Here is a 113,718-nt window from a genome sequence, read left to right as displayed (position 1 = left end):
CGAGCAAGCTCGCTCCTACAGAAGGTTATGCGATCCCATGTAAGAGCGAGCTTGCTCGCGATGGCTTCCACGCCAACCCCAAACCTCAGATGGCAATCGACGGCAGGCCCAGCCCGGTCAAAGATTGCGCACTGTCGGCCTGCTCGGCCATCAGCCAGTCGAAAAACCGCTGGATCAGCGCCCCGCGACGTTTGCGCTGGGGCAGGACCACGTAATAGCCGTAGCGGGAGATCAGCGTTTCGCTGATCGGCCGGCACAACAGGCCTTGCGCCAGCAAGTTATCCACAAGGTGGCGCCAGCCAATGCCCACGCCCTGGCCACCGATCGCCGCCTGGATCAGCAGGGTGTAGTTGTCGAAACGCAGCTGCCCCGGCGCCGGCGGGGTGGCGATCCCCAGTTCGCGGAACACGCCGCTCCAGTCGAACCAGTGGCTGCTGTTTTCCCCCTTCAAATGCAGCAACGGAAACTCCAGCAGCGACTGGGCACCGAGGGGCAGCGGCCGCTCCTTGAGCAGCAACGGGCTGCACACCGGAAACACTTCCTCGTTGAACAGCCAGTGACTTTCACCCTGCTTGAAACGGCCATCGCCAAACAGCACCGCCACGTCGATATCGGTGCGCAGCATGTTGTGGCTGCGCTCGCTGGTGACCAGGCTCACGTCCACCTGTGGATTGGCGGCATGAAAGCGGTGCAGGCGCGGCATCAGCCAATAGGCGGCGAAGGCGAAGTCGGTGGCCACCTGCAGCACCTCGTGCTGATGCTGGGCGGTGATGGCGCTCAGGCCGCTGTCGATGCTCTGCAAGCCGGCCTGCACCTGTTCGAACAACTGGCTGCCGGCCTCGGTCAGTTCGATGCCCCGGTAGATGCGGTCGAACAGCCGGGTGCCGAGCTGCTCCTCCAGCCGCTTGATCTGCTGGCTGATGGCCGGCTGGGTAGTGCCCAGCTCCACTGCCGCCGCGGTAAAGCTGCGCTGGCGTGCCGCCGCCTCGAATACGCGAAACAGGTCCAGGGACAGGTCGCCAAGCGCTTCATACATAAGCTGTGCTTATCCTAGTCATTGCCGTACAGGGGCTTTACCGCGAAAGCCACGGGTTACATCCTCGATCGCAGCACTTTCGCATAACTGTCCACTATGGAATGCCGCGAATACATGAAGCGCAAGAACATTCTTTTCATCATGGCCGATCAGATGGCCGCGCCAATGTTGCCGTTCTACGGTCCATCGCCCATCAAGCTGCCGCATCTGAGCCGTCTCGCCGCGCAAAGCGTGGTATTCGACGCCGCCTACTGCAACAGCCCGTTGTGCGCGCCCTCGCGTTTCACCCTGGTCAGCGGCCAGTTGCCGAGCAAGATCGGCGCCTATGACAACGCCGCCGACTTCCCCGCCGACGTCCCGACCTACGCCCATTACCTGCGCCGCCTGGGCTACCGCACCGCGCTGTCGGGCAAGATGCATTTCTGCGGCCCGGACCAACTGCACGGCTACGAAGAACGCCTGACCAGCGATATCTACCCGGCCGACTATGGCTGGGCGGTGAACTGGGACGAGCCGGACGTGCGCCCAAGCTGGTACCACAACATGTCTTCGGTGCTGCAGGCCGGGCCATGCGTGCGCACCAACCAGCTGGATTTCGACGAAGAGGTGGTGTTCAAGGCCCGCCAGTACCTGTTCGATCACGTTCGCGAAGACGGCGACCAACCGTTCTGCCTGACCGTGTCGATGACCCACCCGCACGACCCGTACACCATTCCCAAGGCCTTCTGGGATCTGTACCGCGACGATGATATTCCGCTGCCGCAGACCCCGGCCCAGGACGCGCTCGACCCGCACTCCCAGCGCCTGCTCAAGGTTTATGACCTGTGGGACAAGCCGCTGCCTGTGGATAAGATCCGCGATGCGCGTCGTGCCTATTTCGGTGCGTGCAGCTATATCGACAGCAACGTCGGCAAACTCCTGGAAACCCTGGAGGAAACCGGGCTGAGCGACGACACCATCATTGTCTTCTCCGGCGACCACGGCGACATGCTCGGAGAGCGCGGCCTCTGGTACAAAATGCATTGGTTCGAAATGGCCGCGCGGGTGCCGCTGCTGGTCAGCGCGCCGGGGCAGTTCGCCGCCGGCCGGGTAAGCCAGGCGGTCTCGACCGCCGACCTGCTGCCGACCCTGGTGGAACTGGCCGGAGGCCAACTGCAACCTGGCCTGGCGCTGGATGGCCGCTCCCTGGTGCCGCACCTGCAAGGGCAGGGCGGGCATGACGAAGTCTTCGGCGAGTACATGGCCGAAGGCACCATCAGCCCGCTGATGATGATTCGCCGCGGCCGCTACAAGTTCATCTACAGCGAAGACGACCCGTGCCTGCTGTTCGATGTGGCCAACGACCCGCGCGAGCAGGAAGAACTCAGCCAATCGCCGCAACATCGCCCGCTATTCGAGGATTTTCTCCGCGAGGCGCGGGCCAAGTGGGATATCCCGGCCATCCATCAACAGGTACTCGCCAGCCAGCGCCGCCGTCGCTTCGTCGCGGGCGCCTTGAGCCTCGGCAAACTGAAGAGCTGGGACCACCAGCCACTGGTCGACGCCAGTGCGCAATACATGCGCAACCACATCGACCTCGACGATCTGGAGCGCAAGGCTCGTTATCCACAACCCTGCCAAAACCAATAACGTAAGGGGAAGAGCATGCAAAGGTTATCCACAGCAGTGACGACCGCGCTTCTGGCGCTGGGCAGTGTTTCGGTCCCGGCCCTGGCCTGGGCCGAACAGGGTTGCGAGACGGTGAAGATGGCCGACCCGGGCTGGAGCGACATCGCCGCCACCAACGCCATCGCCGGTTTCCTGCTGGACGGCATGGGCTACAAGGCCAAGATCGACACCCTGGCGGTACCGATCACCTTCGGCGGGCTCAAGGACGGCCAGGTGGATGTGTTCCTGGGCAACTGGATGCCGGCGCAGCAGGGCTTCTACGACAAGTTCGTGGCCAATGGCGATGTCACCCAGCTGGCGAAGAACCTGGACGGCACCGAGTTCACCCTGGCGGTGCCGGATTATGTCTGGGACGCCGGCGTGCATGACTTCAACGACCTGAATAAGTACGCAGACAAGTTCGACAAGAAGCTCTACGGCATTGGCTCCGGGGCCCCGGCCAACCTGTCGTTGCAGGAGATCATCAAGAAGAACGACTTCGACCTTGGCCAGTGGAAACTGATCGAGTCCAGCGAACAGGCGATGCTCGCCGAAGTCTCGCGGGCGGTGAAACGGCAGAAGTTCGTCACCTTCCTCGGCTGGACCCCGCACCCGATGAACGTGCAGCTGAAAATGCATTACCTCAAGGGCGGCGAGAAGTACTTCGGCGACACCGGCAGCGTCTACACCCTGACCCGCAAGGGGTATGCACAGGCCTGCCCGAATGTCGGCAAGCTGCTGGGCAACCTGAGCTTCACCCAGGAAATGGAGAACAGCATCATGGCCGAGGTGGCCAACAAGAAGGTCAGCAACTTTGACGCAGCCAAGGCCTGGATCAAGGCCAACCCGGCGGTGCTGGGCAAGTGGCTGGACGGGGTGAAGACCCTCGACGGCAAGGAGGCGCTGCCGGCGGTACAGGCCAAGCTGTAATCCACCTGTAGCCGCTGCCGCAGGCCGCGATCGACCCGCAGGGGCGTAGGGTTTTCGAGCCCGTTGAGGTCCTGCCGGACCTATCGCAGCCTGCGGCAGCGGCTACAACCGTCACTGACGGGCCTTGCACGCTCCGATCTGACACTCCACCCTGACGCCTTTCGCCCCATCCCGACCGCGAGGACCCATGGCCTGGCCCAATCGCCATTCACTCTTGCCCTTCCTGAGCTGGCTGCCCCGGCAGACCCGCGCCAGCGTCGGGCGCGACCTGCTGGTGGGCCTGAGCGGCGCCATCCTCGCGCTGCCGCAATCGATCGCCTATGCCCTGATCGCCGGCCTGCCACCAGAATACGGCCTGTATGCCGCCGTCGTCCCGGTGCTGATCGCTTGCCTGTGGGGTTCTTCCTGGCACCTGATCTGTGGCCCGACCGCGGCGATTTCCATCGTCCTCTACGCCAGCGTCAGCCCCCTGGCGGTGCCGGCGTCCCAGGACTACATCACCCTGATTCTGCTGCTGACCTTGCTCGCCGGCCTGTTCCAGTGGCTGCTGGGGTTGTTGCGCTTCGGTGCGCTGGTGAACTTCGTGTCCCATTCGGTGGTGCTCGGCTTCACCCTCGGCGCCGCGGTGGTGATCGCCCTGGGGCAGTTGCCCAACCTGCTGGGCCTGGACTTGCCGAGCGAAGCCACCGCGCTGAACAGCCTGACCTCGCTGTTCGCCCATCTCGATGCCGTGGATAAACCCTCGCTGATCCTCGGCCTGGGCACGTTGGTCGTCGGCCTGGCCCTGAAGCTGCTGGTGCCGCGCTGGCCCTCGCTGCTGATCAGCCTGATCCTCAGTGCTCTGGTGGTGTGGCTGTGGCCGGCGCTGTTCGGCCAGGTAAAACTGGTCAGCGCCTTTACCGGCCGGCTGCCGCCGTTCAGCCCGCTGCCGCTGGACCTGGACATGATCCTGCGCCTGCTGCCCAGCGCCGTGGCGGTGGGCATGCTGGGGCTGGTGACCAGCCTGTCGATCGCCCGCTCGCTGTCGGCACGCTCCGAACAGTTGCTCGATGCCAACCAGGAAGTCCGCGCCCAGGGCCTGTCGAATATCGTCGGCGCGTTTTTCTCCGGCTATCTGTCGTCCGGCTCTTTTACCCGCTCCGGCCTGAGCTACGAGGCCGGCGCCTGTTCGCCGCTGGCCGGAGTGTTCTCAGCATTGTGGGTGGCCCTGTTCGCCGTGGCCGGCGCGGCGCTGATCGCGCATATCCCGATCCCGGCCATGGCCGGGAGCATCCTGCTGATCTGCTGGGGCCTGGTGGACCACCGCGGCATTCGCGCGCTGTTCCGGGTCAGCCGCGCCGAGTTCGTGGTGATGGGCCTGACCTGTGTCGCCACCTTGCTCCTGGAGTTGCAGACGGCGATCTACGCCGGGGTCCTGGCGTCGCTGTTCTTCTACCTCAAGCGCACCTCGCAACCGCGCGTGCAGCATGGGCGCGAAGGCGACGAGGACATCCTGCGGGTCGGCGGCTCGATCTTTTTCGGCGCCAGCCATTACCTGCAAGTGCGCATGCAACGCTGCCATGCGCCGCGCCTGGTGATCGACGCCCGGCAGATCAACTTCATCGACTATTCCGGGGTGGCCATGCTGCACCAGGAAGCCCGCCGCCTGTTGCGGCAGAACCGCAGCCTGACCCTGCGTCGCGCGCGGGCCTCGGTGATCGAAGAGTTGAGAAAGCTCGAAGGCGCGGAGCAATGCCCGATCCGGTTTGAGGATTGATTGCCGGTTGCAGCGCGGTTATAGCGGCGAAGCGTTCGCGGGCAAGCCTCGCTCCTACAGAAACGCTTGCTTCCGTAGGAGCGAGGCTTGCCCGCGATCAACGATGACGCGATCTGTCAGAGCGCCAGCTGGCGCCGCAGCTCCGCCAGCACCGGCGCGGTGTCCGGACGCACGCCGCGCCACAGGAAGAAGGCTTCCGCCGCCTGCTCGGCGAGCATGCCCAGGCCATCCATGGAAATCGCCGCACCGTATTGGCTGGCCCAGCGACAGAAGGCGGTCGGCTCCTTGCCATACATCATGTCGTAGCACACCGTCTGGCCCGGCTCGATCAGGCTGGCGGCGATCGGCGGCACGTCGCCGGTGAGGCTGGCCGAGGTGGCGTTGATGATCAGGTCCACCGGCTCGCGCAACCAGTCGAAACCACTGGCCGACACCGGCCCGAGGTCGCTGAACAGCTCGGCCAGCAGTTCGGCCTTTTCCACCGTGCGGTTGGCGATGATCACCGACGCCGGCTGTTCCGCCAGCAGCGGCTCCAGCGCGCCACGCACCGCGCCGCCGGCCCCCAGCAGCAGAATGCGTTTGCCCTTGAGGCTGAAGCCGGCGTTGACCGTCAGGTCGCGCACCAGGCCGGCGCCGTCGGTGTTGTCGCCCAACAGGCTGCCATCGGCGAGCTTGCTCAAGGTATTCACCGCGCCGGCGCGCTGGGCGCGTGCGGTCAGGCTGTCGGCCAGGCGGTAGGCCTCCTCCTTGAACGGCACCGTGACATTGGCGCCACGCCCGTCAACGAAGAACCCGCGGGCACAGCCGGCGAAATCGTCGAGGGGCGCCAGCAGGGTGGTGTAGACCAGCCGCTGCGCCGTCTGCTCGGCGAACAGCCGATGAATCAGCGGCGATTTGCTGTGGCCGATCGGGTTACCAAAAACAACGTATTGATCCATCCAATAAAACCCTCATGCGCATCCCTGTAAGGAACCAGCTTACTGGCGACAGGGGCGCTGCGCTGTTCTGTTCAATCGCATTATCGTCCAGCGCCGGCCAGCCGGCTGCAACGCTTTACGCCAAGCCCGCCAGCCAGTCGCGGTCTTGCAGGAAGTATTCGGTCAGGCGCGCTTCTTCGCTGCCCGGCTCGGCTTTCCAGTCGTAGCCCCAGCGCACCTGCGGCGGCAGGGACATGAGGATCGACTCGGTACGCCCGCCCGATTGCAAGCCGAACAGGGTGCCTCGATCGTAGACCAGATTGAACTCGACATAACGGCCGCGACGGTATTCCTGGAACTCGCGCTGCTTCTCGGTATAGCCCAGGGCCTTGCGGCGCTGGACGATCGGCAGGTAGGCCTCGAGGTAGGCGTCGCCGATGGCGCGCATGAAGGCGAAGCTGGTGTCGAAGTCCCACTCGTTGAGGTCGTCGAAGAACAGGCCGCCGATGCCGCGCGGTTCATTGCGATGCTTGATGTGGAAGTAGCTGTCGCACCAGGCCTTGTAGCGCGGGTAGACGTCCGGGCCGAAGGGCGCGCAGGCCTTTTGTGCGACGCGGTGCCAGTGCACGCAGTCTTCCTCGTTGGCGTAGTAGGGGGTCAGGTCGAAACCGCCGCCGAACCACCAGACCGGCTCTTCGCCTGCCTTTTCGGCGATGAAGAACCGTACGTTGGCGTGGGAAGTCGGCACATGCGGGTTGTGCGGGTGGATCACCAGCGACACGCCCAGCGCCTCAAAACCACGGCCGGCCAGTTCCGGCCGGTGGGCGCTGGCGGACGGCGGCAAGCCGCTGCCGAACACGTGGGAAAAGTTGACGCCGCCTTTCTCGATCACTGTACCGTCGGCAATCACCCGGGTGCGCCCGCCACCGCCGGCCGGTCGGGTCCAGGCGTCTTCGACGAAGCGCGTACCGCCGTCTTCGGCTTCCAGGGCGGCGCAAATACGGTCTTGCAGGTCGAGCAGGTAGGCTTTTACGGCCTCGGTGCGGGTAGTCATGGCATCACCTTGAATCGGGCAAAGCTACGCGGCGCCAGGGATACAGCGGGGGCCTGCGCAAATGGGCGCGTAGCATAACACCGCACAGGGGCCGGTCGCAGTTGACGGCGGTCAAGCATAGGAGTCCGATAAGGCACTTTCGCGACACGACCGAGGAGAGAGTGCAGATGGCCAAACGTATCCAGTTCCGGGCCCATGGCGGCCCGGAAGTGCTTGAGTATGTGGATTACCAACCCGCCGAACCGGGCCCGCAACAGGTCCGCGTGAGTAACAAGGCCATCGGCCTGAACTTCATCGACACCTACTACCGCAGCGGCCTCTACGCGCCACCGGCCTTGCCATCGGGCCTGGGCGCCGAAGGGGCCGGGGTGGTCGAGGCGGTGGGCAGCGCCGTGACCCGCTTCAAGGTCGGCGATCGCGTGGCCTATGGCAGCGGCCCGCTCGGTGCCTACAGCGAAGTGCATGTACTGCCCGCAGACAACCTGGTGCACCTGCCGGACAGCATCAGCTTCGAACAGGCGGCCGGGGTGATGCTCAAGGGCCTGACCGTACAGTACCTGCTGCGCCAGACCTACGAGCTCAAGGGCGGCGAGACCGTGCTGTTCCACGCCGCCGCCGGCGGGGTCGGGCTGCTCGCCTGCCAGTGGGCCAAGGCCCTGGGGGTGAAGCTGATCGGTACCGTCAGCTCGCCGCAGAAAGCCGCGCTGGCGAAATCCCTCGGTGCCTGGGAAACCATCGACTACAGCCATGAAGACGTGGCCAAGCGCGTGCTGGAGCTGACCGACGGCAAGAAATGCCCAGTGGTCTACGACGGCGTGGGCAAGGACACTTGGCTGACTTCGCTGGACTGCCTGCAGCCACGGGGCCTGATGGTCAGCTTCGGCAATGCCTCGGGAGCAGTGGAGGGGGTCAACCTGGGCATCCTGGCGGCCAAGGGCTCGCTGTACGTCACCCGTCCGACCCTGGGCACCTACGCCAACAACGCCGAGAACCTGCAGGCCATGGCCGACGACCTGTTCGCCATGATCGCCAGCGGCAAGCTGAAGATCGAGATCGGCCAGCGTTATCCGCTGGCGGAAGCGGCGAAGGCGCAGACCGAGCTGTCGGCGCGACGCACCACGGGTTCGACCATTCTGTTGCCTTGAAATGCTTCGCGGGCAAGCCTCGCTCCTACGGATGTGGGTCGTAGGAGCGAGGCTTGCCCGCGATAAACGATGACGCGGTGTCAGGCCGGGCGCACGATCTTGCCGGTCACCAGGTCGCGGATCAGGCTCGGGTTCTTGCGCCCGCCCAGGCTGCCGCCCAGAACCATGTCCAACTGCCCGCGGAAATACTGCTCGACGCGAATCCGCGTGCGGGCCGCAGGGCGCCCCTGGGGGTTGGCCGAGGTGGAAATCAGCGGCCCCACCAAGGCGCACAACTCACGCACCAGTGGATGATCGCTGACTCGCAGGGCCACGGTGTCGTGGACCCCGGTGACCCATTCCGGCAACAGATTCTGATGGGGTACCAGCCAGGTGTTCGGGCCCGGCCAGGTGCTGGCCATGCGATCGAGCCATTCCTGGGGAAAATCCTCGAAGAGAAAATCGAACTGGCGGATGTTGTCGGCGATCAGGATCAGGCCCTTGTCCACGGAGCGCGACTTGATGGCCAGCAACCGGTCCACCGCTTCTTCGTTCCACGGGTCGCAACCCAACCCCCAGACTGCTTCGGTTGGATAGGCAATCACCGCCCCTGCGCGAATTTCTCGTGCGGCTTGTTGCACACGCCAACTGCTGACCATTGCTGACTCTCCGGATTAAGGCTGTGCGCAGTTTACCGATCCTGCCTATAAAGCCTAGCCTTTTGCCCGGGCGAACCAGCAGCCGCCTTCACACGTCGCATGGCCCTCCAGCTCCAGTTCGGTGAGCGCCGCCAGCACCCTGGGCAGGCTCCAGCCACTGGCCTGCACCAGGCCCTCGCTGGTCTGCGGCGCGGCATGCAACAGCGCCAGCAACGGATGAGCGGGCGCGGCTGTTGGCGGGGCCGTGGATAACGGCAGCCGTTGCCAGCCACGCAGGGCTTCGAGGATATGTTCGATGGTTTCCACCAGCACCGCGCCATCGCGAATCAGCTGATGACAACCCCGGGCTCCCGGATGATGGATCGACCCGGGTATCGCATACACCTCGCGGCCTTGCTCGGCGGCGAGCCGGGCGGTGATCAGCGAACCGCTGGCGACGCTGGCCTCCACCACCAGCACGCCAAGGGACAGGCCGCTGATGATCCGGTTGCGCCGGGGAAAGTGGCTGGCGTGGGGCCCGGTCTCCAGCGGGAACTCGGAAACCAGCGCGCTGCCCTGGGCGATCATGGCATCGGCCAGGCGCCGGTTGCGCTGTGGATAAAATTTTTCCAGGCCGGTGCCGAGCACGCCGACAGTCTGCCCGCCGACCTCCAGGGCGGCCTGGTGCGCCGCGCCATCGATCCCCAGTGCCAGGCCGCTGGTGATGACAAAACCGGCCGCGGCCAGGCTGCGGGAAAAGGCCGCGGCGGTGTCCATCCCGGGCCGCGAAGCACGACGGCTGCCGACCACCGCCAACTGCGGTTTTTCCAGGATGCGTGGGTCGCCGGCAACAAACAGCAGCGGCGGCGCATCGGCAATTTCATTCAACAGCGGCGGGTAGTCAGGCTGGTCCCACATCAGTAAATGCTGGCCCGGACGCTCCAGCCAAGCCAATGCATGGCTGGCGCCATCACGCACTTCGGCATTGCGCCGGGCCTCGGCCGCGCTCGCCGGCAGGCCCAGCGCGCGCCAGGCACTGGCCGGTGCGCTGATGGCCTTGGAGGCCGAACCAAAGGCTTCGAGCAGCAGCTGAAAACGCTTCGGGCCGAGGTCGGGCAAGCGGTGCAAACGTAGGCGGGCTTCCAGTTCCGCGGGGGAAACCGGAGCCTGGGCAGACAGTGACATGGGATCATCCTTGATCGTTATAAGCCCGGTCGTAGCAGGAATAAGCTGTGGATAACTCTGTTGGTAACTTGTTGAGGGTTTTTACGGGTTACGGACTTTGTCCATGATCGCCAGGGAACGGGAAGCGTTGAGCACCAGGCCGTAACTGAGCTTGTCGTAGGTGCGGAAAACCATCAGCAGACCGGCCCGCTCATCCGGCATTTTCACCTGTCCACCGGCCACCCGGTCGCGTACGGTTTCGCCGGTTTTCATTACCGCCAGCACGTTGCCTTCAGCCAGACCATCGCGCCGTCCCTTGTTCAACGTCACCACATCCAGCGCGCCGATCTGGGTGACACCCCGTGGCACGTCGATGATCAGGCCCTCGACCGCCCAGCTCGGCGCGCTGGGGACAAAGGTCGAGTTGATGGTCCGTGGCTCGCCGCCGAACAGGCGGTCGCCCAGGCGCACTTCCTGGGTGGTGCGCTGCAATTGCAGGGTGGCGATATCGCCCTCGACCGCGACCACCTCGCCGCCGCCGATTTCGTCGGCGTTGACTCCCAGCACTTCGCCGCTCTGCGGGTCGGTGTAGGTCTTGCCCTGGCGGAAGATGCCGAAGACCGATTGCTCCGGGTCGAAGCGGCCGCGCGCGAAGATCCGGTCGCCGGTGCCGCTGAGTACCCGTTCGGCATCGCCGGCGACTATGTAGGGCGCACTGTCGAAGGCGTCCGCCCGGTCGAGGATGCGGTTGCTCAGCAGAAAGCTGTCGATGGCCTGCAGTGGAATGCTCGGGATCGCCTCGACCAGTGGCGTGCGGCGTACCTGGGGCGAGAGCTTGACGGTGCCCCGGGAAGCGCCGCGCTCCAGGGTCAGGCGTGGTTCGCCATCGACCCGGACCAGCGTCAGGGAGTCGCCGGGGTAGATCAAATCGGGGTCGGCGAGGCTGGAATTGGCCTGCCAGAGCGCCGGCCATTGCCAGGGATCGCGCAGGAAGCGATTGGCGATGCTCCACAAGGTATCGCCCGCCACTACGGTGTAGCGCTGTGGATAACCCTCCCGGAGCGGCACCTGCGCCTGGCCGAAACCGGCCCAGCCCACGAGCAGCAAGGCGAGTAGTGATTTCCTCATGCGGTGAATCCCTTTATTATGTGTATTCGCGTGAAACGCTAGCGCCTGTGCGCTCCCTGCTCCTGACCGAGCACGTTTTACAACGGTTGCCCTTCCAGAACCCGCAAGGCCTCCGACTCCGAATTTACTTCACACGTGTAGCAATTACGCTTATGGCCATTTTAAACATCCTCGAATTCCCCGACTCGCGCCTGCGCACTATCGCCAAACCAGTGGCCGTAGTGGACGACGAAGTGCGTCAGTTGGTCGACGACATGTTTGAAACAATGTATGAGGCGCCCGGCATCGGCCTGGCCGCTACCCAGGTCAACGTGCACAAGCGCATCGTGGTCATGGACCTGTCCGAAGACCGCAGCGAGCCACGGGTGTTCATCAACCCCGAGTTCGAAGCGCTCACCGACGAAATGGGCCAGTACCAGGAAGGCTGCCTGTCGGTACCGGGCTTCTACGAGAACGTCGATCGTCCGCAACGCGTGAAAATCAAGGCCCTGGACCGTGACGGCCAACCTTACGAACTGATCGCCGAAGGCCTGCTCGCGGTGTGCATCCAGCACGAATGCGACCACCTCAACGGCAAATTGTTCGTCGATTACCTGTCCACGCTCAAACGCGACCGGATCAAGAAGAAGCTGGAAAAGCAGCATCGTCAGCAAGCTTGATTCCCTTCTTCCAAAGGCTTGCAGCGGCAAGCCTTTTTCTTTTCCGCGTGTTTATTACCGAGAACTCCCATGACTGAGCCACTGCGCATCGTCTTTGCCGGCACCCCGGAATTCGCCGCCGAACACCTCAAGGCCCTGCTCGACAGCCCTTACGAGATCGTCGCGGTCTACACCCAGCCGGACCGCCCGGCCGGGCGCGGGCAAAAGCTGATGCCGAGCCCGGTCAAGCAGCTGGCGCTGGAGCACGACATCTCCGTGCTGCAACCGCCGACCCTGCGCGACCCGCAGGCCCAGGCCGAACTGGCGGCCCTCGCGCCGGACCTGATGGTGGTGGTCGCCTACGGCCTGATCCTGCCGCAGGCGGTACTGGATATTCCGCGCCTGGGCTGCATCAACAGCCACGCCTCGCTGCTGCCACGCTGGCGCGGGGCGGCGCCGATCCAGCGCGCCGTGGAAGCCGGCGACGCGCTGAGCGGCGTGACCGTGATGCGCATGGAAGCCGGCCTGGACACCGGGCCGATGCTGCTCAAGGTCAGCACCCCGATCAGCGCTACCGACACCGGCGGCAGCCTGCATGACCGTCTCGCCGAAATGGGCCCGCCGGCCGTGGTGCAGGCCATCGCCGGCCTCGCCGCCGCAACCCTGCAAGGCGAAGTGCAGGACGACAGCCTGGCCACCTACGCCCATAAATTGAACAAGGACGAAGCGCGGATCGACTGGAGCCGCCCTGCGCTGGAGCTGGAGCGCCTGGTACGAGCCTTCAACCCCTGGCCGATCTGCCACAGCACGCTGAACGGTGAAGCGCTGAAGGTGCTGGCCGCCAGCCTCGCCGAAGGCAAGGGCGTGCCGGGCACCATCCTCGGCGCCAGCAAGGACGGCCTGCTCGTCGCCTGCGGTGAGCAGGCGCTGTGCCTGACCCGCCTGCAATTGCCCGGCGGCAAGGCGCTGAACTTCAGCGACCTGTTCAACAGCCGTCGCGAGAAATTCACCACCGGCACCGTGCTCGGACAAGCGGCGGACGCCCAATGAACCCGCGTCTGGCCGCCGCCAAGGCCCTGACCTCGGTCCTCAACGGCAAAGCCTCGCTCAACAGCTCGCTGCCAATCCTGCTGGACAAGGTCGAAGCGCGCGATCGCGGCTTCACCCAGGACCTGGCTTTCGGCACCGCGCGCTGGCAGCCACGGCTGGCGGCGCTGGCCGCCAAACTGTTGCAGAAGCCGTTCAAGGCGGCCGATGCCGACGTCGAGGCGCTGCTGCTGGTAGGCCTTTATCAATTGCTCTACACCCGCGTCCCGGCGCACGCCGCCATCGGCGAAACCGTGGGCTGCGCCGACAAGCTGAAAAAGCCCTGGGCCAAGGCACTGATCAATGCCGTGCTGCGCCGCGCCCAACGCGAGAGCGAAGCACTGTTCGCCGAGCTGGAACGCGACCCGGTGGTGCGTACCGCCCATCCGCGCTGGCTGCAAAAGTCCCTCAAGGCGTTCTGGCCCGAGCAGTGGGAAGCCATCTGCGCCGCCAACAACGCCCACCCGCCGATGATCTTGCGGGTCAACCGCCGCCATCATTCCCGCGCCGCCTATCTCCAGCTGCTGAGCGAGGCCGGCGTTGCCGCCAAGCCTTGCGTCTACAGCCAGGACGGCATCGTGCTCGATGAAGCCGCCGACGTGCGCGCCCTGCCGGGCTTCGCCGAAGGCTGGATCAGCGTGCAGGACGAAGCCGCGCAACTGGCCGCCGAGTTGCTGGAACTGGCGCCGGGACAGCGGGTGCTGGACGCCTGCTGCGCGCCCGGCGGCAAGACCTGCCACATCCTCGAAGTCGAGCCCGCGCTGGCCGGCGTGGTCGCGGTGGACCTGGAAGCCAAGCGCCTGGTGCGTGTCCAGGAGAACCTCGACCGCCTGAACCTTCGCGCCGAGCTGATCGCCGCCGACGGCCGCGACACCGCCGCCTGGTGGGACGGCAAGCCGTTCCAGCGCATCCTGCTGGACGCGCCATGCTCGGCCACCGGGGTGATCCGCCGCCACCCGGATATCAAGCTCACCCGTCAGGCCGACGACATCGCCGCCCTGGCCAGCCTGCAAGGCGAACTGCTGGACGCCATGTGGTCGACCCTGGAAGTCGGCGGCATCCTGCTGTACGCCACCTGCTCGACCTTGCCGACCGAAAACACCGAGGTCATCGAGGCTTTCCTGGCCCGTACCCCGGGTGCTCGCGAACTGGACATCGCCGGGCAACTGGGTCAGCCTCCGGCCGGCCTGAAGCAGCCCCACGGTCGCCAGCTGCTGGCGCAAGAGGGCGGCCACGACGGGTTCTACTACGCCAAGCTGATCAAGATTGCCGCCGCGCGCGGTTAAGAAAGGTTCTAAGGGAGTGACTGGATGAAGATCATCATCCTCGGAGCAGGGCAGGTGGGCGGCACGCTGGCAGAGCATCTGGCCAGCGAAGCCAACGACATCACGGTGGTCGACACCGACGGCGAACGCCTGCGCGATCTCGGCGACCGCCTGGACATCCGCACCGTACAGGGCCGCGGTTCGTTCCCCACGGTACTGCGCCAGGCCGGCGCCGACGATGCCGACATGCTGGTCGCGGTGACCAACAGCGACGAAACCAATATGGTCGCCTGCCAGGTCGCCCACACCCTGTTCCACACCCCGACCAAGATCGCCCGGGTCCGCGAAGCGGCCTACCTGACCCGCGCCGGCCTGTTCGACAACGAGGCGATTCCGGTCGACGTGCTGATCAGCCCGGAACAGGTGGTGACCAACTACATCAAGCGCCTGATCGAACACCCCGGCGCCCTGCAGGTGATCGACTTCGCCGAAGGCAAGGCCCAACTGGTGGCGGTCAGGGCCTATTACGGCGGGCCGCTGGTGGGGCAGCAACTGCGCCAGCTGCGCGAGCACATGCCCAACGTCGACACCCGCGTGGCGGCGATCTTCCGCCGTGACCGGCCGATCCTGCCCCAGGGCGATACGGTGATCGAGGCCGACGACGAAGTGTTCTTCATCGCCGCCAAGGCCAACATCCGTGCGGTGATGAGCGAGATGCGTCGCCTCGACGAGTCCTACAAGCGCATCGTCATCGCCGGCGGCGGGCAGATCGGCGAACGCCTGGCCGAAGCCATCGAAAGCCGTTACCAAGTGAAGATCATCGAGATGAATCCGGCGCGTTGCCGCTACCTCTCGGATAACCTCGACAGCACCGTGGTCCTGCAAGGCAGCGCCTCGGACCGCGACCTGCTGATGGAGGAAAACATCGCCGACGCCGATATCTTCCTGGCCCTGACCAACGATGACGAGGCCAACATCATGTCCTCGCTCCTGGCCAAGCGCCTGGGGGCGAAGAAGGTGATGACCATCATCAACAACCCGGCCTATGTCGACCTGATCCAGGGCGGCGATATCGACATCGCCATCAGCCCGCAGCTGGCCACCATCGGTACCCTGCTGGCCCACGTGCGCCGTGGCGATATCGTCAGCGTGCACTCGCTGCGCCGTGGCGCGGCGGAAGCCATCGAGGCGATCGCCCATGGCGATGCCAAATCGAGCAAGGTGATCGGCCGCTCCATCGAGGACATCGCGCTGCCGCCAGGCACCACCATCGGCGCGATCATCCGCGACGAGGAAGTGCTGATCGCCCACGACGACACGGTGATCGAAGCCGGCGACCATGTGATTCTGTTCCTGGTGGATAAAAAACATATCCGCGATGTGGAGAAGCTGTTCCACGTGGGCTTGAGCTTTTTCTGATCCAACGCCGTCCTGTAGCCGCTGCCGCAGGCTGCGAACGCCCCGCAGGGGCGCGGCGATCTCCGGCCCGCAGGAGGTCCTTCGGACCTATCGCAGCCTGCGGCAGCGGCTACAAGAGTCCACAGGAGTGACAACGATGCTCGAATCCCTGGAAAAAATGCTCGCCAAGGGCATGGATAACTCGCTGCTGCGCTTCGGCCTGGGCAAGGGTTATCTGGATCTGCACGAATACGCCAAGGCCGCCGAGCACCTGCAACGCTGCGTCGGTTTCGACCCCAAGTATTCGGCGGCGTGGAAGCTGCTGGGCAAGGCCTATCAAGGCCTGGAGGACTATGCGGCGGCGCGCCAGGCCTGGGAGCAGGGCCTGGAAGCAGCCCGCGGACATGGCGACAAGCAGGCGGAAAAGGAAATGACGGTGTTCCTCAAGAAGCTCGAGCGCCAGGGCAAAGGCGCACTGTAGCCGCTGCCGAGTGAGCGAGGCTGCGTACGAGGACGTAGTCCTCGCTAAACCTGAACACCGGGATTGTCAGGAGAATCGCAGCACCTGGTCTTGCGACCGCTTCGCAGCCTCGCAAGCTCGGCAGCGGCTACAGAGGCGATGTCCGGACGCTTCACAGGTAACGCAGGCCGATGCCCTCGGCGTCCACCAGCACCACCTCCATCTTCACCCGTGGCGCGTTCATCGGCAGGCCTTGCACCTGGCCGTAGACCACCGCGCCCTTGGGCAGCGCCGCCAATGCCGGGTGCTTGACGTACACCCCGCTGGCAGACAGGTTGCGCGTCTGGCCCAGGCACTCGCCGAAGCTTTCGTGCTGGATCTTGATCCTCAGGGATTTGCGCGAATCGGGCATATGCTGTGCTCTGCTTCAGCCTTTGTGGATAACCTTGGGCGAAAGGTTATCCACAGATCGTGCCAGGCGGTCAGTACCAGCGTTCTTCGCCGGGCGGACGTTTCTTGAAACGCTTCATGCTCCACATGTACTGGCTCGGATAAGCCCGCACATAGCGCTCGACCACCTGGCTCATCGCCGCGCAGGAGGTTTCGGTGTCGGTGCTGTACATCGCGTCCGGCGCGGCTTCGAGGATCACCTTGTAGCCCGAACCGTCGGGCAGGCGCAGCGCATGCAGGAATACCCCGACCGCCTTACCGCCGGCGAGCATGTTCGGCACGAACTTGCTGGTCAGCGCCCGGGTGGCGAAGAAGGGCACGAAGATCCCGGCGGATTCGGCCGGTTCCGGGTCGGCGGGAATGCCCACCGCCCCCCCTTTGCGCACTTCCTTGATGACGCTGAGGATGCCTTCCTTGGTCGAAGCCGCCACCCGGTTGCCCAGCTGGACCCGCTGCTTGCGCAGCAGTTCGTCCACCGCCTTGAGCTTCGGCGGGCGGTAGAAAATGATCGGTTTGCACTGGCTGCAATAGAAGTGGTTGAGCACTTCCCAGTTGCCCAGGTGGCTGGTGATGCCGACCACGCCCTTGCCCGACGCCAGCGCTTCTTGCAGCACCTCGAGGCCCTCGACTTCACGTACCAGGGCGATCGAGCGCTCGGCCGGCCAGATCCAGGCGCAGGCGCTTTCAGTCAGGGACTTGCCGATGTCTTTCAGGCTCTGCCCCACTAAACGCTCGCGCTCGGCGGCGTCCATCTGCGGAAAGCACTTGGCCAGGTTGATCCGCACCACATCGCGGGAACGGTTGGGGGTCTTCCACATGATCCAGCCGATGGCCGAACCGACCGCCTGCACCGCGCGCCAGGGCAGCAGGGCAAACAATCGCAGAGCGCCTACCAGCAGGGCGCCTTTAAACTTATCCACAGGTGACTCCTGATATCCGGGTCATGAACCTTGTCGCAAGCGGGCTATTCTAACCGGCCGTTTGTCAGGATGGCGTAGCGATCGCAGTCGCGGGTGTGGTCCATGACCATGCCCGAAGCCTGCATCAGCGCATAACAGATGGTCGGCCCGACAAAGGTGAAGCCGGCCTTTTTCAAGCCGCGGCTCATCGCTTCGGCCTCTGGGGTAACCGCCGGGACTTCGCTGCGATCCTTGAAATGATTGATTTTCGGCACCCCGCCGACGAACGACCAGAGGAATTCCACCGGGTCTTCCAGCGCCATCCAGGCCTGGGCGTTGCGCCGGGCGGCAGCGAGTTTCAGGCGGTTGCGGATGATCCCGGGATCGAGCATCAACTCATCGATTTGTGCATCGTTCATCTGCGCCACGCGCTGCACATCGAAGCCGAACAGCACCTGGCGATAACGCTCGCGCTTCTTCAGGACGGTGATCCAGGACAGGCCGGCCTGGAACCCTTCGAGCAATAACAACTCGAACAAACGCTGCGCGTCGCGTAGCGGCACGCCCCACTCCTGATCGTGGTACGCCATGTACAGGGGATCTTCGTTGCACCAAAAGCAGCGTGGCATAAGGCTCCAGTGGGCGTGCGCACAACTGAATCGGGTATACTCCCGCTCTTTAAATCGCAGCCCAAGTAACAGGTGAATTTCGTGAGCCAGCCTACGCCAGCCGTGCGTACCTTCCAAGACTTGATCCTCGCCCTCCAGCAATACTGGGCCGAGCAAGGTTGTGTGGTACTTCAGCCCTACGATATGGAAGTAGGCGCCGGCACTTTCCATACCGCCACGTTCCTGCGCGCCATCGGCCCGGAAACCTGGAACGCCGCTTATGTGCAGCCCAGTCGTCGCCCGACTGACGGCCGCTACGGCGAGAACCCGAACCGTCTGCAGCACTACTACCAGTTCCAGGTGGTCTTGAAGCCGAACCCGGAAAACTTCCAGGAGCTGTACCTGGGCTCGCTCAAGCACGTCGGCCTCGACCCGCTGGTGCACGACATTCGTTTCGTCGAAGACAACTGGGAATCGCCGACCCTCGGCGCCTGGGGCCTGGGCTGGGAAGTCTGGCTCAACGGCATGGAAGTGACTCAGTTCACCTACTTCCAGCAAGCCGGTGGCATCGAGTGCTACCCGGTGACCGGCGAGATCACCTACGGCCTGGAACGCCTGGCCATGTACCTGCAGGGCGTGGATTCGGTCTACGACCTGGTCTGGGCCGACGGTCCGTTCGGCAAGGTGACCTACGGCGACGTGTTCCACCAGAACGAAGTGGAGCAGTCGACCTACAACTTCGAACACGCCAACGTCGAGAAGCTGTTCGAACTGTTCGATTTCTATGAAAGCGAAGCCAAGCGCCTGATCGAGCTGGATCAGCCGCTGCCGTTGCCGAGCTATGAAATGGTCCTCAAGGCCTCGCACACCTTCAACCTGCTGGATGCCCGTCGCGCGATCTCCGTGACCGCACGCCAGCAGTACATCCTGCGTGTGCGCACCCTGGCGCGTTCCGTCGCGCAAGCCTACCTGCTGGCCCGCGCCAAGCTGGGCTTCCCGATGGCGACTCCGGACCTGCGTGATGAAGTGTTGGCTAAGTTGGAGGCGGCACAATGAGTGCGCAAGATTTTCTGGTTGAACTGGGCACTGAAGAACTGCCACCCAAAGCCCTGAACACCCTGGCCGAAGCCTTCCTGGGCGGTATCGAAAAAGGCCTGCAGGCCGCCGGCCTGAACTTCGAAACCAAACATGTCTACGCCGCACCACGCCGCCTGGCGGTGCTGATCAGCGGCCTGGCCACCCAGCAGCCGGATCGCAGCATCAACCTCGACGGCCCACCGCGCCAGGCCGCCTTCGACGCCGAAGGCAACCCGACCCAGGCCGCCCTGGGCTTCGCCAAGAAATGTGGCGTGGACCTGAGCGAAATCGACCAGAGCGGGCCGAAGCTGCGCTACAGCCAGAGCATCAAGGGCAAGCCGACCGCCAGCCTGCTGCCGACCATCGTCGAAGACTCGCTGAACGACCTGCCGATTCCGAAACGCATGCGTTGGGCCGCGCGCAAGGAAGAGTTCGTGCGTCCGACCCAATGGCTGGTGATGCTGCTGGGTGACCAGGTCATCGACTGCACCATCCTCGCTCAGAAAGCCGGTCGCGACTCCCGCGGTCACCGCTTCCATCACCCGCAAAGCGTGCGCATCACCTCGCCGGCCAACTACCTGGACGACCTGCGTGCCGCCTATGTGCTGGCCGATGCCAACGAGCGTCGCGAGCTGATCAGCAAGCGCACCGAAGAACTGGCGCGCCTGCAGGAAGGCACCGCCATCGTTCCAGCCGATTTGCTGGACGAAGTGACCGCCCTGGTGGAATGGCCGGTGCCGCTGGTGTGCTCGTTCGAGGAGCGTTTCCTCGAAGTGCCGCAGGAAGCCCTGATCACCACCATGCAGGACAACCAGAAGTACTTCTGCCTGCTGGACGTCGACGGCAAGCTGCTGCCGCGTTTCATCACCGTGGCCAACATCGAAAGCAAGGACCCGCGCCAGATCATCGAGGGCAACGAGAAAGTCGTTCGCCCACGCCTGACCGACGCCGAGTTCTTCTTCAAGCAGGACAAGAAACAGAAGCTCGAAGACTTCAACCAGCGCCTGCAGAACGTGGTGTTCCAGGAGAAGCTGGGCAGCGTCTACGACAAGGCCGAGCGCGTCTCGAAACTGGCCGCGTTCATCGCTCCGCGCATCGGCGGCGACGCCCAGCGTGCCGCGCGTGCGGGCCTGCTGTCGAAGTGCGACCTGGCCACCGAAATGGTCGGCGAGTTCCCGGAAATGCAAGGCATCGCCGGTTACTACTACGCCCTCAATGACGGCGAACCGGAAGACGTCGCCCTGGCGCTGAACGAGCAATACATGCCACGTGGCGCCGGCGCCGAGCTGCCAAGCACCGTCACCGGTGCCGCCGTGGCCATCGCCGACAAGCTCGACACCCTGGTCGGCATCTTCGGCATCGGCATGCTGCCAACCGGCAGCAAGGACCCGTACGCGCTGCGTCGTGCCGCGCTGGGCGTGCTGCGCATCCTGATCGACAAGAAGCTCGACCTGGACCTGACCGAAGCCGTGGCGTTCGCCGTCAGCGCCTTCGGCAGCAAGGTCAAGAGCGCCGGCCTGGCCGATCAGGTCCTGGAGTTCATCTTCGACCGTCTGCGTGCGCGTTACGAAGACGAAGGCGTGGATGTCGCCACCTACCTGTCGGTCCGTGCCCTGAAGCCGGGTTCGGCCCTGGACTTCGACCAGCGCGTGCAGGCTGTGCAGGCCTTCCGCAAGCTGCCGGAAGCCGCCGCATTGGCCGCGGTGAACAAGCGCGTCTCGAACCTGCTGAGCAAGGTCGAAGGCAGCGTGCCGACCACCGTGGAAGCCAAGTACTTCGACAACGCCAACGAGTTCTCCCTGTACTCGGCGATCCAGCAAGCGGACCAGGCCGTGCAACCAATGGCCGCGGCGCGTCAGTACAGCGAGACCCTGGCCCGTCTGGCCGCCCTGCGCGAGCCGGTCGACGCCTTCTTCGAGAAGGTGATGGTCAACGCCGAAGACGCCAACGTGCGGGCCAACCGCTACGCGCTGCTGGCACGTCTGCGGGGTCTGTTCCTCGGTGTCGCCGACATCTCGTTGCTGGGGTAAGGCGTACGTGAAACTGCTGATTCTCGATCGGGACGGAGTGATCAATTACGACTCCGACGCTTACATCAAATCGGTGGAGGAGTGGATTCCGCTCCCCGGCTCGGTCGAAGCCATCGCGCAGTTGAGCAAGGCCGGCTGGACGGTAGCAGTCGCTACCAACCAGTCGGGCATCGCTCGCGGTTACTACGATGTCGCCACCCTCGACGCCATGCACGAGCGCCTGCGCGCTCTGGTGGCCGAGCAGGGCGGCGAACTCGGTCTCATCGTGTACTGCCCCCATGGCCCGGACGAAGGTTGCGCCTGCCGCAAACCCAAGCCCGGCATGTTGCAGACCATTGCCCGGCACTACGCAGTGGATCTGGCTGGTCTATGGTTTGTGGGCGACAGTCTCGGTGACCTGGAAGCCGCAAAAGCCGTCGACTCTCAGCCAGTTTTGGTAAAGACCGGGAAAGGCGAAAAGACCCTGGGGAAAACCCTACCGGTAGGCACCTTGATTTTTGACGACCTGGCGGCAGTTGCCGCTGAACTTATCCACAATTAGAGTCCTTCTGAGATCCTGACCAAGGATTGTTCAGGAGTGCGCTTTTTTAGAGGCGGGCAATGCCCGCAACGGTAAACGCCGCTATGTCGATCCTGCAGGCAATCAGAACCTTCTTCTTTTACCTGCTGCTGGGCACCAGTTCGTTGCTGTGGTGCTCCCTGAGCTTTTTTATCGCGCCCTTCCTGCCGTTCAAGGCGCGCTATCGCTTTATCAACGTCTATTGGTGCCGCTGCGCGTTGTGGCTGACCAAGGTGTTTCTCAAGATCAACGTGGAAGTGAAGGGCGCGGAAAATATCCCCGAGCGTCCTTGCGTGATTGTCTCGAACCACCAGAGCACCTGGGAGACGTTCTTTCTCTCGGCCTATTTCGAACCGCTGAGCCAGGTGCTCAAGCGTGAACTGCTGTATGTGCCGTTCTTCGGCTGGGCCATGGCCATGCTGCGTCCGATCGCCATCGACCGCGACAATCCCAAGGCCGCGCTCAAGCAGGTCGCCAGCAAGGGCGACGAGCTGCTCAAGGACAATGTCTGGGTGTTGATCTTCCCGGAAGGCACCAGGGTGCCTTACGGCCAGATGGGCAAGTTCTCCCGCAGCGGCAGCGCCCTGGCGGTCAATGCCGACTTGCCGGTGCTGCCGGTAGCGCACAACGCCGGCAAATACTGGCCGAAGACCGGCTGGCTCAGGCACCCCGGCACCATCACCGTGGTGATTGGTGCGCCGATGTACGCCGAAGGCTCCGGCCCACGGGCCATCGCCGAGCTCAACGACCGGGTCGCAGCCTGGAATGAGCAGGCGCAGCGGGACATGGGTTCGCTGCCTCCGGTAGCCGCGGCGCCGGACAAAATGGCCATTTGAGTTTCTGTGGATAACCTGTGTACCGTTTTATTGGAAATCGCTATATAAAATCCATAACTAGATGATTTATATACATATTTCCTAAACCCATAAAATACCGGAAAAGGTGCATAAGTTTTCTGGATACAAAAAAACCGGCCTGGAGCCGGTTTTTTTTCGCCTGTTGATATTCAGTCCGTGAGCAGAGGTAATTGCAGGCTGAAGGTCGTCCCCTCGCCAACCACGCTACGGCAGACAATCCGCCCTTCATGCCGGTCGACCACCGCCTTGACCATCGACAACCCAAGCCCCAGACCTTCGCTGCCTTGGGCCGAGGCGAAGCGCTGGTACTGCACGAACAGCTGCGGCAATTCATCGGCCGCAATGCCTTTGCCCTGATCGGTGATATCGCAGGTCAGCCAGCCCTCCGTACATGCGACTTGCACCCGGACAGTCGAGCCCGACGGGCTGTACTTGATGGCGTTTTCCAGCAGGTTGAACAAGGCCCGGGTCAGCAGGGACTGATCGGCCAGCACCATGCCTTCGGCATCGTCGTCGAGGTCATGCGCCAGCTGGATGTTTTTCAGCTGGGCGATGGTCATGGCCTGGTCGAACGCGTCCAGCACCAGCATGGCGAACATGCTCGGCTGGAACTGATAGGCCTCGGACTCGGCCTTCGCCAGTTGCACGAAGGCTTCGGTGAGCCCCAGGGCGCGACGCACCTGGAGTTCGATCTGACTGTAGATCCGCGTGTCGCCCGAGCCCTGGTGCCGCTGTACATCGAGCAAGGCCAGGATCGCCGAATGAGGCGCGCGCAGGTCATGGGACAGGAAGCGCAACAGGGTTGCCCGCTGCTGTTCGGCGTCCCGTTCCAGGCTCAGGTCAGTGAGGCTCAGCAGCCAGCCGATCGGCGTATCGCTGTCGATCGGCAGCAGGGGTGCCAGGTCCACGCGCAGGCTGCGCTGCTCGATATCGCGAAATTCCACAGGCTGCAGTTGCGACAGGGCAGGGCGTTGCTCATCCTGCAAACCGGGATAACCCAGGCCGGCCAACTGCCGGACCAGGTCCTCGCCGATCAGCGCGTTGCCGAACACTTCGCGAGCATTGCGGTTGGCCAGCAGCACGCGACCGTCCGGATCGCTGATCAGGGTGGCCACCGGCAGGTATTCCAGGCCATCGGCAATGAAGCGGCGGGTGTCGCGGGTGCGGCTCAAGGCCTGTTCCAACGCCACGATCTGCCCCTGCAGTACATCCCCGGCAGGGGTCTGGGTGCGTCGGCGCTCGGGCAGCACCTTAGGCTCGCTGTCCAGGCGTGCCAGCTCCCAGCCGAAGTAGGCCAGGATCACGCTCAGGCGGCGCCAGTTCCAGATCAGGTACGCCAGCAACATCCCCAACAGGCTGGCCACCGGCGGCCACCACAGCCCCAGGCGCAGCAGCCCGGCCGAACCGAGCAGGGCAGCCGCCATGCAGGCCAGGGTCAGCCACAACGCATGTCGTGGCCGCACCAGCAGCAATCCCAGCAAGGCCGCCACCAGCAGCACCGACAGCGCCGCGACCGGCCATTGCCCGAGGGCGACGATGGTGCGCTGCTGCAACAAGCCATTGAGCAGGTTGGCCTGGATCTCGATACCTGGGGTGGTGCCGACACTGGCCGACTGCGGGGTGACATAGCGGTCACCCAGCCCGGGCGCGGTAGTGCCGATCAGGATCAGCTTGTCGCGCAACAGTTCCGGCGGGACTTCGCCGCGCAATACGCTGACATAGGGAACACTGGGGAAACCGGCATGGGGACTGATGAAGGGGATGCGTACTGGGTTGCTGCGCAGCCAGCCCTGGGCGATCTGCGCGGTGTCCGAACCGGGCATCGACAGGGCCGTGCCCGGGTATGCCTGTTGATAAAGCAGCCAGGCCAGTTGCGCCTTCGGTGCCTGCGGTGGGCCTTCGCGCAGATAGACGCTGCGAACCGTGCCGTCGGCGTCGGCCTCGGCATTGATATGGCCGACCGCCTTGGCGCACTGACTCAACGGCGGCACCGGTTCGATCTCACCCAGCGGCTGGCCGTAGCGGGCCACGCTCTCGCGCAGCAGGGGCAGGAATACCTTGCCCTCGCGGCAGACCGCCTGGGCCAGTCGTTGATCGTTTTCGGGAACGCTGTCGGGTTCGCTGAAGATCACGTCGAACAACACACCCTGGACCTTGGCCGCCGTCAGCCGATCCAGCAGGTCGGCGTGCAGGGTACGCGGCCAGGGCCACTGGCCCAGCTGCTGCAGGCTGTAGTCGTCGATGGTGATCAGCAGCAACCGCGAATCGACCGGCAGCGGGCTGAGCCGCCGCAGGTTGTCATACAGCAGGTTATTCAGCGCCAGCCCGTGGCTCAACGACAGCAGGGCGGTCAAGGGCAACAGGATCAGGCTGACCCATGCCCATTCCCGCACCAGACCGCCAAACAGTCGCTGGGCTTGCGTCGGCTCCCGGCCCTCGGGTCGGCGCCAGCGCCTCACCGACAAACCGCCGCGCACTTACTGAACACGCGTGGTCCTGGGGTAATAGAAGATGTCATAGACGCCCGTCTCTCCTTCGAGTCCGTGCTCATCGAAAGCAGAAAGGCGGACATGATAAAAAAACGCTTCCAGGCCGCTGAAGTTGACTTCCGGCGTGCTGGAGAACTGTTCCTGCTTGATATTGAGGAAACTTTTGTCGGTCGCCACCTGGGCCCGGTAACGCTTGGCGCCCGGCAAGGGCTTCATGATCAGCTGCCAGACCGGCAGATCGCCCGTCTGGCCCGCCTGGCCCATCAGTTGCGGTGCGGGCAACAGATCGACCGGCTTCAACGGGCCTTCTTTCTGGATGCGCAAACCTTGGCGAGCCATGACCTGGACTTCACCGGGAACCGGTCCGACCGGTTTATCCACAGGGCGTTTCTTGCCCTTGGTCTTTTTCGGCGCTTCGTCGTCTTCGCGGTTGACCGCTACCTGGCCGTTGAGCACTTCCACCAGCGACAGCTGATCGTCGTTACGCACCCGGAAGTGCGTGCCGCGTACGCCCAACACGCCGATCGGCGTGACGATCTGGAAACGGTCGTAATCGCTCGGGCGCTTGATGACATAGGATTCGATCTGCCCCTGCTCGAGCGCGACCTGGGGGATCGCATGTTCTTCGTTCAGGTGCAGGGTGATCTGGGAACTGGAGGGCAGTACCACCAGCGAACCATCGCCCAGGGACAGGCTGACGAATGCCGAAGGCGAGGTCTTCACCCCTTCGAGTTCATCGACGCTCATGCCTTCTTCCAGGGGCACCTGGTTGCCCTTGGCATCCAGCTTCCAGGCTTCGCCCGTGAGGTGCTCGACCGTCGCCGGCAACGGCTGGCCACGGCATTGCTGGTTTTCATCGATATAGGGAGGGCGCTTGGGTGCTGCAACGGCAGCCTGCACCGTGGAAAAGGCCAGTGCGCTACCGAGAAGAAACGACACGAGCATGGCCCGGTGGCGGATGTGCAAGGAGGTCATGGGTTCATAGGTCCGTAGTCGCGCTCTTCTGAAGTCCGTGCCATTAGAACTGCATTGTTAGCGTTCTGACCATACCTCTCGAACCAAGGCCGGCCAGGGTCATTCCCTTACGGGATAAACAGCACAACCGCTGGAGAGCGGCTGCGCTGTTCGGCTCCATGCCGGCCGGATGCGAATCGGCGCATCCGGCCGCACAGGTCAGTCCCGCTCGATGGAGATCAACCGATAGGCCAGGGCTCCCAGCCCTGCGCCCAACAGAGGTGCTACCCAGAACAGCCACAGCTGGGACACTGCCCACTCACCGGCGAAGAAAGCTACCGCGGTGCTGCGGGCCGGGTTGACCGAGGTATTGGTGACCGGAATGCTGATCAGGTGGATCAGGGTCAGCGTCAGGCCAATGGCAATCGGCGCAAAACCGGCTGGAGCACGCTTGGCGGTGGCACCCAGGATGATCAGGAGGAACATCGCCGTGAGCACAACTTCGGTCAACAGCGCAGCAAACATCGAGTAGCCACCAGGCGAGTGCTCACCATAGCCATTGGCCGCGAAGCCCGCCGACGCGTCGAAACCGACCTTGCCGGAAGCGATCAGGAACAGCACGCCACCCGCGGCGAGTCCACCGAGAACCTGGGCGACGATATAAGGCAGCAACCGGCTACCCGGGAAACGCCCACTCAACCACAGGCCGACCGAGACCGCGGGGTTGAGGTGAGCCCCGGAAATCGGACCCAATGCGTAAGCCATGGTCAGGACGCTCAGGCCAAAGGCCAGGGCTACCCCCAGATAACCGATCCCGAACTGCGGAACGCCGGCCGCCAGCACGGCGCTCCCGCACCCGCCCAGGACCAACCAGAACGTACCGAAAAACTCAGCGCCGAATGTCTTCATCAGAGGCCTTCACAGATAAAAAATGAGGAGTTGTTTGTTGGCTGGCGGCGTCGTGGGGCCGCGCGGGAGAGGAGGGATGACACATCCCTGTGTCGAAGCATTACGTCCTGAGGAGGCACTCCCTGTATTCCCCTGTACTGCAAATCGAGGCCAAGCCTCGGTCTGACGCCCGCCAATCCGGCGGTTGACACTCCCTGTGTCGGAGCACTTCCGAATGCCCCTGTGTGCCACTCAGCGACTACGAATGTACCGGCATGGTGTGGAGGCCGGGCCGGTTTGCAATATTTGTTCAGAATTGTCTGATCTAGAACACCCAACGCTGCTGCTCCTGATAGACCATAGGCTGGGTCATCTGTGGCGCGCTGATCGGGGCGAATCCCTGGGAATCGCTGAACCCGATAGTGGTTACGGATGGGCTGAAATAGCGCTGCACCGGCAAGGAGTAGTCCGAAGACGGCAGCGCAGGCTGCTCCGCGGTCGACCCCAGGCTCAGGCAAGCCGCGAGCATCAGTGTGGTAAATCGAGCCAGGTCCGCTGCCCGCGCAATGCCTGCGTAGAGCAACCGCCCCTTCCCCAGGATGTTCCCCATAGTCCTTTTCCTTGCACGTTCGAGCCGGTATCGTTCTGCAATGAATGCAGGCCGGATGGACAGTGCTCCTGTCGGCTACCGGCTATATGACATCAGCGTACCGAGCAAAGGTATGAACCAGAGCAATTCGCCACAATTGTTCAGATTCGTCTGATCAGCCTAAACTCAGCGCCAGGTAAGGCCTCAAATAAAGCCATCAGCATTCTCTCGCGATAAAAGGAACTGCCCCGCATGCGTGTCGCAATACTGGATGACGAACCCGCCGAACTGGCGCGGGTGGAACAGACACTGCGACAGATCCCCGGCCCCGGGGAACAGCCATGGACGCTGCACAGCTTCGAGCGTGGCGAGGATCTGCTGCGGCAGCTGCGGCGCGAAACCTTCGACCTGCTGATTCTCGACTGGCAGCTGCCGGACCTCAGCGGGCTGTCGTTGCTGCGCTGGACCCGTGAACACATGGAGGCGCCACCGGCGGCCATCATGCTCACCAGCCGCGATGCCGAGAGCGATATCGTCCAGGCCCTGAACACCGGTGCCGACGACTATGTGAGCAAACCTTTCCGCCCCAACGAACTCAAGGCACGGGTAACCGCCGTCCTGCGGCGTCATGGCTTGCAGCGATCGGCAGCCGTCGAGGTGCAAACCTTCAACGACCTGGCCTTCGATGACGCCGAGCTGACCGTGACCCGAGCTGGCAACCCGATCAGCCTCACCGAACGCGAGTACCGCCTGGCCCGCTGCCTGTTCGCCAACCTGGGTCGGCCGTTATCCCGGGAATACCTCTACGAACGTTTCTGGACCCACGAGGAAATCGTCTCCTCCCGTCCCCTGGACACTCACATCTACCGCTTGCGCAACAAGCTGGGGTTGACCGCGGATCGTGGCTGGCAGTTGCTGACCATCTATGGTTATGGCTATCGCCTGGAAAGTGTTTCAGCGGCCGAGTAGGGCGCCCCTTTTAACCGGGCAATAAAAAAGGCCAACGCTCAGCGTTGGCCTTTTTCATTTCGGCGATGCAACCCGGATCAGAAGTCCAGGTTGGATACCGCCAGGGCGTTGCTTTCGATGAAGTCACGACGAGGCTCGACCGCATCACCCATCAGGGTGTTGAAGATCTGGTCGGCGCCGATGGCGTCTTCGATGGTGACCTTGAGCATGCGGCGCACGCTTGGGTCCATGGTGGTTTCCCACAACTGATCCGGGTTCATCTCGCCCAGACCTTTGTATCGCTGGATGGTGTGGCGCTTGGTGCTTTCGGTCATCAGCCAGTCCAGGGCTTCCTTGAACTCGGTCACCGCCTTCTTGCGCTCGCCGCGCTGAATATAAGCGCCTTCGTCCAGCAGGGAGCTCAGTTGAGCACCGAGGGTGACGACGGTCTTGTAGTCATTGCTGCCGAAGAAGTCGCGGTTGAAGGTGACGTAGTTCGACAGGCCGTGGGAGATCAGTTCGACCTCTGGCAGCCACACATTACGTTCACGGTCTTCACGCAGGCTGGCCTTGTAGACCAGGCCGGACTTCTCGACGGTGCGCAGGCGGACTTCATACTGGGCCAGCCAATCCTGCATCGCCGCGTGATCGGAGAGTTGCTCCAGGCTCACGGCCGGCAGGTAGATGAAGTGCTCGGTCAGCTCTTGAGGGTACAGGCGCGACAGACGCTTGAGGGTCTTCATGACCATGCGGAAGTCGTTCACCAGCCGCTCCAGCGCCTCGCCGGAAATACCCGGTGCTTCTTCGTTCAGGTGCAGGCTCGCATCTTCCAGGGCCGACTGCGTCATGTACTCTTCCATGGCGTCGTCGTCTTTGATGTATTGCTCTTGCTTGCCTTTCTTGACCTTGTACAGCGGCGGTTGAGCGATGTAGATGTAGCCACGCTCGATCAGCTCCGGCAACTGACGGAAGAAGAAGGTCAGGAGCAGGGTACGGATGTGCGAACCGTCGACGTCGGCGTCGGTCATGATGATGATGTTGTGATAACGCAGCTTGTCGATGTTGTACTCTTCACGACCGATGCCGCAACCGAGTGCAGTGATCAAGGTGCCGACCTCTTGCGAGGAAATCATCTTGTCGAAGCGCGCTTTCTCGACGTTGAGGATCTTGCCCTTGAGCGGCAGGATCGCCTGGGTCTTACGGTTGCGTCCCTGCTTGGCGGAGCCGCCAGCAGAGTCACCTTCCACCAGGTAGAGTTCGGAAAGAGCAGGGTCTTTTTCCTGGCAGTCCGCCAGTTTGCCCGGCAGGCCGGCGATATCCAGCGCGCCTTTACGACGGGTCATCTCACGGGCTTTACGCGCCGCTTCACGGGCACGGGCGGCGTCGAGCATCTTGCCGACCACCAGCTTGGCTTCGTTCGGGTTTTCCAGCAGGAAGTCGGAGAAGTACTTGCCCATTTCCTGTTCGACCGCGGTCTTCACTTCGGAAGACACCAGCTTGTCTTTGGTCTGGGAGCTGAACTTCGGATCCGGCACCTTGACCGAAATGATCGCGGTCAGGCCTTCGCGGGCATCGTCACCGGTGGTGGCGACCTTGTGCTTCTTCGCCAGGCCTTCCTGTTCGATGTAGTTGTTCAGGTTACGCGTCAGCGCCGAACGGAAGCCCACCAGGTGGGTACCACCGTCGCGCTGCGGAATGTTGTTGGTGAAGCACTGCAGGTTTTCGTTGAAGCTGTCGTTCCACTGCAGGGCGATTTCCACGCCGATGCCGTCTTCACGCTGCACATTGAAGTGGAACACCTGGTTGACCGCAGTCTTGTTGGTGTTCAGGTATTCAACGAACGCACGCAAGCCGCCTTCGTACTTGAACAGTTCTTCCTTGCCGCTGCGCTCGTCCTTCAGAACGATACCGACACCGGAGTTGAGGAAGGACAGTTCACGAATCCGCTTGGCCAGGATGTCCCAGCTAAAGTGGATGTTCTTGAAGGTCTCGCTGGAAGCCTTGAAGTGAATCTGGGTACCGGTGGTTTCGCTGTCACCGACGATAGCCATAGGCGCCTGAGGCACACCGTGAACGTAGGTCTGTTCCCAGATCTTGCCACTGCGGCGAACGGTCAGGACCAGTTCTTCGGACAGGGCGTTCACTACCGACACACCCACACCGTGCAGACCGCCGGATACTTTGTAGGAGTTATCGTCGAACTTACCGCCGGCGTGCAGCACGGTCATGATGACCTCGGCTGCGGAAACGCCTTCTTCTTTATGCACGTCTACCGGGATGCCGCGACCGTTGTCGCGCACGGTAATGGATTCGTCCGGGTGGATGATGATGCTGATGTCGTCGCAATGGCCGGCCAGAGCTTCGTCGATCGAGTTATCGACCACCTCGAACACCATATGGTGCAGACCGCTGCCATCGTCGGTGTCACCAATGTACATACCGGGACGTTTGCGTACGGCATCCAAACCTTTCAGCACTTTAATGCTGCTCGAGTCGTACGTGTTTTCTTCGCTCATGCCTTCACTCCCGATGGTCGTGGGTCTGGGTGATACGGCCCTGTTCCACGTGGAACAGGGCAACTGGCGTTTCCGTCTGCCAGCCTTCCCTCAATAATTCGTGGTCTACACAGGTGATGAACACCTGGCAGCGTAAGTCTTCCAACAAGCGACAAAGTGCGCGGCGATGCTGCTCGTCCAGTTCGGACGGCAAGTCATCCACCAGATAAATACACTGACCGCGCCGGGCCTGGCTGACCAGGTGCCCCTGGGCGATCCGCAAGGCACAGACCACCAACTTCTGCTGACCGCGGGACAATATGTCCGCAGCGTTGTGTGCGCCCAATCTGAGACGCAAATCAGCACGTTGGGGGCCGGCCTGGGTATGACCCATTTGCTGATCACGATGGAGGGATGTCGCGAGCACTGCACTGAGCTCTCGCTCTTTATCCCAACCACGGTAATAGCTAAGCGTTAAGCCCTCGAGCTCTACCAGCTCGCTCAAGGTCCGCTCAAAGACTGGTTTCAAGGCTTTGATATAAGCGCGGCGGTATTCATCAATTTCAGCGCTGGCCTGACACAGTTCCCTATCCCAGGCTGCTTGCGAAGCGGCGTCAAGTGTACCATGCCGCAGCCATGAGTTCCGCTGCCGCAGGGCCTTCTGCAAGCGCTGCCAGGTTGACATGAAGCGGGGTTCCACGTGGAACACGCCCCAATCAAGGAACTGGCGCCTGATTTTCGGAGCACCTTCCAGCAGGCGGAAACTGTCCGGGTTGATCAACTGCAGGGGCAGGATCTCCGCCAGCTGTGCCGCGCTGCGGGCGTTCTGCCCGTCGATACGGATCTGGAATTCGCCCTGCCGGTCGCGAGATATCCCCAGGCTGCTATGCCCACCTTCTGCCAGTTCGACCTGACCGAACACCGTACAAGCGAGTTGCTCGTACTGGATCACCGGCAATAAACGGGCACTGCGAAACGAGCGAGCAAGCCCCAGCAAATGGATGGCTTCCAGCACGCTGGTTTTGCCACTGCCGTTGGCGCCGTAGAGGAGATTGATGCGGGGGGAAGGGGAGAAGGTCACCGGGTGCAGATTGCGCACCGCGGTGACCGAGACGCGACTGAGGGACATCTAGCTTCTGCTGAGCATGATTACAGGCGCATCGGCATGACAACGTAGGCCGAGTCGTCGTTGTCGGATTCCTGCACCAGCGCACTGCTGTTGGAATCGGACAGGATCAGGCGTACCTGTTCGGTGGTCATCACGCCCAACACGTCGAGCAGGTAGCTCACGTTGAAGCCGATCTCCAGCGAACCGCCGTTGTATTCCACGCCTACTTCTTCTTCCGCCTCTTCCTGCTCCGGGTTGTTCGCCTGGATTTTCAGCTGACCATTGGCCAGTTGCAGACGGATACCGCGGTACTTCTCGTTGGACAGAATAGCGGTACGGCTGAAGGCCTCACGCAGCGCCTGACGGTCGCCCAGTACCAGCTTGTCACCGCCCTTCGGCAGCACGCGCTCATAGTCCGGGAACTTGCCGTCGACCAGCTTGGAGGTGAAGGTGAACTCGCCGGTGGTAGCACGAATGTGGTGCTGACCCAGCACGATGCTGACGATGCCATCCGGCTCGGTGAGCAGGCGGGCGAGTTCCAGGATACCTTTGCGCGGCACGATCACCTGGTGGCGATCCGGCTGACCGATATCGGCCTGCATCGAGCACATGGCCAGGCGGTGACCGTCGGTGGCCACGGCGCGGATGATGCCGGCGGAGACCTCCAGCAACATGCCGTTGAGGTAATAACGCACGTCCTGCTGGGCCATGGCGAAGCTGGTGCGCTCGATCAGGCGACGCAGCTTGCTCTGCTCCAGCTGGCAGGTCAGCGAGCCCGGGCCTTCTTCCACGGTCGGGAAGTCGTTGGCCGGCAAGGTGGACAGGGTAAAGCGGCTACGGCCAGCCTTGACCACCAGCTTCTGCTCGTCGACCTTGATGTCGATCAGCGCATCGTTCGGCAGGCTCTTGCAGATGTCCATCAGCTTACGCGCCGGGACAGTGATTTCGCCTGGCTCCGCCGGCTCTTCCAACTGCACGCGACCGACCAGCTCGACTTCCAGGTCGGTACCGGTCAGCGACAGTTGCTGGCCTTCGACAACCAACAGCACGTTGGAAAGTACCGGCAAGGTCTGACGACGTTCGACGACGCCGGCGACCAGTTGCAGGGGTTTCAACAGGGCTTCGCGTTGAATGGTGAAATGCATGGTCTAGTCCCTTGCCTTAATAAGCTGCGCTGGAGTCATCAAGTGGTCAGAGTACGCAGCAGGTTCTTGTAGTCCTCGCGGATGTCCGCGTCGGATTCCTTAAGTTCATTGATCTTGCGGCATGCGTGCAAGACCGTGGTGTGATCGCGGCCGCCGAACACATCGCCGATTTCCGGAAGGCTGTGGTTGGTCAGTTCCTTGGACAAGGCCATGGCTACCTGCCGCGGGCGCGCGACAGAACGCGAGCGACGCTTGGACAGCAGATCGGAGATCTTGATCTTGTAGTACTCGGCGACAGTGCGCTGAATGTTATCCACAGAGACCAGCTTGTCCTGCAGGGCCAGCAAGTCTTTCAGCGATTCGCGAATCAGCTCGATGGTGATATCGCGCCCCATGAAGTGCGAGTGGGCGATGACACGCTTGAGCGCACCCTCCAGCTCACGCACGTTGGAGCGAATCCGCTGGGCAATGAAGAACGCCGCATCGTGAGGCAGTTCGACTTTGGCCTGGTCGGCTTTCTTCATCAGGATCGCGACGCGGGTTTCCAGCTCCGGTGGCTCTACCGCTACCGTCAGGCCCCAGCCGAAGCGAGATTTCAGGCGTTCTTCCAGGCCTTCGATCTCCTTCGGATAGCGGTCACTGGTGAGAATCACCTGTTGGCCGCCTTCGAGCAGGGCGTTGAAGGTGTGGAAAAACTCTTCCTGGGAACGCTCCTTACGGGCGAAGAACTGGATATCGTCGATCAGCAACGCATCCACCGAACGGTAGAAACGCTTGAATTCGTTGATCGCGTTGAGTTGCAACGCCTTGACCATGTCCGCCACGAAGCGCTCGGAATGCAGGTACACGACCTTGGCATTCGGGTTCTTCTTTAATAAGTGGTTACCCACAGCGTGCATCAAGTGGGTCTTACCCAAACCTACGCCCCCATAAAGGAAGAGCGGGTTGTAACCATGCTTGGGGTTGTCGGCTACCTGCCAGGCCGCGGCGCGGGCCAGCTGGTTGGACTTGCCTTCCACAAAGTTTTCGAAGGTAAAGGTGCGGTTCAGGTAACTGGTGTGCTTGAGCGCACCTTCCACCTGAACGGTGCGCTGTTCGGCGCGTACTGGAGCCTGCTGCGAGCTGGCCCCCGCCATCGGGTCGAAGCTGTCACGAGAGGGTTCTTCGCTGACTTCGGCGGCTTTCTGGGTCGCCGGTTTGGTCGGTGCGGTCGGAGCCGGCGCAGCGACTGGGGCGGCAGCTGCTGCCTGCTGAACCTGAGAGGCAACCGCGGCGGCCAGCGGAGCGTTGGGTGCCGCACGAGGAGCGGAACTGCGTTTGCTGCCTATTAATAAGGAAAGCGCCGGCGCCATGCCATTGCCATGCTCATCCAGCAGCTCGAGCACGCGGCCCAGGTACTTTTCGTTGACCCAATCGAGAACAAAACGATTCGGTGCGTATACACGCAACTCGTCGCCTTCGGCTTCGACCTGTAGCGGACGGATCCAAGTGTTGAATTGCTGGGCAGGCAGCTCATCACGCAGAAGCTCCACGCACTGCTGCCAAAGTTCCACTGACACGGATATCCCCTAAGTTGAAAGCCGGTGAGGCAAAAACAAGCCGCCATTGTAGCGACCAGACGCACACTTATCCACATGTAGGTTGATCACAGGGCACTATGAATCAACGCTTTATCCCGAAAAAACACGACCAATGGTATGTGCATAAGCTCTGTGGATAACCATGCCTGAGGGCATTGCACAACTGGGGGCGAAAATCGGTGGATAACCCGCTTGTGGATAACTAACCTTTCCACACACAGCTTTTCCGATAGCGCAGCACAGGCAGAGCACCGTTTCTCGACAGTGTTGTCATTCTCTGTACAACACGGTCTACAAGGGCTGAATGTAGTTATCCACAGATAGAGGCATCCCTAGCCTTTATAAGCTTTACAGAAAAGCTTTAAATAATTCCCTTCTTTATTTTTATATCTGGCTGACCGGGTTCTTCAGTCTTCGATGTGGACATACCCAGACAAAGGAAAAGCTGGTTGGAAATTGACCTAGAGGCTTGCTTTCTCTAGAATCGCCGATCTCTTAAAACGGGGGCCATTCCGGCCCGTTGTGGACGAACCAGGTAACACGACAATGAAACGTACTTTCCAACCAAGCACTATCAAACGCGCTCGTACCCACGGTTTCCGTGCTCGCATGGCTACCAAGAACGGTCGTGCCGTCCTGTCGCGTCGTCGCGCCAAAGGTCGTGCGCGTCTGGCAGTTTGATACTCCGGCACTGGAGGTGAGTCAGGACTTCAGTCGGGAAAAGCGTCTGCTTACCCCCCGGCATTTCAAGGCAGTCTTTGACTCCCCTACCGGCAAGGTTCCGGGGAAAAATCTCCTGCTCCTTGCGCGCAACAACGATCTGGATCATCCCCGTCTGGGGCTGGTTATCGGAAAAAAGAGCGTCAAGCTCTCCGTTGAGCGCAATCGCCTCAAACGTCTGATGCGCGAATCGTTTCGCCTGCACCAGGATGCTCTGGTCGGTTGGGACATCGTTATCGTCGCGCGCAAAGGTTTGGGCGATGTAGAAAACCCCGAATTGATTCAGCATTTCGACAAGCTCTGGAAGCGTCTGGCCCGTAACAAGCCGGCACCAGCAGCCAAACCCGAAACTGTAGGGGTAGACAGCCCGAATGCGTAAACTGGCACTCGTTCCGATCCAGTTTTATCGCTATGCCATTAGTCCTCTGATGGCCAGTCACTGTCGTTTCTACCCCAGCTGTTCCTGCTACGCGTATGAAGCCATCGAAAATCATGGCCTTCTGCGCGGTGGCTGGCTGACCTTTCGTCGTTTAGGTCGCTGTCATCCGTGGAATCCCGGTGGTTATGACCCGGTTCCACCTATCCCTACCTCCCGTTCTTCTTCGATGGCCGAGTAATCATGGATATTAAACGCACGATCCTGATCGTCGCCCTGGCAATCGTGTCCTACGTCATGGTTCTTAAGTGGAACCAGGATTATGGCCAGGCTGCCCTGCCGACTCAGAATGTTGCTGCCAACACCGCCACCCCGGCTCTACCGGATACGCCTGTTGGTAACAATGCTTCCGCCAGTGCCGATGTACCCAGCGCGAATACCGATACCAGCACCCCTACCGAAACTCCGGTAGCGGCAAGCAAAGACCTCATCCAGGTAAAAACGGATGTGCTCGATCTGGCTATCGATCCTCAAGGTGGTGATATCGCCCAGCTGAAGCTGCCGCTGTATCCACGTCGCCAGGATCATCCGGAAATTCCGTTCCAGCTGTTCGATAACGGTGGCGAACGTACTTATCTGGCGCAAAGCGGCCTGACCGGTACCAACGGCCCGGATGCCCGTCCTGCCGGACGCCCGGTTTACTCGGCCGAAAAAAAGACTTATCAACTGGCTGACGGCCAGAACCAGCTGAATGTCGACCTGAAATTCAGCGACGCCGGCGTCAACTACATCAAGCGTTTCACCTTTACCCGCGGTCTGTACGATCTGAAAGTCACCTATCTGATCGACAACACCAGCGACAAGGCCTGGACTGGCAACCTGTTTGCCCAGCTCAAACGCGACGCCAGCTCCGATCCTTCTTCCAGCACCGCCACCGGTACCGCGACTTACCTGGGCGCCGCCCTGTGGACAAGTTCCGAGCCGTACAAAAAAGTGTCGATGAAAGATATCGACAAGGGCTCGCTGAAAGAAACCGTGCAAGGTGGCTGGGTTGCCTGGCTGCAACACTACTTCGTGACCGCCTGGATCCCGGCGAAGAACGAAAGCAACGTGGTGCAGACCCGCAAAGACAACCAAGGCAACTACATCATAGGTTTCACCGGCCCGGCGCTGACCGTTGCACCAGGTGCCAAGGCTGAAACCACCGCCACTCTGTACGCCGGTCCGAAAAGCCAGGCCGTGCTGAAAGAGTTGTCCCCAGGCCTGGAACTGACTGTCGACTACGGCATTCTGTGGTTCATTGCCCAGCCGATCTTCTGGCTGCTGCAACATATCCACAGCATTGTGGGTAACTGGGGTTGGTCGATCATCTTCCTGACCATGCTGATCAAGGGGATCTTCTTCCCACTGTCGGCGGCCAGCTACAAATCCATGGCGCGCATGCGTGCAGTGGCGCCGAAACTGGCGGCTCTGAAAGAGCAACATGGCGACGACCGGCAGAAAATGTCGCAAGCCATGATGGAGCTGTACAAGAAAGAGAAGATCAATCCGCTGGGTGGTTGCTTGCCAATCCTCGTGCAGATGCCCGTGTTCCTGTCCTTGTACTGGGTACTCCTGGAAAGCGTGGAAATGCGCCAGGCACCGTTCATGCTGTGGATTACCGACCTGTCGATCAAGGATCCGTTCTTCATCCTGCCGATCATCATGGGCGCCACCATGTTCATCCAGCAGCAACTGAACCCGACTCCTCCGGATCCGATGCAGGCCAAGGTGATGAAAATGATGCCAATCATCTTCACCTTCTTCTTCCTGTGGTTCCCGGCGGGTCTGGTGCTGTACTGGGTGGTGAACAACTGCCTGTCGATCGCCCAACAGTGGTACATCACACGTAAGATCGAAGCGGCTACCAAGAAAGCAGCTGCCTGACCTACTCTGTGGATAACCACTCAAAACGCCCCCTAGTGGGGCGTTTTGCTATCTGTCACTTTTGTCTGCCTCTTTATGTCTGGAGCGGGTTATGAATGTCCCTCGTGAAACCATCGCAGCCGTAGCCACCGCCCAGGGGCGCGGTGGTGTGGGCATCGTGCGTATTTCCGGACCGTTGGCCAGTGTCGCCGCCAAGGCCATCAGCGGCCGCGAGCTGAAACCGCGTTACGCCCATTACGGGCCGTTTTTCAGCGATCGGAACGAGGTCCTGGATGAGGGGATCGCCTTGTATTTTCCGGGGCCGAACTCCTTTACCGGCGAAGACGTGCTGGAACTTCAGGGCCACGGCGGCCCGATCGTCCTGGATATGTTGCTGCAGCGTTGCCTGCAGCTGGGATGCCGCCTGGCCCGGCCGGGGGAATTCAGCGAGCGCGCGTTCCTCAACGACAAGCTCGACCTGGCCCAGGCCGAAGCCATCGCCGACCTGATCGAAGCCAGTTCCGCACAGGCCGCGCGCAATGCCTTGCGCTCTTTGCAGGGGGCATTCTCCAAGCGTGTGCATAACCTGACCGAGCAATTGATCGCGCTGCGCATCTACGTCGAGGCGGCCATCGATTTTCCCGAGGAAGAAATCGACTTCCTGGCCGATGGCCATGTCCTGCAGATGCTAGACGCGGTGCGCGACGAGTTATCCACCGTGGTCCGCGAAGCCGGGCAGGGCGCCTTGCTGCGTGACGGCATGACCGTGGTCATCGCTGGCCGGCCGAATGCCGGCAAGTCCAGCCTGCTCAATGCCCTGGCCGGACGCGAAGCGGCGATTGTCACCGAGATCGCCGGTACCACCCGGGATGTGCTGCGTGAACATATCCACATCGACGGTATGCCGTTGCACGTTGTGGATACCGCAGGGTTGCGCAATACCGAAGACCAGGTGGAAAAGATCGGTGTGGAACGTGCTCTCAAGGCCATTGGCGAGGCCGATCGCGTATTGCTGGTGGTCGACGCCACGGCCCCGGAAGCGCTGGACCCCTTTGCCTTGTGGCCCGAGTTCCTGGAACAGCGGCCGGATCCGGCGAAAGTCACGCTGATCCGCAACAAGGCCGATCTGACCAGCGAAGCGATCGCCCTGGAGGTCAGCGACGATGGCCACGTGACTATCAGCCTCAGTGCCAAGGCCGGCGGCGAGGGCCTGGAACTGCTACGTGAGCACCTCAAGGCCTGCATGGGTTACGAACAGACTTCCGAAAGCAGCTTCAGTGCACGCAGACGTCACCTGGAAGCCCTGCACCACGCCAGCGACTCGCTTGAACATGGCCGTTCGCAACTGACCCTGGCCGGCGCCGGCGAGCTGCTGGCTGAAGACCTGCGCCAGGCCCAGCAATCCCTGGGAGAAATTACCGGCGCTTTCAGCTCGGACGACCTGCTGGGCCGGATCTTCTCCAGCTTCTGCATCGGTAAGTAACCCCATCTCCCCATAGGAGCAGCCGTTCGACGGCTTGGTTGCTCGTGATGCTCATGACGGTGTTCCGCCGGCATCACGGGCAAACCCGCTTCTGCAATCTCTCGTACTCCCCATCATTTCCGAGTTTGTCGGGCGCACTTGGGCGCTCCGGCGGATTTCTTGTGGCCGCCGTTTGGTCGGATGAGCTTTTTTCTGTGGATTAAGCCCTGTGAATAACTGCCCTTAGGCTCAGTTGATAACAGGGCGTCAAAACTGAGGAAAACCCGCTCTGTGGATAAGCATCACTTTAATCCACAGGCTTACACCGGTTATCCAAGGGCCTCCCTGCTACCTAACCACAGACTTTTGAATCTCTGTACACATTGAAAACAAAGGGCTGTATGAATCTATCCACAGATAGGTCGGTGTCTAAGAATAAACATAAAAACAAAGATTTAATAAATTTCTTTCTTTTTAATTTCTATTGTCCGTGAATCATCCACAGCTGGTTAAATTTTGTGCAAAGGGTTCTTTAGGAAGGGCGAAGACCCTATACTTGTCCGTTATCCCAAGAACCCATCCTTTTTTACCCATATAAGCAGGCACGAGGTGCGTGGTGGATTTCCCTTCCCGTTTTGAAGTGATCGTCATCGGCGGCGGTCATGCCGGTACCGAGGCAGCACTTGCATCAGCACGCATGGGGGCAAAAACCCTGTTGCTGACGCACAACGTGGAAACCCTCGGAGCAATGAGCTGCAATCCCGCGATTGGCGGGATCGGTAAAAGTCATCTGGTCAAAGAAATCGACGCCCTCGGCGGCGCGATGGCCATGGCTACCGATAAAGGTGGTATTCAGTTTCGGGTGTTGAACAGCCGTAAAGGCCCAGCCGTGCGTGCTACCCGCGCCCAGGCCGACCGTATTCTGTACAAGGCTGCTGTCCGCGAAATCCTGGAAAACCAGCCGAACCTGTGGATATTTCAACAGGCAGCGGATGACCTGATTGTCGAACAGGACCAGGTCCGCGGCGTAGTGACCCAAATGGGCCTGCGTTTCTTCGCCGAATCCGTGGTGTTGACCACCGGTACCTTCCTCGGCGGACTTATCCACATCGGGTTGCAGAATTATTCCGGCGGTCGTGCCGGTGATCCGCCGTCGATCGCTCTGGCTCGCCGTCTGCGCGAATTGCCTCTGCGTGTGGGCCGCCTGAAAACCGGTACGCCACCGCGCATCGATGGCCGGTCTGTGGATTTCTCGGTGATGACCGAGCAACCGGGCGATACGCCGATCCCGGTCATGTCTTTCCTGGGCAACAAGGAACAGCATCCGCGGCAGGTCAGTTGCTGGATTACTCATACCAATGCGCGGACTCACGAAATCATCGCTGCAAACCTCGACCGTTCGCCGATGTATTCCGATGCCGGCTCGATCGAGGGCATCGGCCCGCGCTACTGCCCGTCGATCGAAGACAAGATCCATCGCTTTGCCGACAAGGAAAGCCATCAGGTCTTCATCGAGCCGGAAGGCCTGACCACTCACGAGCTGTACCCGAACGGGATATCCACAAGCCTGCCGTTCGATGTGCAGTTGCAGATCGTGCAATCGATCCGCGGCATGGAGAACGCGCACATCGTGCGTCCCGGCTATGCCATCGAGTACGACTACTTCGATCCGCGCGACCTGAAGTACAGCCTGGAAACCAAAGTGATCGGCGGCCTGTTCTTTGCCGGCCAGATCAATGGCACCACCGGTTACGAAGAAGCCGGCGCCCAGGGTTTGCTCGCCGGTGCCAACGCCGCATTGCGCGCACAGGGCAAAGACAGCTGGTGCCCGCGTCGCGATGAAGCCTATATCGGTGTGTTGGTCGACGACCTGATTACCCTGGGAACCCAGGAACCGTATCGGATGTTCACATCCCGTGCCGAATACCGCCTGATCCTGCGCGAAGACAATGCCGACCTGCGCCTGACCGAAAAAGGTCGGGAACTGGGCCTGGTGGACGATGTCCGTTGGGCCGCGTTCTGCAAAAAACGCGAAGGTATAGCCCTGGAAGAGCAGCGCCTGAAAAGCACTTGGGTTCGTCCGGGTACCGAGCAGGGTGATGCGATCGCCGAAAAGTTCGGCACACCGCTGACCCATGAGTACAACTTGCTGAATCTGCTGAGCCGTCCGGAAATCGACTACGCTGGTCTGGTCGAAGTGACCGGGCAGGGCGCAGAAGATCCACAGGTCGCCGAGCAGGTCGAGATCAAGACCAAGTACGCCGGCTACATCGATCGCCAGCAGGACGAAATCGCTCGTCTGCGGGCCAGCGAAGACACCAAGCTGCCTGTGGATATCGACTACAGCAACATTTCCGGCCTCTCGAAAGAGATCCAGAGCAAGCTCGGCGCCACGCGTCCTGAAACCCTGGGCCAGGCTTCGCGGATTCCGGGCGTGACCCCGGCAGCGATTTCGCTGTTGATGATTCACTTGAAAAAACGCGGCGCGGGCCGTCAGTTGGAGCAAAGCGCTTGAGTTCGCAGGTCACCTCGCAACATGCAGAAGAGTTATCCACAGGTGCTCGCCAACTCGGTGTCAACCTGACAGAAGCCCAGCACGAGTTGCTGCTGGGTTATCTGGCCCTGCTGATCAAATGGAACAAGGCTTACAACCTGACCGCAGTACGCGATCCGGATGAAATGGTCTCGCGTCATCTGCTCGATAGCCTGAGCGTGATGTCGTTCATCGAAAACGGCCGCTGGCTGGACGTTGGCAGCGGCGGCGGGATGCCGGGCATTCCATTGGCTATCCTGTTTCCGGATTCGCAAGTGACCTGTCTGGACAGCAATGGCAAGAAAACCCGCTTCCTGACCCAGGTCAAACTGGAACTGAAGCTGGATAACCTGCAAGTTATCCACAGTCGTGTCGAAGCTTTCCAGCCGCAGCAGCCATTCAACGGGATCATTTCCCGGGCATTCAGCAGCATGGAGAACTTCACCAACTGGACTCGCCACCTCGGCGACCGCGATACACGTTGGCTGGCAATGAAGGGCGTTCATCCCGCCGATGAGCTGGTAGCATTGCCGGCGGACTTCCACCTCGATAGCGAACACGCCCTGGCCGTACCCGGTTGCCAAGGCCAACGCCATCTGCTGATACTGCGCCGCACGGCATGATTGGGAACACAAGCAAGAATGGCTAAGGTATTCGCGATAGCGAACCAGAAAGGTGGCGTGGGCAAGACCACCACCTGCATCAACCTCGCAGCATCGCTGGTTGCTACCAAGCGCCGGGTGCTGTTGATCGATCTCGATCCACAGGGCAACGCCACCATGGGTAGCGGTGTGGATAAACATGGCCTGGAAAATTCGGTCTACGACCTGCTGATCGGCGAGTGCGATCTGGCCCAGGCCATGCATTACTCCGAGCACGGCGGTTATCAACTGCTGCCGGCGAACCGCGACCTGACCGCCGCGGAAGTGGTTCTGCTGGAAATGCAGATGAAGGAAAGCCGTCTGCGCAGTGCCCTGGCGCCGATCCGGGAAAACTACGATTACATTCTGATCGACTGCCCGCCGTCGCTGTCGATGCTCACGCTCAACGCCCTGGTTGCCGCCGATGGGGTCATTATCCCCATGCAGTGCGAGTACTTCGCTCTCGAAGGGCTGAGCGACCTTGTGGATAACATCAAGCGCATCTCCGAATTGCTCAATCCGAACCTCAAGGTCGAAGGCCTGCTGCGGACCATGTACGACCCGCGGCTGAGCCTGATGAACGATGTTTCCGCGCAGCTCAAGGAACACTTCGGTGATCAGCTGTACGACACGGTGATCCCCCGCAACATCCGTCTGGCGGAAGCCCCCAGTTATGGCATGCCGGCGTTGGTCTACGACAAACAGTCCCGCGGTGCCATCGCCTATCTGGCCCTCGCTGGCGAGATGGTTCGTCGGCAACGGAAAAATTCACGCGCAGCCGCTGCCCAGCCAACTTAAGGAATCCCCATGGCCGTCAAGAAACGAGGTCTCGGACGTGGACTGGATGCACTGTTGAGTGGTCCGACTGTCAGCTCGCTGGAAGAACAAGCGGTTCAAGCCGATGTGCGTGAGCTGCAACATTTGCCCCTGGACCTGATCCAGCGCGGCAAGTATCAGCCGCGTCGGGACATGGACCCTCAGGCACTGGAAGAATTGGCGAGCTCGATCAAGACTCAGGGCGTGATGCAGCCAATCGTGGTGCGTCCGATCGGTTCCGGCCGTTTTGAAATCATCGCCGGCGAGCGCCGCTGGCGCGCCAGCCAGCAGGCGGGTCAGGAAACCATTCCGGCGATGGTCCGCGATGTGCCCGACGAAACCGCCATCGCCATGGCGCTGATCGAGAATATCCAGCGCGAAGATCTCAATCCCATCGAGGAAGCGGTTGCCCTGCAGCGCCTGCAGCAGGAATTCCAGCTGACTCAGCAGCAGGTTGCCGAGGCTGTGGGTAAGTCCCGCGTCACCGTAGCCAACTTGCTGCGCCTGATCGCTTTGCCTGAAGTGATCAAGACCATGCTGTCCCACGGCGACCTGGAAATGGGTCATGCCCGTGCCTTGCTGGGTTTGCCGGAAAATCAACAGGTTGAAGGGGCGCGACACGTTGTCGCACGTGGCCTCACCGTACGCCAGACCGAAGCCCTGGTTCGCCAGTGGTTGAGTGGCAAACAGCAGCCTGCCGAACCTGTCAAACCCGACCCGGATATCGCGCGCCTGGAGCAACGCCTGGCCGAGCGCCTAGGCTCTGCGGTGCAGATTCGTCACGGAAAGAAAGGGAAAGGTCAGTTGGTGATCGGGTATAACTCCCTCGATGAGCTTCAAGGCGTCCTTGCACACATCCGCTGAAACATTTCCTCATGTAGCGTGCAGTCGGAAATCACTACCCGGCAGTTGAATAGGGGCTGAACCGCCCCTATACTCTGCGCGCATTTTGTCGGCACAAATTATGCCAAGTTATTGAATTCTGGCAGCCGACCCATGAGGAGCAAGAGTGATGGAAACCCGCACGCCAAACCGCTTGCCGTTCCATCGCTTAGCGGTTTTCCCGGTTTTATTGGCTCAGTTGGTCGTTTTATTGCTGGCCGCCCTGGCGCTCTGGCACTGGCATGGAGTCGTAGCCGGATACTCAGGCCTTTGTGGGGGACTGATAGCCTTGCTCCCCAATGTGTATTTCGCTCATAGGGCATTTCGGTTTTCCGGCGCCCGAGCAGCTCAAGCCATCGTCCGGTCTTTTTATGCCGGCGAGGCGGGCAAACTGATTTTGACGGCAGTGCTCTTTGCATTGACGTTCGCAGGTGTGAAGCCATTGGCGCCGCTAGCTGTATTCGGCGTCTTCGTGCTGACCCAACTGGTCAGCTGGTTCGCTCCCCTGCTTATGAGAACAAGACTTTCGAGACCTTAGGGCGTTTGAGGCAACCATGGCAGAAACAACCGCTTCGGGCTATATCCAGCACCACTTGCAGAACCTGACCTTCGGTCAGCTACCTAATGGCGGCTGGGGCTTTGCCCACACCGCAGCAGAAGCCAAAGAAATGGGCTTCTGGGCATTCCACGTCGATACTCTCGGCTGGTCTGTGGCGTTGGGTCTGATCTTCGTTCTTCTTTTCCGCATGGCGGCCAAGAAGGCGACTTCCGGTCAGCCAGGTGCTTTGCAGAACTTCGTTGAAGTATTGGTCCAGTTCGTCGATGGCAGCGTGAAAGACAGCTTCCATGGCCGTAGCCCAGTGATTGCACCGCTGGCACTGACCATCTTCGTCTGGGTGTTCCTGATGAACGCCATCGACCTGATTCCGGTCGACTGGATTCCTCAACTGGCCATCCTGATCTCCGGCGATTCGCACATTCCTTTCCGTGCCGTGTCGACTACCGACCCGAACGCCACGCTGGCCATGGCCTTCTCGGTGTTTGCACTGATCATTTTCTACAGCATCAAGATCAAGGGCATCGGCGGCTTCATCGGCGAACTGACCCTGCACCCGTTCGGCAGCAAGAACATCTTTGTTCAAGCGCTGCTGATTCCGGTGAACTTCCTGCTTGAATTCGTGACGCTGATCGCCAAACCAATCTCTCTGGCACTTCGTCTGTTCGGCAACATGTACGCTGGCGAACTGGTGTTCATCCTGATCGCCGTGATGTTCGGCAGCGGCCTGCTCTGGCTCAGCGGCCTGGGCGTGGTGCTGCAATGGGCGTGGGCTGTGTTCCACATCCTGATCATCACCCTGCAAGCGTTTATCTTCATGATGCTGACCATCGTCTACCTGTCGATGGCGCACGAAGAGAACCATTAAGACCGGTCTCGACCAGTCTGATGTCCCTCCCGGTCAAACGGGAGGGGGCCCGTCTAGGGCACGATGAAACGATTTGTTTTACCGCTTTAATCTAAAAAACCTAAACCATACGACGTAAAAGTCGGGAGGAAAGATGGAAACTGTAGTTGGTCTAACCGCTATCGCTGTTGCACTGTTGATCGGCCTGGGCGCACTGGGTACCGCAATTGGTTTCGGCCTGTTGGGCGGCAAGTTCCTGGAAGGCGCTGCGCGTCAGCCAGAAATGGTTCCAATGCTGCAAGTTAAAATGTTCATCGTTGCCGGCCTGCTCGACGCCGTGACCATGATCGGCGTTGGTATCGCTCTGTTCTTCACCTTCGCGAACCCCTTCGTTGGTCAACTCGCTGGCTAATCACTCGAATTTTCGAGTTGATTGGTGTGATGGACAACGAACGAGCGAGGTGTTGGCGTGAACATTAATGCAACCCTGATTGGCCAGTCCGTTGCGTTCTTCATTTTTGTACTGTTTTGCATGAAGTTCGTGTGGCCTCCGGTCATCGCGGCTTTGCACGAACGTCAGAAGAAGATCGCGGATGGACTGGACGCTGCCAGCCGAGCAGCTCGCGACCTGGAACTGGCCCAAGAGAAAGCGGGTCAGCAACTGCGCGAAGCAAAAGCTCAGGCAGCCGAAATCATTGAGCAAGCCAAGAAACGCGGTAACCAGATCGTCGAAGAGGCTGTTGAAAAAGCCCGTGTCGACGCTGACCGTGTGAAGGTTCAGGCTCAGGCCGAGATCGAGCAGGAACTGAACAGTGTCAAAGACGCGCTGCGTGCCCAACTGGGTGTGCTGGCCGTTGGCGGCGCCGAGAAGATCCTGGGTGCCACAATCGATCAAAACGCGCACGCGGAGCTGGTTAACAAACTGGCTGCTGAAATTTAAGCGAGGGCGATCATGGCAGAACTGACCACGTTGGCCCGACCTTACGCTAAGGCGGCCTTCGAGCACGCTCAGGCCCACCAGCAGCTGGCCTCTTGGTCAGCCATGCTCGGCCTGGCTGCAGCAGTGTCGCAAGACGACACCATGCGGCGCGTGCTCAAGGCCCCGCGACTGACGAGCGCAAACAAGGCCGCCACGTTTATCGACGTGTGCGGCGACAAGTTCGATGCCAAGGCACAGAATTTCATCCACGTCGTTGCCGAAAACGACCGTCTCCTGCTTCTGCCGGAGATCGCCGCCCTGTTCGACCTGTACAAGGCCGAGCAAGAGAAGTCGGTAGATGTGGAAGTCACCAGTGCTTTTGCGTTGAACCAAGAACAGCAAGACAAACTCGCCAAGGTTCTCAGTGCACGACTCGACCGGGAAGTGCGCCTGCAAGTTGCGGAGGACGCTGCCCTGATTGGTGGTGTCGTCATCCGCGCCGGCGACCTGGTTATCGATGGCTCGATTCGCGGCAAAATCGCGAAACTTGCCGAAGCATTGAAATCTTGAGTTTGAAGGGGCAGCAGAGCAATGCAGCAACTCAATCCTTCCGAAATAAGTGAAATTATCAAGGGCCGCATCGAAAAGCTCGATGTGACCTCCCAAGCCCGTAACGAAGGCACTGTCGTCAGCGTTTCTGACGGTATCGTGCGGATTCACGGTCTGGCCGACGTCATGTACGGCGAGATGATCGAGTTTCCGGGCGGTGTCTACGGTATGGCACTCAACCTCGAGCAAGACTCCGTAGGTGCCGTTGTACTGGGCGCATACACGACTCTGGCTGAAGGCATGAGCGCCAAGTGCACTGGCCGCATCCTCGAAGTTCCGGTTGGTAAGGAACTGCTGGGTCGCGTAGTCGACGCACTGGGTAACCCAGTTGACGGCAAAGGTCCGCTGAACAACACCGAGACCGACGCGGTCGAGAAAGTTGCTCCAGGCGTGATCTGGCGTAAGTCGGTAGACCAGCCTGTACAGACTGGCTACAAGGCTGTCGATGCCATGATCCCTGTCGGCCGTGGCCAGCGTGAGCTGATCATCGGTGACCGTCAGATCGGTAAGACCGCTCTGGCGATCGACGCGATCATCAACCAGAAAGACAGCGGCATCTTCTGCGTATACGTGGCTATCGGTCAGAAACAATCGACCATCGCCAACGTTGTTCGCAAGCTGGAAGAAAACGGCGCTCTGGCCAACACCATCATCGTGGCTGCCAGTGCTTCCGAATCCGCTGCCCTGCAATTCCTGGCACCGTACTCCGGTTGCACCATGGGCGAATTCTTCCGCGACCGCGGTGAAGACGCGCTGATCGTTTATGACGATCTGTCCAAGCAAGCAGTGGCTTACCGCCAGATTTCCCTGCTGCTGCGCCGTCCACCAGGCCGTGAAGCTTACCCAGGCGACGTGTTCTATCTCCACTCCCGTCTGCTGGAGCGCGCATCCCGCGTTTCGGAAGAGTACGTAGAGAAGTTCACCAACGGCGCGGTAACTGGCAAGACCGGTTCCCTGACCGCACTGCCGATCATCGAAACCCAGGCTGGCGACGTTTCCGCGTTCGTTCCGACCAACGTGATTTCCATCACCGACGGTCAGATCTTCCTGGAATCGGCCATGTTCAACTCCGGCATCCGCCCGGCAGTGAACGCCGGTGTTTCGGTATCCCGTGTAGGTGGTGCCGCTCAGACCAAGATCATCAAGAAGCTGTCCGGTGGTATCCGTACCGCTCTGGCTCAGTACCGTGAACTGGCGGCATTCGCCCAGTTCGCTTCTGACCTGGACGAAGCGACCCGTAAGCAACTTGAACACGGTCAGCGCGTTACCGAGCTGATGAAGCAGAAGCAATACGCGCCTATGTCCATCGCTGACATGTCGCTGTCGCTGTATGCCGCTGAACGTGGGTTCCTGACTGACGTCGAAATCGCCAAGATCGGTAGCTTCGAACAAGCGCTGATTGCTTACTTCAACCGCGATCACGCCGATTTGATGGCGAAGATCAACGTGAAGGGTGACTTCAATGACGAAATCGACGCTGGCCTGAAAGCCGGTATCGAGAAGTTCAAGGCCACCCAAACCTGGTAAGCCGCAGCGGGGGCCGCGAGGCTCCCGCTTGCTAACCTGATAGGTGTTACATGGCAGGCGCAAAAGAGATTCGCAGTAAGATTGCGAGCATCAAAAGCACGCAAAAGATTACCAGCGCCATGGAAAAAGTGGCGGTCAGCAAAATGCGCAAGGCACAAATGCGCATGGCTGCTAGCCGTCCTTACGCGGAGCGCATCCGCCAGGTTATTGGTCATCTGGCCAACGCCAACCCGGAATATCGCCACCCGTTCATGATCGACCGCGCAATCAAGCGCGTCGGTTATATCGTGGTGAGCAGTGACCGTGGTCTGTGCGGTGGTTTGAATACCAACCTGTTCAAGGCTTTGGTCAAGGACATGGCGGTAAACCGCGAAAATGGCGTCGAGATCGATCTGTGCGTGGTAGGCAGCAAAGGTGCGGCTTTCTTCCGTAACTTCGGCGGTAACGTCGTCGCTGCAATCAGCCACCTGGGTGAAGAGCCGTCGATCAATGATCTGATCGGCAGCGTCAAGGTGATGCTGGATGCCTACCTGGACGGCCGGATTGACCGCCTGTCCGTGGTGTCCAACAAGTTCATCAACACCATGACGCAACAGCCTACGGTGGAGCAGTTGATTCCGCTGGTGGCAACCCCGGATCAAGAACTCAAGCACCACTGGGACTATCTCTACGAACCGGACGCCAAAGAGCTGCTTGACGGCTTGATGGTTCGCTACGTGGAGTCGCAGGTCTACCAGGCGGTGGTCGAGAACAACGCGGCTGAACAAGCTGCGCGGATGATCGCGATGAAGAACGCTACCGACAACGCCGGTGATTTGATCAGCGATTTGCAGCTGATCTACAACAAGGCGCGTCAGGCTGCGATCACCCAAGAGATCTCGGAAATCGTCGGCGGCGCTGCCGCGGTTTAACGGTTCAAATATTCAGAGGATCCAGCTATGAGTAGCGGACGTATCGTTCAAATCATCGGCGCCGTTATCGACGTGGAATTTCCACGCGACAGCGTACCGAGCATCTACGACGCCTTGAAGGTTCAAGGCGCCGAAACCACTCTGGAAGTTCAGCAGCAGCTGGGCGACGGCGTGGTACGTACCATTGCGATGGGCTCCACCGAGGGCTTGAAGCGCGGTCTGGACGTCAACAACACTGGCGCAGCCATCTCCGTACCCGTCGGTAAAGCGACCCTGGGCCGGATCATGGACGTACTGGGCAACCCGATCGACGAAGCTGGCCCGATCGGCGAAGAAGAGCGTTGGGGCATTCACCGTCCTGCGCCGTCCTTCGCTGAACAAGCTGGCGGCAACGACCTCCTGGAAACCGGCATCAAGGTTATCGACCTGGTTTGCCCGTTCGCCAAGGGCGGTAAAGTCGGTCTGTTCGGTGGTGCCGGTGTGGGCAAGACCGTAAACATGATGGAACTGATCCGTAACATCGCCATCGAGCACAGCGGTTATTCCGTGTTCGCCGGTGTGGGTGAGCGTACTCGTGAGGGTAACGACTTCTACCACGAGATGAAGGATTCCAACGTTCTGGACAAAGTGGCACTGGTATACGGCCAGATGAACGAGCCGCCGGGAAACCGTCTGCGCGTAGCTCTGACCGGCCTGACCATGGCCGAGAAGTTCCGTGACGAAGGTAACGACGTTCTGCTGTTCGTCGACAACATCTATCGTTACACCCTGGCCGGTACCGAAGTATCCGCACTGCTGGGCCGTATGCCTTCCGCAGTAGGTTACCAGCCGACCCTGGCTGAAGAGATGGGCGTTCTGCAAGAACGTATCACTTCGACCAAGCAAGGCTCGATCACCTCGATCCAAGCGGTATACGTACCTGCGGACGACTTGACCGACCCGTCGCCAGCGACCACCTTCGCCCACTTGGACGCCACCGTCGTACTGTCTCGTGACATCGCTTCCCTGGGTATCTACCCAGCGGTAGATCCACTGGACTCGACTTCCCGTCAGCTGGACCCGAACGTGATCGGCAACGAGCACTACGAAACCGCTCGCGGCGTTCAGTACGTGCTGCAGCGCTACAAAGAGCTGAAGGACATCATTGCGATCCTGGGTATGGACGAACTGTCCGAAGCCGACAAGCAACTGGTATCCCGCGCTCGTAAGATCCAGCGCTTCCTGTCGCAGCCGTTCTTCGTGGCTGAAGTCTTCACTGGTTCTCCAGGCAAATACGTTTCCCTGAAAGACACCATCGCTGGCTTCAAAGGCATCCTCAACGGTGACTACGACCACCTGCCAGAACAAGCGTTCTACATGGTCGGCGGCATCGAAGAAGCGATCGAGAAAGCCAAGAAACTGTAATCCCGGCGCCCGGCAACGGGCGCTAATTTAGGTTGAGGCAAGCAGATGGCTATGACAGTCCATTGCGATATCGTCAGCGCGGAAGGGGAAATCTTCTCCGGTCTGGTCGAGATGGTGATCGCACACGGCGAGCTGGGGGATCTTGGTATCGCCCTGGGTCACGCTCCGCTGATCACTAATCTGAAACCAGGTCCGATCCGCTTGATCAAGCAGGGCGGGGAAACCGAGGTGTTCTACATCTCCGGTGGTTTCCTCGAGGTTCAGCCGAACATGGTCAAGGTTCTTGCCGACACCGTGCAGCGTGCTGCCGACCTGGACGAAGCCTCCGCTCAGGAAGCCGTCAAGGCTGCTGAGAAGGCCCTGAATGAAAAAGGCGCAGATTTCGACTACGGTTCTGCTGCTGCACGTCTGGCCGAGGCCGCAGCCCAGCTGCGCACCGTCCAGCAGATCCGCAAGAAGTTCGGCGGCTAAGCCGCGGGATTTCCGCGTGATTGATTAAAAAGGGTAGCCTCGGCTACCCTTTTTCTTTTTTTGCAATTCACCTCATGGTCGCAGTCGCTGACCACCCAGGATTGGTAGCCAGTCATGTCTCTCGAAATAGTTATTCTCGCTGCCGGTCAAGGCACTCGCATGCGTTCGTCGTTGCCAAAGGTGCTGCACCCGGTGGCGGGCAACTCCATGCTGGGGCATGTTATCCACAGCGCCCGGCAACTCGATCCACAGCGCATCCATGTCGTCATCGGTCACGGTGCCGATGCGGTGCGTGAACGCCTGGCGGCGGACGACCTGAATTTTGTGCTGCAGGACAAGCAATTGGGTACCGGTCACGCCACCGCCCAGGCGGTGCCGTTCATTACCGCCGATACCGTGCTGATTCTCTACGGTGACGTGCCGCTGATCGAAGTCGAAACCCTGCAGCGCTTGCTCAAGCACGTGGTTCCCGGGCAAATGGGATTGCTGACCGTGGAGCTGGACGACCCGACCGGGTATGGCCGAATCGTTCGCGATGCCGACGGCAGGGTCGCAGCCATCGTCGAGCACAAGGACGCCAGTGAAGCACAACGCGCTATCACCGAAGGCAACACCGGCATCCTTGCCGTGCCGGCCAATCGCCTTGCCGACTGGATGAGTCGTCTGTCGAATAACAACGCCCAGGGCGAGTATTACCTGACTGATGTGATCGAGATGGCGGTCAGTGATGGTTTGTTGGTGGCCACCGAGCAACCGCACGATCCGATGGAAGTGCAGGGCGCCAACGATCGCAAGCAGCTGTCCGAACTGGAGCGTCATTACCAGTTGCGCGAAGGTCGGCGCCTGATGGCTCAGGGTGTGACCCTGCGCGATCCGGCACGTTTCGATGTGCGCGGTGAAGTGACGGTGGGCCGTGACGTGCTGATCGACATCAACGTGATTCTCGAAGGCCGCGTGGTCATCGAGGACGACGTGGTGATCGGCCCGAACTGCGTGATCAAGGACAGCACCCTGCGCAAGGGCGTGGTGATCAAGGCCAACAGTCATATCGAAGGTGCTGTACTGGGTGAAGGCAGCGATGCCGGTCCGTTCGCCCGCCTGCGCCAGGGTACTGTTCTCGAAGCCCGTGCCCATGTGGGTAACTTTGTCGAGTTGAAGAACGCACGCATGGGCGAGGGCGCCAAGGCCGGGCACCTGGCCTACCTGGGCGATGCCGAGATCGGTGCGCGCAGCAACATCGGCGCCGGCACCATTACCTGCAACTACGATGGCGCCAACAAGCATCGTACGGTGCTGGGCGAAGACGTCTTCATCGGTTCCAACAACTCGTTGGTGGCACCTGTGGATATCCAGGATGGCGCGACCACGGCGGCCGGTTCCACCATCAACCAGACTGTGGAAAAAGCCCAGCTGGCCGTGGCCCGTGCCCGACAGAAGAACATCGACGGCTGGAAACGCCCGGTGAAAATCAAGAAGAGCTGAGTTATCCACAACGCAGTGGCCGGTACTCTCGAGATTGCTTTCGCGGGCAAGCCTCGCTCCTACAGACAGTGATATCTGTAGGAGCGAGGCTTGCCCGCGATGCTTTTATCCACAGATTTTTTTCTTGCGCTGGCTTGACGAATTTCCGGCAATAGGTTTTGATTGCTTCCGTTATCTTTCGAATCGAAACTTAAGTGCTCATGTCGAAACGCAATACGCCCCAGCGCCGTCACAACATTCTGGCCTTGCTCAATGAACAGGGCGAGGTGAGCGTGGATGAGCTGGCTAAACGCTTCGAAACTTCGGAAGTTACGATCCGCAAGGACCTGGCGGCCCTGGAGAGCAACGGCCTGTTGCTGCGACGCTACGGCGGCGCGATCACCATGCCGCAGGAACTGGTCGGCGATATCGGCCAGCCGGTGTCCCGGTACAAACAAGCCATCGCTCGCGCGGCGGTTGCGCGGATTCGCGAACACGCCCGCATCATCATCGACAGTGGCAGTACCACCGCGGCCATGATTCCCGAACTCGGTCAGCAGCCGGGCCTGGTGGTCATGACCAACTCGCTGCATGTGGCCAATGCTCTGAGCGAACTGGAGCACGAGCCGGTGCTGTTGATGACCGGCGGTACATGGGACCCTCACTCCGAGTCGTTCCAGGGGCAGGTCGCCGAGCAGGTATTGCGTTCCTACGACTTCGACCAGCTGTTTATCGGTGCCGACGGCATCGACCTGGTGCGCGGGACCACCACCTTCAACGAGTTGCTCGGCCTGAGCCGGGTAATGGCCGAGGTGGCGCGGGAAGTCGTGGTGATGGTCGAGGCCGACAAGATCGGCCGCAAGATTCCCAACCTGGAGCTGCCCTGGAGCAGCGTCCATACCCTTATTACCGATGATCGCCTGCCTGCAGAGGCCCGCGACCAGATTCAAGCCCGCGGCATCACGCTGATTTGCGCGGCAGTCATCTAGGAGAGAAACCATGTGTGGAATTGTTGGCGCCGTTGCTGAACGGAATATCACGGCCATCCTGCTCGAAGGCCTCAAGCGTCTCGAATACCGCGGCTACGACAGCGCCGGGGTGGCGGTCCTGACCAACGATGGCAAGCTCGAGCGTATGCGTCGTCCGGGCAAGGTCAGCGAGCTGGAACAGGCCCTGGCCGGCGAGCCGCTGGTCGGTCGCCTGGGCATCGCCCACACCCGCTGGGCCACTCACGGCGCGCCATGCGAGCGTAACGCCCACCCGCATTTCTCCGGCGACCTGGCGGTGGTGCACAACGGCATCATCGAGAACCATGAAGTCCTGCGCGAGCAACTCAAGGGCCTGGGTTACGTCTTCACTTCGGACACCGACACCGAGGTCATCGCCCACCTGCTGGAGCACAAACTCAAGGACCTGGGCGACCTGACCGTGGCCCTGAAAGCCACCGTCAAGGAACTGCATGGCGCCTATGGCCTGGCCGTGATCAGCGCCAGCCAGCCGGACCGCCTGGTCGCGGCCCGCAGTGGCAGCCCATTGGTGATCGGCCTGGGCCTGGGGGAAAACTTCCTGGCTTCCGACCAACTGGCCCTGCGTCAGGTAACCGATCGCTTCATGTACCTGGAAGAGGGCGATATCGCCGAGATTCGCCGCGACAGCGTGCAGATCTGGGATGTCGACGGCAAAGCGGTCGAGCGTGAAGCCGTGCAATACCGTGATGGCGCCGAGGCCGCCGAGAAAGGCGAGTTCCGCCACTTCATGCTCAAGGAAATCCACGAGCAGCCAGCCGTGGTGCAACGCACCCTCGAAGGCCGCCTGAGCCCGAACCAGGTGCTGGTCCAGGCCTTCGGTCCACAGGCCGCCGAGCTGTTCGCCAAGGTGCGCAACGTGCAGATCGTTGCCTGCGGCACCAGCTACCACGCCGGCATGGTTGCCCGTTACTGGCTGGAAGAGCTGGCCGGGATTCCGTGCCAGGTCGAAGTGGCCAGCGAGTTCCGCTACCGCAAGGTGGTGGTGCAGCCGGATACCCTGTTCGTGACCATTTCCCAGTCCGGCGAAACCGCCGACACCCTGGCCGCGCTGCGGAATGCCAAGGAGCTGGGTTTCCTCGCCAGCCTGGCGATCTGCAACGTCGGTATCAGCTCGCTGGTGCGTGAGTCCGATCTGACCCTGCTGACTCAGGCCGGTCGCGAAATCGGCGTGGCATCGACCAAAGCCTTTACCACCCAGCTGGTGGGCCTGCTGTTGCTGACCCTGTCCCTGGGTCAGGTCCGCGGCACCCTGGGCGAAGGCGTCGAAGCCACCCTGGTGGAAGAACTGCGGCGCTTGCCGACCCGCCTGGGCGAAGCCCTGGCGATGGACAGCACGGTGGAAAAAATCGCCGAGCTGTTCGCCGAGAAGCACCACACCCTGTTCCTCGGTCGTGGCGCACAGTTCCCGGTGGCGATGGAAGGGGCACTCAAGCTCAAGGAAATCTCCTACATCCACGCCGAAGCCTACCCGGCCGGCGAGCTCAAGCACGGTCCGCTGGCCCTTGTGGATAACGACATGCCCGTCGTCACCGTGGCGCCGAACAACGAGTTGCTGGAGAAGCTCAAGTCCAACCTGCAGGAAGTCCGCGCCCGTGGCGGCGAACTGATCGTCTTTGCCGACGAGCAGGCCGGCATGACCAACGGCGAGGGCACGCATGTTATCCACATGCCGCATATCCACGACATCCTGTCGCCGATCCTCTACACCATCCCCCTGCAATTGCTGTCGTATTACGTAGCGGTGCTCAAGGGTACGGATGTCGACCAGCCGCGCAACCTGGCCAAGTCCGTCACGGTGGAGTGAGTTATCCACAAGCCGGCTGCATGGCTGGCTACCGGCGTCCGACATCGCTCCGACGCCGGTCTGCCGTGGTTCAGGCGGCAAGTCCAACATAGAGATGTGAGGCACGTTGAGCGGCCAGTCTGGCCGCTCGATGCCAGCGGGCGTTACCAGAGAATAAAAGCGGACGCCGTTGTCTGATTCAGGTTGATGTCGCCGACTTCCAGCACTTCATATTCGGCGCGAAGACCGATGTTGCGAAACACATCAAACTCGACGCCGGCACCGTAGGTCATATTCATCCCGGTATCATCGTCGCTGGCATTCCCGTCGGCATCCCAGGCATGGGCACCGACACTGCCGAAGACGCGCACCCGCTCTCCCAGCGGAAAGCCGAGGTGGGCACTGGCCTGAACGGATTTACCATCGAAATCGAGGTCCTCGTCCTTGAATTGGCCGAGATCGACGAATGCGCCCTCAAAGGCCAGATAACTGTTGACGCGATAACCTGCAAAAACCTTGTAGCTGTAGTCCTCATCGCTCAGATGGGTTTTGTCGGTTTCGATGCTGCTCACGCCTGCGCCAAGATACAGGCCTCTGTCATCGGCCAGTGCCTGAAAAGACAGCAACGAAAGCAGTGAAACGAAGCCAATTTTTCGCAATAGCATGTGAAATAAAATCCTCTACAGGTTTATCGATTGGGTTATCTGAATTCGATTGATCGCGAGGCCGATAACGACATTGATTGATTTTGATGCGTGACATCGCCCAAAAAGAAACGCGGGAGTTATTGATAGAAACAACTAACTACTGATGTAGTGAAGTTTTTAAAGCAAGAGTATTAATAACAATCAATCAACCAGGCCAATGCGACTCCACATAAATAGGCGGCGAGGCAATAGAAGATCTTCTGTTTGAGCGACAGTGCATTTAATCGATAGCGCATGCTTATTCGTCCCTTGAGTTGGAAATAATCAATATTGGCCATTGGGCTTGGCGGATGAAAACTATTGATTGTCATTTCTTGGGCTTGGTGCCGCTGCAGGGAGCTGCGAAGCCATCAGTTCGTGGCGTTGCGCCTGGCTGTCTCTGACGGAGGCTCCCCATAGGCGTCCTGATAGGCCTTGGAAAACCGGCCCAGGTGGTGGAAGTTCCAATACATCGCGGTTTCGGTAACCGTTGGCCAGGTGTTGCGGATCAAGTCTCGACGAACATTGGCGAGCCGCAGGTTCTTAATATAGGCGATCGGCGAAATTCCGAAAGTTTCGGAAAAGCCGTGGTGCAAACTGCGCGAGGTGGTTTCAAACTGCATGGCCAGCGCGGTGATGTTGAGCGATTTCTTGGTGTTCTGGTGAATGTAATCCATGACTTCTGTCGCGACTTTCCTTCTTCTCGGAGGGTAAAGTTCGGAGCGATTAGCAGGCGTCAGGGCCCGTAATAGAGAAGCCAGCAGAACACTTTCAATGGCGGCGCGGCGGCGCTGTTTGGCGTCGATAAAATAAGTGCCAATTTTCTGCAGGGCAGCTTGAATCAGCTTGAAGTTCGCAGCCTGAAAGCGCTGCTCCTTTCGATGTGCAAATACATCAATCACCGAATGTTCTTTGAGGCACTGTGCATAATGTTCCAGCGTCGTGCTCAGGATGAAAATGGTTTCATTCGGTTCGCAAATGTAATGCACGGGCTCGCGGCTATAGAGCACGACGATTTCGTTAGGCCGCAGTGCGTGGTTGTTCACCAGCGGACGGCCGACGGAAGTCTGTGAAATGACAAAGGTCACAAAGCCATGGGGAACCGAACCGGTCAGGGTGACGGTTGAATCGAACTCCAGCCTGCTGCATTGGAACCTGGAGCTGTGAATGAGCCTGTGTTGTCGAATGCTTGCTTTGCGCTCTGATGGAATGAGGTTCATCCCCCACGACCCAATCGTTCTCTTGGGAGTGCCCGCGGGACTTGACGTTACATGAAAGACGTCATCAGGGATGTTGCGCATGGAATTGAATACTCTTCAGCCAATGGATAGTGCTAAACGGTTTTTTCAGGCGTCGATGGCTCTGGGGTAAGCTCCAGTGCTGCTGAAAAAACGTACGTATCGCTTGTTGGCAAATTCAGGTTTTGAAGTTTGCACAACGCTGTTTTCGAACCGAAGATCGCTGTTTTCTGAGCTGTTGGGTCGATGGCCGCTGCATCAAAGGCAAAGTAATCGCTGGCTGGATAGTCGCTGCGAATCCTGTAGTTGGACTGTTCATCGGCCAATGTCTTTTTGCGGTTTTCAATAGTGGTCAGGTCAGGCCGGTAGACTTCCTCATCCTTGATCATGGCCTTGAGCGAAAGCACGACACCCAAAGAGACGGTTACGAGATTTTTCAGCAGCATTGATGTGCGTTCCCCTATTAATGATTTTCAGGCAGAACACAGCGTCAGCCGTGGCCTGTGAATAGTCTTGCGATGCGTATTAAGGTCAGAACTCAGGTGGTCGATGATCAAATAGCGGATTGCGTTTTTTCAAAGTCCGGCCAGCCCGCTAAGGAGCCATGATCAAATGGAAATTAATGAAGATTCTTGAACTTCATTAATCGTGTCCGGTGGCGGGAAAGGAACAGGAAGATCCATCGTACCTTCGTCGTTATGCTGTTCATTTTCAAAGTAGATTTTCAACTGCGACAGTTTCAGTTTTTCGTTCGGGCTCAACTCGATCTGGTAGAACTCGATCTCGGTGCTGGCGCTGGAGTGCTCGTTTTGCGCCGCCGAGTAAAAGGGCAGTGCAACCAAAGAGAGCACTGCCAGGATCCTGGTTATCATCGATTTGACGACTCGCAAAAAAAGGTACGTTTGCATCGGGCACCCGCAAGAGTGTTTGAATGAGGGCCGCGGAGCCGGTTTTCTGCCGGGGGCAACAGGCAGGGCTCCGAACGCGACAATGGCGAGATCTTGAGGGGGAGGGAGCGTCTGATTCAAATCAGTGATTATTATTTTTCTGTTTGAATCGGCATTGGCGGACAACGGGCATCAAGCCCCTGTCGCCTGGTCAAGCTCGGGTGGGGTGTGGCAGTGACTAGTGGTTCATGCAGCGCAGGCGACTCAGTTCATGCACATAAACGCACATGGTGTTTTTATCGGTAGTAGGGATCAGTTCGTAATTTAGAACAGCGCCTTCTTGCAGGACGTATTGGCGTTTGAAAAAAAGATCCGGCGTCTTTTCGATGGCGAACAGTTCGTTATCCTGGCTTAACTTGACGGTCCTGATTTTAATTTGAACGTGATGATTACTCTCACGGATAACGTCCGCCGAAATAGTAGAGTTACGAATTTTTCCGTTCAGGCTTTCCAGCGTGGTTTGGGTAAGTCGACCGTGCCCGATGGTCATGTACTCTTCCGTATTGAGTTGGTTCGAATCTTCCAGCCATTGTTGGGTGATGGTTTGATAACTGATGTTTTCCATGTAGTGAGTGGGCGAGTAAGTCAGCGAGAAAATACACGCGGCGTTAATGGCTCCCAGCACTAGCCAATGGGCGGTCGACGATACTGTTGGCTTCATAGGGTGGCTTCCAAACATTGCCGGATCATCAGTGCGAGATCTTTCTGTTCGCTGTGCGATTGCAGGTTTGCAGTGCTTAGATCCGGGCGGACGCACGAAACGGAATAGTTTGATTTAGCGAGATTCAACCAGACCTGGCCTTTCAACTCGGGTGACTGTTGAACCTGTTTCGCCGAAAGATCCCTCAGCGATTGGGCTTCGGCGACCGTGTTGGCCACTGCATGAATGACCAGATCGTTCTGTTTTATGCTGGAAACTTCAATTTTCGGCGTGTCGAAGCCGGAGCGGAAACCGGTAAAGGCACACACGCCCAAGGTCAGGATGTAACCGATCAACTGGGCTTTGGTGATGCGAGTCGATGGCCTGGCTTTTTCCGAAGGCAACGGCAGGGCTTCTTTCGGGTTGGCCTCCAGCACTTCCATGACCGGCTCGACAGGTTGTGCGGCGGTATCTGGCGGCATCGGCAAGTCGGCGGGTGCATTGACTACATACTGGCGATTGAAGCAATAACCTCTTCGCGGAACCGTCATCAAGATCTCGTGATCTCGACTGTCGTTGAGAATGTTGCGAAGGGAAAAAACGGCTTGATTCAAACTGCCGGAGGCGACGACACGGTCATTCCAAGTGTAGTCGATGATCTCTTCGCGGCTTTTAGTCTGACCCGGTTCCATCAGCAGCAGATTCAGTAGACGCGATTCAGCCCTGCCTATCGTGGAGTTTTGCACCTCTCCAAGAGGTGTAGTGATAGAGAGCAAGGCGGTATCCGGGTCGAAAACAACCATGGCGTCGTTTTTCAACTTGAAGGCGTAGCGCATGGGAATCCTTCGTTCAGGTGGTTCTGGCTGAGTATAGAGACGGCGTCGATGGCGCGTGGATGGGCGCGCGAAGTGCAGGGAGAATCACTGGACACTGCTGGAACAGCCCATCAAAAGTCTCATTGGAATCAAGCAAGGAAGTCCACGGGAGTTAATCGCAGGCAGCGATGATGCTCAGTGCGAGTCATCTGCGCCATCCGAAAAGTGCAAGGCAGTGTATCGGACGGCCTGTTATTCAAGCACAAGCTTGCGGCCAGTCATATCCGTCGTGTCGTATTGCCGTGAACCGCTGGACAAGGATTGCAGGCAGAGGGAGAAGGAAAGATGGGGCAGGAGGGAGGGGCGAACGTGCAGGCATTCCAGTGCAGCATGCGAAATTGATTTTCCAATCTGCATCAAGAATGCCTGCGCTGTGTAAAAGTCCGGCGGCTCAAGGCAGGACGTTGTAGCCACGCTGTTGCAGGCAACTGGTGTACACCGAGTTATTGGCGGTGATGTTCTGTTCGCTGGTTTTCAGGTCCTGCCTGCGTTCCTGGCGCTGTCTCGACGCGCCGATCATTGCCCCGGCCGTCGCGGCGCTGCGTGCACGGTTCTGGCGATAGTCCTGCTTGATATCGTCGTCGATCTGGTCGTAGACGTTTTCATGTTGCCGACCCCGGACCTCCGCGGCAGTGGCCCCGGCGATGGCCGCGGTGGTGGCGCCTTTTACCCGGCCGCCGGCCGGCACGGTGTTCTGTGTCGGGAACTGCGCGTTGGCCTGCGACTGGCAGGCGCTGGTGTCTTGCTGGATCGTCTGGGAAGTCTGGCCCTTTAATGGAACCACCGTCGCCGCCATCGCACCGAAGCTGGCGAGCAATACAAAGGCCGATAAGGCAAAGCTGAAAATTTTCATCAAGTCGGACTCTCATTGGCCGTCGTTACCCGGCCTGGCGGTTTGTCTTTGTTGCAGACGCAGCGCGACTGCCGTTCCTGAAACCCTGAACCTTTTCGATGCAATGCAACGTTTGCACCCGGGCCTGCGCGCTGGTTACTGCTTGGAAAGCAACGTCTGCATGTCGTTTGTCATGCTTTTGAATGCAGCCTTGAAGTCATTGGCGACTATCGGCTGGCTGGCATTTTCCAAGGTCTCGCCGAACACCTTGCGAACCATCTTGGCGACCGGCAAACCGGTTTTAGCATCGATCAAATCGGCTTCGAGATACAGCTCCGCCGTCTGATCGCGATGACCGGTAGCGGCCTGTGTTGCGCCGACGATTGCAGCGATGGGGACGACCTCATACCAATGCATGCCTTCGTTGCTGGCGCTGACCTGGGTGATTGCCGCCTGCAGGATCAAGGTCCGCGAATGGGGCGCTGCCTGGCGCACACTCGAGACGACCGTGTAGGACGGTGCGAATGCGTTCCTTACGCTGTTGCTGGCGTTGACCTGCAGGTCCCTGAGGGTTTGCAGGTTGACCCGCTCGGTCGCTTTCGGCGAGGGATACAGCATCACTTCCTTGAACACGACGGTGGAATAGGCGTGAGGATCAAACCCTGGCGCTACCCAGCGCAGCACTGTCTGCTCACTGGGCGTGGTGTGTTCTTCCAGGCCCTCATAGTTAGGCAAGAAGCCCGAATATTGCTCTTGCTGCGCCACCTTCGAGACACAGCCGGCCTGGAATACGCAACTCAGGACAACTCCTACGAGCCATTTGTTCGACATGCACATATGTTCTGTTTCCCAGTGTTGAAAGTTGACATTGCGGTTTCCTGAGCTTGCCCCCGATACACGCTTGAGCTGACGCGAGGCGATGCCTGCCTGTCGCTCAAGGCGTAGCGCAATGCTGCCCGTAGGGGCTGGATAATCCGAATCAATAATCCTCAACAATGATCAAACTTCAGCGCCAGGCCCGTGCGGCCTCAGGTCGTGAGATTGCGCAACCCGCTATGCCCGGTCGTCGCGACGCTTGCGCAAAAGACGCAATGGATGGCGCGGGTCAATTTGGCCGCGGGTTCAACGACGCCGGCTCCGGGCCTATATGGCCCGTTGCCTTATGTCCGGATTATTCAAAACAATATGATGAAACGATATAGCAACTGATTTGCGCTCCGAAAAAGGCTGATCTATACCTCCAAGCCACACATTGATGAGGTGTGTGCAAAGCAAGGGCTCACGGAACCGGAGCTCCTGCATAACAAGGGATAGAAACAGCGCTTCAAGGATGATTCAGCCATGCATGCGTATCGGCATTTCGGTCGTTGTTCCGTTTTTAAACGAAGCCACAATTCTTCGATCCAGGTTTTCGGCCAGGTAGCTCATTGCCACCGGCGTTCGATTCGACCTGGTTCCCCTCCTTCCTATTGCCTTCGCGGCGCTATCCCTTCTGTCTATCACGCTTCTATGACTCCTCGGCATCAGCCGGGTGTCGGCGTGTGGCGAGAAACATCCGAGTGTTCCACCCGGGTGACCCTGGGCAACAGCCCGAACGGACTCTGTAAAGGTGATCCGTTGTTCTGAGGCAATCCTGCCTCGATTGAAGCGAATGTCGGACCGGATCGGCTCACCCCGCAGGTGACCCGAGGCGGATCCCGTGTAGTCGTTCGTCCAACCTTTTCATGACGCAGTACCCACTTTTCCAGGATGGAGATGGTTATGACTGTACTCAGAGTTGGCATCGTCGGTCTCGGCGCGCAGATGCAAGAAAACCTGCTGCCCACGCTTCTGCAAATGCCGGATATTCGCATCGTCGCCGTGTGCGACAGCGACCTGACCCGCGCCGGACAGATTCACCGTTTCATTTCCGAGGTCGCGATCACCGACGACTTCGATGAGATGCTCGATACCGCTGCGCTGGATGCGGTGGTCATGGCGTGCCCGCCCCAGGCGCACCGGGACCTGGCGATCAAGGCAATGGCCAAGGGCGTGCATGTCTTCGTCGAGAAGCCGCCGTGCTTCACCCTCGCCGAGCTCGAATACCTGATCGGCGCGGCGCGCCAGGCCCAGGTCGTCACCGGCGTGGGCATGAACTTCAAATATGCCAAGCCCATGCGCCAGCTGCGCGATATGACGCGCACCGAGCAGTTCGGCAAGGTCGTGCACATCCAGCTCAACCACTATGCGAGCAAACCCACCGCGCCGCTGTGGGGGCTGGATTCCACGCTGCGTTCGTTCCTGCTGGCCCAGGCGATTCACACCATCGACCTTGGCGTGACCTTCGGCGGCGAATTGCGCGATATCGAATCCCGGGTCCAGCGCCACGAGGACTCGCTGCTGGTGAGCCTGGAGCTCGGTTTCAGCTCCGGCGCGACGGTCAGCCTGTTGAGCGGGACGATGTTCCCGTACTTCGAATTCGACATGAAGATCGTCAGCTCCAATTCGATGATGGTCGAGCTCAACAACCTGTGGAACATCACCCTGCACGAACCGGTGCATGGCACCGGGGCAACCGGCACCGCCAAGCGCTGGCGCGGCGCGTGGCAGCCAGGGCCGCTGGATTCGGGTTATGAGCGCAGCGGTTATTTCGGCGAACTGGAGAAGTTCTTCGACGCGGTGCGCAACCGTACGCCTTACGAGGCCAGCTTCGAGAGCCTGCTGCCGACCTTCCGGGTGATCGAGCAGATCTGTCATGCCGACAGCGCCCGCGCCGATGTCGCCCCCGTGCTTGCCCTCCATTCCACCCATGCCGCCAAGTCCCCAGCCTTTCTCGGAGCCCAGACCAATGTCCTCTAATCTCTCCAGCACCGCCCGCATCTCTGTTTCCGACAAATACCGTCCGGTGTACGCCGACGATCTGCTGACCTTGCAGAACACCCTGGAACGGCCGCTGTCCGGCACCAGCGATGTGGTGGGCGAATACGAGGCCAAGCTGGCAGCCTGGTTCGAGGCGCGGCATGCGATCGCGGTCTCCTCGGGTGGCGCGGCCCTGAGCGTGGCGATCTACGCCGCCGGCGTCGGTCCCGGCGACGACGTCCTGCTGACGCCGAGCTGCCCGCTGTGCACCATCTATCCGATCATCGCCGCGGGCGCCAACCCGATCTTCGTCGACACCCGCCGTCACGGTTTCGGCGCCGACCCGGAATCGATCAAGGCCCGCATTACCCCGCGGACCCGGGCGATCATCGATATTCCGATGTGGGGCTACCCCACCGAAGTCGATGAGCTGCAAGGCCTGACCCGCGAGCTGGGGATCAAGCTGATCCTCGACCTGGCGCATTCCCATGGCAGCACCCTCAATGGCCGGCCGCTGTCGGCCTACGGCGACCTGTCGTGCTTCAGCACCCACGAACGCAAGCCGCTGGCCACCGGCGAGGGCGGATTCATCCTCACCGACGACGACCAACTGGCCCAGCGTTGCCGCGACTACAGCCGCTTCGGCAACCTCAACGGCAAGGACTTCGGCCTCAACTACAAGCTGGCCGCGCTGCCTGCCGCCCTGGGCGCCAACCGCCTGGACTCGCTGGCCGCGCAGATCGAGCAGCGCCGCGCCAATGCCACCTACTTCCTGCAGCAGCTCGACCACAGCAAGGTGCGAGAAAAGGTCATCATCGAGGGCGGACGGACCAACTACTACTTCCTCAACCTGGAGCTGCATTTCGCCGACAACCGGGCCTTCATCGATTATCTGGACGAGGCGGGCATCCCGTCGGACATCAAGCGCTACGGCTGCAAGGCGCTCTACGAGTTCCCGGCGTTGGCCCAGTACCGCAACGACTGCCCCAACGCCGAGGCGCTGCTGGCCAGCATGACCACCATCCCGGTCCATCCGGACATCACCCGCGCCGAACTGGACTACATGGCCGAACGGATCAACCAGTACGGGGCCGCATGATGACGGACGTTCTTGATCGTTCGACCCTGGACCGGCATTTCACGGCCTCGGCGTTCGTGTTGAACCCCGACCGCAAGATGCTCCTGCTGCACCACCGCAAGCTGGGGGTCTGGCTGTATCCGGGCGGCCATATCGAGCAGGGGGAAACCCCTGATGTGGCGGTGCTGCGCGAGATCTACGAAGAAACCGGGATTCACGCCGCCCTGCTGGGCGAGCGTGACCTGGAACTGGCCGATGCCGAGACCGATGTCACTGTGTTGCACCAGCCTTACCGGATCCTCTGCGAATACATCGATGACAAGCGCGGGCCGCATTACCACCTGGACCTGATCTACCTCACCGCCACCGACCTGCGGGCTTGCCCGCCGGAGCGCGAGGTGGAAAACGCGCGCTTCTTCAGCCGCCAGGAAACCGCCGAGCTGAAGATGTTCCCCAACTTCCGGCGCATGGTGGACCGGGTGTTCGCCGATGCCGAGGTGTGGGACATGGTCGGCCGGAAGGTGGCGCCATGAACCAGGCCCTTGCTCAACAGGCCCGGGTCATCGCGGACAAGTGTGGCCACGATACCGCCGACGATGTGCCCGAGCTGCAACGCGCCCTGGCGACAGGGCTGACCGGTACCTCGCAGATCGTCGAGGACTACGAGACCGCGCTTGCCGTGTTGTACGGCGTGCGTCATGTGATCGCCGTGTCGTCGGGGGCCGCTTCGGTCACCGCGGCGCTGGCCGGCGTGCGGTTCCAGCCAGGGGACGAAGTGATAGTCGCGCCCACGTGCCCGATCTGCACCGTCCTGCCGATCCTGTCCCTGGGCCTGGTCCCGGTGTTCTGCGATGTGGCGCCGGACAACTTCGGGCTCGACCCGGATGACCTGCAACGCTGCATCGGCCCGCGGACCTGTGCGGTGATCGAGGTGCCGATGTGGGGCTATCCGATTGCCTCGCACACCACCTGGGCCACCACGCGCCAGGCCGGCATCCCGCTGATCCAGGACCTGGCCCATGCGCACCTGACGCGCCTGAACGGCAGTTGGCTGGCGCAGCATGGCGACATCAGCTGCTTCAGCACCCACGACTGCAAGTTCATGTCCACCGGCGAGGGCGGTTTTGTCATGACCGATGACGACGAGCGTGCCAGCCGTATCCGCGCCTACACCCGCTTCGGCAACCTCACCGGCGAAACCCTGGGCATCAACCTCAAGCTTGGCGGCCTGCAGGCCGCCCTCGGGTTGGCGCGTTCGCGGCAGCTGGAAAGCCGCTTGCACCAGCGCCAGGCCAACCGCCGGCAGCTGCTGGAGCAACTGGACAACCCGGCGATCCGCGAACTGCCGCTGACCCCCGGTGGAGAGGCCAACGCCTATGCCTTGCTGTTGCAGGCGGTGGGGCACGACGGGCGTGAGCTGGTGCACTACCAGCAGCGTCACGGCATCCCTTCGGACATCGGCAAGTACGACAACCAGCCGCTGTACCAGTTGCCGCTGCTGGCGCAGTACCGCCGCGATTGCCCCAACGCCGCCCGGTTGCTGCGTTCGCTGACCACGGTGCCGCTGCACCCGGGCCTGGCGGGCGACGACCTGGCTTACATTGCAAAGGTGCTCAATGACTACTCCCCAGCCTGATACCGCCACGGGCGTTCGCCATGCCGTGGTCATCGGCGGCAGCGTGACGGGCTGCCTGACGGCCGCGGTCCTGGCCCGGCGTTTCCAGCGGGTCACGGTGATCGAGAAGAGCGATTTCTTCGACGAGACCGGCCCGCGCCAGAGCCTGCCCCAGGAGCATCACGTCCACCTGTTGCTGCTGCGCGGCAAGCAGATTATCGAAGGCATCTTCCCCGGCACCCTGAGCGCCCTGGAGCAGGGCGGCGCGCAAGTGGCCGACCTGGGTCACGACGTGAAGTGGTACCAGGGCGGGCGTTGGAAAAACCGCTACCGCAGTGGCATTTATGCCCATTACTGCAGCCGGCGCCTGATCGACAACCAGCTGCGCCGGGCCTTGCTCGGCGTGCTGAACGTCGAGGTGCTGTCGAGCACCCGGGTCACGCAGATCGAGTTCACCGGGGTCGATCCTTCCCGGAGGGTCGAGGCGGTGACCGTCGACGACGGCCACGGCGAGCGGACGCTGCGCTGCGACCTGCTGGTCGACGCCAGCGGGCGTGGCACGCGCTTGCCGACGTGGCTGAAAGAGGCCGGTTTCGGCGAGGTCGAGACCAGCGTGGTCAAGACCGAGCTGGGTTATGCGTCGCGCATCTACCGGCGTCTTCCGGCCTATGCCGAGCAGTGGCAGGTCCTGCTGGTGCTGCCCAAGGCGCCGCTGCAGCGTTCCATGGGGGTGATCAGCCCGATCGAAGGCGACCGCTGGATGGTCACCACCGGTGGCTGGTTCGGTCACTTTCCCGGCAACGATCCGCAGGAGTTCCTGCAGGCGCTGGCGGCGCTTCCGGTGCCGGATATCCATGAGGTGATCCGCGACGCCGAGCCGCTGTCGCCGGTCTACACCTTCAAGATGCCCGGCAGTCGCCGCACGCACTTCGATCGGGTCGAGCACTGGCCGGCCGGGCTGCTGGTGGTCGGCGATGCCTTGAGCAGCATGAACCCGCTGTACAGCCAGGGCATGACCATCGGCGCGCTGGAGGCCGATTGCATCGACCGCCACATCGACCAGGTATTGCAGGGCGCCCAGGGCTTTCGCCAGTTGCAGGGCCGCCTGTGCGAAGTGGTCGATGGCGCCTGGAGCATGGCCACCACCGAAGACTTCCGCTTCCCCGAAACCGTGGGCCAGCGCAGTTGGCGCACGCGTTTCCATCATTGGTACGGCGCCGGCCTGGGCCAGGTCTCGGCGAACAATCGGCGGGCCCTGGAAACCCAGATTGGCGTGACCAACCTGGTGATGGAGCCCAGCAAGCTCTACACACCGGCGATCGCCTCGCGTATCGCCCTCAACGCCCTTCTTGCGGAGAAAACCCGACCATGATCGATGATCGACTGCACTTCTCGGGGATCGAACACCTGGTCTTCGACTGGAACGGCACCCTGATCGACGACATCGCCCTGGCGGTCAGCGCGGTCAATCGCTGTGGCGAGCGCTATGCGGTGCCGCCCATCGATGCCGTGCGCTACCGTGCGCTGTTCGACTTTCCGATTGCCGACTTCTACGCCTCCCTGGGGTTCGACCTGCAGCGCACGCCCTTCGCGCGAATCGTCGAGCATTACCTGGAGCATTTCGATACGAATGTCGCGCAGTGCCCGCTGCACGCTGGGGTATTCGAGGTGCTGGAGGCAGCGCGCAATGCCGGTATCGGCGTCTCCATCGTGTCCGCCTCGCATTGCGACGTGCTGCGCAAGACCCTGGAAGCCAAGGGCCTGCTCGGGCATTTCGAGCATGTCGTGGGGCTGAGCCACAACCAGGCCACCAGCAAGACCGCCGAGGCCCTGATGCTGCAGGAGAAGCTCGGCACACCGGCCGGGCGCACCCTGTTCATCGGCGACACCCTGCACGACTACGACGTGGCGCGGGCCGTCGGCTGGCAGCCGCTGCTGGTCAGCACCGGCCATCAGGACCTCAACCGCCTGCGGCAGGCCGACGCCCCGGTCTTCGGTGGGTTGGGCGAACTGCTGGGCCATTACGCCAGTGACGAGCGGCGCGCCGTCGTTCACGAGGGAGCCTGATCATGGACACCGAGCACATTGTCCTGTTGGGCCTGATCGTTGCTTCGCTGCTGTTGCGCGCGCTGGTGGCGTTCTATTACCGGGATGCGCAGCGGGTGCTGCGCCTGCTCAAGCTGATACCGCGCCTGGAGGGGCGGCGGGAGCAGTACTACCGCCCGCTGGATACCTGGTTCGCGCCGTTGCCCTTTGTCTGGACGTGGCTGGATATAGTCGCCGCGGTGCAGGCGGCGTCGATCTACTCGTCGCCGCTGGCCTGGCTGGCCGTGCTGCTGTGGAGCGGCGGGCGCATGCGCGCGTTGCAGGAGTTCGGACACAACGCGGTGCACTTTGCCCTGTGTCGCCACCATGCCTGGCAGTGGTGGCTGAGCAACGTGTTCTACCAGTTCCCGATGTTCAAGCGCGATATGCGCAGCCGGCACCAGACCCACACCCTGGAACACCATCGCCACCCCAACCATCCGCAACTCGATCCCAACCGCGCCCGGGTGCATGCCGGCGGCTATGTGGCGGGCCTGTCGCCCAGCGGTTTCTATGCGCTGTTGCTGTACCCGCTGACCCCCCGCGGGGCCTGGGTCAATCTCACCACCCTGGTGCGCAGCAGCCTGCTCAACCACTCCCGCCTGACCACCCTGGCGCGCTGCCTGAGTGTGGCGGTGGTGGCGGCGTTGCTGTATGCCTTCGGCGGCTGGAAAGGCGTGTTGTTCGGCTGGTTGCTGCCGTTGCTGACGTCCTATCCGGTGTTTGCCTGGATCTCGCTGCTGACCGAGCACCGCTGGTTCATCGAGGGCACCGCGCGCAATCGCCGCGAGCTGGAATACCTGGCGGGCCGGCCCACCGATTACTTCGGGGTTTCCGGCTGGCTGGTGCGGGTATTCATCGCCCCGACGTCCGACGCCTATCACCTGGCGCATTCCCTGTACCCCGGCGTGCGCTGGAACTACCTGCCGGCGATCGACCGGCACCTGAAGATCCACGAACCGCGCTACAGCAGCAACGCCAGCGAAGGGCTGCTGTTGCCTCGCGGCAATGCGCCCACGGCCCTGTCCGAACTCTATGAGCGCCTGGTGTGCACCGAACACGAACCGTCCCCCCTGAAGTCGAGAGGTAGCCTGTGACCCATTCCACTCCAACCCAGCACGTTCAACGTATCGGCATCATCGGCGGCAGCGGCCTGCAACAGCTGCCTGGCCTGCAGGATATTCAGCAAGTGGAATGCGCGACCGCCTTCGGCACGCCGTCGTCGCCGCTCACCCTGGGCACGCTCAATGGCGTGCCCGTGGCCTTTGTGCAACGGCATGGCGTGGGGCATGTGATTCCGCCGGCCTCGATCAATGCCCGGGCCAACATCGCCGCGCTGCGCAGCGTCGGTTGCACGCAATTGCTGTCGGTCAGCGCGGTGGGCAGCCTGACCCACGACGCGCCTCCCGGCAGCTTTGTGCTGATCGACCAGTACATCGACCGCACCATCCAGCGGGAAAAAACCTTTTTCGGCCCCGGGCTGGTTGGCCATGTGCCTTTCGGCGAGCCGGTCTGCGCGCGTATGCGTGGCGTGCTCGCCGAGAGTGCCGAGGCCACTGATATCCAGGCGCGCAACGGCGGCACCTACGTGGTCATGGAAGGCCCGCAGTTCTCCACCCGCGCCGAGTCCCACCTGTACCGCCAGTGGGGCGGCACGGTGATCGGCATGACCGCGATGCCCGAAGCCAAGCTGGCCCGCGAGGCCGAGCTTTGCTACGCGATGATCGCCATTCCGACCGATTTCGACTGCTGGCACGAATCCCACGAGCCGGTGAACGCCACCCTGGTGGCGCAACGCATGGCGGACACCTTCAACCTGACCCGGCGCCTGGTGACCGAAGCCGTGACCCGCCTGGGCCAGCATGCCGGTGCCTGCCCCTGCGGTTGCGACCGCGCCCTGGACACCGCGGTGATGACCGCGCCCGAGCACCGGGACCCGCGCATGGTCGAGCGTCTGTTGAGCGTTGCGCCCCATGCCACTCATCTCTCTGCGAGCAAGGAATGAAGCGATGAACCAGGCCATCTCCACCAAGGACCGGGTGCGGATCCATCAGGTCGAAGTGCTTTCGGACAATTGGTACGTGCTGCGCAAGACCACCTACGACTTCCAGGGCCGCGACGGGGTCTGGCGCACCCTGGACCGGGAAACCTACGACCGCGGCAATGGCGCCACCATCCTGTTGTACAGCAGGGCCAAGCAGACGGTGGTGCTGACCCGGCAGTTTCGCTTCCCGGCCTTCGTCAACGAACACGACGGCATGCTGATCGAAACCTGCGCCGGACTGCTGGACAAGGACGATGCACGGACCTGCATCCACAAGGAGACGGAGGAGGAAACCGGCTATCGCATCCGTGAGGTGCGCAAGGTGTTCGAAGCCTTCATGAGCCCGGGGTCGGTCACCGAGCGCCTGCACTTTTTCGTCGGCGAATATTTCGATGAGGACAAGCAAAGCGAGGGTGGCGGCCTGGAACACGAGGGCGAAGAGATCGAAGTGCTGGAGCTGCCGATCGACCGGGCCCTGGCGATGATCGACAGCGGCGAGATCTGCGACGGCAAGACCATCATGCTGCTGCAGTACGCCAAGCTGCATCGGCTGCTGGAGGTCGCCGCCGATGACTGAACTCAACGCCATCAGCTCGATGGAAAACGCCGAGCTGGCCGAATTCATCGCCGGCATCAGCCAGCACATCGGCATGCCGGTGCGCCTGACCCGTTGTTCCACCTCGGAGCTGATCGAGCGCCTGCACAGTGGCAGCGCCGGGGCCTGGGACCTGTTGCTGGGCACGGCGGCCACCGCCTTGCTCGACCCGGCCCTGGCCTGGCAACTGATGCCGCTGACGGACATCGAATTCGCCGGCCTGCCGGACGCCGCGGTGGCCACGGATCGCCGCTGGTTCGCGGCATCGGGTTTTGTCCCGGCCTTCTGTTATGACCCCAAGGTCCTGGCCCGCGAGGGCCTGTCGGTGCCGACCCGCTGGCAGGACCTGACAGGCCCCGAATGGGCCGGGCGCATCGCCTTGCCCGATCCCGCGCGCTCCGGTGCCGGTTACCTGCACCTCAGCGCGTTGCTCGAACATTACGGCGAACCCGCCTGGGCGCTGCTGGCCCAGGTGGCCGGGCATGGCCCTGCGATCAGCGGCTCCTCCACGGCGCCGATCGAGGCCGTCGTGCAGGGGCAGGCCTGGCTGGGGGTGACGGTGTCGACCGCGGCCACCCGCGCCGCCGAACAGCACCCGCAACTGCGCTGGTGCGTGCCCGAAGATGCACGCTGTTATGAGGACGAGGTGTTCGCCTGCCGGGCCGGCTCGCCCAACGCCGCCTATGCGCAGCAGGCGTTGCAATGGATGCTCACCCCGGCCGCGGCGCAGATCAGCCAGCGTTATGGCAAGGTCGTGCCGGGCCAGGCTCACCCGGTCGGCGCGCTGCAACCGCTGCCGGCCTTGCAGGCCAGTCGCGACAAGGCGGCGCGCTGTCGGCATTGGCAGGCGCTGTTTAGCCGGGAGACGGCTCATGGCTGAAGCCGCGCGGGATTCCAGTCAAGCGCTCAGCCGTCAGGAGCAGGTCCGCGAGGCGCGCCCGTGGTTTCTTTACCTGCTGTTCGGGCTGTTCGGCGCCCAGCAAGGGTTGCTCGGGCCGATCATGCCGTTCCTGCGCGACACCCTGGCCCTCGACCTCGGTTGGGCCGGCCTGCATTTCGCCGCCTATGCCGCCGGCCTGGCGCTGGTCGGCTGGCCCTATCGCTGGCTGGAACGACGGCTGCGCTCGACGAGCATGAGCACCATTGCCTGCCTCTCGGTGGTTATTGCCAGCAGCCTGTTCGCCCTTGCCGGGCACTGGTCGCTGAGCTTGCTCGCCGCCGGGGCGATGGGCCTGTCGGGCGGATTTGTACTGGCGGTGGGGCAGGCGGCCCTGGGCGAGCGTTATCGCGAACAGGCCGCGCCGAGGCTGGTGGAGGCGCACATCGTCGCCGGGTTGTGCGTGCTTGGCGGCGCCCTGCTGGTGGGTGGCATGACCAGCCTGGGCCTGTCCTGGCGCCTGGTGCCAAGCAGCATCGCCGCCGTCGCGCTGCTGGTGACCTTGCTCTCGCTGAGTACCTGGAACGCCCCGGCGACACTCGTCGCCACCGATCAAGCCGGCGAGGGCGGGCAACCGCCGATGAACCGGCGGGTGCAACTGAGCCTGTGGGCCTTGGTACTGCTGGGTATTTCCGCGGAATGGGGCGTCGGTTTCTGGGGCGCGGAATACCTGGCCGTGCATGTCCAGGTCAGCGCCTCGGCCGCGGCCACGCTGATGAGCCTGTATTTTGCCGGCACGGTGTGCGGGCGCCTGGCCAGCCGTTATGCGTTGATCCGCATCAGCCCGTTGCCGCTGCTGGTCGGCGTGATGCTCGGGGCCATCGCCACCCTGGTGCTGCTGTACTTCAGCCATACCCGGCTGCCGACGGCCTTGTTCATCTTTGTCCTGGGCGCCTGCCTGGGCAATTTCTTCCCGCTGATCCTCGGTTCGGCGATGCGCATCGCGCCCCAGGCCAGCTCGGCCATCAGCGCCCAGGCCTCGCAGGCGGTGGGCGTGGCGCTGCTGCTGGCGCCTTTCCTGCTGGGCCTGCTGTCCTCGCGGATCGGTGTCGAAGCGGCTTTCAGCCTGTTGATCGTCTACCCCTTTCTCATGCTGCCGATCGCCCGCGGTCTGCATTTTTCCGGAGCACGCCCTTGAAGCTTTCTGCCCTGTTGTTCGATCTCGACGGCACCCTCATCGACACCGATGACCTGCACCTCAACGCCTACAACCAGTTGCTGTCGCGCTGGGGAAAATCCATGAGCCTGGATTACTACAAGGCCCACGTGATGGGCTTTCCCGACGACATGATTTTCTCCGGCCTGTTTCCCCATGCCCCTGCGGCGCAGTACCCGGAGCTGGCGGCGCAGAAGGAGGCCATGTTCCGCGCCCAGCTGCGCGAGACCATTCCGGTTCCTGGCGTGCTGCGTACCCTGGATTATGCCCAGGCGGCCGGTATCCCCATGGCGGTGGTGACCAACGCGCCTAGGGAAAACGCCGAAGCCATGCTCCAGGGCCTGGGGATTGCCGAGCGCTTCGATGCGCTGGTGATCGGCGGTGAGCTGGCGCGCGGCAAGCCCGACCCGCTGCCTTACCTGACGGCCTTGCGCTTGCTGGATGCGAGCGCCGATCAGGCGCTGGCCTTCGAGGACTCGCTGGCCGGCGTGCGTTCCGCGGCAGCGGCGGGCATCCACACCTTTGGCATGCTCTCGGGGCTGGAGGAAACTCAGCTTCGCGAGGCGGGTGCGCGGAGTATCATCCGGGACTTCAACGATGAGGCCTTGTGGCAGCGACTCCAGGTCCCTGCCTGAGCCCGGGCGGTCCATGCGGGACGGTGCCGGGGCAGGGCGCCGTACTGCGAGGACCGTCATGGACCGATTCCAGGAAATGCAGGTGTTCATCAGCGTCGCCCAGGAGCAGGGCTTCGCTGCCGCGGCCCGGCGCCTGGGGCTGTCCGCGCCCAGCGTGACCCGGGCGGTGGCGGCGCTGGAGCAGCGTATCGGCACCCAGCTGCTGACCCGCACCACGCGCAATGTGCTGCTGACGGAAGCCGGCCAGCGTTACCTGGAAGACAGCCGGCGCATCCTCGCCGAGTTGCAGGACGCCGAGGCCTCGGCCGCCGGCATCCATGCCCTCCCGCGCGGACAACTGACGATCACCGCTCCGGTGCTGTTCGGCGAGCTGTTCGTGACCCCGCTGATGGTGGATTACCTGGAACGCTTTCCCGAGGTCAGCATCAATGCCCTGCTGGTCGACCGGGTGGTGAGCATGGTCGAGGAAGGCATGGACGTCGCGGTGCGCATCGGCGAGTTGCCCGACAGCGGCCAGCACGCGATGCGCGTCGGCGAGGTGCGGCGGGTCATCTGTGCCTCCCCGGCTTTTCTGGCGCGGCACGGGCGGCCGCGGCATCCCCAGGAACTGCGCCAGGCGCCGGTGATTGCGCCGTCGTCCATCGGCCAGTCCAGAAACTGGCTGTTCGACGAGGGCGGCACCCCCTTGAGCGTTCGCCCGGAGCCGCGGCTGGTGGTCACCGCCAACCAGGCGGCGATCAGTGCCGCGTGCCTGGGGCTGGGCCTGACCCGGGTGCTGTCGTACCAGGTCGCGGGCAAGGTGGCAGCGGGCGAGCTGGAGATTGTCCTGGCGGAGTTCGAACTGGCGCCGCTGCCGATCCATGTGGTGTATCAGGGCGGGCGCAAGGCCCCGGCGCGGGTGCGCAGTTTCGTCGATTTCGCGGTGCAGGCGCTGCGCGGGCACCCGGCGTTGCAACCGTAGCGCGGATTATTGCGCTGGCTGAAATGATGGATTGTGTTTTCTGGTGATTCTGTTGTTTTGACCCGAGAGGGAAGATGGCGTCCGTCAGTGTCGCTCTTGTGAGCCGCACCCCTGCCCAGCGGAGTCTGCCATGCACGCCATCAAGCTCTACAGCTTCCCCCGTTCCGGTCATGCCCATCGCGTCGAACTGATGTTGTCGCTGCTGGGGCTGCCTTTTGAGCTGGTCTTCGTCGACCTGGCGAAAGGCGAGCACAAGCAGGCGGACTTCCTGGCGCTGAACCCCTTTGGCCAGGTGCCGGTGATCGACGACCAGGGCGTGGTGCTGGCCGACTCCAACGCGATCCTGGTGTACCTGGCGCGCAAATATGGCCAGGGCCGTTGGCTGCCCAGCGATCCGGTTGGTGCGGCGCGGGTCCAGCGCTGGTTGTCGGCGGCGGCGGGGCCGATTGCGTTTGGCCCGGCGGTGGCGCGGCTGATCACCGTATTCGGCGCCCAGCGCAACGCCGAGGAGGCCATCACCCGCTCCCATGCGTTGCTCAAGGTGGTCGAGCAGGAACTGACGGCCAGCCCTTACCTGGCGGGCAGCGAACCGACCATCGCCGATATCGCCGGCTACAGCTACATCGCCCACGCCCCCGAGGGCAATGTGTCGCTGGCGGATTATCCACAGGTCCGCGCCTGGCTGGCGCGCATCGAAGCCTTGCCTGGCTTCGTCGGCATGCCGCGCACCGCGGTGGGCCTGCAAAGCGCCTGAACCTGGCGGCCCGGCACTCTCCGGGCCCGCTGACTGCTGCGTCATCGACGCAGGGGAGACCCCATCATGAACATCGAATCCCCCTGGCATGCAGGCGAAACCCGCCTGCAAGCCCAGGCAGGCGTTGCCGAGCGCATGGACGTCGTCGGGCGCAAGGTGATCCGCAGCGAGATGCCCGACCAGCACCGGCAGTTTTATCAACAGCTGCCGTTCATGCTGCTCGGGGCTGTGGATAACCAGGGCAACCCCTGGGCCAGCGTGCTCGAAGGGGCCATCGGTTTCGCCCACTCGCCAACCCCCGGGCGGCTAAGGCTCGACAGCCTGCCCGCCGCCGAAGACCCCGCCCAGCTGGCGCCGGGCGCGGCCGTCGGCCTGCTGGGCATCGAACTGCACACCCGGCGGCGCAACCGCCTTAACGGGCGGATCGTCGAGCTGGACGACAGCGGTTTTGCCCTGGGGGTCGAGCAGTCCTTCGGCAATTGCCCGCGCTACATCCAGCTGCGTCAGTTCGAGTCGGTACCGCTGGCCGCGCACCGGCCGGTGCAGCGCCTGAACGCGCTGGATGAAGCGGCGAGGGCGATGATCCGGGACGCCGATACGTTTTTCGTCGCCAGTTACGTGGAGGTCGAGGGACGGCTCTGGGTCGATGTGTCCCACCGCGGCGGCCCGGCCGGTTTCGTGCGGGTCGAGGGCAACCGCCTGAGCATTCCGGATTTCGCCGGCAACCTGCACTTCAACACCCTGGGCAACCTGCTGCTCAACCCCCGCGCCGGCCTGCTGTTCATCGACTTCAGCCGTGGCGACCTGCTGCAGCTCAGCGGCCGCACTGAAGTCGTGCTCGACGACCCGCAGATCGCCACCTTCCCGGGCGCCGAGCGCCTGTGGCGCTTCGAGGTCGAGCAACTGGTGCGCCGGCCCGCGGCGCTGGCCTTGCGCTGGACGGATCAGGTTTAGGACAAGCCTGACCCCGCGCGGTGCCTGCATCGCCAGCAAGCTTCGCTCCTACGGATCGGTATCAGGCGTAGGACAGGGCTTTTTCCTCCAGCAACTCCTGGTACAGCTTGCTCCACCTTTGGCCCATCTGGTCGGCGGTGAACAGCTGCCGGTAACGGGCCTCGGCCTTGAGGCCCATCCGAGCGGCCTGTTCCGGGTTGTCCCAGAGCTGGCGCATGGCGGCGCGGAAGGCCAGGGGATCGCTGGGCGGCACCACCAGGCCGGTTTCGCCATGGATATTGATGTAGCTGGTGCCGGTGCCGATCTCGCTGGAGATCATCGGTTTGCCGTACATCGCGCCTTCGAGCAACGAGATGCCGAACGCCTCGGAGCGCAGGTGCGAGGGAAAGACGATGGCATAGCTCAGTTGCAGCAGGGCCACCTTGTCTTCATCCCCCAGGCGGCCGAGGAAATGCAGGTTGCGCAGGCCCAGCGCCGCGGCCTGGGCATGCAATTCGGCTTCGAGCGGGCCGGCGCCGACGATCACCACCGGGTAGTCCACGTCCTTGAGGGCATCGAGCAGGATGTGCAGGCCCTTGTAGTAACGCATCACCCCGACGAACAGGAAAAAACGCTCGCCCAGGCGCTGGCGCCACTGGGCCATGCGTTCGGCGTCGGGCTGTGGATAACCAGCCTTGTTCAGGCCGTAGGGGATGACCCGGGTCTTGTCCGGGAACTGTTGCAGCACATCGCTGGTGTGCAGGTAGTTCGGCGACGCGGCGACGATCCGGTCGACGCTGTGCAGGAAGCGGTTCATCAATGGCCGGTACAGCTTGAGCAGGTGGCGCTGGCGGATGATGTCGGAGTGATAGGTGGCCACGCAGGGCTTGTTCATGCCACTCATGAAATGCACCAGGTCCATGAACGGCCAGGGGAAGTGATAGTTGACCACATCGGCTTCGGCGGCCATTTCGCGAAACTGCTTGAACACGCTGTAGGAAAAGCCGGTGGAGGCGAACTGGAAATCCAGCTTCGCCTGATGCACCTCATGCTGGCCCACCTTCAGTGCGCCGGAGGAGGGAGTGGGGCTCAGCGTCAGGACCTGGCCGTCGATGCCATAGTGGGCACCGCTTTCGCAGAGCTGGAAGATGACCTGTTCAGTGCCGCCGACCGAGTCAGGCAGGTATGTTTTGTAGAAGTGTAAGACCCGCATTCAGCCTCCCATGGCCTGACGGTAGGCACGCGCGGTGATCCGCGCGCAGCGCCCCCAGGAAAAAAGTCTTGCCTGTTGCAATCCCGCTTCGCGGCACGCCTGCCAATGGCCGTCGTCTTCGATCAGGCGCAGCAGGGCGTGGCGCAAGCCGTCCACATCGTCGGGGTCGACATAGTTGCCGGCCGCACCCGCGACTTCCGGCATCGCCGAACATCGCGTCAGTACCACCGGCGTACCACTGGCCATGGCTTCCAGGACCGGAAGACCAAAGCCCTCGTAACGCGAAGGAAAAACCAGGGCCCTGGCCCCGGCGACCAGCTGTGCCAGCGGTTCGTCCGGCAGGTAGCCCAGCAGGCGCACATGGCCGCTGGCCAGGGCGCTGGACAGCGTTTCGCTGAATTGCCCCTGTTCCCAGCCCGCCATGCCGACGATCAGCAAGGGATAACGCTGGCGCAGGGTTTCCGGCAGCCGGGCATGCGCCAGCAAAGCCAGGGACAGGTTCTTGCGCGGTTCCAGGGTTCCCACGCAGAGCAGATAGCCGTGGGCTTGCAGCCCGTAGGTCGCGAGGCAGGGCTCCAGCTCGGCCGGAGCCCGGGGATGAAAGCGTGGAGCCGCCCCCAGCGGGGCCACGACAAAACGCTCGCGCGGCAGGCCGAAGTAGGCCTGGGCTTCATCGGCGACGAACTGCGAATCGGTCAGGATCACCCGCGCCTGCTCCATGCCGGCGCCCAGGCGTCGCTCGATTTCCTTCAGCCGCGTCGGTGGCTGGGTGGTCGGGTAATGCACGTGGGTCAGGTCGTGCAGGGTCATCACGGTCGGCCCCTCGAACGACATCGGCCACAGGCTGGGTTCGTGGTAGAGGTCGATGGTGGCGTGCCGGCCCTGGTCGAAGCGCCGCTGTTCCAGCCAGCGCCGCGCCTGGTAGGCCCCGGGAACCTGGCGCAGCCAGGGGCTGAGCCGGGAATAACCGGGCATCGCGGCAGCCGGCAGTTCATTGCTCCAACCCCAGCCATGGAACAGCGCCAGTTCAAGGTCCGGCTCGCCGGCCAGGGCCGGCGCCAGTTCCGCGACGTAGTGGCCGATGCCGGTGCGTGGCGCCTGGAGAATGCGCGCGTTAAGGGCTACACGCATCGTTCATCTCCAGGGCCGCAGGGGCGTTCCGGTGCTGGCGGACAATACGTTCGATCAACTGGTTGCTGGCGTCGCGCCAAGTCAGCCAACGCCACTCATCCACATCACGGGCAGCGGGGAACACCCCCGTGCGCTCCTGCTGGATGACCAGCTCGGCCAGGCTTTGCGGATCGTCGAGGTCGAAGTAGGCCATGAACTCGCCGCCGATCTCGCGGAACACCGGGATGTCGCTGCCCATGGCGGGCAGGCCACGCTGCATGGCTTCCACCAGGGGCAGGCCGAACCCTTCGACATAGGAGGGGAACACCAGCGCCGTCGCCTTGGAATAGGCGTACTCCAGGCTGTTGTCGTCCAGTGAATTGAACATGAACAGGCGCCGGTTCAACTCCGGGTGCCGGCGAATCCGTTCGATCAGCGCCTCGCACTTCCAGCCGATGCGTCCGGCGATGCACAGGCGGGCCTGCGAGCCGCTGGCCCAGACACGCTCGAAGGCGTCGAGCAGGAACCCGTGGTTCTTGCGTGGCTCGATGGTGCTGACCATCAGAAACACCGCTGCCTGGCCTTTGAACAGCTGGGCCAGATCCGGGTTGATCCGAGCGTTCTCGCTGCACTGATCCAGTTCCGAACCCAGGTGGAAATAGTCGAACCAGCGCTGCGCGACCTGCTCGCGGCCAACCCGGCGGAGCATTTCCGCGTGCACCTGATCGCGGATGGTCGCGGAGATCGCCACGTAGCCGTCGGCGGTGCGGGCTATCCAGTCGAACCAGTGGTTGAACACCCGGACCAGCCCGGCGTCGCAGAACTGCGGATGAGTCAGGGGGATCAGGTCGTAGATCACCGAAACTATTCCCACGCCGTCGCGCTTGAGCTGTTCGGCCAAGGGGAAAAAGTCGGCGTGCCACGACGAGTCCAACAGCACCAGTTGATCGCCCGGTTGATGTTGCAGCGGCACACAACGCTGGGGAATTTCATCCACGTTCACCAAGCGGTTGCACAGGCGCAGGGGAATGCTGAGAAAGGCAAAGGCCGTCAGGCGGCACGCGATGTAGAGCAAGCGCCGGGCGATGTATGAATCGGCAAAGGGTTTGCGGCGTTCCAGAGTCCGGTGGCGCAGCCAGAAAACGTTAGCGATCTGCTCCAGGCGTACCCGCAGGCTCATCAGGTTCCAGCGCCGGGTCGGCAGTGGCTTGAGGTTCAGAACCCGATACAGCTTGCCGCCGAGCATCGCCACCGGAATGCATTCCACCGCGCCGCTGGCCGCGGGCAACTCGCGGATGACGTTGCGCACCACGCGCTGGATGCCTGAGTTGGTTTCGGGGTGTTCGAACACGTAGGTGCATTCGATCAACAGGCGGCTCATGGTTCCACCTGCTGGCTGATTGGCTGGACGGGCTCCGCGGAGCCCGGGAGGGTGCGCTCGATACTGGTCCGCGCCTGCAACCAGGAGCAGCCGACAAAGTCTTCCTGGCGATTATTGATGACGTGGAAGACCAGGCCGTAGTCGCGCCATTCGAAGTTGCGATCCAGGTGCGAATCCAGCCGCGACAGGCTCAGGGCCACCGAGTAGTTGCCCTTGCCCAGGCCCATGGTGAAGGCGAAGCGGAAGGTGACCTTTTCGCCGGCGCTCAAGTCGGTCAGGGCCTGGTCCAGGCGATGGGTGTTGATGCCATACATGGGCTGGCCGAGACGGTCCTTGATCATGAAGCCCAGCACCAGCCGTTCGATGTTCTGGCGCACCTCGACCTGTACTTCCAGCACCACCGGCTGGCCGACTTCGGCCATCTCGATCGAACGCTCGCGTTCGTCGCGCAGGTGCACGCTGAGGATCGCGGCTTCGCCGGTGCCGGAAATGGTCCGTACCTGGCCGTTGGCGAGCATTTCCTGGCGCACCGTCTGGCCTTCGCGTTCGGCGAGCATGGCGTTGTAGTAGTCCATCACCTCTTCCGGCTTGCCGTGCATGGCCACACGGCCCTGTTCGAGCAGGATCGCGGTGTCGCAGATCGACTGGATCGCCGAGCGGTCGTGGGACACGATCAGCAGGGTGGTGCCGGCGCGGCGGAAGCTGCGGATGCGCTCGAAACTCTTGTGCTGGAAGTAGGCGTCGCCCACCGACAGCGCTTCGTCGACGATCAGGATGTCCGGGCGCCGGGCCGTGGCCACGCTGAATGCCAGGCGCATCTGCATGCCGCTCGAATAGGTGCGTACCGGATGATCGATGGCCTCGCCGATCTCGGCGAAGGCTTCGATTTCCGCCATCAGGGCCTGGATTTCCTCGACCTGCATGCCCAGCAGCTGGCCGGCCATGACCGCGTTCTGGCGCCCGGTGAAGTCCGGGTGGAAACCCATGCCCAGCTCCAGCAACGCCGCTACCCGACCCCGCAGGTGGATCTCGCCGCAGGTCGGCTGGGTGGTGCCGGTGATCATTTTCAGCAAGGTGCTTTTGCCGGCGCCGTTGACCCCGACTATGCCCACGGCCTGGCCCGGCTCGATCTCGAAGTCGACGCCCTGCAGCACCCAGTGCAGGTGATGGCGCGGCCTGGAAAACGGAATCATCCATTCGAACAGCCGGCTCCAGCGGTTCGGGTACTGCTTATAGGCCTTGCCCAGGCCGGTGACGCGTATATGTCCCATCAGAGCTCATCCACCATTTCACCGACGCGCTGGCGGAAAAGCCGCAGCCCCATGCCACAGAACAGCAGGCTGATCACCAGCATCGGGGTCAGCGAACTCCATTGCGGCCACTGGTCGTACAGGAACAGGTTCTGGTAGCTGTGCATCAGCGCGGTCAGCGGGTTGAGCGCCAGCAGGCGCTGGATCGACTCGGGCAGGATGCTGATGGGGTAGACGATGGGGGTCAGCCAGAACCAGAACTGCAGGAAGATGCCGAAGAACTGCGCTACATCGCGGAAGAATACGTTCAGCACCCCGAGGATCATCCCCAGGCCGGTGCAGAACAGCACTTGCAACAGCAGCAGCGGGATCAGCGCCAGCAGCGCCAGGCCCGGTAGGCGCCCGGTGATCAGCAGGAAGCCGAGGAACAGGCCGAGGATGATCGCGAAGTTGATGCCGGCGTTGAGCAGCACGATCACCGGCAGGCAGATGCGCGGGAAGCTGATCTTCTTCAGCAGGTTGGCGTTTTCCAGGAACATGCTCTGGCTACGCAGGGTCAGCTCGGAAAACAGGCCCCAGGTCAGCAGCCCGGCACAGAGGTAGACGCTGTAGGCCAGGCCGTCCTCGACCCCCGGCAGGCGAGCGCGCATCACCTGGGAAAAGATCACCGTGTAGACCACGATCATCGACAGCGGGTTGAGCACGGTCCACAAGGCGCCGAACAGCGAGTTGCGATAACGCGCCTGGAACTCGCGCTGCACGCTGCCGAGGATGAAGCCCCGATAGCTGCGCAGCGAGCGGTACAGATTGAGCAGCATCAGGCTGTCCTGCCGTATTGGTCTTCGAAACGGACGATGTCGTCCTCGCCCAGGTATTCGCCGCTCTGCACTTCGATGATGACCAGGTCGATCACCCCCGGGTTCGCCAAGCGGTGCTTGTGTCCGGCGGCGATGAAGGTGGATTCGTTGCTGTTGAGCAGATGCGAGCCTTCGCCGTTGTTGGTGACCCTGGCCGTGCCCTGGACCACCACCCAATGCTCACTGCGGTGGTGATGCATCTGCAGCGACAGCGTGGCGCCCGGCTTGACCACGATCTTCTTGATCTTGAAGCCCGGGCCTTCCTCCAGCACGGTGTAGCTGCCCCAGGGCCGGTTGACCGTGCGATGCAGGCGATAGGCTTCGTGGTTGCGGTCCTTGAGCTGCCTGGCCACCTGGCGCACGTCCTGGGCGCGGTCGGCGTGGGCCACCAGGATGGCGTCGGCGGTCTCGACCACGATCAGGTTGTCGACGCCCACCGTGGCGATCATCCGGCCTTCGCTCTGCACGAAATTGCCGCGGCTGTCGATGAACAGGGCTTCGCCGGTGGCGCGGTTGTCCTGGGCATCGGCGTCGACCAGGGCGCTGATCGCGCACCAGGAACCAATATCGCTCCAGTCGAAGCCGGCTGGGATCACTGCGACCTTGTCCGAGATTTCCATCAGCGCGTAGTCGATGGAAATATCCGGCATATCGGCGAAATGCGCCGCCGACAACTCGTGCTGGACAATGCGTCCGGTTTCCACCGGCGTGCTGGCCGCCTGGCAGGCGCGGCCCAGCTCCAGCAGCGCGGGAGCGTGCTGCTGCAACTCGGCCAGCAGGGTCGCGACCGTGAAGCAGAACATCCCCGAGTTCCACAGGAACCGGCCGCTGTCGAGGTAACCCTGGGCGGTCAGCGGGTCAGGTTTCTCGACGAAGCGGCGAACCCGGGCGCCGCCACGTTCGTCCAGGCTATCGCCGGATTCGATGTAGCCAAAACCGGTTTCCGGCGCGGTCGGGGTGATGCCGAACGTCACCAGGTAACCGGCTTCGGCCAGTTGCACGGCGTGGGCGACAGCATTGCGAAAGGCCGCCTCGTCCTGGATCAGGTGGTCGGCGGGCATGACCACCAGGGTTGCCTGATCGCCGTGCCGTGCCTGCACGGCCAGCGCGGCGGCGGCAATCGCCGGTGCTGTGTTGCGGCCCGAGGGTTCGAGGATGAAGTGGCCGTGGTGCTGTTCCAGCCTGGCGGCCTGGAAATGGTCCTTGCTTTGGAAAAAGTGCTCACGGTTGGTCACCGTGACGATCTCGCCGTTGCCGGCCAGCAGCCCGGCAGCTCGACGGTAGGTCTTGCCCAGCAGGCTCTGGCCGTCCGGCAGGGTCATGAAGGGCTTGGGCTGGCCTTCGCGTGACACTGGCCATAAACGGGTGCCGGCGCCGCCGGAAACAATTACAGGAATCAACATGCCTTACTCCTTGGCAACACGTGTCATGTCCGCATCCACCATCATGTGGATCAGGTCCTGCAGATCGGTCTTGGGCCGCCAGCCAAGGAGCTTTTGAGCCTTGGCCGGGTTGCCCAGCAGTACATCGACCTCCGCCGGGCGCAAGAACGCCGGGTCGATCTTCACGTAGTCACGGTAGTTCAGACCGAGGTGTTCGAAGGCGATCCGGCACATCTCGCGCACGGTAGTGGTGACACCGGTGGCCACCACGTAATCGTCGGCCTTGCCCTGTTGCAGCATCAGCCACATGGCTTCGACATAGTCGCCGGCGAATCCCCAGTCGCGCTTGGCGTCGATGTTGCCCAGGCGCAGCTCCTGCTGCTTGCCCTGCTTGATCCGGGCGGCGGCGTCGGTGACCTTGCGGGTCACGAACTCGATGCCGCGCAGGGGCGATTCGTGGTTGAACAGGATGCCGCTGCTGGCGTGCAGGCCGAAGCTCTCGCGGTAGTTCACGGTGATCCAGTGCCCGTAGAGCTTGGCCACGCCGTAGGGGCTGCGCGGGTAGAACGGGGTATTTTCGTCCTGCTGCTCGGCCTGGATCAGGCCGAACATTTCGCTGGTGGACGCCTGGTAGAAACGGGTGTGCGGGCTGAACTGGCGGATCGCCTCGAGCAGGTGGGTCACGCCCAGCCCGTCGACGATACCGGTGGTCACCGGCTGGTCCCAGGAGGCGGCGACAAAGCTTTGCGCCGCCAGGTTGTAGAGTTCGTCGGGCGCCGCCTTGATCACCGCCCGTTGCACGGAGCAGGCGTCGGCCATGTCGCCATCCAGGTAGCGGATCTCGCCCTCGATGCCCATCTCACGCAAGCGCCAGCGCGAGTCGCTGCTGCGTCGCGCCACCAGTCCGTGAACCTGATAGCCCTTGTCCAGCAGCAACTTGGCCAGATAGGCGCCGTCCTGCCCCGTGATCCCTGTGATCAGTGCACTTTTTGTCATTCTTGTAGTACCCGTGACTCCCAGTCGGACAGGATCGCCCGCAGGGATTGTTGTATAGGTGTTTCAGGCGCCCATCCGCTGTTCAGCCGCTCGCCATGGCCACCATGGACGCAACGCGATGCTGTCCGCCATGGACGGGCAGGGGGCTGGAGCGCGATGGTGGAGGCCGGGGCAAGCGGGGTCAGAGGCTCGAGCAGGGGGCGGATGTTGTTGCGCTGGCCAGTCAGGTGGATCGCCGAGTCGGGTGACCGGGGTAACGGGCGCTGGAAGTTTTGCTGGGCGCTCGGGCCATGGGAGGAGGCAGGCAGCGACCTCCGGCCTGAGCCGATGCTGCTCAAGCGGGATTGGGTGTGACGACCCATGAATCCATTCAGGCCCGTTACAAACAGACGCTTCTTCAAGCGGCAGTCCCCTCATCACGAACTTGCGCGAAATCCCGGGCTTAAATGCGGGAAAATTCAGGAACTTCCGAAAAGTATCGAGAATGGCCTGCCACGCGAAGTTATTGTTGTAGTTATTTGGCAATCAATCTGTGCCAATTGCGCGGCAATTTCAATAAGTCCTATCGTGACCGGTAAGTTCTCCTTTTTGAGCATAGGAAAAATCTCTCCGGTAGGTTCCCGAACATTCGATGGATGTGTTTAGAATGCCTTTCGTCTCGACCCAAACGATCAGAAGCGGCTGTCTTTAGCCGCTGGAAACTGACCAATAGAACAAGAACGCAGACGGGCATGAGAACGATGGATGCACGCCCACAACACAGGCGTGGCGCCATGGCTCTACCGTCATTGTGTGAAGGTGCCAGGACGGCGGCTTCATCGTGAGATGCCATGAATTTCATTCTTTATTCGGATGTTAACGACGGCTCCATCAGCCAGAGCCTCGGGCGTCCGGAATACAGCTATTACTTCGTGCTCAAGGCCTACCGCCCGGTGCTGGAAAGCCTTGGGCGCGTGCATGTGGTGCAGACGCCGGCCGAGGTTGACCGGCTGTATCACGAACTGCGGCTCAAGGGCGAAGACTGCCTGTTTCTTTCGTTCACCCCACCCCAGAAAACCCCGGTCGACCTGGACTGCCCGACCCTGTGCGTGGTGGCCTGGGAGTTCGATTCGATCCCCCACGAATACTGGGATAACGACCCGCACCAGGACTGGAGCCGCACCCTTGGCCGCCATGGCCGGGTGATCACCCTGTCCAGCCATACGGCCCGTGCGGTGCGTCGGGTGTTGGGTGAGCATTTTCCGGTGCTGGTGCTGCCTACCCCGTTGTGGGAGCGCTTCGACGGCGTCCGCGGGCAATATTCCAATGTACCGGTCAACGCCGGCACTACCCTGCAGATCAAGGGCTGCATCATCGACAGCCGGACGCTGGGGCTTTGCGCCGACGGCCTGATCGCGCCGGTACTGGAAGAGGCGCCGCCGCCTCCCGCTCCCGTCGAAGTCGAGATTGTCGAAGCCCCACCGCTGACCGTCAGGCGCCGGCTGTTCATCGCCAAGCACTATCTGCGCGAATGGTATCGGGCGCTGGCCGGCGGCGAATGGCGCCGGCCGCTGTTCATCAGCAAGCACTATGTTCGCGAATGCTACCGCGAGGGGTTGCGCGACCGGGTCCCCGCGCGCCTGCGGGCACTGATGGCGAAATCGAGACCGGAGCACGCGGCAGCGCTGCCTATCGTCCTGCCGGCACCCGCGCCTGAGCCGGAACACCCCCAGGCCGTCCTCCCGGCCACCGACCAGCAGGTGGCGTTCCAGGTCGATGGCGTGGTTTATGTCAGCGTGTTCAACCCCGATGACGGTCGCAAGAACTGGCATCAACTGATTACCGCGTTCTGCTGGGCGATGCGCGACACCGAAGACGCCACCCTGGTGTTGAAGATGACCCAGAACGACCTGTCGACCTATTACGTCGAAATGCTGACCCTGCTGTCGCAGCTGTCACCGTTCAGCTGTCGGGTGGTGGCCATGCACGGCTATCTGGACGACGAGCAATTCGCAAGGCTGTACGGCGCGGCCAGTTTCTACGTCAACGCCTCGCGGTGCGAAGGCCTGTGCCTGCCGCTGATGGAGTTCATGGCCTGCGGCAAGCCGGTGATCGCGCCGCTGCACACGGCCATGCTCGATTACATCGACGAGGACCTGGCCTTCATCGTCAAGTCCAGCCAGGAGCCGGCGATCTGGCCGCAGGACTCGCGCATCCTGTTTCGCACCCTGCGTCACCGCCCGGATTGGGGCTCGTTGAAAACCGCTTACCAGGACAGTTACCGCATGGCCAAGGAAAACCCCGCGGGGTACCAGTCGATGTCCCTGGCCGCGGCCCGGCGCATGCAGGAGTACAGCAGCTTCGCCAGCGTCCAGGGGCGCCTGCGGGAGTTCTTCGCCCTGACCCCGCTGACCGAGGCCGGTGGCGCATCCTCCCTGGCCGTGGCGGGTAACGCCTGATGCTGATCCTCATCCATTCGGAAACCAACAAGAGCAACATCCAGCAGAACCTCGGCCGTCCCGAATACAGCTACTACTTTGTGCTCAAGGAGTTCCGGCCGGTACTGGAACGCCTGGGCCAGGTGCTGGAGGTCAGCAACCCCGACGAGCTGGTGGACCGCCTGTATTTCGACTGCCAGAGCCGCGGCGAGGCGTGCATCTTCCTGTCGTTCTCGCCGCCCCATCGCACGCCCAACCATTACGCCTGCCCGACCATCCCGGTGTTCGCCTGGGAGTTCAGCACCATTCCCACCGAAAGCTGGCAGGGCGAGCCGCGCCATGACTGGCGGCTGGTCCTGGGCACCGCGGGCGCGGCGATCACCCATTCCAGCTTTACCGTGCGAGCGGTGCGCGATGTGATGGGCGAGGACTACCCGATCTGCGCGATCCCGGCCCCGGTCTGGGATCGCTTCGCCCGCCGTGGCGAGCAACTGGGCAAGCAGCCACGGGCGTCCCGTGTGACCCTCAACCTGCACGGACTGTTGCTCGACAGCCGGACCCTGGACCTGAGTGCCTACGGCCCGGGCACGCTGCACGAAGGCATGCCGCTGGCGCTCGATGCCACGGCCCGCGACTGCCAGCTGCTGCTCGACGGGGTGGTCTACACCTCGGTGTTCAACCCCTACGACGGGCGCAAGAACTGGCAGGACATGATCAGTGCGTTCTGCACCACCTTTCGCGACTGTGCCGACGCCACCCTGGTGCTGAAACTGACCCACCACGATATCGGCAACGCGCTGGCCGACATGCTGCACCACCTCTACAAGAACCAGTCCTATCAGTGCCGGATCGTGCTGATCCACGGCTTTTTGTCCGACCCGGACTACGAGCGGCTGGTGGAGGCCACCCGCTATGTGGTCAATTCCTCGTTCGGCGAAGGGCAGTGCCTGCCGCTGATGGAGTTCATGTCCTGCGGCAAGCCGGCGGTGGCGCCGTGCAACACCGCAATGGCCGACTACATCGACCCCGACAACACCTTCATCGTCGACTCCACCGACGAGTTGACCGCCTGGCCCCACGATCCGCGGGCCGCCTACCGGACCCTGCGCTACATCACCAATTGGGATTCATTGTGCTCGGCCTATCGCGCCAGCTACGACGTTGCCCTGCAGGACCCCGAGCGTTATGCGCGCATGTCGAGCCATGCGGTCGAAAGCCTGCGGCGCTTCTGTAGCCAGGCCACGGCCGAACAGCGCCTGGGCGAGTTCTTCCAGCAGGTGCTGGAGCGGCGCAAGGCGTCTGCGACCCCCGGGCTTCCCGCGTGATGCGGGCGTTTCTGCGGCGTTTGCGCAGGGGCGCGCCGTTGCCTGCGCCGCTGCTGGCCGAAGCGCCCAGGCCTGCGGTTTCTCCCCGCGATTGCGGCTTGCGCGACGCCATGCTCGATGGCTGGTTCCGTTCCGAAACCGGCGAGCTGCTCAAGGGCTTTGCCATCAGCGCCGACGACACCCTGCTCGATGTCGGTTGCGGCGAAGGCGTGGCGACGCTGTTCGCCATGCGCCAGGGCGCTTCGGTGATTTTCACCGACAGCGAGTTCGACAAGGTGAGCGACCTGGCCCGGCAAGTCGCCGAGCAATCGGACGTAGCGGCCCTGGGGCTGGTCAGCAACAGCCTGCCGTTGCCGCTGGCCCAGGGCTGCGCGAGCAAAGTGGTGTGCATGGAAGTGTTGGAGCACATCGAACAGCCCGAGCCGTTCCTCGCCGAGCTGGTGCGCATGGGCCGTCCCGGCGCGCAGTACCTGATCAGCGTTCCGGACCCGGTGGGCGAGCATTTGCAGAAGGGCATCGCGCCGTCCGGCTACTACCGCGCGCCGAACCATGTGCAGGTATTTTCCCGCGAAGGCTTTGGCCAGATGATCGAGGACGCCGGGCTGGTCATCGAACATCGGCAGGCCACGGGCTTTTTCTGGGTCATGGGCATGATCTTTTTCTGGGCCAGCGAACGGGCCGCCGGACGCGAGCCGCCGGGCGCCGTGCGCGACCGCATCCAGGCGCCGTACCCGGCGCTGATGGAAGGCTGGGCGCGGACCTGGGAGGAGCTGCTGGCGCAACCCGACGGGCTGGCGATCAAGCAGGTGCTCGATGGCTTCATGCCGAAAAGCCAGGTCATCATTGCCCGCAAGCCGCTGTCCGGCGCCGTGGCTGAGCCGTCTTGAACGACAAGCGGATTATGGACATCGAGCTGCTGCGGGGCATCGCGGTGCTGGGCGTGGTGTTCCATCATCTGCAAGGCAATCTGTTTCCAGGCGGGCTCGCCTGGTTGGGCAGCGTCGCCGCCTACGGCCAGTTCTGGTGGGGCGTGGACCTGTTTTTCGCCATCTCCGGTTTTGTCATCGCCCGTAGCCTGATCCCGCAGCTGCGCGCCTGCACCAGCGCCGCGCAGTGTTGGCAACGGACCCGCGACTTCTGGATTCGCCGCGCCTTCCGCCTGCTGCCCTCGGCCTGGTTGTGGCTGCTGCTGATGTTGCTGGCGAGCCTGTTCCTCAATCGTTCGGGGGCCTTCGGTAGTCTGCACGCCAACCTGTGGGCCACGGTTGCCGGCCTGTTGCAGTTCGCCAATTTCCGTTTCGCCGACAGTTTTTTCCACTACGAGTACGGCGCCAGTTTCGTCTACTGGAGCCTGTCGCTGGAGGAGCAGTTCTACCTGTTGCTGCCGCTGCTGGTGCTGTTGTGCCGCAGGTACCTGGCCTGGGTGTTGTTGGCGCTGGTGGTCGTGCAACTGGTGAGCTTGCGCTCGGTGCTGTTGATGTTCATCCGCACCGACGCCATGGCCCTCGGCGTGCTGTTGGCGCTGTGGACAGCCCGATCCAGCTACCGGCACTGGGAGCCGGAGTGGCTGGGGCGGCATCCCGGGCTCGGCCCGTTGCTGCTGATCCTCTCCTGCCTGGGCATGGGCTGGCTGGCCACCGATGGGTTCCATGCGACTTTTTATCGGGTCGGCGCCCTGGCGCTGCTCTGCGCGCTGCTGGTGTGGATCGCTTCCTACGACCGTGACTACCTGTTACCCCGCGGCCCGCTGAAAAACCTGCTGGCCTGGGTCGGCAGTCGTTCCTACGGGATCTACCTGATCCATATCCCGGTGTTTCTGCTGGTCCGCGAAGCCTGGTTCCGCCTGGCGCCCCTGGGCACGACCGGGCTGAACGACCAGCCGCTGCTGGCGCTGGCCTGCGCCCTGGGCCTGCTGCTGTTGCTGAGCGAACTCAACTACCGTGTCATCGAGTTGCCCCTGCGCAATCGGGGCGCCGAGCTGGTGCAACGCCTGGGCACATCCCGTTCTCCCGTTCCTTCCACTGGAGTCACTTCATGCTGAGCCTTCTGAAAAAACTCACGGCGAGCGCTCCTGCGGCCGTAGCGCCCGACGCACCGCCGCCGGCCAAGGTCGATCCGTACATGCTGGGCCTGCAGGACGCCATGCTCAGCGGCTGGTTCAACCAGGAAAACGGCGAGCTGTTCACCGGCTTTCCGGTGACGGCCGAGGACACCCTGCTGGACGTTGGCTGTGGTGACGGCGGCAACGTGCATTACTGCGCGATGCGCGGGGCGAAGATCATCATTGCCGACATCGACGCGGCCAAGGTCGAGGCGACGCGCCAGCGCCTGAGCGATACGCCGGCCTGCGGCGTGGAATGCCATGTCACCGACTGCAACCCGCTGCCGATTGCCGACGGTACCGCCAGCCGGGTGGTGTCCACCGAGGTCATCGAGCATGTGGACGATCCGGCGCAGTTTCTCTGCGAGCTGGTGCGGGTCGGCCAGCCGGGCGCGCTGTACCTGTTGAGCGTGCCGCACCCGAGCTCCGAGGACCTGCAAAAGGACATCGCCGCGCCGGAGTATTTCCAGAAGCCCAACCATATCCGCATCATCAGCGAAGAGCAGTTCAAGCAGATGGTCGGCGACGCCGGGCTGGAGGTGCTGAGCCATAGCCAGTACGGCTTCTACTGGTCGATGTGGATGCTGCTGTTCTGGGAAGCCAAGGTCGAATTCAGCAACCCCGACCACCCGCTGCTCGATCAATGGGCCAGCACCTGGCAGACCATCCTCAACTCGCCGCGCGGGGTGCAGATCAAGCACGCGCTGGACGCCGTGGTCGCCAAGAGCCAGGTCATCATCGCCCGCAAGCCGGCCTGAACCGGTTCCTGTAGCCGCTGCCGCAGGCTGCGATAAGGCCGCAGGCCTTCGGCGATCTTGTGGCCTTGCGCGCCCTTCGGTCGCGATCGTCCGAACGCGGCCCGAGCCTGCGGCAGCGGCTACAGAGCTTCAGGCCTGTTGCACGAAAGTCAGGCGCAGGGCGAAACCGATCAGCAGGCTGCCGAACAGCCATTGCTGGACCCGCTGGGCGGCGCGGTTGTGCGCCAGCCAGCGGCCGATCCAGGCGCCGGCCAGGGCGTAGGCGCTGTCGAACAGCAACCCCACCAATACCAGCAGCAGACCGAGGCTGGCGAACTGCGCGGCCACGGGGCCGGCCTGCGGGTCGATGAACTGTGGCAGCAGCACCGAGCAGAACAGCAGCGCCTTGGGGTTGAGCAGGTTGGTCAGCAGGCCGCGGCGGATCGCTTCGCGCCAGCGCAGGGCGCTCGCGGCCTCGCCATCCCGCAGGCTGGGCAGCAGGTTGGCCCGCAGGCATTGCACGCCGAGCCACAACAGGTACGCGGCCCCGCCCAGGCGCACCACCTCGAAGGTCCAGGGCGCGGCCTTGAACAGGGCGGCCAGGCCCAGTGCCGCCAGTGCCACATGAGAGCCCCGGGCAATCGCCAGGCCCACCGCGGTGGCCAGCGCCAGGCCCTTGCCTTGGCGGGCGCCGGTTTGCAGCAGGAGGATCATGTCGGGGCCGGGCAGCAGATAGACCACCGCCAATGCCAGGAAAAACATCCACAGTTGCGCCACCTTGCCACCCCCTTTCGTTGTCGATTCGGTAGGTAGAGTCTAGGGCCGAAGGGCAGGGCAGGTGCTTGCGTAGTCAGCCAGCAAGGAGGTGGAAATTGGCATAATCTTCCACCTGGACATGGAGTGACTATCGGAAAATGCCAAAAATGAAACTGGACGCCTACGACCGCAAGATTCTCGCCGCCCTGCAGCGCGACGGCCGCCTGAGCAACGTGCAACTGGCGGAGGAGATCGGCCTGTCTCCTTCACCCTGCCTGCGTCGGGTACGGATGCTGGAAGAAGCCGGGGTGATTCGCGGCTACCAGGCCAACCTCGATCGCGATGAAGTGGGCCTGGGGCTGACGGTGTTCGTCGGGGTCAAGGTCGAGCGGCACACCGATGAGCATTCCGAAGCCTTCCACAAGGCGGTGACGGCGCTGCCGGAGGTGCTTTCGGCGTTCCTGGTGTCCGGCGAGTCGGACTTCCTGCTGCAGGTGGTGGTGCCGGACCTGCGCGCCTACGACCGTTTTCTTACCGGCAGCCTGCTGAAACTGCCGGGCGTCAGCGATATCCGCAGCAACTTCGCGATCCACACGGTGAAAACCCCAGGCGCGCTGCCGCTGGGGCATTTGCCGACCTGACGCGATCATCTGTAGCCGCTGCCGAAGGCTGCGATCGCGACCGAAGGGCGCGCAAGTCTCAAGATCGCCGAGGCCCTTCGGGCCTTACGCAGCCTGCGGCAGCGGCTACAGGTTCTACATCTGCGTCGCCATCCCCTCGACATCCATCGCCGCCTGGCGCAACGCCTCGGAGCGGGTCGGGTGCGGGTGGCAGGTCAGGGCGATATCTTCGGCCGAGGCGGAAAACTCCATGGCCACGCAGTATTCGCCGATCATTTCGCTGACGCTCGGTCCTACCAGATGCACGCCGAGGATTTCATCGGTCTGCGCGTCCGCCAGGACCTTGGCGAAACCTTCGGTCTCGTGGTTGATCTTGGCCCGGCTGTTGGCCGTGAAAGGGAACTTGCCGACCTTGTAGGCCCGGCCCTCGGCCTTGAGCTGCTCTTCGGTCTTGCCGACGCTGGCCAGCTCCGGCTTGGTGTAGATCACACTGGGAATCAGGTCGTAATTCACTTCGCCGGCCTTGCCGACGATCTGCTCGATGCAGGCCATGGCCTCGTCCTCGGCCTTGTGGGCGAGCATCGGCCCTGAGGTGACGTCGCCAATCACCCACACGCCGGGAGCCTCGGTGCGGTGCCGCTGGTTGGCGAGCATGCCGCGCGAGTCGGTGCTCAGGCCGACGTTCTCCAGGCCCAGGCCCTGGGTATAAGGCCGGCGCCCGATGGCCACCAGCACATAGTCGGCTTCCAGCAGCTCCGCCGTGCCGCCCGCGGCGGGTTCGATACTCAACTGCACGCCATTGGCCGAGGTGCTGGCGCTGCTGACCTTGGTGCCGAGCCTGAAGGCGATTCCCTGCTTGGCCAGGGCCCGTTGCAGGGTCTTGCCGGCTTCGCCATCGACCCCGGGGCAGATGCGGTCCAGGTACTCGACCACCGTCACCTGGGCCCCCAGGCGCCGCCAGACCGAACCCAGCTCCAGGCCGATCACCCCGGCGCCGATCACCACCAGGTGCCGGGGCACCTCGCCGAGGGACAGCGCGCCGGTGGAGTCGAGGATGCGCCGGTTGTCGATCTCCACCCCGGGCAGTGGCGTCGGCTCGGAGCCGGTGGCGATCACGATGTCCTTGGCCTGCAACCGGGTCTTGGCCCCGGCGCTGTCGGTCACCGTGACCTGGCCCGGGCCGTCGATATAGCCCCAGCCCTTGATCCAGTCGACTTTGTTCTTGCGAAACAGGAACTCGATGCCCTTGGTCAGGCCGGCCACGCTGTCGTCCTTCTGCTTCATCATCTGGGCGAGGTTGAGGCTGGGCTTGACCTCGATGCCCAGTTCGGCGAATTCCTTGCCCATGGCCGCGTCATACAGCTCCGAGGCGTGCAGCAAGGCCTTGGACGGCATGCAGCCGACGTTCAGGCAGGTGCCGCCGAGGGTGGCGCGACCTTCGACGCAGGCGGCCTTGAGGCCCAGCTGGCCGGCGCGAATGGCGGCGTTGTAGCCACCGGGACCCCCACCGAGGATGACGACGTCGTAGCTGCTCATGGCTGTTCTCCTGCAATCGGAAAAGAAGGCTTTCAAAGGTAGTCGAGCGAAAAATTATGACCGTAATATGAGCGCGCAAAGCAACCCTGGTCAAGCACGCGATCGCGTCTTCCTTGTAGGAGCGAAGCTTGCTCGCGAAAGCCGCGAAGCGGCGTGCCGTCAACCGGCACGCGTTATCGTTGGCGATCTTTTCGCGAGCAAGCTTCGCTCCTACAGAAGAAGGGAGGCGGGGTGTTCAGGTCCACCAGTAGCGCACGAGATGGAAGAAGATCGGCGCGGCGAAACACACCGAGTCCAGGCGGTCGAGCATGCCGCCGTGGCCTTCGATCATGTGACCCCAGTCCTTCACCCCGCGGTCGCGCTTGATCGCCGACATGACGATGCCGCCGGCGAAGCCCAGCAGGTTGATCAGCAGGGCGATCAGGAACGACTGCCAAATGGTGAAGGGGGTAATCCACCACAGCGCGCCGCCGATCAGCGAGGCCAGGAGGATGCCGCCGACAAAACCTTCCACGGTCTTGGATGGCGACAGCCGCGGGGCGATCTTGCGTTTGCCGAAGAGCTTTCCACAGACGTACTGCAACACGTCCGACATCTGCACCACGATCACCAGGTAGGCGATCAGCAGCAGGTTGCGCCCTTCGTAGCCGGCGATGTCCAGGGTCAGCAGCGCCGGGACGAACGACACGCAGAACACCGCGATCATCAGCCCCCACTGGACCTTGGAGGCGCGTTCCAGGAAGTGCGTGCTGTCGCCGCCCAGGGACGCGAGGATCGGCAGCAGCAGGAACACATAGACCGGGATGAAGATCGAGAACAGCCCGTACCAGTCGAAGTAGATCAGCAGGTATTGCACCGGCAGGGCCAGGTAGAACGCCGCCACCAGCGCCGGGTAGTCGCTGCGCCGGGTCGGCATCAGGGTCAGGAACTCGCGCAGGGCGTAGAAGGACACCGCGTAGAACAGCAGGATCACCGCGCTGGTGCCGAGCCAGAAGGCGATACCGATCACCAGCACCATCACCCACCAGGCGTTGATGCGCGCATTGAGGTTGTCGATCACCGAGCTCGGCGCGCCACGACTGCGCAGCTTGAGCAGAAAACCGATCAGCGAGGCCAGCACCAGTACCGCGCCGATCCCGCCGAACAACATCAGGGTTTGCCTATCCATCTCAAGAATGCTCCGGGGCCATGGCCAGCAGCGCTGCGCGGCTGCGTTCGAGGAAGTGTTCTTTGCTTTCGCCGTCCTCGAGGGACAGCGGCGCGCCGAAGCTGGTGGTGCATAGAAGCGGCAGGGGCAGGAAACGGCCCTTGGGCATCACGCGGTTGAGGTTGGCGATCCACACCGGAATCACCTGGGCCTGTGGGTAACTTTTCGCCAGATGGTAGAGGCCGCTCTTGAACGGCAGCAGGCCTTCCTCCTCCAGGTTGCGCGTGCCTTCGGGGAAGATGATCAGCGAATCGCCGTTGGCCAGGGCATCGAGCATTGGCTGCAAGGGGTTATCCACAGGCTCCTTGCGCTCGCGGTCGATCAGCACGCCATTGAACACCCGGTTGATGAGGTAGCGGCGCAGCGGGCGGGTCTGCCAGTAATCGGCGCCGGCCACTGGCCGCGTCACCTTGCGCAGCGCGGGCGGCAGCGAGGCCCAGAGCAGAACGAAGTCGCCGTGGCTGCTGTGGTTGGCGAAATAGATGCGTTGCACCGCCTGCGGCCCGCAGCCGAGCCACAGGCTGCGCGCCCCGGTGATGGTGCGGGCGGCGGAGGTGATGAGGGTGGCGACCAGGGGTTCGAGCATGAGAATTCCTTATCCGGCGACGGCCAGCCAGGGGCTGGCCAGGATGAAGCCCAGTGTCAGCAGTACTTGCGCCGCCAGCAGCCAGGCCTGGCGACGCAACAGGTTGAGGGCGCCGTGGCTGCGTTGTTGCCACGGGCGGCCGCCGGCGTTCGCCGGTTGCAGGTTGAGGGCGCTCAGCGCCTGGTCCAGGGCGGCGCCGCGCTCGGCCAGCGGCAGCGGGCTGTCCGCCACCCGCTGGAACAGCTCGGCATCGAAGGCCACCCGCAGCGCCCAGTACTTTTGCAGCAAGCCCAGCACCAGCAGGGCGACGCTCAGGACGATGGCCCAGGGGGCGGACACGCCGAGCAACCACTGGCCGAGGCCGAGCAGGGCGCCGAGCAGGCTCAGGCCTGTGGATAACAGGTCGAGCGAATGCCCGCGGCGCAACAGGCTGGCCACCGCATGCAGTTCCATATCAGTGGCCATGGGCGCTCCCCAGGGCTGTGGATAAAGGCTCCAGGGCCTTGCGGTGCGCGGGTTGCAGGACGATCTGCGGGCGCGCGCGGCGGATCTGCACGATGGCCGCATCGACGCTGGCGGCGCGGCCTGTGTACAACAGCCAGGCGGCCACGGCGGTGGCGCTGCGCGAATAACCCAGGGCGCAGCAGACCAGCAGCGGCGCGTGCTCACGCAAGCTTTCGATGGCTTGCGCGGCCTCGCGGCATTGCTCGGTGGTGGGCGCGGTCAGGTCGAGCACCGGCACGCAGCGATAGGCCAGGTGGCGACCGTCCATGGACAGTTCGGCACACAGGTCGAGCACCGCGCTGAACGGGCTGTCCTGCAGCTCGCCCGGGGTCGGGATGCGCCCCAGCCAGACGTTATCCACAACCTCGTCGGGCTGTGGATGCTGGCGTGTCCACAGCCGGGAATTGATCCAGGCCGCCGCCAGATAAGGCGCCAGCAGCCAGCGCGTGGCGTTGCCCAGGCGGCCGTCCGCGCCCTTCTGGAAACCCTTGGCGTCGAACAGCCCATAGTTCAGCGCCACCAGCAGCAGGGCCAGTGCCGGCCACAACAGCCACAACCAGGCACCGGAAAAGGCCAAGGCCGGGATGGCAAGCGCCGCGGCGCCCACGGTATAGAACGACGCCAGGCGCCAGCGCTGGCGGTCGCGGGCCAGGCGCAGGTTGTGCAGCATCCCTGGGCGGTCCAGCGGCCACAGCCAGACGCACAGCCAGCCGGCCAGGGCGCCTGTGGGCACGTCGATAAAGTGGTGTTGATAAGTGGTCAGCACCGACACGCCGATCAGCGCGAACCAGCCGTGCACCAGCCAGCGCCAGGCGCTCTGGACATGCCGCGCGTAGCAGACCCACAGCACCACCAGCAGCGCGATGTGCAGTGACGGCGCCTGATTGAACGGCTTGTCGAAGCCGGCCAGCACGTCGAACAGCCAGCCGAACAGGCCATCCAGTTCCGGGCGCTGGAAGGTGAAACGCAGCGGCCAGAGCAAGAAGCAACTGACGGCGATGACTTGCGCGGTCAGCAGGCGCAAGGCGTGGCGCTTGAGTTCTTCGCGGCTGGTGGGCAACAGCAGGGAAAAACCGTACAGCAGGTCGATCGACCAGTAGGGCACGATGCTCCAGGCCCAGAACGGCATCTGCCGCTCCCAGTCGAACACCAGGCTGCCGACCTCGGCCCGTTGCGCGGTGACCCAGGTGGCGAAGCCGTAGGTGCCGAAAAACAGTGGCGCCAGCAGCAACAGCCAGAGCACCGCGGGTTTCAGCAAGCCGGGCTCGCGGGTGTATGTCGCGGCGACCGTCATCATTGCACCCGCTGCGCCAGCGACACGCTGAAAATGCCCCACTGATCGACGCGCAGGGTGATCCGGCGGAACCCCGCGGCTTCCACCAGTTGGTCCATCTCGGCCTGGGTCCGGCGACGCATGACCCAGGCCTGGCCCGCGCGGTGGCTGGTCAGGGCGCGGGCGATCAGCTCCAGCTGCGGGTGCCACGGTTGCCCGGTGTAGACCAGGTAACCGCCAGGCTCCACGGCGGCGGCCAGGCCCGCCAGGGAATCGCTGACCATCGGGTTGTCGGCGAACAGCTCGTACAGGCCGGAGACCACCGCCAGCGTCGGTTTGGGCGCCAGGGCCGCGAGGTCGTCGCGGTCGAAGGCGTCGGCTTTGACGAAACGGGCAATCTCGCCCAGGCCTTTCTCGGCGATCAACGCGTTGCCGTCGCGCACGTTGATATCGCTGTAGTCGCGCAGCAGGATCGACTCCGGCAGCGGGCTGACCCCCTGCAAGGCTTCGAGAATGTAGCGCCCGTGGCCGGCGGCGATGTCGACGATGCGCACTTCGCGCTGCTCGGCGCGCAGTTTTTCCATGGCCAGGCGCAGCAGTTCTTCCACATGCAGCTTGCGTTGGCGAATGCCGCGCCAGCCGATGGAGTCCAGGTAGTTGCGGTCGATCATCCGGCCCAGGGCCGAGGTGCCGGTGGCTTGGTTGCGGTAGACGTAGTCCAGGGTGCTGCCGGAGTCGAAACCGGTGTCGAAACCCAGCTTGACCCCGGCCGAGAGCTGGCTGCCCAGGCGCATGCTGGCGCGGGTCATGCGCCAGTACAGGTCACGCAGGGAGTTGTGCGGCAGGGGCGCCGCCAGCGCCTCGGACTCGGCGCAGGTCAGGCCCAGGCGGTCGGCGTCGAGCAGGGCAGGGCGGTTCAGCGGTCGAGCGAAGTTCTGCAGGATGAAGCGCCGGGCGCTGGCGACGGCCGGGGCCCGGGCCTTCTCGCCGAGGGTGTCGTGGAAGAAGCCCGGCAGGATGTGTTTTTCCTTGTGCAGGCTGCCCAGGCGCTCGAAGAACTGTTCCTGGGGCCGGCGGTGGACAACGAAGTCGGCGCCGGAGATCAGCAGCTGGGTCGGCACCTGGATCGCCTGGGCATCGGCCACCACCCGTTCGGCGGCTTCGTACAGGCCCAGCAGCACGTTCACCGAGATCGCCTTGGTGATCAGCGGGTCGCTGTCATAGGAGGCCACCCGCGCCGGGTCATGGCTGAGGAAGCGCGCCTTGACGTAGCTGTTGACGAAAAAGTTGCCGCGAAAACGCCGCATCAGCGCCAGGCCCGGGCGGGCGAAAGGCACGTAGAGCTTGACCTTGAACGCCGGCGACGCCAGCACCAGGGCGCGGATGCGCGGCGCGTAATCGTGGACCCAGGTGGCGGCAATCACCGCACCGACGCTTTGGGCCACCACGGCCATGTGTTCTTCGTCGATGCCGTGGCTGGCCCGCAGGTGATCGCAGAAGGTCTGCACGTCGCGCACGCTGGTGGCGAAGCTCGGGCTGTCGCCCCGGGCGCCGGGCGACTGGCCGTGGCCACGGGCGTCCCAGGCGAAGAAATCGAAGGCTGGCAGGTCCAGTTCGTCCACCAGGTGGGCGATGCGCGCGGAGTGTTCATGGCCGCGGTGGAACAGCAGCACCGCCTGGCGCGGGGCGTCCGAGGGGGCGGCGGTGGCCGGCCAGTGGCGGTAGAACAGCTCGACGCCGTCGTGGGTGGTGAAGGTCTGGTGGAGAGCTTCGCGCATGGCAACTTCCTTATTCCGAGGGGGCGTTTTGCTGCACTTCTTGTCGTTGGGTGTCTTGCAGTTGTACGTCGAGCAGGCCTTGGCGAACCCGGTTGATCAAGGTGTAGACCAACAACGCGGCGACCAGCGCCAGCACGCCGTTGATCCAGGCGGCGCTCAGCCAGCCCAGGGCGATGCCGGTGGCCAGCACGCCGAGCACGAACGCCCGGTCGCTCTTGCCCATGGGCCCGTCGTAGCGGCGCGAGGCGCCGATCATCGGCCCCAGCACGCCGGCGTATTCGCTGAACAGCGCCAGCAGCGTGACGAGCAGGACCAGCGGCAGGCTGACGCCGGCAATCAGCGCGAAAGGCAGGATCAGCGCGCTGTCGGCAATCACGTCGCACAATTCGTTGAGGTAGGCGCCCAGGCGCGATTGCTGGCCGAATTCCCGGGCCAGCATGCCGTCGATGGCGTTCAGCGCCATGCGCAGGATCATCCACAGCGGGATCAGGATGAACAGCCAGAGGTGGCTGGCGAAGCTGGCGATCAGGGCGCCCACCAGTACCGAAATCACTCCCGCCAGCACCGTGATCTGGTTGGCCGTGGTGCCGTTCTCGTACAGGCGCTGGACCCATGGCCGCAACAGGTTCTGGAAGCGCGGTTTGAGCTGGTAGATGGAGAGCATGGCTGGACGTTTCCTTGTCACAAAGTGGGCCACGGATTATGGCCACAGATCTCGCGGGCTGGCATCAGCACAGCAGCGGTTTTCCCTGGGTTTGTGACGCGCCCACGGCAAATAAAGGCATAGGTAAGGGACGAAAATTTCACTACTATCGTTATATCGTAACGATTTGTGACAAATACAGCGGCCTGCCGGAGAGTTATCCACAGGCCGGAATGGGTTAACGACCAGCGTTGGGGTGCTATGCAAGTCGATCTTGAGACTGAAGAGGCGGGGGTCGAAGCCTTGCCGAGGTTTCAGCGGGCGGCCTTTCACGAACGCCGTCTGAAGCGTTGGGGCATCGGGCTGGCGGGGCTGGCCGGGGTGGGGCTGGTGTTGGCGTTTTTCGTCGGCCTGTTTGCCCCGCAATCCTTATGGCCGGCGTTGCTGGTCAATCTGGCCGCGGCCTTGCTGGTGCTGGTCGGCGGCCTGCAGGCGGCGGGCTGGGTCAGTGCCTGGCGCGCGGGTGCGTTGCGGGCGCCGGAGGTGGCGCCGAGCCCGGAGCCGGTTGCGGATGAACCGCTACCCGACGACGGCTGGTACGAGCGGCTGCTGGAGGGCATCAGCCGGCGTTGGTCCAGTTTGTTGGCGCAGATCGGCGCGCCGACCTTGTGGCTGGGCGGTTGGGCCTTGCTGGTGCTGTTGGTGATCGAGCAGGCGTGGAACCTCGGCCTGCCCGCCGCGACCCTGGGCCTGGCGGGCAATGTCGGCGCGGTGCTGGCGCTGTTGCTGGCCTTCGGCTTGCTGGTGTTCGAGCGCCAGCTGAGCCAGGAACACCCCGGCGAATGGCCGGAAGCCGCGGCGCTGGCGCAGCTGGCGCGAGTGGCGATCATCAGCCTGGTGCTGGCGGCGCTGTGCCTGTTGTTCAGCAGCGACACGGCGCTCTGGCCCGTGCGCCTGGGCGTGCTGCTCGGCGTGTTGCCGGCGCTGGTGGCCCTGGAGTTCCTGCTGCGCGCGGTCTTGTCGTTATTCAGCCCGCGTCGCGCGCAACTGGAGCCGCGCATGCTGGCCCACAGCGTGGTAGCCGATCTGCTGCGCTGGCCGCCGCAACCCTTGCTGGCCTTGCAGCACGAATTGCACAACCGTTTCGGCATCGACCTGCGGCAGATCTGGGCCTTCACTTATATGCGCCGCGCGTTCCTGCCGGTGCTGCTGGTGGTGCTCGGGGTGGGCTGGCTGCTCACCGGCCTGCATGAAGTGCCGTTGCAGGGGCGGGGCATTTATGAGCGTTTCGGCAAGCCGGTGGCGGTCTTTGGCCCGGGTTTGCATGCGGGCCTGCCGTGGCCGCTGGGCCGGGTGCTGAGTGTCGAGAACGGCGTGGTGCACGAACTGGCCACCAGCGTCGGCGAAGCGCCCGGCGTGATCGAACCGGCCTCCGCCGAAGGGCCGCCCCCACTGGTAGCCAACCGCTTGTGGGATGCCAGCCATGTCAACGACAAGTCCCAGGTGATTGCCAGCGGCGCCGCCGACAAGCAGAGCTTCCAGATCGTCAACATGGACGTGCGCTTCGTCTATCGCATCGGCCTGAGCGATCAGGCGGCGCTGGCGGCGACTTACAACAGCGCCGATATTCCGATGCTGATCCGCAGCACCGCCAGCCGCATCCTGGTCCACGACTTCGCCTCGCGTACCCTCGACGGCCTGCTGGGCGAAGACCGTACCAACCTGGCCGAGGATATCGGCCGCGCGGTGCAGGCCGACCTGGAGAAACTCGACAGCGGGGTGGAGATCCTCGCCACCGTGGTCGAGGCCATTCACCCGCCGGCCGGCGCGGCCAATGCTTATCACGGCGTCCAGGCCGCGCAGATCGGCGCCCAGGCGCTGATCTCCCGCGAGCGCGGCGCGGCCAGCGAGCAGACCAACCAGGCACAGTTGCAGGCCAGCATCGCCCGCGATCAGGCCCAGGCCACGGCCCATGAAGTGCAGGCCACGGCGCAAGCGGCCGACCTGCGGTTCAGCGCCGAGCAAAAGGCCTATGCCAGCGCCGGCCAGGCATTCGTGCTGGAGCAGTATTTGAGCCAGCTGAGCCAGGGCCTGCGCAACGCCAAGTTGCTGGTGCTCGATCATCGCCTGGGCGGCGCCAACGCACCGACCCTCGACCTGCGTACATTCACTTTGCCGACCGAGCCTTCGGTACCGGGTAACACCGCTCAGCCAGGAGCCGTCCATTGAGCCAGTCCCATTCCCACGATCATCAGGATCACGCCGGCCACGATCACGGCCACGGCGGCCATCACGGACACCATCATCACCACCACGGCGCGCCGGAAGAGGCGGGGCCCTTTCCCTGGCGGCGCATGGCCTGGGCGCTGTTGCTGGTGTTGTTCGCCGTCGCCGCGGCAAGCCTGGTGCAAGTGCGCTCCGGCGAAGCCACGGTGATTACCCGTTTCGGCAACCCGGCGCGGGTGCTGCTGGAGCCGGGCCTCGGCTGGCGCTGGCCGGCACCATTCGAGGCGGCGATCCCGGTGGACCTGCGCCTGCGCACCACCTCCAGCGGTTTGCAGGATGTCGGCACCCGCGACGGTTTGCGCATCATCGTCCAGGCCTATGTGGCGTGGCAGGTGCAGGGCGATGCGGACAACGTGAAACGCTTTATGCGCGCGGTGCAGAACCAGCCGGATGAAGCGGCGCGGCAGATCCGCACCTTTGTCGGCTCGGCCCTGGAAACCACCGCCAGCAGTTTTGACCTGGCCAATCTGGTGAACACCGATGCCAGCAAGGTGCGCATCGCCGACTTCGAAGCCCAGTTGCGTAAACAGATCGAGCAACAGTTGCTGAGCACTTACGGCGTGCGGGTGCTGCAAGTCGGTGTCGAGCGCCTGACCCTGCCCTCGGTGACCCTGACCGCCACCGTCGACCGCATGCGCGCCGAGCGTGAAACCATCGCCACCGAACGCACGGCCATCGGCAAGCGCGAAGCGGCGCAAATCCGTTCCGCCGCCGAGCGCGATGCGCGCATCGTTCAGGCTGATGCCACGGTGAAAGCCGCGGACATCGAAGCGCAATCGCGGGTGCAGGCGGCGGAGATCTACGGTCGCGCCTACGCCGGTTCGCCGCAGCTGTACAACCTGCTGCGTTCGCTGGACACCTTGGGCACTGTGGTGACCCCAGGCACCAAGCTGATTCTGCGCACCGACGCCGCGCCGTTCCGGGTGCTGGTGGACGGGCCGCCGACACTCGGCAATAAAGCCGCCGGGTCGCAACCATGAGTTTGGTTCCACGTGGAACACATGAACTTGGCAGCCCATGGATTCAGGCCGGTCGTCTGGCGTTTCTCGCCCTGTATGCGGTGACTGTGCTGGCAGCCCTGGCCTGGGCGTTTTCCAATGTGCGGCAGATCGATCCGCAAAATCGCGCGGTGGTCCTGCATTTCGGTGCCCTGGATCGCATCCAGAACGCCGGCTTGTTACTGGCCTGGCCGCAGCCGTTCGAACAGGTGGTGCTGTTGCCCGCCGCAGATCGGGTGATCGAACGCCGGGTGGAAAGCCTGCTGCGTTCCGATGCGGCCTTAAAGGGTGACAAGGTGGCCAGTTTCGCCGTGCCCCTGAGCGATGCCCTGGCCGGTTCCGGTTATCTGCTGACCGGCGACGCCGGGGTGGTGCAGCTGGATGTGCGGGTGTTCTACAAGGTCACCGAGCCTTATGCCTTTGTATTGCAGGGCGAGCATGTGTTGCCGGCGCTGGATCGACTGGTGACCCGCAGTGCCCTGGCCCTGACCGCCGCCCGCGATCTGGACACCATTCTGGTGGCGCGTCCGGAACTGATCGGGGCCGACAACCAGGCCGCCGAGCGTCGCGAACGGCTGCGCGGTGATCTGGTGCAAGGCATCAATCAGCGGCTGGCGGATCTGGCGGCGACCGGGCAGGGGATCGGTATCGAAGTGACCCGGGTCGACGTCCAGTCCAGTTTGCCGGGGCCCGCGGTCAGCGCCTTCAATGCGGTACTGACTGCCAGCCAGCAGGCCGACAAGGCGGTGGCCAACGCCCGCACCGAAGCCGAAAAACTCACGCAAACCGCCAACGAACAGGCCGACCGCACCTTGCAGGTGGCGCACGCCCAGGCCGGTGAGCGCCTGGCCAAGGCCCAGGCCGATACCGCGACCATCCAGAGCCTGGCCCAGGCGCAACGCAGCGGCACCGACCCGGAAATGCTCTTGCGTATCTACCGTGAGCGCTTGCCGAAGATCCTTGGGCAGGCCGGCTCGGTGACCACGGTCAATCCCAAAGACGATTCCCGCCTGATCATTCAGGGAGCCCAACCATGACTGTTCACACCCATGCCGCCGCACCGGCGAGCATGCTCACCTCTGCCGAACAACGTAGCGCCGCGCGTCAGCTGACCCTGGCCATGCTCGCGTTGGGGCTGCTCGGCCTGGGCCTGGTCTGGCGCTGGCTGGCCCCGGAGCAGACCGGCGTCAGCCAGTTGCTGCTGGGGTTCGCTTCGTTGCTGGTGGCGCTGCCGGTGATGCGTTCGGCCTGGTACAGCCTGCGCTACCCGAGCCTGCATGGCATCACCGACCAGTTGATCGCCCTGGCCATGCTCGGCGCCTGGGCCACCGGCGACCTGCTGACCGCGGCGCTGTTGCCGATCATCATGATCTTCGGCCACGTGCTGGAAGAGCGCAGCGTGATCGGCTCCCAGGAAGCCATTCATGCCCTGGGCCGCTTGACCCGCAGCCATGCGCGCCTGGTGCAGGCCGATGGCAGCATTGGCGAGGTGGACAACGCCACGCTCAAGGCCGGCGATGTCGTCGAAGTGCGCGCCGGCGACCGGGTGCCCGCCGATGGTTTGGTGCTCTCCGGACAGGCCAGCCTCGACACCGCACCGATCACTGGCGAGTCGGTGCCGCTGGAGGCCGATGTCGGCATGCAGGTGTTCGGCGGGGCGATCAACCTCGACGGCCTGTTGCGCCTGGAAGTGACCCGCACCGGCCACGAATCGACCCTGGGCAAGGTCATCGCGCTGATGCAAAGCGCCGAGCGTTCCAAGCCGCCGATCACCCGTTTGCTCGAACGTTACGCCGGCAGCTACATGGTGCTGGTGTTGCTGCTGGCGGCGGTGACCTGGTTCATCACCCACGATGCCCAGGCGATGCTCGCGGTGCTGGTGGCGGCCTGCCCCTGTGCCCTGGTGCTGTCCGCGCCGGCCACGGCGATTGCCGGGATCGCCGTGGCGGCGCGGCACGGCATCCTGATTCGCAGTTCGGCGTTCCTCGAGGAGCTCGCGGACCTGACCTCGCTGGTGGTGGACAAGACCGGCACCCTGACCTTTGGCACCTTGCGCCTGCAATCGATCGACAGCCCGCAGGAAGATCGCCAGGCCTTGCTGAACCTGGCGGCCAGCCTCGGTTCGGCCAGCAGCCACCCGGTCAGCCGCGCGCTGGCTGGCCTGGTGGCCCAGGAGCATTTCCTGGTGCTGTCGGATATTCGCGAGCGCCAGGGGCTGGGAGTGGTGGCGCAGACCGAACAGGGCGAGGCCGCCCTGGGGCGTCCCGAGTTGTTCGGCCAGCTCGGCATCGCCACCACGGCAGTGCCCGAACATGACGGACCGATTGCCGGGCTGGCGCTGAACGGCGAATTTCTCGCCTGGCTGTTGCTGGCCGACAGCGTCAAGCCGGAAGCGCGGTTTGCCCTCGACGAGCTGCGAGAACTGGGGCTGGGCCGCCAGTTGTTGCTGACCGGCGACCGCCAGAGCGTGGCCGACAGCCTGGCGCGGGATGTCGGCATCGGCGATGTCGAAGCCCAGGCGCTACCAGAAGACAAGCTCAAGCGCGTGCTGGGGGAAATCGACAGCGGTTTCCGGCCGATGGTGGTGGGCGACGGGATCAACGATTCCCTGGCGCTCAAGGCTGGCGTGGTCGGTGTGGCCATGGGCGCGGGTGGGGCGGACATTGCCCTGGCGTCGGCCGATATCGTGCTGATCGGCAGCGACCTGCGGCGTCTCGGTACCTGTGTGCGCCTGAGTCGCCAGTGCCGCCAGACCCTGCAGGTCAATGTGATCATCGGCCTGGGCTGGACCCTGGCCATCGTCGCCTTTGCCGCGTTCGGCTGGCTCGGCGCGGCGGGGGCGATGATCGCGGCGGTGCTGCATAACCTCAGCACCTTGCTGGTGCTGGGCAATGCCGGGCGCTTGCTGCGTTTCCAGGAGCCATTGCTCAAGTTGTAGGGGTGTGGGCCGGGGCGGAAAAGCGCGGGTTTGAGCGTCTGGAGCTAGAATTAAACCAGGTCGAACTGTGCGCCCGTCTGGCGGTCATCTGTGAAGAGGGCCCAGCTTCCGGGACGGTCGGCTGGCTGTTCAGCAGGGATTGTTGCACTGCCGGCACTGATGAATTTCAGCTATCAGATCGATAGCCTGCTAATTTTTCAGTATGGTCTAACCTCACTCAGACGTCTGAAACAAGGGGGATAATCCATGCTCGCGCAACTTCCACCGGCCTTACAGAATCTGCAACTACCGCTACGCCTGCGACTCTGGGACGGCCATGAGTTCAATCTGGGGCCGGCGCCCAGCGTCACTATTGTGGTCAAGGACCCGCAACTGGTCACCCAGCTCGCCCATCCCACTCTCAACTCGCTGGGAGCGGCGTTCGTCGAGGGCAAACTTGAGCTGGAAGGCTCTATCAGCGAAGTCATCCGGGTTTGCGACGAGCTGAGCCAAGCGCTGCTGGACGGCGAGGAAGAAGTGCTGCCAGTACGTTCCCTGCACGACAAGGCCACCGATGCGGCCGCCATCTCCTACCACTACGACCTTTCCAACGACTTCTACCAGCTGTGGCTCGACAGCGACATGGCCTATTCCTGCGCCTATTTCGAGACCGGCAGTGAGAGCCTGGAACAGGCCCAACAGGCCAAATTTCGCCACCTGTGCCGCAAGCTGCGCTTGCAGCCTGGTGAATATCTGCTGGATGTCGGTTGCGGCTGGGGCGGGCTGGCGCGGTACGCGGCGCGAGAATTCGGGGCCAAGGTCTTCGGTATCACCCTGAGCAAGGAACAGCTGGCGCTGGCCAGGGAGCGGGTGATCGCCGAAGGCTTGCAGGACCTGGTGGAACTGCAACTGCTGGACTACCGCGACCTGCCCCAGGACGGCCGCTTCGACAAGGTGGTGAGCGTCGGCATGTTCGAGCACGTGGGCCACGCCAACCTGGCGCAGTACTGCAAGACACTGTTCGGCGCGGTGCGCGAGGGCGGCCTGGTGATGAACCACGGAATCACTGCCAAGCACACTGATGGACGTCCCGTGGGCCGTGGAGCCGGCGACTTTATCGAGAAGTATGTGTTCCCCAATGGCGAGCTGCCGCACCTGGCGATGATCTCGGCCGAGATCAGCGAAGCCGGGCTGGAGATCGTCGACGTGGAAAGCCTGCGCCTGCATTACGCCCGCACCCTGGACCACTGGAGCGAGCGTCTGGAAGACAACCTGGAAGCCGCCTCCCGGCTGGTGCCGGAACAGGTCTTGCGCATCTGGCGCCTGTACCTGGCCGGCTGTGCCTACGCCTTCGCCCGCGGCTGGATCAACCTGCACCAGATTCTCGCGGTCAAGGCTCACGCCGATGGCAGTCATGAGCTGCCTTGGACCCGCGACGACCTGTATTACTCGTGAAGCGCCGACGCTAGAGGATCGGTGAAATAAGCCGGGCGACCCGCATGCCAAGCTGTTGCAGGCGGTGGGTTTCCCGGCTTTCTTCTTTGGCGATTTCGCGGGAACGCTCGAAGTCGAGGTTGAGCATATGTTCCACCTCCCTGGCGAAGGCTTCGTCCACGGTCAGCAACATCACCTCGAAATTCAGGCGGAACGAGCGGTTGTCCAGGTTGGCGCTGCCGATCGCGCTGATTTCGCTGTCGATCAGCACCACTTTCTGGTGCAGGAAACCCGGCTGATAACGGAACACCCGCACCCCGGCGCGTACGGCTTCGAAGGCGTACAGGCTGGACGCCGCGTAGACGATCCGGTGGTCCGCGCGCGACGGCAGGAGGATTCGCACATCCACCCCGCGCAGGGCAGCCAGGCGCAAGGCGGCGAACACGGCCTCGTCGGGAACGAAATAGGGGCTGGTGATCCACACCCGTTCGGTCGCCGCGTGGATGGCTTCGACGAAGAACAGCGAGCAGGTTTCATAAGGGTCCGCCGGGCCGCTGGCCAGCACCTGGCACAGCACGCCGTCATCGGGGTAGGTGTCCGGCAGGATCAACGGCGGCAATTGCCGCGAGGCCCAGAACCAGTCTTCGGCGAAGGATTCCTGCAGGCAGGCCACCACCGGACCGCTGACCGAAACATGGGTATCGCGCCAAGGCGCCAACGGCGGTTTTTTCCCCAGGTATTCGTCGCCCACGTTATGCCCGCCGACAAACCCCAGCAGGCCATCCACCACCACTATCTTGCGGTGATTGCGAAAGTTGATCTGGAAGCGGTTGAGCCAGCCGCTGCGGGTGGCGAAGGCATGCACCTGGATGCCGGCATCGCGCAGTGACTGCACATAGGCGTGGGGCAGGGAATGGCTGCCGATGCGGTCGTAGAGCAGGTGGATCGCCACGCCTTCGCCAGCCTTTTTCAGCAGCAGCGCTTGCAGGCGTCGGCCAAGGTCGTCGTCGTGGATGATGAAGAACTGGATCAGCACCGCCGTGCGGGCACGTTCGATGGCCTGGAAAATCGCGGCGAAGGTGGCATCGCCGTTGACCAGCAGTTGTACATGGTTGCTGGCCAGGCAGGGCATGCGGCCCAGCTTGGGCATGGCCCGCAGCGAGGTGTAGGCGGCGGAAGCGCGGGCGCTCAGGGCCTCCTCGATCCAGGGGCGCCAGTTCAGCTCGTTGATCGCCTTGCGCATCTCCAGGTTGGCCTGGCGCCGGGCCTTGATATAAGCATCGAAGGTGCTGCGGCCGAACACCAGATAAGGGATAAGGGTCAGGTACGGCATGAACAACAGCGACAGGGCCCAGGCGATGGAGCCTTGGGCGGTCCTGACGGTCAGCACGGCGTGGATGGCGGCGATCAGGCCGAGAAAGTGCAGGGTGGCAATTAGATAGCCAAAAATATGTGGGCCAAAATAATCCATGGGGACAGCCTTGCTCCTGAAGATTCAATGCTGGGGTCCGTATGAAAAGCGGCGTGCCGGGCGCCTTCGGCGCTACGTGCAAACAGGCGCGACCTTGCTCGCCAACTCTTCGTTGCAGACCCTAACAGACCATGTTCGAGCATGATTGTCGCTAATTAATTCGCCATGCAACGCCGCTGCATTTTTGGCGTCTAACGGCCACTACTGTCTAGGAGTCATTCGATGAAGCTTCGTCTACTGGGTTTGGCCATGGCCGCCGTTGTCTCGCTTCCGCTGGCCGCGCAGGCCCAGATGCTGCAACCGGGCCTGTGGGAACTGACCACCAGCAACATGAAAGTCGATGACCAGAGCCTGCCGGACCTGTCGTTGATTCTCGGTCAGTTGCAACAACAGCTGACGCCCGAGCAACGGGCGCAGTTGGAGAAGCAGGGCGTGACCATGGGCGGCAAGGGCATCCGCGTGTGCCTGACGCCGGAGCAGGTGAAGTCTGACACCATCCCGCTGCAGGACCCGCAATCGGGTTGCCGCCAGGAGGTTACCGACCGCACCTCCAACCAGTGGAAATTCCGCTTCAGCTGCCCGAAAGCCCAGGGCTCGGGCGTGGCGAAATTCCTCAGCGATCGTGAGTTCACCACCAACGTCATCGGTACCTTCAATGCCACCGGCTTCCAGCAGAAGGGCAGCATGGACACCCGTGCGGTGTGGCTGGGGCAGGATTGCGGGACGGTCAAGCCAAGGGCCTAAGAGCATCGCGAGCAAGCTCGCTCCTACAGGGGATCGTATTAAACCTGTAGGAGCGAGCTTGCTCGCGATGGCGTCTGTCGCTACAACTCTATCCGCAAGCGCTCCACCACCTCGCTCACCGCCCACCGCCCCAGGTCCTCGCCATTGCGGCTGCGCAAGCTGACAAATCCCCCGTCCTTTTCCTTGTCGCCCACCACCAGCAGGTACGGCACCTTTTGCAGGCTGTGCTCGCGGATCTTGTAGCTGATCTTCTCGTTGCGCAGGTCGGCGCTGGCTCGCAGGCCCTGGCGTGACAGGCTGTCGGCCACCGACCGGGCATAGTCCGCCTGACCTTCGCTGATGTTGATCACCACCGCCTGCCGCGGCGCCAGCCAGCAGGGCAGGGCGCCGCTGTAATGCTCGATGAGGATGCCGATAAAACGCTCCAGGGAACCGAACAGCGCGCGATGCAGCATCACCGGGCGCTGGCGTTCGCCGTGCTCGTCGATGTAGCTGATATCGAAACGTTCCGGCAGGTTGAGATCGACCTGCAGGGTGCCGCATTGCCAGTCACGACCGATGGCGTCGCGCAGCACGAACTCCAGTTTCGGGCCGTAGAACGCGCCTTCGCCGGGGTTGATCCGGTAGTCGATCGCCATCGTTTCCAGGGCGCCGGACAAGGCGCCTTCCAGCTGGTCCCACAGCGCGTCGCTGCCGATGCGATGGGCCGGCCGGGTGGAGAGCTTGACCGCGACGTCGTGGAAGCCGAAGTCGCGATAGATGTCGAACACCAGGGCGATGGTGCTCGCGCATTCCGCCTGCATCTGCGCCGGGGTGCAGAAGATGTGCGCGTCGTCCTGGGTGAAGTGGCGCACCCGTAGCAACCCGTGCAACGCGCCGGAGGGTTCGTAGCGATGCACCTTGCCGAACTCGGCGATGCGCAGCGGCAGGTCGCGGTAGCTTTTCAGGCCACGGCTGAAGATCGACACCGCGCCGGGGCAGTTCATCGGCTTGAGGGCGAACACCCGCTGGTCTTCGGTGGTGGTGCTGAACATATGGTCGCGGTAGTTCTGCCAGTGCCCGGAGGTTTCCCAGAGGCCGCGGTCCATCACATCCGGGGTGTTCACTTCCTGATAGCCGGCCTGGTCCTGGCGCCGGCGCATGTAGCCGATCAGTTGCTGGAACAGGGTCCAGCCCTTGGCATGCCAGAACACCGAACCCGGCGCGCAGTCGTCGAAGTGGAACAGGTCCAGTTGCTGTCCGAGCTTGCGGTGGTCGCGCTTGCCGGCTTCTTCCAGGCGGGTCAGGTAGTCCTTGAGGTCTTTCTGGGTGGCCCAGCAGGTGCCGTAGATCCGTTGCAGCGGGGCGTTCCTGGCGTCGCCGCGCCAGTAGGCGCCGGCGACCTTGGTCAGCTTGAACGCCTGGAGGATGCCGGTGAACGGCACGTGGGGGCCACGGCACAGGTCTTCGAAATCGCCCTGGCGGTACAGCGACAGCACCTGGTCCTGCGGGATGTCGCGGATCAGCTCGGCCTTGTAGTGCTCGCCCAGGTTGGCGAAGTATTCCTGGGCGTCGTCACGGCTCAGCTCGCGCCGGCGTACCGCGTGGTTGGTCGCGGCCAGGCGGGTCATGCGCGCTTCGATGCGCTGCAGGTCGTCGGGGGTAAAGGGCCGTTCATAGGCGAAGTCGTAAAAGAAGCCGTCCTCGATCACCGGGCCGATGGTGACCTGGGCCGAGGGGTACAACTCCTTCACCGCCATGGCCAGCAGATGCGCGCAGGAGTGACGCAGGATCTCCAGGCCCTCGGGCTCGCGGGTGGTGACGATGCTGACCCGGGCATCGCCCTCGAGCATAAAAGAGCAATCCACCAGTCGATCGTTCACCCGGCCGGCGACCGCCGCCCTGGCCAGGCCGAGGCCGATGCTCGCGGCCACCTCGTACACGGAAAGCGGCTGGTCGTACTCACGTTGTGAGCCGTCGGGCAGGGTGATGTGAATCATCGGGTGTTCCTTGGTGTTCCAGGGGAGGGGTTCAGGGAAGGGATCAGCGGGTAAAACGCAGCGGCAGGCCCTGGCAGTTGTCGTACAGGCGCCCGGCGTGCCAGGCCAACTGCCCCGATACCAGAGTGGTGTCGACGCTATGGCGGAAACGCTGTTCGGCGAAGGGCGTCCAGCCGCACTGGGCGAGGATCGGTTGCTGGGCCACGGCGAGGCCCTCGGGCTCGGGCCTGATCAATACCAGGTCGGCCCAGTAGCCTTCGCGCAGGTAGCCGCGATCGGGAATGGCGAACAGGTCGGCGACCCGGTGGCTGGTTTTCTCCACCAGGGTGGTGATGGGCAGCACGCCATCGGCCACCAGTTCCAGCAGGGCGGGCAGGGCGTGTTGCACCAGCGGCAGCCCGGAAGGCGCCTGGCGGTAGGGCAGCTGTTTCTGTGCCCAGGTGTGCGGCGCGTGATCGCTGCCGATCACATCCAGGCGGTTGCCGAGCAAGGCCTGGCGCAGGGCGTCGCGGTCGGCGCGGGTCTTGATCGCCGGGTTGCATTTGATCAGGTGCCTGAGGCGCGCGTAATCACGGTCGTCGAACAGCAGGTGGTGCAGGCAGACTTCGGCGGTGATGCGCTTTTGCGCCAGGGGCTGGTCTTCGAACAGTTCCAGTTCGCGGGCAGTGGTCAGGTGCAAGACATGCAGGCGAGTGCCGTGACGCCTGGCCAGATCCACGGCCAGCGACGAGGAGCGATAGCAGGCTTCGGCATCGCGGATCAGGGAGTGGGCCACGGCGGGCATCGCTTCGCCGAAACGCTCCTGCATGCGCCGCTCGTTGGCCTGGATGCTGGGCGTGTGTTCGCAGTGCGCCAGGAGAATGGTCGGCACCTCGGCGAACAACCGCTCAAGGACCTGCGGATCGTCCACCAGCATGTTGCCGGTGGAGGCGCCCATGAACACTTTGACCCCGGCCACCCGACACGGATCGAGGGCGGCGACCGTGTCGAGGTTGTCGCGGCTGACGCCGAAGTGAAAGCCATAGTTGGCCACCGAGTGGATCGCCGCTCGGCGCTTCTTGTCCTCCAGCGCGGCCAGGGTCAGGGTCGCGGGCTGGGTGTTGGGCATGTCCATGAAACTGGTGATGCCACCCGCCACGGCCGCCCGCGACTCGCTGTGGAAGCTGCCTTTCTCCGGCGCGCCGGGATCGCGGAAATGCACCTGGTCGTCGATCATGCCCGGCAGCAGCCACTGGCCCTGGGCGTCGATCTCGGTGCGGGCATTCTCGCCTTCGATGCTGCTGGCGATCTTGACGATGCGCCCATGGTCCACCAGCAGGTCGGCGTCGAACTCGCGTCCTTCATTGACCAGTCGGGCGTTGCGAATCAGCACGCTGTTCATGTTCAGAACTCGTTCTGCAGGGCTTTGTAACCGCGCACCAGATCGACGTTGGTGCGCGCCACGTCTTCGGAAAACTCCGAGGCGCTGACGCTGACCGGCGGGAACTGCGAGAGGTCGGTATTGGGCCCGATACGGGTGGTGGAGGGCACGTAGAAGCCTCGCGGCAGGTCGCGGCCATCGACCACCGAGTTGTGTCGCACCACGCTGCCGTCGCCGACC

General features: G+C 62.7%; 106 protein-coding genes (1 of these 106 only partly in view). 62 read left to right on the top strand and 44 right to left on the bottom strand.

The genetic code is table 11. The annotated features are described in order from the left end of the window. Positions 1–85: 85 nt before the first annotated feature. Positions 86–1,036 carry a choline sulfate utilization transcriptional regulator gene (locus AC3RCP_RS01325; protein WP_085532608.1) on the bottom strand — a complete coding sequence of 317 codons (951 nt, stop codon included), beginning with the start codon at positions 1,034–1,036 and terminating at the stop codon, positions 86–88. Between the two features lie 114 nt (positions 1,037–1,150). On the opposite strand from AC3RCP_RS01325, the gene betC reads away from it, so the two are divergent. The 3 genes from betC to AC3RCP_RS01310 all read left to right on the top strand — a co-directional run bounded on the left by betC (position 1,151) and on the right by AC3RCP_RS01310 (position 5,369). Beyond that, positions 1,151–2,665, top strand: a complete 1,515-nt coding sequence (betC, locus tag AC3RCP_RS01320) for a choline-sulfatase (RefSeq protein ID WP_492570497.1) — start codon at positions 1,151–1,153, stop codon at positions 2,663–2,665. 15 nt (positions 2,666–2,680) lie between these two features. Continuing rightward, positions 2,681–3,613, top strand: coding sequence for a choline ABC transporter substrate-binding protein (gene choX / locus AC3RCP_RS01315; protein ID WP_101336380.1), 933 nt, complete (start codon positions 2,681–2,683; stop codon positions 3,611–3,613). Between the two features lie 187 nt (positions 3,614–3,800). Further along, positions 3,801–5,369: a SulP family inorganic anion transporter gene (locus tag AC3RCP_RS01310; protein WP_101336379.1), complete on the top strand. Its 1,569-nt coding sequence runs from the start codon at positions 3,801–3,803 to the stop codon at positions 5,367–5,369. A gap of 116 nt (positions 5,370–5,485) precedes the next feature. Here AC3RCP_RS01310 and aroE read toward each other — a convergent pair whose 3' ends face one another. Next, the gene (aroE, locus tag AC3RCP_RS01305) at positions 5,486–6,307 is read right to left on the bottom strand and encodes a shikimate dehydrogenase (protein WP_007926203.1); all 822 of its coding nucleotides are present in this window, start codon (positions 6,305–6,307) and stop codon (positions 5,486–5,488) included. Positions 6,308–6,422: 115 nt separating this feature from the next. Then, entirely contained in the window at positions 6,423–7,340 is a 918-nt protein-coding gene (gene hemF, locus AC3RCP_RS01300) for an oxygen-dependent coproporphyrinogen oxidase (protein ID WP_007926204.1), read from the bottom strand. 167 nt (positions 7,341–7,507) lie between these two features. Here hemF and AC3RCP_RS01295 point away from each other — a divergent pair, with 167 nt between their 5' ends. Further along, the gene (locus tag AC3RCP_RS01295) at positions 7,508–8,485 is read left to right on the top strand and encodes an NADPH:quinone reductase (RefSeq protein WP_101336377.1); all 978 of its coding nucleotides are present in this window, start codon (positions 7,508–7,510) and stop codon (positions 8,483–8,485) included. A gap of 80 nt (positions 8,486–8,565) precedes the next feature. Here AC3RCP_RS01295 and tsaC read toward each other — a convergent pair whose 3' ends face one another. The 3 genes from tsaC to AC3RCP_RS01280 form a co-directional block, all read right to left on the bottom strand. Next, positions 8,566–9,123, bottom strand: coding sequence for an L-threonylcarbamoyladenylate synthase type 1 TsaC (gene tsaC, locus AC3RCP_RS01290; RefSeq protein ID WP_007926207.1), 558 nt, complete (start codon positions 9,121–9,123; stop codon positions 8,566–8,568). A 54-nt stretch (positions 9,124–9,177) separates the two neighbouring features. Further along, entirely contained in the window at positions 9,178–10,287 is a 1,110-nt protein-coding gene (gene dprA, locus AC3RCP_RS01285; RefSeq protein ID WP_007926209.1) for a DNA-processing protein DprA, read from the bottom strand. Between the two features lie 81 nt (positions 10,288–10,368). Then, entirely contained in the window at positions 10,369–11,394 is a 1,026-nt protein-coding gene (locus tag AC3RCP_RS01280; RefSeq protein ID WP_101336375.1) for a LysM peptidoglycan-binding domain-containing protein, read from the bottom strand. A 152-nt stretch (positions 11,395–11,546) separates the two neighbouring features. Between AC3RCP_RS01280 and def the strand changes: the two genes are divergently transcribed. From def to AC3RCP_RS01255, 5 genes are all read left to right on the top strand, one after another. Next, positions 11,547–12,053 (top strand): peptide deformylase, encoded by a 507-nt coding sequence (gene def, locus AC3RCP_RS01275; protein WP_009041482.1) that lies wholly within the window; start codon positions 11,547–11,549, stop codon positions 12,051–12,053. 69 nt (positions 12,054–12,122) lie between these two features. Beyond that, entirely contained in the window at positions 12,123–13,082 is a 960-nt protein-coding gene (fmt, locus tag AC3RCP_RS01270; RefSeq protein ID WP_492570498.1) for a methionyl-tRNA formyltransferase, read from the top strand. After that, positions 13,079–14,404, top strand: coding sequence for a 16S rRNA (cytosine(967)-C(5))-methyltransferase RsmB (rsmB, locus tag AC3RCP_RS01265; protein WP_101336373.1), 1,326 nt, complete (start codon positions 13,079–13,081; stop codon positions 14,402–14,404). Before fmt ends, rsmB begins: the two co-directional genes overlap by 4 nt. Positions 14,405–14,428: 24 nt before the next feature. After that, positions 14,429–15,802: a Trk system potassium transporter TrkA gene (gene trkA, locus AC3RCP_RS01260; protein ID WP_101336372.1), complete on the top strand. Its 1,374-nt coding sequence runs from the start codon at positions 14,429–14,431 to the stop codon at positions 15,800–15,802. A gap of 136 nt (positions 15,803–15,938) precedes the next feature. Beyond that, complete coding sequence (locus AC3RCP_RS01255; RefSeq protein ID WP_007921017.1) at positions 15,939–16,262, top strand: tetratricopeptide repeat protein; 324 nt, start codon at positions 15,939–15,941, stop codon at positions 16,260–16,262. A 151-nt stretch (positions 16,263–16,413) separates the two neighbouring features. Here AC3RCP_RS01255 and AC3RCP_RS01250 read toward each other — a convergent pair whose 3' ends face one another. The 3 genes from AC3RCP_RS01250 to tag form a co-directional block, all read right to left on the bottom strand. Continuing rightward, positions 16,414–16,653 (bottom strand): pilus protein PilZ, encoded by a 240-nt coding sequence (locus tag AC3RCP_RS01250; RefSeq protein WP_009041477.1) that lies wholly within the window; start codon positions 16,651–16,653, stop codon positions 16,414–16,416. Between the two features lie 70 nt (positions 16,654–16,723). Next, a complete protein-coding gene (locus AC3RCP_RS01245; protein ID WP_007921020.1) occupies positions 16,724–17,611 on the bottom strand; it encodes a lysophospholipid acyltransferase in 888 nt (295 codons plus the stop codon). Positions 17,612–17,655: 44 nt separating this feature from the next. Beyond that, complete coding sequence (tag, locus tag AC3RCP_RS01240; protein WP_492570499.1) at positions 17,656–18,219, bottom strand: DNA-3-methyladenine glycosylase I; 564 nt, start codon at positions 18,217–18,219, stop codon at positions 17,656–17,658. Positions 18,220–18,300: 81 nt separating this feature from the next. Between tag and glyQ the strand changes: the two genes are divergently transcribed. The 4 genes from glyQ to AC3RCP_RS01220 all read left to right on the top strand — a co-directional run bounded on the left by glyQ (position 18,301) and on the right by AC3RCP_RS01220 (position 22,700). Next, positions 18,301–19,254 (top strand): glycine--tRNA ligase subunit alpha, encoded by a 954-nt coding sequence (gene glyQ, locus AC3RCP_RS01235; RefSeq protein ID WP_003177094.1) that lies wholly within the window; start codon positions 18,301–18,303, stop codon positions 19,252–19,254. Further along, complete coding sequence (gene glyS, locus AC3RCP_RS01230) at positions 19,251–21,305, top strand: glycine--tRNA ligase subunit beta (RefSeq protein WP_007921024.1); 2,055 nt, start codon at positions 19,251–19,253, stop codon at positions 21,303–21,305. Before glyQ ends, glyS begins: the two co-directional genes overlap by 4 nt. Positions 21,306–21,312: 7 nt before the next feature. Further along, on the top strand, positions 21,313–21,846 hold the full coding sequence (gene gmhB / locus AC3RCP_RS01225; protein WP_009041473.1) for a D-glycero-beta-D-manno-heptose 1,7-bisphosphate 7-phosphatase: 534 nt from the start codon (positions 21,313–21,315) through the stop codon (positions 21,844–21,846). 83 nt (positions 21,847–21,929) lie between these two features. After that, positions 21,930–22,700, top strand: a complete 771-nt coding sequence (locus AC3RCP_RS01220; RefSeq protein WP_053263217.1) for a lysophospholipid acyltransferase family protein — start codon at positions 21,930–21,932, stop codon at positions 22,698–22,700. 170 nt (positions 22,701–22,870) lie between these two features. Here the strand turns inward: AC3RCP_RS01220 and AC3RCP_RS01215 are convergent, their stop codons facing one another. The 4 genes from AC3RCP_RS01215 to AC3RCP_RS01200 form a co-directional block, all read right to left on the bottom strand. Next, a complete protein-coding gene (locus tag AC3RCP_RS01215; protein WP_492570500.1) occupies positions 22,871–25,186 on the bottom strand; it encodes a CHASE2 domain-containing protein in 2,316 nt (771 codons plus the stop codon). A 12-nt stretch (positions 25,187–25,198) separates the two neighbouring features. Further along, positions 25,199–26,185, bottom strand: coding sequence for a FecR family protein (locus AC3RCP_RS01210; RefSeq protein ID WP_053263216.1), 987 nt, complete (start codon positions 26,183–26,185; stop codon positions 25,199–25,201). A 198-nt stretch (positions 26,186–26,383) separates the two neighbouring features. Beyond that, on the bottom strand, positions 26,384–27,073 hold the full coding sequence (gene aqpZ, locus AC3RCP_RS01205) for an aquaporin Z (RefSeq protein WP_007921032.1): 690 nt from the start codon (positions 27,071–27,073) through the stop codon (positions 26,384–26,386). A 304-nt stretch (positions 27,074–27,377) separates the two neighbouring features. Then, a complete protein-coding gene (locus tag AC3RCP_RS01200; protein WP_492570501.1) occupies positions 27,378–27,662 on the bottom strand; it encodes a hypothetical protein in 285 nt (94 codons plus the stop codon). A 231-nt stretch (positions 27,663–27,893) separates the two neighbouring features. On the opposite strand from AC3RCP_RS01200, the gene AC3RCP_RS01195 reads away from it, so the two are divergent. Then, positions 27,894–28,610 carry a response regulator transcription factor gene (locus tag AC3RCP_RS01195; RefSeq protein ID WP_009041468.1) on the top strand — a complete coding sequence of 239 codons (717 nt, stop codon included), beginning with the start codon at positions 27,894–27,896 and terminating at the stop codon, positions 28,608–28,610. Positions 28,611–28,687: 77 nt separating this feature from the next. On the opposite strand, the gene gyrB is transcribed toward AC3RCP_RS01195, so the two are convergent. From gyrB to dnaA, 4 genes are read right to left on the bottom strand one after another with little or no spacing between them, the layout of a single operon-like run. Continuing rightward, positions 28,688–31,105 (bottom strand): DNA topoisomerase (ATP-hydrolyzing) subunit B, encoded by a 2,418-nt coding sequence (gene gyrB, locus AC3RCP_RS01190; RefSeq protein ID WP_007924471.1) that lies wholly within the window; start codon positions 31,103–31,105, stop codon positions 28,688–28,690. Positions 31,106–31,109: 4 nt separating this feature from the next. After that, positions 31,110–32,213 carry a DNA replication/repair protein RecF gene (gene recF / locus AC3RCP_RS01185; RefSeq protein ID WP_007924472.1) on the bottom strand — a complete coding sequence of 368 codons (1,104 nt, stop codon included), beginning with the start codon at positions 32,211–32,213 and terminating at the stop codon, positions 31,110–31,112. Between the two features lie 20 nt (positions 32,214–32,233). Then, positions 32,234–33,337, bottom strand: a complete 1,104-nt coding sequence (gene dnaN / locus AC3RCP_RS01180; RefSeq protein ID WP_007924473.1) for a DNA polymerase III subunit beta — start codon at positions 33,335–33,337, stop codon at positions 32,234–32,236. Between the two features lie 38 nt (positions 33,338–33,375). Further along, positions 33,376–34,896, bottom strand: a complete 1,521-nt coding sequence (gene dnaA, locus AC3RCP_RS01175) for a chromosomal replication initiator protein DnaA (RefSeq protein WP_492570502.1) — start codon at positions 34,894–34,896, stop codon at positions 33,376–33,378. A gap of 567 nt (positions 34,897–35,463) precedes the next feature. Here dnaA and rpmH point away from each other — a divergent pair. The 21 genes from rpmH to glmS all read left to right on the top strand — a co-directional run bounded on the left by rpmH (position 35,464) and on the right by glmS (position 55,789). Next, positions 35,464–35,598 carry a 50S ribosomal protein L34 gene (rpmH, locus tag AC3RCP_RS01170; protein ID WP_003213577.1) on the top strand — a complete coding sequence of 45 codons (135 nt, stop codon included), beginning with the start codon at positions 35,464–35,466 and terminating at the stop codon, positions 35,596–35,598. Positions 35,599–35,614: 16 nt separating this feature from the next. Beyond that, positions 35,615–36,016 (top strand): ribonuclease P protein component, encoded by a 402-nt coding sequence (gene rnpA, locus AC3RCP_RS01165; protein WP_009041465.1) that lies wholly within the window; start codon positions 35,615–35,617, stop codon positions 36,014–36,016. Further along, positions 36,009–36,254 carry a membrane protein insertion efficiency factor YidD gene (gene yidD / locus AC3RCP_RS01160; RefSeq protein WP_010465488.1) on the top strand — a complete coding sequence of 82 codons (246 nt, stop codon included), beginning with the start codon at positions 36,009–36,011 and terminating at the stop codon, positions 36,252–36,254. Before rnpA ends, yidD begins: the two co-directional genes overlap by 8 nt. Positions 36,255–36,256: 2 nt before the next feature. After that, entirely contained in the window at positions 36,257–37,939 is a 1,683-nt protein-coding gene (gene yidC / locus AC3RCP_RS01155) for a membrane protein insertase YidC (RefSeq protein WP_007924476.1), read from the top strand. Between the two features lie 91 nt (positions 37,940–38,030). Continuing rightward, a complete protein-coding gene (gene mnmE, locus AC3RCP_RS01150; RefSeq protein ID WP_101336369.1) occupies positions 38,031–39,401 on the top strand; it encodes a tRNA uridine-5-carboxymethylaminomethyl(34) synthesis GTPase MnmE in 1,371 nt (456 codons plus the stop codon). Between the two features lie 595 nt (positions 39,402–39,996). Then, positions 39,997–41,895: a tRNA uridine-5-carboxymethylaminomethyl(34) synthesis enzyme MnmG gene (mnmG, locus tag AC3RCP_RS01145; RefSeq protein ID WP_007924490.1), complete on the top strand. Its 1,899-nt coding sequence runs from the start codon at positions 39,997–39,999 to the stop codon at positions 41,893–41,895. Continuing rightward, the gene (rsmG, locus tag AC3RCP_RS01140; protein ID WP_007924492.1) at positions 41,892–42,536 is read left to right on the top strand and encodes a 16S rRNA (guanine(527)-N(7))-methyltransferase RsmG; all 645 of its coding nucleotides are present in this window, start codon (positions 41,892–41,894) and stop codon (positions 42,534–42,536) included. The genes mnmG and rsmG overlap by 4 nt, the downstream gene beginning before the upstream one ends. Positions 42,537–42,554: 18 nt before the next feature. Next, positions 42,555–43,352 (top strand): ParA family protein, encoded by a 798-nt coding sequence (locus tag AC3RCP_RS01135; RefSeq protein WP_007924494.1) that lies wholly within the window; start codon positions 42,555–42,557, stop codon positions 43,350–43,352. Between the two features lie 9 nt (positions 43,353–43,361). Beyond that, the gene (locus AC3RCP_RS01130; protein ID WP_007924496.1) at positions 43,362–44,234 is read left to right on the top strand and encodes a ParB/RepB/Spo0J family partition protein; all 873 of its coding nucleotides are present in this window, start codon (positions 43,362–43,364) and stop codon (positions 44,232–44,234) included. Positions 44,235–44,382: 148 nt separating this feature from the next. Further along, the gene (locus AC3RCP_RS01125; protein WP_037004398.1) at positions 44,383–44,790 is read left to right on the top strand and encodes a F0F1 ATP synthase subunit I; all 408 of its coding nucleotides are present in this window, start codon (positions 44,383–44,385) and stop codon (positions 44,788–44,790) included. A gap of 16 nt (positions 44,791–44,806) precedes the next feature. Next, positions 44,807–45,676: a F0F1 ATP synthase subunit A gene (gene atpB, locus AC3RCP_RS01120; RefSeq protein ID WP_097137771.1), complete on the top strand. Its 870-nt coding sequence runs from the start codon at positions 44,807–44,809 to the stop codon at positions 45,674–45,676. 133 nt (positions 45,677–45,809) lie between these two features. Beyond that, positions 45,810–46,067, top strand: a complete 258-nt coding sequence (gene atpE / locus AC3RCP_RS01115; protein WP_002555987.1) for a F0F1 ATP synthase subunit C — start codon at positions 45,810–45,812, stop codon at positions 46,065–46,067. 57 nt (positions 46,068–46,124) lie between these two features. Then, the gene (locus AC3RCP_RS01110; protein WP_007924504.1) at positions 46,125–46,595 is read left to right on the top strand and encodes a F0F1 ATP synthase subunit B; all 471 of its coding nucleotides are present in this window, start codon (positions 46,125–46,127) and stop codon (positions 46,593–46,595) included. A 12-nt stretch (positions 46,596–46,607) separates the two neighbouring features. Continuing rightward, on the top strand, positions 46,608–47,144 hold the full coding sequence (locus tag AC3RCP_RS01105) for a F0F1 ATP synthase subunit delta (protein WP_085532640.1): 537 nt from the start codon (positions 46,608–46,610) through the stop codon (positions 47,142–47,144). A gap of 21 nt (positions 47,145–47,165) precedes the next feature. Next, positions 47,166–48,710 (top strand): F0F1 ATP synthase subunit alpha, encoded by a 1,545-nt coding sequence (gene atpA, locus AC3RCP_RS01100; protein ID WP_007924506.1) that lies wholly within the window; start codon positions 47,166–47,168, stop codon positions 48,708–48,710. A gap of 50 nt (positions 48,711–48,760) precedes the next feature. After that, a complete protein-coding gene (gene atpG / locus AC3RCP_RS01095; protein ID WP_007924507.1) occupies positions 48,761–49,621 on the top strand; it encodes a F0F1 ATP synthase subunit gamma in 861 nt (286 codons plus the stop codon). 27 nt (positions 49,622–49,648) lie between these two features. Beyond that, positions 49,649–51,025, top strand: coding sequence for a F0F1 ATP synthase subunit beta (gene atpD, locus AC3RCP_RS01090; RefSeq protein WP_007924510.1), 1,377 nt, complete (start codon positions 49,649–49,651; stop codon positions 51,023–51,025). Positions 51,026–51,070: 45 nt separating this feature from the next. Continuing rightward, complete coding sequence (locus tag AC3RCP_RS01085; protein ID WP_007924512.1) at positions 51,071–51,496, top strand: F0F1 ATP synthase subunit epsilon; 426 nt, start codon at positions 51,071–51,073, stop codon at positions 51,494–51,496. Positions 51,497–51,610: 114 nt separating this feature from the next. Further along, on the top strand, positions 51,611–52,978 hold the full coding sequence (gene glmU / locus AC3RCP_RS01080; RefSeq protein ID WP_037034405.1) for a bifunctional UDP-N-acetylglucosamine diphosphorylase/glucosamine-1-phosphate N-acetyltransferase GlmU: 1,368 nt from the start codon (positions 51,611–51,613) through the stop codon (positions 52,976–52,978). Positions 52,979–53,178: 200 nt separating this feature from the next. Further along, entirely contained in the window at positions 53,179–53,946 is a 768-nt protein-coding gene (locus tag AC3RCP_RS01075) for a DeoR/GlpR family DNA-binding transcription regulator (RefSeq protein WP_007924514.1), read from the top strand. Positions 53,947–53,956: 10 nt separating this feature from the next. Next, complete coding sequence (glmS, locus tag AC3RCP_RS01070; RefSeq protein WP_092421490.1) at positions 53,957–55,789, top strand: glutamine--fructose-6-phosphate transaminase (isomerizing); 1,833 nt, start codon at positions 53,957–53,959, stop codon at positions 55,787–55,789. Positions 55,790–55,932: 143 nt separating this feature from the next. On the opposite strand, the gene AC3RCP_RS01065 is transcribed toward glmS, so the two are convergent. The 8 genes from AC3RCP_RS01065 to AC3RCP_RS01030 form a co-directional block, all read right to left on the bottom strand. Then, complete coding sequence (locus AC3RCP_RS01065) at positions 55,933–56,433, bottom strand: outer membrane beta-barrel protein (RefSeq protein ID WP_101336367.1); 501 nt, start codon at positions 56,431–56,433, stop codon at positions 55,933–55,935. Positions 56,434–56,825: 392 nt separating this feature from the next. Continuing rightward, positions 56,826–57,755 (bottom strand): AraC family transcriptional regulator, encoded by a 930-nt coding sequence (locus AC3RCP_RS01060; protein WP_492570503.1) that lies wholly within the window; start codon positions 57,753–57,755, stop codon positions 56,826–56,828. A 32-nt stretch (positions 57,756–57,787) separates the two neighbouring features. Continuing rightward, positions 57,788–58,138, bottom strand: a complete 351-nt coding sequence (locus AC3RCP_RS01055) for a hypothetical protein (RefSeq protein ID WP_492570504.1) — start codon at positions 58,136–58,138, stop codon at positions 57,788–57,790. A gap of 162 nt (positions 58,139–58,300) precedes the next feature. Then, positions 58,301–58,543 carry a hypothetical protein gene (locus AC3RCP_RS01050; RefSeq protein WP_178081040.1) on the bottom strand — a complete coding sequence of 81 codons (243 nt, stop codon included), beginning with the start codon at positions 58,541–58,543 and terminating at the stop codon, positions 58,301–58,303. A 274-nt stretch (positions 58,544–58,817) separates the two neighbouring features. Further along, positions 58,818–59,300, bottom strand: a complete 483-nt coding sequence (locus tag AC3RCP_RS01045; protein ID WP_101336364.1) for a hypothetical protein — start codon at positions 59,298–59,300, stop codon at positions 58,818–58,820. Then, entirely contained in the window at positions 59,297–60,115 is an 819-nt protein-coding gene (locus tag AC3RCP_RS01040) for a transcriptional regulator (RefSeq protein ID WP_007924524.1), read from the bottom strand. Before AC3RCP_RS01040 ends, AC3RCP_RS01045 begins: the two co-directional genes overlap by 4 nt. 430 nt (positions 60,116–60,545) lie before the next feature. After that, positions 60,546–61,007 carry a hypothetical protein gene (locus AC3RCP_RS01035; RefSeq protein WP_101336363.1) on the bottom strand — a complete coding sequence of 154 codons (462 nt, stop codon included), beginning with the start codon at positions 61,005–61,007 and terminating at the stop codon, positions 60,546–60,548. 135 nt (positions 61,008–61,142) lie between these two features. Next, a complete protein-coding gene (locus AC3RCP_RS01030) occupies positions 61,143–61,823 on the bottom strand; it encodes a DUF3313 domain-containing protein (RefSeq protein ID WP_101336362.1) in 681 nt (226 codons plus the stop codon). Positions 61,824–62,747: 924 nt separating this feature from the next. Between AC3RCP_RS01030 and AC3RCP_RS01025 the strand changes: the two genes are divergently transcribed. The 15 genes from AC3RCP_RS01025 (at position 62,748) to AC3RCP_RS00955 (ending at position 76,638) form a co-directional block, all read left to right on the top strand. Then, positions 62,748–63,824, top strand: a complete 1,077-nt coding sequence (locus AC3RCP_RS01025; protein WP_492570505.1) for a Gfo/Idh/MocA family protein — start codon at positions 62,748–62,750, stop codon at positions 63,822–63,824. Beyond that, a complete protein-coding gene (locus AC3RCP_RS01020) occupies positions 63,814–64,923 on the top strand; it encodes a DegT/DnrJ/EryC1/StrS family aminotransferase (RefSeq protein WP_253366481.1) in 1,110 nt (369 codons plus the stop codon). The genes AC3RCP_RS01025 and AC3RCP_RS01020 overlap by 11 nt, the downstream gene beginning before the upstream one ends. Further along, on the top strand, positions 64,923–65,435 hold the full coding sequence (locus AC3RCP_RS01015) for an NUDIX hydrolase (protein ID WP_256593449.1): 513 nt from the start codon (positions 64,923–64,925) through the stop codon (positions 65,433–65,435). Before AC3RCP_RS01020 ends, AC3RCP_RS01015 begins: the two co-directional genes overlap by 1 nt. Next, positions 65,432–66,538: a DegT/DnrJ/EryC1/StrS family aminotransferase gene (locus AC3RCP_RS01010; protein WP_007924530.1), complete on the top strand. Its 1,107-nt coding sequence runs from the start codon at positions 65,432–65,434 to the stop codon at positions 66,536–66,538. The genes AC3RCP_RS01015 and AC3RCP_RS01010 overlap by 4 nt, the downstream gene beginning before the upstream one ends. Further along, on the top strand, positions 66,519–67,889 hold the full coding sequence (locus tag AC3RCP_RS01005) for an NAD(P)/FAD-dependent oxidoreductase (protein WP_101336361.1): 1,371 nt from the start codon (positions 66,519–66,521) through the stop codon (positions 67,887–67,889). Before AC3RCP_RS01010 ends, AC3RCP_RS01005 begins: the two co-directional genes overlap by 20 nt. Then, a complete protein-coding gene (locus tag AC3RCP_RS01000) occupies positions 67,886–68,584 on the top strand; it encodes an HAD family hydrolase (protein ID WP_102678718.1) in 699 nt (232 codons plus the stop codon). The genes AC3RCP_RS01005 and AC3RCP_RS01000 overlap by 4 nt, the downstream gene beginning before the upstream one ends. A 2-nt stretch (positions 68,585–68,586) precedes the next feature. Then, positions 68,587–69,699, top strand: a complete 1,113-nt coding sequence (locus AC3RCP_RS00995) for a fatty acid desaturase family protein (protein ID WP_492570506.1) — start codon at positions 68,587–68,589, stop codon at positions 69,697–69,699. Beyond that, positions 69,696–70,607 (top strand): S-methyl-5'-thioadenosine phosphorylase, encoded by a 912-nt coding sequence (gene mtnP / locus AC3RCP_RS00990; protein WP_150053075.1) that lies wholly within the window; start codon positions 69,696–69,698, stop codon positions 70,605–70,607. The genes AC3RCP_RS00995 and mtnP overlap by 4 nt, the downstream gene beginning before the upstream one ends. A 4-nt stretch (positions 70,608–70,611) precedes the next feature. Next, positions 70,612–71,223 carry a GDP-mannose pyrophosphatase NudK gene (gene nudK / locus AC3RCP_RS00985; RefSeq protein WP_007924545.1) on the top strand — a complete coding sequence of 204 codons (612 nt, stop codon included), beginning with the start codon at positions 70,612–70,614 and terminating at the stop codon, positions 71,221–71,223. Continuing rightward, positions 71,216–72,121 (top strand): ABC transporter substrate-binding protein, encoded by a 906-nt coding sequence (locus AC3RCP_RS00980; RefSeq protein WP_492570507.1) that lies wholly within the window; start codon positions 71,216–71,218, stop codon positions 72,119–72,121. The genes nudK and AC3RCP_RS00980 overlap by 8 nt, the downstream gene beginning before the upstream one ends. Then, complete coding sequence (locus tag AC3RCP_RS00975; protein ID WP_492570508.1) at positions 72,114–73,316, top strand: MFS transporter; 1,203 nt, start codon at positions 72,114–72,116, stop codon at positions 73,314–73,316. Before AC3RCP_RS00980 ends, AC3RCP_RS00975 begins: the two co-directional genes overlap by 8 nt. Next, complete coding sequence (locus AC3RCP_RS00970; RefSeq protein WP_101336357.1) at positions 73,313–73,969, top strand: HAD family hydrolase; 657 nt, start codon at positions 73,313–73,315, stop codon at positions 73,967–73,969. Before AC3RCP_RS00975 ends, AC3RCP_RS00970 begins: the two co-directional genes overlap by 4 nt. A gap of 58 nt (positions 73,970–74,027) precedes the next feature. Next, a complete protein-coding gene (locus AC3RCP_RS00965) occupies positions 74,028–74,930 on the top strand; it encodes a LysR family transcriptional regulator (RefSeq protein WP_492570509.1) in 903 nt (300 codons plus the stop codon). A 130-nt stretch (positions 74,931–75,060) separates the two neighbouring features. Further along, positions 75,061–75,684 carry a glutathione S-transferase family protein gene (locus AC3RCP_RS00960; protein ID WP_492570510.1) on the top strand — a complete coding sequence of 208 codons (624 nt, stop codon included), beginning with the start codon at positions 75,061–75,063 and terminating at the stop codon, positions 75,682–75,684. 66 nt (positions 75,685–75,750) lie between these two features. Next, positions 75,751–76,638: a pyridoxamine 5'-phosphate oxidase family protein gene (locus tag AC3RCP_RS00955; protein WP_492570511.1), complete on the top strand. Its 888-nt coding sequence runs from the start codon at positions 75,751–75,753 to the stop codon at positions 76,636–76,638. A gap of 61 nt (positions 76,639–76,699) precedes the next feature. Here the strand turns inward: AC3RCP_RS00955 and AC3RCP_RS00950 are convergent, their stop codons facing one another. From AC3RCP_RS00950 to AC3RCP_RS00920, 7 genes are read right to left on the bottom strand one after another with little or no spacing between them, the layout of a single operon-like run. Next, positions 76,700–77,830: a glycosyltransferase family 4 protein gene (locus tag AC3RCP_RS00950; RefSeq protein ID WP_492570512.1), complete on the bottom strand. Its 1,131-nt coding sequence runs from the start codon at positions 77,828–77,830 to the stop codon at positions 76,700–76,702. Beyond that, the gene (locus AC3RCP_RS00945) at positions 77,831–78,961 is read right to left on the bottom strand and encodes a glycosyltransferase family 4 protein (RefSeq protein ID WP_492570513.1); all 1,131 of its coding nucleotides are present in this window, start codon (positions 78,959–78,961) and stop codon (positions 77,831–77,833) included. After that, on the bottom strand, positions 78,945–80,321 hold the full coding sequence (locus AC3RCP_RS00940) for a glycosyltransferase family 4 protein (RefSeq protein WP_492570514.1): 1,377 nt from the start codon (positions 80,319–80,321) through the stop codon (positions 78,945–78,947). The genes AC3RCP_RS00945 and AC3RCP_RS00940 overlap by 17 nt, the downstream gene beginning before the upstream one ends. Beyond that, the gene (locus tag AC3RCP_RS00935; RefSeq protein ID WP_492570515.1) at positions 80,318–81,592 is read right to left on the bottom strand and encodes an ABC transporter ATP-binding protein; all 1,275 of its coding nucleotides are present in this window, start codon (positions 81,590–81,592) and stop codon (positions 80,318–80,320) included. The genes AC3RCP_RS00940 and AC3RCP_RS00935 overlap by 4 nt, the downstream gene beginning before the upstream one ends. Beyond that, a complete protein-coding gene (locus tag AC3RCP_RS00930) occupies positions 81,592–82,389 on the bottom strand; it encodes an ABC transporter permease (RefSeq protein WP_007924587.1) in 798 nt (265 codons plus the stop codon). The genes AC3RCP_RS00935 and AC3RCP_RS00930 overlap by 1 nt, the downstream gene beginning before the upstream one ends. Further along, the gene (locus AC3RCP_RS00925; RefSeq protein ID WP_492570516.1) at positions 82,389–83,831 is read right to left on the bottom strand and encodes a mannose-1-phosphate guanylyltransferase/mannose-6-phosphate isomerase; all 1,443 of its coding nucleotides are present in this window, start codon (positions 83,829–83,831) and stop codon (positions 82,389–82,391) included. Before AC3RCP_RS00925 ends, AC3RCP_RS00930 begins: the two co-directional genes overlap by 1 nt. 3 nt (positions 83,832–83,834) lie before the next feature. Next, the gene (locus tag AC3RCP_RS00920) at positions 83,835–84,806 is read right to left on the bottom strand and encodes a GDP-mannose 4,6-dehydratase (RefSeq protein ID WP_492570517.1); all 972 of its coding nucleotides are present in this window, start codon (positions 84,804–84,806) and stop codon (positions 83,835–83,837) included. A gap of 830 nt (positions 84,807–85,636) precedes the next feature. On the opposite strand from AC3RCP_RS00920, the gene AC3RCP_RS00915 reads away from it, so the two are divergent. From AC3RCP_RS00915 to AC3RCP_RS00895, 5 genes are read left to right on the top strand one after another with little or no spacing between them, the layout of a single operon-like run. Next, positions 85,637–87,244, top strand: a complete 1,608-nt coding sequence (locus AC3RCP_RS00915) for a glycosyltransferase (RefSeq protein WP_492570518.1) — start codon at positions 85,637–85,639, stop codon at positions 87,242–87,244. Beyond that, complete coding sequence (locus tag AC3RCP_RS00910) at positions 87,244–88,548, top strand: glycosyltransferase (protein WP_492570519.1); 1,305 nt, start codon at positions 87,244–87,246, stop codon at positions 88,546–88,548. The genes AC3RCP_RS00915 and AC3RCP_RS00910 overlap by 1 nt, the downstream gene beginning before the upstream one ends. After that, complete coding sequence (locus tag AC3RCP_RS00905; protein ID WP_492570520.1) at positions 88,548–89,435, top strand: class I SAM-dependent methyltransferase; 888 nt, start codon at positions 88,548–88,550, stop codon at positions 89,433–89,435. Before AC3RCP_RS00910 ends, AC3RCP_RS00905 begins: the two co-directional genes overlap by 1 nt. After that, positions 89,432–90,589: an acyltransferase family protein gene (locus AC3RCP_RS00900; protein ID WP_492570521.1), complete on the top strand. Its 1,158-nt coding sequence runs from the start codon at positions 89,432–89,434 to the stop codon at positions 90,587–90,589. The genes AC3RCP_RS00905 and AC3RCP_RS00900 overlap by 4 nt, the downstream gene beginning before the upstream one ends. Continuing rightward, on the top strand, positions 90,583–91,407 hold the full coding sequence (locus AC3RCP_RS00895) for a class I SAM-dependent methyltransferase (RefSeq protein ID WP_492570522.1): 825 nt from the start codon (positions 90,583–90,585) through the stop codon (positions 91,405–91,407). Before AC3RCP_RS00900 ends, AC3RCP_RS00895 begins: the two co-directional genes overlap by 7 nt. A 129-nt stretch (positions 91,408–91,536) precedes the next feature. Here AC3RCP_RS00895 and AC3RCP_RS00890 read toward each other — a convergent pair whose 3' ends face one another. Further along, positions 91,537–92,163: a LysE family translocator gene (locus tag AC3RCP_RS00890; protein WP_101336343.1), complete on the bottom strand. Its 627-nt coding sequence runs from the start codon at positions 92,161–92,163 to the stop codon at positions 91,537–91,539. Positions 92,164–92,309: 146 nt separating this feature from the next. On the opposite strand from AC3RCP_RS00890, the gene AC3RCP_RS00885 reads away from it, so the two are divergent. Further along, positions 92,310–92,783, top strand: coding sequence for an Lrp/AsnC family transcriptional regulator (locus tag AC3RCP_RS00885; protein ID WP_007927641.1), 474 nt, complete (start codon positions 92,310–92,312; stop codon positions 92,781–92,783). A 114-nt stretch (positions 92,784–92,897) separates the two neighbouring features. On the opposite strand, the gene lpdA is transcribed toward AC3RCP_RS00885, so the two are convergent. The 7 genes from lpdA to AC3RCP_RS00850 all read right to left on the bottom strand — a co-directional run bounded on the left by lpdA (position 92,898) and on the right by AC3RCP_RS00850 (position 100,310). Next, positions 92,898–94,298 (bottom strand): dihydrolipoyl dehydrogenase, encoded by a 1,401-nt coding sequence (gene lpdA / locus AC3RCP_RS00880; RefSeq protein ID WP_492570523.1) that lies wholly within the window; start codon positions 94,296–94,298, stop codon positions 92,898–92,900. Positions 94,299–94,533: 235 nt separating this feature from the next. Continuing rightward, on the bottom strand, positions 94,534–95,466 hold the full coding sequence (locus AC3RCP_RS00875) for a phosphatidate cytidylyltransferase (protein WP_007927638.1): 933 nt from the start codon (positions 95,464–95,466) through the stop codon (positions 94,534–94,536). A 1-nt stretch (position 95,467) separates the two neighbouring features. Continuing rightward, entirely contained in the window at positions 95,468–96,091 is a 624-nt protein-coding gene (locus AC3RCP_RS00870; protein ID WP_087087392.1) for a lysophospholipid acyltransferase family protein, read from the bottom strand. A 9-nt stretch (positions 96,092–96,100) separates the two neighbouring features. Then, positions 96,101–96,556 (bottom strand): hypothetical protein, encoded by a 456-nt coding sequence (locus AC3RCP_RS00865; protein ID WP_123572327.1) that lies wholly within the window; start codon positions 96,554–96,556, stop codon positions 96,101–96,103. Further along, positions 96,546–97,889: a phosphatase PAP2/dual specificity phosphatase family protein gene (locus AC3RCP_RS00860; RefSeq protein ID WP_492570524.1), complete on the bottom strand. Its 1,344-nt coding sequence runs from the start codon at positions 97,887–97,889 to the stop codon at positions 96,546–96,548. Before AC3RCP_RS00860 ends, AC3RCP_RS00865 begins: the two co-directional genes overlap by 11 nt. Continuing rightward, complete coding sequence (locus AC3RCP_RS00855) at positions 97,889–99,646, bottom strand: bifunctional alpha/beta hydrolase/class I SAM-dependent methyltransferase (RefSeq protein ID WP_492570525.1); 1,758 nt, start codon at positions 99,644–99,646, stop codon at positions 97,889–97,891. Before AC3RCP_RS00855 ends, AC3RCP_RS00860 begins: the two co-directional genes overlap by 1 nt. Before the next feature lie 10 nt (positions 99,647–99,656). Then, positions 99,657–100,310 (bottom strand): CDP-alcohol phosphatidyltransferase family protein, encoded by a 654-nt coding sequence (locus AC3RCP_RS00850; protein ID WP_007927632.1) that lies wholly within the window; start codon positions 100,308–100,310, stop codon positions 99,657–99,659. A 240-nt stretch (positions 100,311–100,550) separates the two neighbouring features. On the opposite strand from AC3RCP_RS00850, the gene hflK (AC3RCP_RS00845) reads away from it, so the two are divergent. The 5 genes from hflK (AC3RCP_RS00845) to cfaB all read left to right on the top strand — a co-directional run bounded on the left by hflK (AC3RCP_RS00845) (position 100,551) and on the right by cfaB (position 107,945). Beyond that, positions 100,551–102,518, top strand: a complete 1,968-nt coding sequence (gene hflK, locus AC3RCP_RS00845; RefSeq protein ID WP_101336338.1) for a protease modulator HflK — start codon at positions 100,551–100,553, stop codon at positions 102,516–102,518. Next, the gene (hflC, locus tag AC3RCP_RS00840) at positions 102,515–103,555 is read left to right on the top strand and encodes a protease modulator HflC (RefSeq protein WP_492570526.1); all 1,041 of its coding nucleotides are present in this window, start codon (positions 102,515–102,517) and stop codon (positions 103,553–103,555) included. The genes hflK (AC3RCP_RS00845) and hflC overlap by 4 nt, the downstream gene beginning before the upstream one ends. Further along, positions 103,552–104,610: a protease modulator HflK gene (hflK, locus tag AC3RCP_RS00835; RefSeq protein WP_492570527.1), complete on the top strand. Its 1,059-nt coding sequence runs from the start codon at positions 103,552–103,554 to the stop codon at positions 104,608–104,610. Before hflC ends, hflK (AC3RCP_RS00835) begins: the two co-directional genes overlap by 4 nt. Beyond that, positions 104,607–106,511: a cation-translocating P-type ATPase gene (locus tag AC3RCP_RS00830; protein ID WP_492570528.1), complete on the top strand. Its 1,905-nt coding sequence runs from the start codon at positions 104,607–104,609 to the stop codon at positions 106,509–106,511. Before hflK (AC3RCP_RS00835) ends, AC3RCP_RS00830 begins: the two co-directional genes overlap by 4 nt. Before the next feature lie 246 nt (positions 106,512–106,757). Then, positions 106,758–107,945, top strand: coding sequence for a C17 cyclopropane fatty acid synthase CfaB (gene cfaB / locus AC3RCP_RS00825; RefSeq protein ID WP_101336335.1), 1,188 nt, complete (start codon positions 106,758–106,760; stop codon positions 107,943–107,945). 10 nt (positions 107,946–107,955) lie between these two features. Here cfaB and cls read toward each other — a convergent pair whose 3' ends face one another. After that, entirely contained in the window at positions 107,956–109,395 is a 1,440-nt protein-coding gene (cls, locus tag AC3RCP_RS00820; RefSeq protein ID WP_101336334.1) for a cardiolipin synthase, read from the bottom strand. Between the two features lie 222 nt (positions 109,396–109,617). Between cls and AC3RCP_RS00815 the strand changes: the two genes are divergently transcribed. Further along, positions 109,618–110,139 carry a DUF3617 domain-containing protein gene (locus tag AC3RCP_RS00815; protein ID WP_007927620.1) on the top strand — a complete coding sequence of 174 codons (522 nt, stop codon included), beginning with the start codon at positions 109,618–109,620 and terminating at the stop codon, positions 110,137–110,139. Between the two features lie 80 nt (positions 110,140–110,219). Here AC3RCP_RS00815 and thrS read toward each other — a convergent pair whose 3' ends face one another. The 3 genes in view from thrS to AC3RCP_RS00800 are tightly spaced (at most 43 nt apart) and all read right to left on the bottom strand, a layout consistent with a single transcriptional unit that may run on beyond the window. Continuing rightward, positions 110,220–112,118, bottom strand: coding sequence for a threonine--tRNA ligase (gene thrS / locus AC3RCP_RS00810; RefSeq protein WP_492570529.1), 1,899 nt, complete (start codon positions 112,116–112,118; stop codon positions 110,220–110,222). A gap of 43 nt (positions 112,119–112,161) precedes the next feature. Continuing rightward, positions 112,162–113,499, bottom strand: coding sequence for a dihydroorotase (locus AC3RCP_RS00805; RefSeq protein ID WP_492570530.1), 1,338 nt, complete (start codon positions 113,497–113,499; stop codon positions 112,162–112,164). Between the two features lie 2 nt (positions 113,500–113,501). Beyond that, positions 113,502–113,718, bottom strand: partial view of a gamma carbonic anhydrase family protein gene (locus tag AC3RCP_RS00800; protein WP_492570531.1) — the 3' portion only. 344 nt of this gene lie beyond the right edge of the window; 217 of the gene's 561 nt are visible here — the last part of the coding sequence; its start codon lies off the right edge, out of view; its stop codon occupies positions 113,502–113,504.

This window comes from Pseudomonas sp. GW822-FHT05A08 (genome assembly GCF_058800485.1).
The sequence above is the reverse complement of the archived record's forward strand: the minus strand, read 5'-3'. Positions and strand labels throughout refer to the sequence as shown.

Coding starts and splice junctions, on each gene's coding strand:
- AC3RCP_RS01325 (WP_085532608.1), bottom strand. CDS start 1,036: ATGTATGAAGCGCTTGGCGACCTGTCCCTGGACCTGTTTCGCGTATTC.
- betC (WP_492570497.1), top strand. CDS start 1,151: ATGAAGCGCAAGAACATTCTTTTCATCATGGCCGATCAGATGGCCGCG.
- choX (WP_101336380.1), top strand. CDS start 2,681: ATGCAAAGGTTATCCACAGCAGTGACGACCGCGCTTCTGGCGCTGGGC.
- AC3RCP_RS01310 (WP_101336379.1), top strand. CDS start 3,801: ATGGCCTGGCCCAATCGCCATTCACTCTTGCCCTTCCTGAGCTGGCTG.
- aroE (WP_007926203.1), bottom strand. CDS start 6,307: ATGGATCAATACGTTGTTTTTGGTAACCCGATCGGCCACAGCAAATCG.
- hemF (WP_007926204.1), bottom strand. CDS start 7,340: ATGACTACCCGCACCGAGGCCGTAAAAGCCTACCTGCTCGACCTGCAA.
- AC3RCP_RS01295 (WP_101336377.1), top strand. CDS start 7,508: ATGGCCAAACGTATCCAGTTCCGGGCCCATGGCGGCCCGGAAGTGCTT.
- tsaC (WP_007926207.1), bottom strand. CDS start 9,123: ATGGTCAGCAGTTGGCGTGTGCAACAAGCCGCACGAGAAATTCGCGCA.
- dprA (WP_007926209.1), bottom strand. CDS start 10,287: ATGTCACTGTCTGCCCAGGCTCCGGTTTCCCCCGCGGAACTGGAAGCC.
- AC3RCP_RS01280 (WP_101336375.1), bottom strand. CDS start 11,394: ATGAGGAAATCACTACTCGCCTTGCTGCTCGTGGGCTGGGCCGGTTTC.
- def (WP_009041482.1), top strand. CDS start 11,547: ATGGCCATTTTAAACATCCTCGAATTCCCCGACTCGCGCCTGCGCACT.
- fmt (WP_492570498.1), top strand. CDS start 12,123: ATGACTGAGCCACTGCGCATCGTCTTTGCCGGCACCCCGGAATTCGCC.
- rsmB (WP_101336373.1), top strand. CDS start 13,079: ATGAACCCGCGTCTGGCCGCCGCCAAGGCCCTGACCTCGGTCCTCAAC.
- trkA (WP_101336372.1), top strand. CDS start 14,429: ATGAAGATCATCATCCTCGGAGCAGGGCAGGTGGGCGGCACGCTGGCA.
- AC3RCP_RS01255 (WP_007921017.1), top strand. CDS start 15,939: ATGCTCGAATCCCTGGAAAAAATGCTCGCCAAGGGCATGGATAACTCG.
- AC3RCP_RS01250 (WP_009041477.1), bottom strand. CDS start 16,653: ATGCCCGATTCGCGCAAATCCCTGAGGATCAAGATCCAGCACGAAAGC.
- tag (WP_492570499.1), bottom strand. CDS start 18,219: ATGCCACGCTGCTTTTGGTGCAACGAAGATCCCCTGTACATGGCGTAC.
- glyS (WP_007921024.1), top strand. CDS start 19,251: ATGAGTGCGCAAGATTTTCTGGTTGAACTGGGCACTGAAGAACTGCCA.
- AC3RCP_RS01220 (WP_053263217.1), top strand. CDS start 21,930: ATGTCGATCCTGCAGGCAATCAGAACCTTCTTCTTTTACCTGCTGCTG.
- AC3RCP_RS01210 (WP_053263216.1), bottom strand. CDS start 26,185: ATGACCTCCTTGCACATCCGCCACCGGGCCATGCTCGTGTCGTTTCTT.
- aqpZ (WP_007921032.1), bottom strand. CDS start 27,073: ATGAAGACATTCGGCGCTGAGTTTTTCGGTACGTTCTGGTTGGTCCTG.
- AC3RCP_RS01200 (WP_492570501.1), bottom strand. CDS start 27,662: ATGGGGAACATCCTGGGGAAGGGGCGGTTGCTCTACGCAGGCATTGCG.
- AC3RCP_RS01195 (WP_009041468.1), top strand. CDS start 27,894: ATGCGTGTCGCAATACTGGATGACGAACCCGCCGAACTGGCGCGGGTG.
- gyrB (WP_007924471.1), bottom strand. CDS start 31,105: ATGAGCGAAGAAAACACGTACGACTCGAGCAGCATTAAAGTGCTGAAA.
- recF (WP_007924472.1), bottom strand. CDS start 32,213: ATGTCCCTCAGTCGCGTCTCGGTCACCGCGGTGCGCAATCTGCACCCG.
- dnaN (WP_007924473.1), bottom strand. CDS start 33,337: ATGCATTTCACCATTCAACGCGAAGCCCTGTTGAAACCCCTGCAACTG.
- rpmH (WP_003213577.1), top strand. CDS start 35,464: ATGAAACGTACTTTCCAACCAAGCACTATCAAACGCGCTCGTACCCAC.
- yidD (WP_010465488.1), top strand. CDS start 36,009: ATGCGTAAACTGGCACTCGTTCCGATCCAGTTTTATCGCTATGCCATT.
- yidC (WP_007924476.1), top strand. CDS start 36,257: ATGGATATTAAACGCACGATCCTGATCGTCGCCCTGGCAATCGTGTCC.
- mnmE (WP_101336369.1), top strand. CDS start 38,031: ATGAATGTCCCTCGTGAAACCATCGCAGCCGTAGCCACCGCCCAGGGG.
- AC3RCP_RS01135 (WP_007924494.1), top strand. CDS start 42,555: ATGGCTAAGGTATTCGCGATAGCGAACCAGAAAGGTGGCGTGGGCAAG.
- AC3RCP_RS01130 (WP_007924496.1), top strand. CDS start 43,362: ATGGCCGTCAAGAAACGAGGTCTCGGACGTGGACTGGATGCACTGTTG.
- AC3RCP_RS01125 (WP_037004398.1), top strand. CDS start 44,383: ATGGAAACCCGCACGCCAAACCGCTTGCCGTTCCATCGCTTAGCGGTT.
- atpB (WP_097137771.1), top strand. CDS start 44,807: ATGGCAGAAACAACCGCTTCGGGCTATATCCAGCACCACTTGCAGAAC.
- atpE (WP_002555987.1), top strand. CDS start 45,810: ATGGAAACTGTAGTTGGTCTAACCGCTATCGCTGTTGCACTGTTGATC.
- AC3RCP_RS01105 (WP_085532640.1), top strand. CDS start 46,608: ATGGCAGAACTGACCACGTTGGCCCGACCTTACGCTAAGGCGGCCTTC.
- atpA (WP_007924506.1), top strand. CDS start 47,166: ATGCAGCAACTCAATCCTTCCGAAATAAGTGAAATTATCAAGGGCCGC.
- atpG (WP_007924507.1), top strand. CDS start 48,761: ATGGCAGGCGCAAAAGAGATTCGCAGTAAGATTGCGAGCATCAAAAGC.
- atpD (WP_007924510.1), top strand. CDS start 49,649: ATGAGTAGCGGACGTATCGTTCAAATCATCGGCGCCGTTATCGACGTG.
- AC3RCP_RS01085 (WP_007924512.1), top strand. CDS start 51,071: ATGGCTATGACAGTCCATTGCGATATCGTCAGCGCGGAAGGGGAAATC.
- glmU (WP_037034405.1), top strand. CDS start 51,611: ATGTCTCTCGAAATAGTTATTCTCGCTGCCGGTCAAGGCACTCGCATG.
- AC3RCP_RS01075 (WP_007924514.1), top strand. CDS start 53,179: ATGTCGAAACGCAATACGCCCCAGCGCCGTCACAACATTCTGGCCTTG.
- glmS (WP_092421490.1), top strand. CDS start 53,957: ATGTGTGGAATTGTTGGCGCCGTTGCTGAACGGAATATCACGGCCATC.
- AC3RCP_RS01065 (WP_101336367.1), bottom strand. CDS start 56,433: ATGCTATTGCGAAAAATTGGCTTCGTTTCACTGCTTTCGTTGCTGTCT.
- AC3RCP_RS01060 (WP_492570503.1), bottom strand. CDS start 57,755: ATGCGCAACATCCCTGATGACGTCTTTCATGTAACGTCAAGTCCCGCG.
- AC3RCP_RS01055 (WP_492570504.1), bottom strand. CDS start 58,138: ATGCTGCTGAAAAATCTCGTAACCGTCTCTTTGGGTGTCGTGCTTTCG.
- AC3RCP_RS01045 (WP_101336364.1), bottom strand. CDS start 59,300: ATGAAGCCAACAGTATCGTCGACCGCCCATTGGCTAGTGCTGGGAGCC.
- AC3RCP_RS01040 (WP_007924524.1), bottom strand. CDS start 60,115: ATGCGCTACGCCTTCAAGTTGAAAAACGACGCCATGGTTGTTTTCGAC.
- AC3RCP_RS01035 (WP_101336363.1), bottom strand. CDS start 61,007: ATGAAAATTTTCAGCTTTGCCTTATCGGCCTTTGTATTGCTCGCCAGC.
- AC3RCP_RS01030 (WP_101336362.1), bottom strand. CDS start 61,823: ATGTGCATGTCGAACAAATGGCTCGTAGGAGTTGTCCTGAGTTGCGTA.
- AC3RCP_RS01025 (WP_492570505.1), top strand. CDS start 62,748: ATGACTGTACTCAGAGTTGGCATCGTCGGTCTCGGCGCGCAGATGCAA.
- AC3RCP_RS01020 (WP_253366481.1), top strand. CDS start 63,814: ATGTCCTCTAATCTCTCCAGCACCGCCCGCATCTCTGTTTCCGACAAA.
- AC3RCP_RS01015 (WP_256593449.1), top strand. CDS start 64,923: ATGACGGACGTTCTTGATCGTTCGACCCTGGACCGGCATTTCACGGCC.
- AC3RCP_RS01010 (WP_007924530.1), top strand. CDS start 65,432: ATGAACCAGGCCCTTGCTCAACAGGCCCGGGTCATCGCGGACAAGTGT.
- AC3RCP_RS01005 (WP_101336361.1), top strand. CDS start 66,519: ATGACTACTCCCCAGCCTGATACCGCCACGGGCGTTCGCCATGCCGTG.
- AC3RCP_RS01000 (WP_102678718.1), top strand. CDS start 67,886: ATGATCGATGATCGACTGCACTTCTCGGGGATCGAACACCTGGTCTTC.
- AC3RCP_RS00995 (WP_492570506.1), top strand. CDS start 68,587: ATGGACACCGAGCACATTGTCCTGTTGGGCCTGATCGTTGCTTCGCTG.
- nudK (WP_007924545.1), top strand. CDS start 70,612: ATGAACCAGGCCATCTCCACCAAGGACCGGGTGCGGATCCATCAGGTC.
- AC3RCP_RS00980 (WP_492570507.1), top strand. CDS start 71,216: ATGACTGAACTCAACGCCATCAGCTCGATGGAAAACGCCGAGCTGGCC.
- AC3RCP_RS00975 (WP_492570508.1), top strand. CDS start 72,114: ATGGCTGAAGCCGCGCGGGATTCCAGTCAAGCGCTCAGCCGTCAGGAG.
- AC3RCP_RS00965 (WP_492570509.1), top strand. CDS start 74,028: ATGGACCGATTCCAGGAAATGCAGGTGTTCATCAGCGTCGCCCAGGAG.
- AC3RCP_RS00960 (WP_492570510.1), top strand. CDS start 75,061: ATGCACGCCATCAAGCTCTACAGCTTCCCCCGTTCCGGTCATGCCCAT.
- AC3RCP_RS00955 (WP_492570511.1), top strand. CDS start 75,751: ATGAACATCGAATCCCCCTGGCATGCAGGCGAAACCCGCCTGCAAGCC.
- AC3RCP_RS00950 (WP_492570512.1), bottom strand. CDS start 77,830: ATGCGGGTCTTACACTTCTACAAAACATACCTGCCTGACTCGGTCGGC.
- AC3RCP_RS00945 (WP_492570513.1), bottom strand. CDS start 78,961: ATGCGTGTAGCCCTTAACGCGCGCATTCTCCAGGCGCCACGCACCGGC.
- AC3RCP_RS00940 (WP_492570514.1), bottom strand. CDS start 80,321: ATGAGCCGCCTGTTGATCGAATGCACCTACGTGTTCGAACACCCCGAA.
- AC3RCP_RS00935 (WP_492570515.1), bottom strand. CDS start 81,592: ATGGGACATATACGCGTCACCGGCCTGGGCAAGGCCTATAAGCAGTAC.
- AC3RCP_RS00930 (WP_007924587.1), bottom strand. CDS start 82,389: ATGCTGCTCAATCTGTACCGCTCGCTGCGCAGCTATCGGGGCTTCATC.
- AC3RCP_RS00925 (WP_492570516.1), bottom strand. CDS start 83,831: ATGTTGATTCCTGTAATTGTTTCCGGCGGCGCCGGCACCCGTTTATGG.
- AC3RCP_RS00920 (WP_492570517.1), bottom strand. CDS start 84,806: ATGACAAAAAGTGCACTGATCACAGGGATCACGGGGCAGGACGGCGCC.
- AC3RCP_RS00915 (WP_492570518.1), top strand. CDS start 85,637: ATGAATTTCATTCTTTATTCGGATGTTAACGACGGCTCCATCAGCCAG.
- AC3RCP_RS00910 (WP_492570519.1), top strand. CDS start 87,244: ATGCTGATCCTCATCCATTCGGAAACCAACAAGAGCAACATCCAGCAG.
- AC3RCP_RS00905 (WP_492570520.1), top strand. CDS start 88,548: ATGCGGGCGTTTCTGCGGCGTTTGCGCAGGGGCGCGCCGTTGCCTGCG.
- AC3RCP_RS00895 (WP_492570522.1), top strand. CDS start 90,583: ATGCTGAGCCTTCTGAAAAAACTCACGGCGAGCGCTCCTGCGGCCGTA.
- AC3RCP_RS00885 (WP_007927641.1), top strand. CDS start 92,310: ATGAAACTGGACGCCTACGACCGCAAGATTCTCGCCGCCCTGCAGCGC.
- lpdA (WP_492570523.1), bottom strand. CDS start 94,298: ATGAGCAGCTACGACGTCGTCATCCTCGGTGGGGGTCCCGGTGGCTAC.
- AC3RCP_RS00875 (WP_007927638.1), bottom strand. CDS start 95,466: ATGGATAGGCAAACCCTGATGTTGTTCGGCGGGATCGGCGCGGTACTG.
- AC3RCP_RS00870 (WP_087087392.1), bottom strand. CDS start 96,091: ATGCTCGAACCCCTGGTCGCCACCCTCATCACCTCCGCCGCCCGCACC.
- AC3RCP_RS00865 (WP_123572327.1), bottom strand. CDS start 96,556: ATGGCCACTGATATGGAACTGCATGCGGTGGCCAGCCTGTTGCGCCGC.
- AC3RCP_RS00860 (WP_492570524.1), bottom strand. CDS start 97,889: ATGACGGTCGCCGCGACATACACCCGCGAGCCCGGCTTGCTGAAACCC.
- AC3RCP_RS00855 (WP_492570525.1), bottom strand. CDS start 99,646: ATGCGCGAAGCTCTCCACCAGACCTTCACCACCCACGACGGCGTCGAG.
- AC3RCP_RS00850 (WP_007927632.1), bottom strand. CDS start 100,310: ATGCTCTCCATCTACCAGCTCAAACCGCGCTTCCAGAACCTGTTGCGG.
- hflK (WP_101336338.1), top strand. CDS start 100,551: ATGCAAGTCGATCTTGAGACTGAAGAGGCGGGGGTCGAAGCCTTGCCG.
- hflK (WP_492570527.1), top strand. CDS start 103,552: ATGAGTTTGGTTCCACGTGGAACACATGAACTTGGCAGCCCATGGATT.
- AC3RCP_RS00830 (WP_492570528.1), top strand. CDS start 104,607: ATGACTGTTCACACCCATGCCGCCGCACCGGCGAGCATGCTCACCTCT.
- cfaB (WP_101336335.1), top strand. CDS start 106,758: ATGCTCGCGCAACTTCCACCGGCCTTACAGAATCTGCAACTACCGCTA.
- cls (WP_101336334.1), bottom strand. CDS start 109,395: ATGGATTATTTTGGCCCACATATTTTTGGCTATCTAATTGCCACCCTG.
- AC3RCP_RS00815 (WP_007927620.1), top strand. CDS start 109,618: ATGAAGCTTCGTCTACTGGGTTTGGCCATGGCCGCCGTTGTCTCGCTT.
- thrS (WP_492570529.1), bottom strand. CDS start 112,118: ATGATTCACATCACCCTGCCCGACGGCTCACAACGTGAGTACGACCAG.
- AC3RCP_RS00805 (WP_492570530.1), bottom strand. CDS start 113,499: ATGAACAGCGTGCTGATTCGCAACGCCCGACTGGTCAATGAAGGACGC.